Source organism: Rheinheimera sp. EpRS3 (genome assembly GCF_001513785.1).
Lineage (GTDB): Bacteria > Pseudomonadota > Gammaproteobacteria > Enterobacterales > Alteromonadaceae > Alishewanella.
In genome coordinates, this window is sequence record NZ_LNQS01000009.1 from 286,948 (window position 1) to 402,290 (window position 115,343).

The window sequence follows — 115,343 nt, forward strand, 5'->3', positions numbered from 1 at the left end:
AATGGCGTTACTACCTTAAACACAAACTGGGTGCGCTCAGCCGCTGGCGCATTAAAGTGTTTAGTAAAGGCTTGGCCGGACTATTTAAAAAATAATGTCGTTTGCTACGCTAACTTCACCGTTGCAGCAGCGCAGCGATAAACTGCTGTGCTGGCTTATCCCGCTGTTTTTGCTGGTAGATTGCATTAACGGCGCTCTGCTGCAGTTACATGGTGTCAGCTATGGTTTGTCGGTGTTTTACAAGCTGTTATTACTGCTGTTAATGACCTTAGCTTTACTGGTGCAACAACCCAGGGTTGTGCTGGGCCTGCTGCTGTTACTGCTTTTAATGCTGTTGGGCCCGGCGCTGCAGTGGCCGGTTTTAGCGCAGCGCTGGTGGCTGGCCGACATTCAACTGGCCATTAAAGCCTTAAGCCCGCTGCTGGCTTTTGCTTATTTCGTGTCTTTGCAGCAACGTTTACCTGCAACAGCGCAACTGCTGTTTAAACACACACTGATTATTAGTGCTTTGGTGCTGCTGCTAAATGCTCTGGCCGGTTTGGCCGGTTTTGGTTTTACCGCCTATCAGCCGCTTGACGGCGTAGCGCAATCTTTCTTAGGCATTAAAGGCTTTTTTTACTCCACCAATGAATTGTCGGCCGTGCTGCTGGCGCTAAGTTGCGCCTTGCTGGTGCTTTGCTGGCCGCTGCATAAACTGGCGTACTGGGGCATCAGCGCTACCGCTTTGGTTATCGCCTTACTACTGCTGACTAAAACCGGTTTATTTGGTGTGTTGCTGCTGGTGCTGCTTATTCCGTTACTGATGCAACCGCTTAGCTTTTGGCAGCGCCAGCGCAAGCTGGTGTACTGGCTAATGCTGGCAATGGTGTTGGTGCTGCTGGCTGTGCTGTTTAACGGCGAAAGCCTGTTAAAGCTGCTGGGGATATACGACAAACTGAATTTTGTTTATCAGCAGCGTGGCATCAGCGGTATTTTGCTGTCATCACGTGATTACTACGCCGGGCGTATCTGGCAAACCACCGCCGAGCACTATACCGACTGGCAACGTATGTTGGGTGTGGGCCAGGGTGGGGTAGCGCTATATCTGAAAAAATATTTTGCCGAGCTGGATTGGTTTGACTTGCTGGTATTTCACGGACTGGCTGGCGTGCTGGCGTTTGTACTGTGTTTTGCCATGTTTTTCCGCAGCAGCTGGAAGCATAGGGCCAGTGGCGCAGGGCGCAGTCTGTTGCTGTTAAACCTGCTGTTATTGCTGGTATCGTCAGTGGCCGGACACATTTTAACGTCTGGTATGTTGTGGCTGCCGTGGGCATTGTGCAATGCGTTGCTGGTACACCAGCATCAGGCAAGGAGTAAAGATGAAAGATATTCTTGAACCCTTTATGTTTCCGCATAACCTTATGCTGTTTGGCCTGTTACTGGCGTGTATTGTGTACCGCAAAAAAGGCCTGTGGTTGCTGCTGGCGTTTTATTATCTGGCCGGTAACAGCTTTGTGGCAAATCAGGTAAGGCACTGGTATGCCGGCCATACCAGCAGTTACAGCATGACCGCAAACAGCAATGTGGTGGTGCTGGGCTGTGGTGGCTCCCAAACGGCATTACCGGCGTGCGCTAAATCGCGCCTGCAGCAACTGGCACAACTGATGCCGGATGGCGGCAGCGTGATTATGACCACCCAATACTGCAAACCTTATGTCGATTACCTGCTCAGTGTGGCAAATAATGTCGCGGTAGACTGCTTTTATGGCGGTGATAATACCTATAAAGAATTTAACAGTTTAGCGGCCAGACAGTTAAAGCCGGATTATATTGTAACCAGTGATTTTCATGCCTGGCGGGTAAAGCAACTAACACAGCATCATGGTTTTAGCAGCCAGGTTATTGCTACCTCCAGCCAGACGTTTCGCCGGGTAAATTGCGGTGTGAATTGCCTGTTTACCGTTAATCTGACTAACTTCGACTTTTACAGCAAGCTAACGGCAGAATTTGCCAGTTATGCTGTTTTTGTTGTTACCCGCAGTTGGACAGACTGGTATCAGCCGGCTGAACCGGCTCATTAATTCAGCTTAGCGGTGTCCGCTTTTTTAGCAGCTACTGAAATTGCCATGGCCGAGCCGAGCCACTTTTCGATGCTGCCGTCGCTGCCATACTCTGCTACCGCTTTGGTTAAATGCCAGATATAGCAGCCATCATGGCGGCGTATGCGAAATTCAATGCTGTACGGATCGCCGCTTTGTACACAATGTAGCCACTGAGCCACTACGTGCTGCTGATCATCCGGATGCACGACCTCCAGCCAGTTTTCTATTAGCTGCTCTGCCGGTAAGCCGGTGTAGTTCAGTAGCATCTGGCTGACAAAATTTACTGCACCACTTTTATCAGCAGTCCAAACAAAAATAGGCATACTGTCGGCCCACTGTTTAAAGCGTTGCTGCTCTTGCGCCAGCCGCATTTTTACCTGATGTGCCGAGTTAATCTCCTGCACTATCCCTTGCATGGTGGCTTCAGGGTTCGCAGAGGCATAACCGACAATTCTTACCCAGTGCTCTGTTTGGCCGTCTAAGTGGCAGGGGCATTCAATATCAAAAGGCTGTTGTTGCTCCAGATAATCGCTCATTAGCTGCTGTATTGCTGCCTGATAAGGCCCCTGAAATAAACTACTGAACTGGCTTAAAGTAAAACGGGATCTACTGGCGTTAGGCAGTAAGGCTTTTGCCTCTGCCGACAGCCGAACCATGCTGGTATGAGTATCAAGGGTCCAGCGGGCAAATTTGGTGAGCTTATTCGCCAGCTGAAGTTGCTGCTTTTGTATTTCCATATCGGCGCGTTGTCTGTCTTGTTGCAGGTGCAGGTAAATAGCGGCGCGCATTTGCAGGTAAATCAGTAACAGGCAAACACAGGCACCGGCCCGGTTCGCCAACACAAAAATAAACGAAAATCCCTGCGGCGCGGCAGGAGACGTTAGTACCCCTAGCCAGATAAGTATTACAGCAGCAATAAACACGGTATGCAGTAAGCGCAATTTGTCGGTAAGGCTGGCCAGCAAAAGTAATGGCGCATATAAAAAACCGTGGGCAAAACCAAGCTGAGTTTGGCTGTCGGCGGCAAAAATAAGTAATAACAGCAAATAAATCAGGTAAGCTGCATTATCGTTCTCGCGCAGTTGCTGGATCCAGTGACTCATTGCTTGTTCCCTGCCAATATACGTGCGCTAATTATGGTACAGAAGTTATTGGGTTAAAAATTATTTGTATGCAAATGCTGTTTTCTTGTGATGTGAAATATTTCAGGTTACTGCTTAAGCAGAAATTTGGCTGTTACAGGCCTATACTGAAACCAAACAAGTTAATGATTCTAGTCTAACTTTTATCAGCCAAATAAATTGTGCCAGAGGGTACGCAGGAACTTATGTTACTGAAAAACTTTAATGTACTGGTGGTAGACGACGTAGTGCTTATGTGCGACTTCCTCTATGGCGTAGCCAAGAAAGTGCCGGGCTGTTATGCCTTTAAAGCACTGGATGGTAAAACTGCGGCCGAAACGCTGGAAAATGAGGCCATTGACTTGTTAATTACTGATATAGAAATGAAGGGCCCCACCGGGCTGGAGTTAATATATCGGGTGAGATCGGGTAGCTTTGCCAGCACTTCGCATGATATTCCGATCATTATATTTTCAGGCAATGCTTATCTGGAGTTAATACAGCAAAGTATCAGCTATGATGTTAATGATTTTCTGGCCAAACCGATTACCGCCGATCAGTTGATACGTAAAATACAGCATCATTTACAGACAGAAAAACAGATTAAAAGTGCTGCGCATTATCTGGCGCTAAACAGCGATTTTTCTGCTAAAACTGCCGTGCCGGATGAAAACCGCAAAGTCAGTGTGGCGATAGTACGTGAGTTAAGCCATAAACCCGAAGCTGAACCTGTCGATACAGATGCCTCAAGCAAGAAAGCAGATGAAAAGGATTTTCTGTTCTGGCCTGAGCATGCCACTACCGGCTATTTCCAGATTGACCGCCGCCTGCGTAACTTTGCTTTTAATATCAGCTGTTTTCATAATGTGTTTGTTGGCAACTGCAAGCCGGTGGCAATTGAGAGTGAACGCAAAAGAGCCTGCGAAGCCTGTGATTACCTGTTTCATATTGCAAAGAACATTCAGCATAAAGAACGCCGCCATCAATTCTGGTTATTGTTTCATCAACGGCTGGAAAAATTAAAACCCTTAGCGGCAGAGCTAAACAGCGTTAACATTAAGCACCATAGTCAGGTGCTGGTGTTGTTGAAACGGCTATCTTACTGGTGGATGCAAACCTGCAACCGGCCGATTATTCAGAAAAACGATGACGACGGAGCTGATCATGGCTGATGCAGCCACATTGCCGGTACTGGATCTTAACGTGCTGATTGCCATGTATGGTGATGACAGTGCAGAAACGATTACACTGGCCTTATCCGGTTTTCGCCGGGAAGCGACTCATTATGTACAACAGTTGCAGAACGCTGGGCAGCATAATATCCGGACAGATAGTGCCCGAAAAGATCATGCCCCAACAGATACTGCGCTGGCAGATATGGCACGCCTGTGTCACAGCCTGAAAAGCATGTGTGGTTTGGTGGGGGCTGCAAAACTAATGCAGTTGTGTATGACACTTGAGCAAGCCGCCCGGCAGCAAGACCTGACAACCCTGCAGAACGAACTGCTAAAGCTAGCCGAGGTTTGGCCAGAACTGTTGTCCCAGCTTAACCTTACCTTGCTGCAACACGGCTACCCTGATGTGTAATATCCTGTTTATTGATGACGACGCATTTATCCTTAGTGCCTATCAGCGTATGTTGCGCGGTTCTGTTTATCAGGCCTTCTATTTACAACAGCCAGCCCAGTTGTGGCAGCAGGCTTATTTAACCTCACTAACTATAGTACTGGCTGATCAACAAATGCCGGGTATAACCGGCACTGAGTTACTGCTACAGTTACAACAAAGTCATCCTGCAATTAAGCGCGTATTGATTAGCGGTGACCTTACTTTAGCAATAACACAGCTGGCACCCGAGCTGACATTAGATGCAGCGTTGCCAAAACCCTGCAGCAAAGCTGCACTACTTGATTGTTTACAACGCCTTAGCGGGGAGCTTACAGCAACTACATGACAGACAGCCGGCTTCGCATCAGCAATGTAATATGGCTTAGTGTATTTTACAGCAGCAGCCTGGTGCTCGTGTTTGCTGCCTTACTGGTATTGTGCGGTACGCTGCTGCATAGCGATGCCAGAGTATACCGTTTTGTTATGCTACCCGACACCGCCTTAGCACTGGTTGCCGCTGTAATGTTACTGTGGGCGGTGATCAGTAAAAAGCCGGCTTTGGTATTAGCCGCAATGTTGGTTGCCTCTTTGGTCGCCAGCGCTGGCTTACTGTGGTATCAAACTGATGTGGGTGCCGCAGCGTTAAGCTGGCAAAGTGACGAAGCCCGGTTGCCACTACTGCAAAGCACAGTGCTGTTGGTGTTTTGTTTTGTCTGGTCAGGTTGGTTTTTGCGGCAAACATCGCGCTGGTGTCGTGTTTTCAAAGGCTTACGGCTGCTATTTAATCTGTTTTTAGCTGGTTTAAGTTTCAGCATGTTACTGGCTCAACATGGTTTTCTCTTCGGTACCCCACTTAGCTTTGATATATTGCCTGGCTCTGGAGCAATGCTGAGTTTAAGTGCTGCAGCCTCGGTCCATACCGCTTTATGTTTGCTGTTGCTGGCTGCAGCCAGTTTCACTGCGCCATATGTTAAAACCCGGCCATCGGCACAACAATTGCGCAGCAGCGGATGGTTATTGGTGTGTTTTATTGCCCTGGCATCCGCTTTACTGTGGTTTAATTTTGCCCACCAGTTACAACAAAAAGCAGAGCAGGTTTCGATACAAATCGCAGATAAATTGCAGCTTAATGTCAATCAAATGATAGCGGAGCAGCGGGGCTTAATGTACCGTTTAGCTGAAAGAATAAACGCGGCCGAGCATGAACTTAGCCAATCTTATTTCAGTGCTGAAATTCGCAGTTATCTGCGTGACTATCCCTATATTGATTATCTTGCTGTGCAGGCACTCGACGGCTCCTTGCTATATGCCAATGCGCAGCAAAACACCGAGCTAGCCTGGTTTAACCGTTACTTGCAGCAACAGCCTGATTTACAGCCGCAGCACTTTGCCGAGTTGTCGCAGCCTTCTTTGGGGCTGCACTATGATACCGTCATAGATCATGCGTTTATCCTTGTTGCATTAGCGCCAGTTAACCGCGCTGGTGTGGCTCAGGTGGTTGCCAGTGTTGACTTTGCCAAAGCGCTGCGGCAGGCATTACCTGAGTTAATGACAGAGGGCTACTTTGTACAATTACAGCAAACTGCGCAAAACCCGGTTTACAATTCGGTTGCTACAGCGCCTGATGCTACCAAAGTTGGCCAGTTTGCTATTGATCTAATGCCTGGGTTTTCGTGGCAACTACGGGTATACACCAATCTCAATGCTGATGCCAAAACCATGCTGTTAACGGCAGAGGTGGTGTTGCTGGCAGGGTGGTTAACTACGTTGCTGGTGATGTTAAGCCAGAAATATTATCAACAAAGCCAGCGCCATCGTACGCGCTTACTGGCTGGCAACGATAAACTGCGGCACAGCCTGAACAGACAGCAACAGTTACAACTGCAGCAGCAACAGATTATGGAAAACTCCGCCGATGTGATCTGTATTGTTGACGATGGCGGCCGCTATATTGAGTTGAGTGAATCCTGCGAAACCGTGTTTGGTTACCCACGCCAGGAGTTACTGCAGCGGCGTTATATAGATTTTGTCCATCCGGAAGATAAAACGCGCACTGAAACCGAAGCCGCGCGCATGCAACCTGGCGGGCAAAACAGTAACTTTCGTAACCGGCATTTGCGTAAAGACGGCTCTACGGTACATTTAATGTGGTCATCCCGTTATGTTGCTGCGGCAAAAACGCTGTACGCCATAGCCAGAGACATCAGCGAACTGGTTAAGGTTGAACAATACCAGCAGGCGCAGCAAGACATACTGAAGATGATCTCAACCGAACAGGCACTGCCGCATATTTTACAGCGTATCTGCCTGATGGCAGAGCAGCAAAGCAGTGTGGTGCGGGCAGCAGTGATGTTAAAACAAGACGAACAGCTGCAACTGGCAGCAGCCCCTTCTTTGCATGCCAGCTTTACTGCAGCGCTTAATACCTTGCCGGTGGCAGATAATGCCGGTTGTTGTGGCACCGCTGCTTATCAAAAAAGCCTTGTTATGGTGCCATCGATGGCCGACGATAAAAATTGCCGAGTTTATGCTGAGGCCGCTCTGACACAAGGGATATTGGCTTGCTGGTCAATGCCGATGGTATCGGCGCAGGATGAGGTCGCCGGTACTTTTGCGTTGTATTGCAGCGAAGCAAGAGTGGCACATAAAGACGAGCTGGAGTTGATGATTAGCTGTAGCCGTTTTGCCGCGCTGGCAATAGAGCGTGCGGTGCATACCCGCCTGTTACAGCAAAGTGAACAACGTTTTCGTTCACTTTACGAGTTGAACCCCGATCCGGTGTATATCATTAACCCAGAAGGCTACTTTGTCGATATGAACCAGGCGGGCTGTAAGCTGCTGCAGTACAGCCGGGCTGAGGTAACAACCATGCATTACGACCGGGTGATGTTGCCGGAGCATTTACCTTTGGTACACCGCTATTTTGCCAGTGTTCTTGCAGGCAATGGTGAGCGCTTTGAGGCCAGTATCGTTACCCGCAGTGGCCAGCAGATGGAACTGGATATTTCGATAGTACCCAGTTGGCAGGACGGTAAGATTATTGGTGTTATTGGTGTATCAAAAAATATTTCCGAACGGGTCCTGGCGCAGAATCAGCTGCGGCTGTTTAAACGGGCGGTAGATGCAACCTCCAACGGGGTAATTATCGCCGATATTCTGCAGCCAGATATGCCAATCATTTATGTTAATAATGCTTTTGAGAAACTTACCGGCTATAGCTCAACTGAGGTTGTTGGCCGTAACTGCCGATTTTTACAGGGAAAAGAGCGAGATCTGTTGGCAACGAAGCAAATACGCGATGCCATTGCCAAACGACAGGAATACTCAGTGGTGTTGAGAAACTTCCGCAAAGACAACAGCGCGTTCTGGAACAAGCTGTTTCTGGCCCCGGTGCCGGATGAGCGCGGTGATATCAGCCATTACATCGGCATTCAGGCCGATATTAGCGCGCAAAAGCGATATGAGCAGGAGCTGGCTTACAATGCGGCTCATGATCTGCTGACCGGTCTGCCTAATAGAGCGCTGTTAAAAGATCGTCTGACACAAAGCTATCAAATCAGTAAACGCAATCAGCAAAAAGTGGCCATTTTGTTTATCGATTTGGATGGCTTTAAATTAATTAACGACAGCATGGGCCATTTAAACGGCGACGAGGTGCTAAAACAAAGCAGTATGCGTATTGCGTCCTGTATTCGCCCTGGCGATACCCTGGCCAGAATTGGCGGGGATGAATTTGTACTGATGCTGACCGATCTGAGTTCAATAGATGAGGTGGCGCCGGTAACAGATCGCATATTGGCAGCGGTAGCGCAGCCGATGCAGGTTAACGGGCAGGAACTGCATATCTCTGCCAGTATTGGCATCAGTATTTCGGCCAATGATCTGACCGAACCCATGCAAATGGTACAACAGGCTGATTTGGCCATGTACCGCGCCAAACAGCTAGGGCGGAATAATTATCAGTGGTACAGCGGTGAGCTTGATACTGCACTGAGTAAGCAGCTGAATTTACGTACCCAGTTGAAAAAGGCCATTAGCAATGAAGAGTTTGAGCTGTATTATCAGCCGCAGATTGATGCGCTTAGCGGCGATATTGTAGGGCTTGAAGCGCTGTTGCGCTGGCCGGATAAGCAGCGGGGTTTTATCAGCCCGGAAGAGTTTATTCCGCTGGCAGAAGAAACCGGTGAAATAGTACCGCTGAGTAACTGGGTGCTGGATCACGCCAGCCGTTACAATAAATCACTGATTGAACGCGGTATTGCCTCTGTGGTGATGGCGGTGAATATCTCGTCGATACAGTTTCAGCGCAGCAATTTTGTAGAGCATTTCCAACAAACCTTACAAACAAATGGTTTGGCGCCGCGCTGGTTTGAAATTGAACTGACAGAATCGGTGTTGTTCGACAACACCGAACAGGTGATCCTGAAACTGCAGCAGTTGCGCCAAATTGGCGTGAAAATTTCAATCGATGATTTTGGTACCGGCTTTTCCAGCCTGAATTATCTGAAACGCTTGCCGATGGATAAACTGAAAATAGATCGCACTTTTATCCGCGATATTGTTACCGACAAGCGTGATGCGGCGATCAGTAAAGCCATTATAGCCATGGCGCACCACTTGGATATTAAAGTCATCGCCGAAGGGGTAGAACATGAAGCCCAGGCCAGTTTGTTGCGCAAAAACTTGTGCGATGAATTTCAGGGTTATTATTTTGCCAAACCGATGCCTGCTGCCGAGTTGGAACTGTTTATACAGCAATACCCGAAAAACCGAAGGATCAGGCCAGAATCGGTTAGCCAGCAGCAAACTATTCTGATTGTAGATGATGAAGAAAATATTCTCAGCGCCCTGACACGGATACTGCGCCGCGAAGCCTACCGTGTGCTTACGTGCACCAGCGCCAAGCAAGCATTTGATATTCTGGCACTAAATCAGGTGCAGGTGATTTTGTCAGATCAGCGTATGCCGGACATTAGCGGTACGGAGTTTTTTAGCCAGGTTAAAGATATGTACCCCGACACCATTCGTATCGTGTTGTCTGGCTACACCGACTTACGCTCTGTCACTGAGGCAATAAACAAAGGCGCTATCTATAAATTTATGACCAAACCCTGGCAGGACGACGAATTGCGTAGCGAAATCAAGCAGGCGTTTATACAGTACCAGCAGCAGATCAACAGCAAAACGGGGCAACAATGAGCCAGCACGATAGTGGCAAAGAGGCACAAATAGCACGCTTGGAAGCGCAATTGCAGATATTAAAACAGCAACTGCTGCAGTCAGAAAAACTGGCGTCGTTAGGCCAGCTGGCCGCCGGGGTGGCGCACGAAATTAATAACCCTATTGGCTATGTGTCGTCAAATATGAAAATGCTGGCAGAGTATTCCGATAGCTTAATTAGTCTGGTTAAGCTGCTAAGCATGCAGGTTGATGAAACGCAGCGCCAGGCATTGCTGGCGCAGTTTGATTTTGACTATGTCTGTGCCGATTTACCCAAGCTGGTGCAGGAGTCTGAGCAGGGCCTGAGCCGGGTGGTGGATATTATTCACGACTTAAAAGACTTTTCCCATATTGAAGAAGCAGAGTTTGTTGAAGCTGATTTGCATCAGGGCATTCAATCTACCCTTAATTTGGTGGCGAATGAACTGAAGTACAAAGCCGAGGTGGTAAAAGACTTTGCTGTATTGCCCCCGGTGTATTGTATTCCGTCGCAGCTAAATCAGGTGTTGCTTAACCTGCTGATCAATGCTGCTCATGCTATTGAACAACATGGTATTATCCGTATCAGTACCGGTTTTGATGACAACTGGGTTTGGTTTAGCGTCAGCGACAATGGTAAAGGCATGGACCCGGTACAGCTAGGCCGTATTTTTGAGCCGTTTTATACTACTAAACCCAAAGGCCAGGGCACTGGCCTGGGGTTACCGTTGTCCCGCAGCATCGTCGAGAAACATCAGGGCATGCTCGATGTTAGCAGTACGCCTGGGGTTGGCAGTTGTTTTACCGTTAAATTGCCGCGCCAGCCACAACTTTAATTATTAAGAATACACCATGACTGATAAAACCTCACACCTTGCTGTGTCGCCAAATGTAGCTGTTTCAGCCAAAGTAGCAGTGCCACCCACTATAGCTGTATTGCCTTGGGTTGGCGGCTTTTTAAAGCCTTATCGTAATAGGGTATTGCTGGCCATATTGTTTTTACTGATTGGCTCACTTAGCTGGTTGGCGCTGGGCCAGGGCGTGCGGCTGTTGGTAGACGATGGTTTTGTGGCTAACAACCATGTCCGGCTAAATCAGATCACGCTGGGTATTTTGCTGCTGTGCATGTTGTCTTCGGCAGCGGTATTCTGCCGTTTTTATTTGATGACCTGGTTGGGTGAGCGGGTAAGTGCTGATATCCGCAACCGCGTGTACCAGCATATGCTGAAGTTGTCGCCATCATTCTATGGTGAAATGCGCACCGGTGAGGTTATTTCACGTTTTACGGCCGATACCACATTATTGCAAAGTGTGGTGGGCTCAAGCCTGTCGATGGCGCTGCGAGCTGCAGTAACGGCCATTGGCGGTTTGCTGATGATGGCACTAACCAGCTTCAAAATGACCGGATTAGTATTGCTGGCAGTACCGTTGGTATTATTGCCGATTATTGTGCTGGGCCGCAAAGTGCGTAAGTTATCCCGCGTCAGCCAGGACCGCTTAGCTGATGTGGGCGCCTATGTCGATGAAAGCCTGCATGAAATTCATACCGTGCAGTCTTATGGCCATGAGCCGCGTGATAAACAATTGTTCGCTGACAGAATTGAACAGGTAATGCAGTCAGCCAAACAGCGTATCTTCTACCGTGCTTTACTGATCGCTGCCGTAATGCTGCTGAGTATTACCGCTATGGTACTGATCAGCTGGGTAGGCGCGCGCGATGTAATGGCCGGGGTTGTCAGTGCTGGTGAACTGACCGCTTTTATGTTTTATGCCGTGATGGTGGCAGGCAGCGCAGCAACAATCAGTGAAGTAACCGGCGATATTCAGCGCGCAGCGGGCGCCACAGAGCGCTTAATTGAACTGGCAACGGCACCGGTTGAAATAGCCTCACCGGCAGCTCCACAAGCACTTCGTGCACCGGTAGCGGGTGCGCTTAGCCTGCACCAGCTGAGCTTTGCTTATCCCCAGGTGGCCGATAAAACGGTGCTGCAACAGCTTAATATCGACATTAAACCCGGTGAACGTATTGCGCTGGTAGGGCCAAGTGGGGCCGGTAAAACGACTTTGTTTCAGCTATTACAGCGGTTTTACCAGCCCACAACCGGGCAGATACTGCTGGACGGCACTGATATCAGCCAATTGGATTTAACCCAGCTGCGCGCCCAGTTTGCTCTGGTACCGCAAGAGTCGGTTATTTTTGCCAGTTCAGTGCTGGAAAACGTGCGTTACGGCAGGCCCGATGCCACTGAGCAAGAAGTAATAAACGCTTGCATTGCCGCAAGGGCAGATGGCTTTATTGCTGATTTTAGTGATGGCTATGCCACACAATTAGGGGAACGCGGCGTGCGGTTATCCGGTGGCCAAAAACAGCGTATTGCTATTGCCCGGGCTATTTTGGCGGACAGACCTGTGTTGTTGCTGGATGAAGCCACCAGTTCATTGGATGCGGTAAGCGAGCAACACGTGCAACAGGCGCTGGATAATTTAATGCAGGGTAAAACCACACTGATTATTGCCCACCGGCTGGCCACAGTACTTAACGCCGATCGCATTTTGTTGCTGGAACACGGCAGGCTGATTGCCAGCGGTACCCATCAGCAATTGCTGTTATCAAGCCCGTTATATAAGCAGCTGGCCGAGCTGCAGTTACTAAATTAACACCAGGAGTAAGCCTTGGCTAAAGAGCTGACTACCGCACAGGCAATGCGTTACAGCCGGCATTTAATGTTGCCGCAACTGGATATTGACGGCCAGGAGGCGCTACTTGCTGCTTCAGTGCTGGTGGTGGGTATGGGGGGGCTTGGCTGCGCCGCAGCACCTTATCTGGTGACCAGTGGTATTGGCAATATTACGCTGGTAGACCATGACACCATCGATAGCAGCAACCTGCAGCGGCAAATACTGTACCGCGAGGCTGATATAGGCCACAGTAAAGTGCAGCAAGCCGCGGCAAGCTTGCGCCAGTTAAACTCCGATACCACTATTACTGCATTGCAGCAGCGTTTAAGCACAGCAGACTTAGCGCAATTAGTGCCGCAATATTCGCTGGTGCTCGATTGCACTGATAATTTAGCCACCCGCAACGCCATTAACGCCGCTTGTGTTAATGCCAAAGTGCCGCTGGTATCGGGTGCTGCCATCCGTTTTGAAGGTCAGGTTGCCAGCTTTACTATGCAAGGCGACGGCGCCTGTTATCACTGTTTAAGCCAGCTGTTCGGCGAGCAGCAACTAAGCTGTATGGAAGCTGGCATTTTAAGCCCGGTAGTAGGCGTAATCGGTGCTATGCAAGCGCTGGAAGCTGTAAAAATAATCGCAGGCGTAGGCTCGCCGCTATACGGAAAGTTACAGCTGTTTGATGCCTTAAGCGGCCAGTGGCGGCAGTTTAGTTTAAACAAAGATCCGCTTTGTAGTGTCTGTGGTTCAGACAAGTAATACAGCTGGAAGGACAGGTAAAGGAGGCTAAATAATGGGATCCCATCAGGCCCAAATGCAGGGCTTTGCCAAATATAACCGTGAGTTTAATGCCCGGTTGTTCACTCTGGTGGCAGGTTTAAGTGACAACGAGCGTAAAAAAGATCTCGGCGCGTTTTTTGGTTCCATTCACGGCACACTTAATCATATTCTGCTGGCCGATCGCATCTGGCTTGGTCGCTTTGCCAAAGCCTTTCCTGCCATGGCGTCTTTGCAAACGGCGCAGCTGGTGCAGCAGTTTGCATCACTGCGCGATGAGTTATATGCAGATTTCAGCGAGCTTAGCACGCAGAGGCTGGCCACCGACAAGGTGATAACCCACTTTGCTGATGAGTTAACCGATACACAGCTTGCCAGCACAATGAAATACAGTAATTCGCAGGGCCAGTTGCGCGAACATCCGGCTTGGGTGGCAATAGCGCATATGTTTAACCACCAAACCCATCATCGCGGCCAGCTAACCACGCTATTGCAACAGCTTGGCCATGACGTTGGTGTAACCGATTTTGTCGCTTATGTAACTTAAAAGGCGTTGGCAAATATGACGATACAGTCAGAGATTAGTCACTACAACGGGGCTCAACAGCCAGAACTGAAAGCAGTATGCGAGCTGCTGGCAGAGCAAATAGATAACACCTTACCTGATGCGGACAGCAAGATATGGCATTCGCATCCGGTATGGTTTTTAAACGGCAACCCTATTGTTGGCTACAGCAAACAAAAAGCCGGCATACGGCTGATGTTCTGGAGCGGGGCCGACTTTGGCGAAGCAGGCTTAAACATTACCGGCAAAAAATTCAAAGATGCCTCGATTTTTTATAACGCTGTTGTGGAGATTGACACTGCCGCCTTGCAGCGCTGGTTGGCTAAAGCCAGAGATATTCAGTGGGATTATAAAAATATCGTTAAACGCAAAGGCGTATTGCAGAGGTTAATTTAAATGAAAGCCCGTATTTCTGTGATAACCCTTGGCGTAGCTAACTTAGACCGTGCCGTGCAGTTTTATCGCGACGGCCTCGGCCTGCCTACCGACGGCATAGTCGGCAATGAGTTTGAACATGGTGCAGTGGCGTTTTTTGATTTAGCCACGGGCCTTAAACTGGCATTGTGGCCAACAACCAGCCTGGCACAGGATACCGGGCTGCCGTTTAGTGGCCGCGGCTCAGGCGTGTCAATTGGCCACAATGTGATGTCAAAAACAGAAGTAGATGAGGTAATGGCAGAGGCCAAAGCCGCCGGTGCAACAATAGTAAAACCGGCAAAAGATACCTTTTGGGGCGGCTACGCCGGCTACTTTCAAGACCCGGATGGCCATTTATGGGAAGTAGTGTGGAACCCGCAGTTGCTGCCAGAGGCGGTATAACGTGGGCGCAATTGTGACACTTAAGGAGAATTTATCATTTTTAGTATAAGACAAGCGGTTAGTGCTGATACTAATCAGATACTTAACATTATACGGGCAAAAGCAGAATTTGACGGCTGTGCCGACACGTTGCGTACGAGAGAAAGCGATATTAAAGAAGCTTTTTTTTCACAGGCTCCAAAAGCACACGCATTGGTTGTGGTTGAGGCAGACGAAATCATTGGAATTGCAACCTACTACAGTATCTACTCTACCTTTATTGCTAAGCCTGGGATCTGGCTTGATGACTTATTTATCTACCCGCAGTATCGAAGTAAAGGTATTGGCGAAGCACTGTTGTCGGCATTGTGTAACGTCGCTGAAGAAGCTGGCTGCAGTCGCATAGATTGGATCGTGGCGCAAGACAATGAGCAGGGCAAGCGCTTTTACGAAAACGTCGGCGCATGTATTTCTGAGTCAGTAAGGCATGCCCGTCTTGATGAAGCAGCGATCAAGCACCTGGCGGATAAATCGCGTAACAAAGGCACGCACTCGACAAGCATGTAGTTGGAGGGGCAAGGGGGGATGCCTGGTACTTTCAATATTCGGGCGGGTATTTATGGGAAGTAGTGTGGAACCCACAGTTGCTGCCAGAGATCTGGTAATGTGGTGGTGACACATCAAGACAGATTCTTAGAAGAGAACCTTATGACAGATTTTACGGACTTCGAACGACACGGATTTTTAGGAGTCGAGTCTCTACAGCTCTCTCAACACATCTCCGCGACTTATGGGCCATACCTTAGCTTGTTCCGCCGTCTGAATCAGGTTGCTTGGTCATTTCAGTATGAAATGAATATCCCAAAACCTGAGAATGATATTACTGGAGCTTGGTGCGCCATTCTTTACGCTCGGGTCCTTAACTTCACTCAGGCATCTTACATGCTTAGTTTGAATGGACTTAGAGTCCAAGCAGAGACCCAACTACGGTGTGCTCTCGAACCTTTGTTTAAACTTGGAGCGTTGAAGAATGATCCGAAGTTTATGATCGAGTACGAGCTAGCCGAACGCAAGGACCAGCTAAAGCAAGGGCGTAGCATCCTTGAATATTTGAAACGTCAAAAACCAAGAGATAACGCCCGAATTAAGTCTATGGAGGTAGAGTGTCAGGCGAAGAAGGAAGAGCTGATCTTGGGTCTTAAAAATCACCGTCCGCAGTTATTCGAGAAAAATGATGACAAGACAGCCATTGAAAAGTTTTCCGTACCTGCGTCTTTATCAGCCGAGAAGGCTGGTCTTCTAGACTGGTACGACTTACTTTACAGAATGGGGAGTGCTTCGATTCACTCAGATGCGAAATCTCTCGAAAGCGGTCATTTTCTAATCGGGGATGATCATGAAGTCGAATTCATAAAAAACGAGCCAGAGCTAGAAGACTTGGATGAATTTGTTAACACTTTATGTACTGTTCTTCTTAATGCTGTTGAGTTTGTCGGCGCTGCACTCGGGGAAGAAATACCGAGCGGGCAACTCGACGCCATAAAGGAAGATTTAATGAAACTTTCTGAACTTAAGAACTAACTCAAGCTGCTAGGTGGAACATTCTCAATGTAGCACTAAAGCTGATCTAAGTCTTATCACGGGCAGAACAAATAACGACCGTTTTTCGAGCAGGCTTTCACTCCAGTTCGTAGCAACGATAGCGCTGGGAAAATACCTTTTAGCCTCTCCAGATCGCCATCACCAACGCCGTGTTGTTTAAAATAATGCGGCTACTGCGCTACCAGCTTTTGCACGGTATTGATAATAAGCATACTCATAAATCATTCGATACCTCCGCTTTAGGTATGCGTGCTTTGTGCTGTTGTCGGTTGCTTGCCAATGCTAATTGGGTGTCTGCCACGTTACCGAAATAGTGCAATGAATTCAGTTATACCGTGCTTATTCGCGGAGATGTGATGTTTATTGTGATGTAGATGTTTATTTTTATGCTCTTTTAGATTAATTTTGATCTGTGCCGAATCGTTGGCTAAATCTACTAATTGCCTAGTAAGGGAAGACTTTCGATGACTGAAATACTTAAAGATATTTTGATCTCTGCAGGAGATATTGATCGCTACTTTGAACAATCTCCCGTAAATTTATGGCGGGCAAAAAGAACGACAGATAAGGGTTCTTTATTTGGTCTGGTTGAAGAAGACAAGGTGTTATCCAACGGCCAATTAAGGCCCGCAGACATAACGATTTCAGAAAAAAACGGGGTGAAGTGGGTTTCATGCCGGCCATCGCCAAGAGGAATAAGTACTTTTGACAAACCGAATACATTTAAAGGAAACTCTTGGGAATATTACAAAATACCCGAAGGCACAACGTTGCCATCAGGTCTTGCAATAGTGAAAGACAAGTTTAACTCCCGTATCTCGGCTACACACTATACGATAGCGCCGGCATACGATATGCCGCTATCATTTTTTAGAAGCTTGCTTAATGATCTGGCCGCTAACGTGGTAAGGGAAGCGATATGAAACTGGAAATATCTGAACAGTATCTGATGCTGTTAACGTCAGCGCTCAATGACGCTATTAAGTACAACGAAAAGTTTCTGCATAGTGAAACGATCCGCGATGTGTCTGACTATGAGGAGCATCTGGTGTGCCTGGAGAATTGTCAGGCGTGGCTTGAAGATGAGTACAAAAAGATTGCCAAAGACAATCCTCAAATGCTGCCTTACGAGAAAGTCGTGCGATAGTAAGTTGTCGATGCTGCCTTCGCGTCCTAAAACACCGATGCCTAAACTGTGCTGGCGCGAAACACATACGCTTGCTCAGAAGTCATTTGATAACTCCGCTTTAGGCTTACGTGCTTTACGCTGTTGTTGGTTGTCTGCCAATGCTAACTGAGTGTCTAGCACGGCGCTAAAATAATGCAGTAAATTCAGTTGTGCCAGCACAGTAAACAGCGCCTCTGTGGTTACTGATTTACCGTTTTCAATTGTCGATATAGTGCTGCGGCTCAGGCCCGTGCGCAGTGCCAGTTCGGCTTGATCCATAACTTGTGCCCGCTGGTGCTTAACCAGCTTACCAAGTGATTGCGCAAAACTCATTTTATCGTTATGCAGTGGTTGTTTATGCATAAAATTACATACAATAGCTATTAATGTCGTAATTATTACGCATAAGGTTTAAGTGTCAAGTGTTTTAGGGGAAGTTCAAAGTAAGTCTGGCATTAAGCCAGCTTTGCCGCTTGCAACAGTCTGTAATTGGCCGTCGCCGGCGTAAGTTGTTACAGCTTGCTACTGAGCTGGTTTGTTCCGGGCGGCACCAGCGTTTTGGCTGGGCGCCCCAGAGCGAGGCGGGCACTCTGCTTGGACTCCAACTGCTGCAGCGCAATGCGGATATCGGCAGTGTAATACAGTGAGGCGAAGCCCAGACGATTGCGACCCAGGTTATGAAATACCATGCCAAAGGCAATATCGCCTGCACTAAAATCCTGGTGGTGCTCGGCAAAATAAGCAGCCGGTTTGTTGAATTCGTCGTCTGTCAGCAGCGATCTCACGCGGCCAGGGCCGCCATGATAAGCCTGGATCAGCAACAACCGGTAAATATGATCCTGTTTTTCCTGTGGCAAATGGCCAAAGCGTGTCAGAAACACCGGCTGTAGCATCCGGTGATTACGTTCAAACAGCCATAGCGCGCAATCTACCTGAGCAATACGGTGCAGCTGTTTATTCTTAGGTACTTTGCAATCTTTAAGTGCCTGCGGTGTTAGCTGTAGGATCCCTCTGGCATTGGCTTTCGAGTGAGCTTCGCGCACGCCACCACTTTCGATAATTAACATGCCGGCCAGATCTGAAAGTAAGTCGTCGGGCAGACTGATGCGCTTCTGCTGCACCCGGCGGGCGTGCACCAAGCGCAGGGTGTCATGCAATGAGGCTTGATTGTTAGGCGTGCCCACCTTAATGCCATCCCAGTTTCCAGATAAGCGGCCGTCCGGGCGCTCCCCCAGATAGCGCGATATGGCCAGAGGTAAATCTACATAGGGCTGGTGACAGCGAATGGCAAAAGGGTAGCCAAGGGTCTGGCTATTGCCTTCTACCCAGGCATGAACCTGGCCTTGTTGTGCCATGCCCTGACGGGTTTGATTCAGAATTAACTGGGTTTGCAAAGAGTCCGTGGCGTCGTCAATAAACTGCAGAAAGTTTCCGCGCATATCAAACAACAGATGGCGATTGCGTTCGGTACAATGACCTGAGCGGGTAAGGATCCAGCGCCGTACATTCATCACATTGTCATAGACGCCCTTGCTTTCTGCATAAGGCTTGCTGCGCACTACCTCAGCCCAGTTCTGGTAGGGGAGCACGGGTTCTTGTGCCAGAGCATTTTGCGGTAACACGCAGCCAAATAGCGTAGCGACGGCAAGCGTCCAGTATCGGCTAAGTAGCATGGATCCCATATCTGCTCCGGTGTTTATAAGGCTGCTGTAACGGTTGTTGACTGCCGTTAAATGGTAAAGCTGAACGCGGCCTTAACAAGCAAATACAGTAAATCCTTTTACCCGCCGTTACCAGAGGAGCTGACAAATATTATTGCGCTTGCTTGGTTATAGTTAAACCAAGCCTGAGGCAGATCAATATCAGCTGACACGCCAGGGCTTATCATGGTTATCAGTCAATCGCCAGCAGTGTTAAAGAGGTTAAGATGTCCGTCAGCAACTGGGACCCAAAGTTAATCAGCAAGTATAATATTAACGGCCCGCGTTATACCTCTTACCCAACCGCACTGGCGCTAAAAAACGATTTTGATCAAACACAGATCCAAACCGCCATCAGCCAAAGCCCCAACGAGCTTAGCCTTTATATCCATATCCCGTTTTGCCATAAGCTGTGCTACTACTGCGGCTGTAATAAAGTGGTAACCCGGCATCAGCATAAAGCTGATAGCTATCTTGATGCGTTGGCAGAGGAGATGGCGTTGTACCAGCCGCTGCTGGCGCAAAAACAGATTATTCAGCTGCACCTGGGCGGTGGTACGCCAACTTTTTTAACTGAAGTACAACTTAGCCGCTTAATCGCGCTGTTACATCGCCACTTTACAATAAAACCAGATGCAGAAATCAGCATTGAAATTGACCCGCGCAGTTGCAGTGACAGTAAGCTGGCACATTTGCGCGCACTTGGCTTTAACCGGGTGAGTTTTGGTGTGCAGGATTTAGATGAAAAAGTACAAATTGCCATTAACCGGGTGCAGGACACCGCACTTATCTGCCATCAGGTGCAGCTTAGCCGCCAGTTGGGGTTTAGCTCTGTTAATCTTGATCTGGTATATGGCTTGCCGTTTCAGCAGCCAGACAGTTTTGCCAGCACGCTGGAGCAGATTATCCGGCTGCAACCAGACCGCATTTCATTATTTAGCTACGCCCATTTGCCCGAGCGTTTTGCCGCCCAGCGTAAGCTGGACAATGCCAGCCTGCCAAATGCAGCGCTTAAACTGCAGTTGCAAAGTATGGCCATTAACGCCTTTGTGGCGGCCGGTTATCAGTTTATTGGCATGGACCATTTTGCCCGGCCGGATGATGCACTAGCCAAAGCGCAACTTGCCGGTAAGCTGCAGCGCAATTTTCAGGGCTATACTACGGCTGGGCAAAATGCCCTGATTGGCCTTGGCGTGTCCAGTATCAGCCAGGTAAATGGTGTGCTGTGGCAAAACAGCAAAGAGTTAAGCGGTTATTATGCGGCTATTGCTGCCAGCCAGTTGCCGGTTGAACGCGGTTTTAGCTTAAGCGCTGATGATAAACTACGGGCAGCTTTGATCAGCCAGTTAATTTGCCACTTTGAACTGGACTTGGAAACATTTAGCCGCCAGTGGCGCTTGCATGGTTTCTGGCAATACTTTGCCCGGGCGCTTGAACACCTGCAGCCATTTATGGAAGATGGCCTGGTTGAAGTCTATGCCGAGCGGATTCACGTAACTGCAGCAGGGCGTTTATGGGTGCGCAGCATTTGCGCCTGCTTTGATGCTTATTTAACCCAGGGCCAGCAGCGTTATTCTAAGGTAATTTAAAGCGTGCGTTAGCAAATTTTTGCTGCCAACGCTTGTGCTGTAAAGAATTAGGGCCCATTATGCGCGCACGCAGTGCTAAAAAACGGCTGCGTACCGGGGTAAAATGAGGTGTTATGCGCTGGCTAAGTAGTTTTGCCATACTGTTTTATTTAAGCTTATTGTGTACGCCGCAAGCCTTTGCCGTGCACGATGCACGCTTATCGCCGCTGGCAGACTCTCAGTTTCATGCAGTAAACCCTTCACTGCATCAGCACACGTTAAACACCCCGCAGGATAAAGACGACCAGCCGCAATATGCGCTATTACCGGCCAAACGTAGCGCAGTTTTTAGTTTAACCTGTGTCGCTGCTGTGGTGATATCCACGGCGCACTATGCCGTAATTGTTACCCCGCAACAGGCCAGAGCCCCGCCACAGTTTTCCTTAAGTTAATGCTTAACCCGGCACACTAAACACACCGCAACTCATACCTTTACAGGTTAGTTTTGTATTTTTTGTGCTAAAGCCGGTTAAATACCGCACTCTGCTTTTTTATGTATTAAGCACCTTAACGGGTTGGTGCAGAGTGCCTGGCAGCCGCTGACTAACATCATGAACTGACGAACACCATGAATTAGCGCTGTGGCTGTAGCGAAAAACCTAAGGATAAACCGATGTTAAATAAAAACCCTGTCTGGCGCTATGTGCTGGTGATTGGCATGTTATTGCTGGCACTGGTGTATGCGTTACCCAACTTATACCCGGAAGATCCGGCACTGAATATCAGCGCTACCCGTGGCGGTACTGTAGCAGAGCAAACCCGCTCACAGCTGGAGCAAAGCTTCCGCTCAGCCAATATTGCGGCTAAATCGGTAGTGCTGGAAGAGGGCCAAATTCTGGCCCGTTTTAACAGCACTGAAGATCAGCTACAGGCGCGTGAAATTGCCAACCAGCAACTGGGAGCAAACTTTGTTACGGCACTTAACCTGGCACCGGCCACACCCGGCTGGTTAACCGCCATTGGTGCCACACCGATGAACTTAGGCCTGGACTTACGTGGTGGCGTACACTTTTTGCTGGCGGTGGATATGAAAGCCGCACTGGATAAAAACCTGAACGACATGGTGCAAACCTTCCGGGCTGATTTACGCGAAGATAAAATTCGCTATCGCAATGTGCAGGCCGATATCGGCCGTGGCCAGGTGCAGGTAAGTTTTCGTAGCACCGAAGATGTTGTAGCCGCTGAAGCGGCATTAAAAAAGCGCGATCGTGAACTGGTGTTTACTACCAGCAGCGATAATCTGACCTTGCTGGTAGGCATTAGCGAAATCCGCTTAAAAGAAATCCGTGAATACGCGCTGGAACAAAACATCACCATTATCCGTAACCGGGTAAATGAAATTGGTGTGGCTGAGCCGTTAGTGCAGCGCCAGGGGGCTGATCGCATCGTGGTGCAGTTACCCGGGGTGCAAGACACGGCTCAGGCAAAAGAAATTCTGGGTGCTACGGCATCACTGGAGTTTCGTCTGGTAGACACTGAAGGCGATTTAGGCTCGGCGCTGGAAGGCCGGGTGCCGCCTAATTCAGAGCTGTATTACAGCCGCGATGGCCGCCCGGTACTGCTGGAAAAACGCATTATGCTTACCGGCGATCATATTACCGGTGCCAGCTCTGGCTATGACGAATACAGCCAGCCGCAGGTCAATATCAAGCTGGATGCCAAAGGCGGAACCTTGCTGTCGGCGGGGACCAAAGACGCAATAGGCCGGCGTATGGCATCAGTGTTTATTGAGTATAAGCCTGGCACTGAAATAGGCGCTGACGGCAACCCGATACTGATTAAACAACAGGAAGTCATTAACGACGCCACTATTCAGGCCCGTTTAGGCCGTGATTTTGTGATTACCGGTATTAATTCGCCAGCCGAGGCGCAAAACCTGGCCACCTTGCTGCGGGCTGGTGCCTTAATTGCGCCGGTTCAAATTATTGAAGAGCGCACCATAGGCCCAAGTTTAGGTAAAGAAAACATTGAGCTGGGCATAACGGCAATTCAGTGGGGTATGGCTGCTGTGCTGTTGTTTATGGCGGTGTACTACAAAGCGTTTGGCATGGTAGCCAATATCGCACTGGTGGCCAACCTGGTGCTGCTGGTGGGCATGATGTCGCTGATCCCCGGTGCTACGTTAACCTTGCCGGGTATGGCGGGTATTGTGCTTACGGTGGGTATGGCGGTAGATGCCAACGTACTTATATTTGAGCGTATCCGCGAAGAGCTATTGGAGGGGCGCTCAGTGCAGCAAGCTATTCACCATGGCTATGACCGGGCTTTTGCCACCATTGCCGACTCTAACATTACCACCTTACTGGTAGCACTGGTGTTGTTTGGTATTGGTACCGGGCCGGTAAAAGGCTTTGCAGTAACGCTGGCGATAGGTATTTTAACGTCGATTTTTACGGCGGTAGTCGGCACCCGTTTATTAGTAAATTTAATTTGGGGTGGCCGCCGCGTGCAGTCACTGCCGATATAAGGAGCTCGGCATGCAGATATTTAACTTTGCCAAACCGCTAAATTTTATGCGGTTAAAATGGGCGGCTGTTGTGTTGTCAGCCGTGCTGGTATTAGGCTCTTTTGCTTCTATTGCTATTAACGGCATTAACTGGGGGCTGGATTTTACCGGCGGTACTGTGATTGAGGTAGGCTTTGCCAAACCGGCCGATTTAGTGGCGGTAAGACAAACGCTGACTAACGCCGGCTATGAAGATGCGGTGGTGCAGCTATTTGGCACCAGCCGCGATGTGCTGATCCGTATTCCGCTGCGCGCCGATATTGCCCAGGCGGTGGTGGGGGACACGGTGCTGCAGGCACTTAATAGCCAACAGGCTGAGGCGGTAACCATGCGCCGGGTTGAGTTTGTCGGGCCCAGTGTCGGCGAAGAGCTAAAACAAGACGGCGGCCTGGCTATGCTGATGGCACTGTTGGGCATTCTGGCCTATGTTGCCATGCGTTTTGAATGGCGTTTGTCGGTGGGGGCAGTAGCAGCGCTGGCACATGACGTTATTTTAACGCTGGGGCTGTTTTCCGTATTGCAGTTGGAGTTTGATTTAACGGTGCTGGCCGCGATACTGGCGCTGATAGGTTACTCGATTAACGACACCATTGTAGTATTTGACCGTATCCGTGAGAGTTTCCGTAAATTGCGTGAAACAACGGTAGCAGAAACCATCAACGATGCGATTACCTCTACGCTAAACCGTACGGTTATTACGTCTTTAACCACTGTATTAGTATTAATAGTGCTGTTTTATATGGGCGGCGCGCTAATACATGGCTTTGCCACTGCACTGCTGTTTGGTATTGCGGTAGGTACTTACTCGTCTATTTATGTGGCCAGCGCTATTGCAGAGATTCTGGGCATCAGCCGTGAAGATATGTTGCCACCGCCGCCGGTAGATAAAGAGGGGGAGAGCAGCGAGGCGCTCTGAATAATAACTCGACGCTGTAGCTAAACGGCACTGTAGTTAAAAAAACGCCCCGCTATTAAACCTGCGGGGCGTTTTTATTAGTTAACAACCCGGGCTTGCTGATGTGATCAGCTTGGGTGTACCTCGTCTGCCGCATGTTCGTCTGGCGCTTCTTTTTCCAGCTGCTGCAGTTTATGTTCAAGCCGTTTGGGTGAGCCGGTATTTCGCGCTAACGCTATATACATTACCGGTACAACATAGATGGTCATCAGTGTTGCCAGCGATACCCCGGCGAAAATAACCATACCTATTACCATCCGGCTTTCTGAGCCCGGCCCTGATGCTACTATCAGTGGTATGCTGCTCATTGCAGTGGTAAAGGCTGTCATCACAATAGGGCGTAACCGCTGTGCTGCCGCTTGTTGAATGGCGGCAACAAATTCCATGCCGGCATCGCGCAGCTGGTTGGCAAATTCAACAATCAGAATACCGTTTTTCGCTACCAGCCCTATCAGCATTACCAGGCCAATCTGGCTGTAGATATTCAGTGTCATGCCACTGAAATACAAGCCAGACAAGGCACCAACTAACCCAAGCGGAACGGTGATCATAATAACCAGCGGGTGAATAAAGCTTTCAAACTGCGCTGCCAGCACCAGGTAGGTGATCACCAGGGCCAGAATAAATACCATCAGGGTAGAGCTGCCGCTTTCCTGATACAGCAGCGATTCGCCTTTGTAATCAATACCAACGGTGTCCTGAATTTCTGTTTTAACCACGTTCTCCAGATATTCCAGCGCTTCGCCCAGGCTGTAGCCCGGTGCCATACTGGCGGTTAACGTAATGGCCCGCATCCGGTTGTAACGGTTCAGGCTGGATGACGTAGCCTCTTCACGCAGTGTTACCAGGTTATCCAGCGGGATTAGCTCGCTAGACGTATCCGAGCGCAGGTAGACATTGCTGATACTGCCCGGTGAGCTGAAATCGTCGTCCAGGCCTTCAATAATAACATCGTACTCTTTACCACGATCTAAGAAAGTGGTGACCCGGCGACCGCCCAACATAGCTTCCAGCGAGCGGCCAATAGCACCGACAGAAATACCCAAATCGCCGGCGCGCTCGGTGTCAATTTCTACCAGTATCTGCGGCACAGTTTCTTTATAGTCATGATCCAGCATCAGAATATTAGGGTTTTCTGCCGCTTTACTGATCACAATGTCGCGCCAGCGTGCCAGCTCTTCATAGGTATTACCCTGCAATACAAACTGGATTGGCCGGCCACCGCCACCGCCGCCACCCAGTCCGCTGCGCATAAAGGTGAAAGCACGTACATCGGGTATGTCGTTTAGCTTTTCGCCTACTTCGCCCATTAAGTCCTGCGTGCGGCGTTTACCGTTATGCCAGTTTTCAGTGCCGACTATGGCAATACCACCACTGTTACCCCAGCCTGGCACCCGTACCAGTAAGCGGTTAAATTCGCCGTCATGGTAGTAGGGCATCAGTACGTCTTCAATCAGGCGCATATTGCGGCTATTGCTGGCGTAACTGGCACCTTCAGCCGGGCTCATCATGACAAAGAAAGTACCACGATCTTCAACCGGCGCCAGTTCGCTGGGTAACAGTTTTACCAGCATATAACTGGCTAAAAAGCACAGCACAACCACTACGATCACCGGCCAGCGTGTAGCGCAAACAACATCCAACTGGCGCCGGTAGGCATTTTCCAGTTTATGAAAGGCACCATGTAGCCACAGGCCGAGTTTGCTTTCACGTTTTTGGTGCGTCAGTAATTTACTGCATAGCATCGGTGATAACGTAAGCGCGGTAACACTGGAAAACGCCACCGCAGCGGCAATCGCCAATGCGAACTCGGTAAAGAGTTTACCCAGCTGGCCTTGCATAAACACCAGCGGCACAAACACCGAAATAAGTACCAGCGTAGTGGCAATAACCGCAAAACCAACCTCGCGTGCGCCGCGATAAGAGGCCAGCAGCGGATGCTCGCCTTGCTCAATGCGGCGGTAAATGTTTTCCAGCACCACGATAGAGTCATCTACCACCAGACCTATGGCTAATACCATGGCCAGCAAGGTCAGCAGGTTAACCGAAAAATCCAGCGCAAACAGCACGGTAACCGCCGCTACCAGCGATACTGGCACGGTTATGGCCGGAATAAAGGTAGCGCGGATATTACCTAAAAACAGAAATATCACTACGATAACCAGCGCCATCGCGATGGCCAGAGTGTTGTAAACTTCTTTGATCGACTCGGCAATAAACAATGAAGAATCGTAACCCGGCTCAATGGTGGTGCCTTCCGGCAGGGTAGGCTTAATTCGCTCCATCTCTGCCCGGGCGGCCTGAACCACTTCTAGCGTATTGGCTTTTGACTGCTTAATAATACCGATACCCAGCAGGTTTTTACCGTCGCCGCGAAACTCGCTTTCTTCGTTCTCTGCCGTTAGCAGTACATCGGCAACTTCGCCCAGCCGTACCAGATAATTATTGGCGCCGCGTTTAATAACCAGCTTGCGAAAATCCTCCTGAGATTTGTAAGTGCGCACGACACGCACGGTAAAATCGCGATCGGTAGATTTTATATTACCGGCAGGCAGTTCTACGTTTTCTGCCCGTAATACGTTTTCAATATCCTGCACTGTTACACCGCGTGATGCCATGGCATCGCGGTCCAGCCAGATACGCATGGCGTAATCACGCGAGCCACCCAGTTGCAAACGGGCTACGCCGTCAACGACTGAAAAACGCTCGACAATATAGCGATCGGCGTAATCGGTTAGCTCCAGCGAGGTCATCGTTTCGCTGTTTAATACAAACCAGGCGATCGTGTCTTCATCGTCACTGGCTTTAGATACTTCAGGTGGGTCGGCCTGATCCGGCAGGTTGTTTAACGCGCGTGACACCCGATCGCGCACGTCGTTGGCGGCGGCATCTATGTCGCGCTCAACAGCGAACTCAATAGAAATATTCGAGCGGCCATTGCGGCTGACCGAGTTAATATTCTTTATACCTTCAACACCGCTAATGCGATCTTCAAGCAACTGGGTAATTTTAGATTCAACAATTTCGGCTGAGGCGCCAGGATAGTTGGTGCCGATACTGACAATAGGCGTGTCAATATCCGGGTATTCACGCAGCGGCAGCATGGTAAAACAGACAATACCAAATACCACCAGCAGCAGGTTTACAACAGTGGCAAATACCGGCCTTTTAACCGACAAATCGGACAGCAGCATATCAGCCTCCAACCCGGTTAATGGTGATGCCTGAGCGCAGTTTCTGAATGCCCTCAACTACCACTTCATCGCCTTCTTCCAGCCCGCCCAGTATTTCAACCCAGCCTGGCACACGCTGCCCGGTGGTGACTTCAACCTGAGTCACTTTGTTGTCAGCATCAACTTTATAAACAAACTGTTTTTGCTGCTGCGGCACCAGGGCTTTTTCTGAAATTTGCATAGCTACGCGGTTGTCCAGCTCCAGCTTTACATGCAGCAACATGCCGGGGCGCAAGCGCAAATCTTCATTAGGTAAAGCGCCGTGTACTGTGACAGTGCGGGTAACCGGGTCCAGCCGGGTATCAATAGCGCTGACTTTACCGTTAAAGGTGATATCGCCATAAGCGGCATTGGTTACGGTTAAAGGCATACCAACACTGATATCAGCCAGATAATGCTCGGCAACGCTAAAGGCAACGCGCAGGGTATTTAAATCATCCAGTGTGGTAATAACAGTACCACTATTAATATAAGCACCAACACTAACCTGGCGCAGGCCAAGGTGACCATTAAAAGGCGCGCGGATAGTCATTTCCGCTAACTGGGCTTTGGCAATATCCAGTTGTGCCAGTGTAGTATTTACCCGGGTTTGTTGCTCATCCAGCATCGATTGCGCAGTGGCCTGAGTGGTAGCCAGGTTTTTCAGCCGGTCTAACTGGCGTTTTTGATCTTCCAGTATGCCTTCCAGCTCGGTTACGCGCGCGCGCTCTTCCACATCATGTAAACGGGCAATCACTTCACCTTGTTTAATGGCTTTACCTTCACGAATGTTCAGCTCAGTGACAAAGTCGCTGGTGGGCGAAATTAACTGAATAGAATGGTTAGAAATACCGGTACCCAGTGAATTAACGCTGCGGATCATCGGCTTGGTTTCTACTTTAGCGGTACTTACGGCTACGACAGCGGCATCGCGACGCGCATCCACTTTCTGGCTGGGTATCCAGTACAAATAGCCTACAAATACCAGCAGAGCGATGAGAATCACCCAAATTAATTTTGAATGTAATTTTGCCACAATAACCCCGGATAACAGCTTAATAATAATTTCTGCCTTATTGTATGGAAGAAAGCACTGTTTAGATTTCCTGTTATCGCAGTCGTAGCGGCGTTGGTCGATTAAGCGGGATATAACTGCGGTTTAATTCAACAATATCTGCTGAACTAAGCGGCAAAGCCTGCCATATTAGCCATAATATAGCGGCAGCGGAGGTGATGAATATGCAGCTGAGTCAAATTCAGGGTGGTGCAAGCCGGGGGGGCGCTGCACTGATGTTGGGCAGTGGCGCAGTATTACTGTTACTGTTGCTCAGTTTACTCTGGGTAGAGCAATTGAATGTGCTGCATGCGCTAGCGTTTGTTATAGCGGCATTGGGGCTTTTTGCCGGTTGGGCCAAGCTGTCTGAGCCAGCCTATTTTTTGCAGTATGATGAAAAAGGTTTACGGTATTTTCATCGGCGCGGCAGTTGGTTTTTACCCTGGAACAGCTTTTTATACAGCGGTGTACCGCAGCTTGAGCAAAAAAAACTCAGCTATATTGCCTTTAAACTGACCGATTACGACAGCTTTTTACAAGGCTTACCACTGCGTCTGGCAGTGCGCATTATGACCGAGCAACGTGCCTTGTATGTAGAAGCTATAAGGCAAGGCTGTAATAGCGGGCAGTGCGCCAGTGAGTTATTGGTTGAAGGCGAAAACTTCAGTACAGCCCAACAGCAATATAACGGTATTAAAGCGGCTTTTGCGCACCGGATGCAGCGTTTGGCTGATGCTACCGGCTTTGATATTTTTGTGCCTGTCGAGCTTAGCGAAGCTGATGCGCTTAACCTGTGTAAGCAGATTAATCAGGCCAGGTTACAATGTATCCAGAATACAGCAACCTAGACACTATGGGCTGACTGTATCATAATATTGTCATTCCCAAATATTGTGCAGGGCAATGAATGAATACTTACGAAAAACCGTTTTTAGTTAGTGGTCGTAACACCTTGATCCATAAAAATAAAAAGCTTGACTTGGTGATAGTAAATGATGATAACGATCCGGTTGTTGTCGTAACAAGACACGGTGTAAAAGTGTTTACTGAAGCCGTGCCAGCTAACAGAGCTGATGCAAAAGATCGCTATATGGAAGTGGTTGATATCTCAAGTTCAGACGTTTTTAGCGAAGTGAAAACCTTACTTTTCGTCCAGGCTATTAATAACAAAGAATATAAAATTGATTACAGTAAAGCGGGTACAGACTTGTTTATCCGTATCCACCAGGAAAACTATATCTGATGTATTAGCCACAACTGAGCCCTGCGTTAGCAAAAGGGCTTGTGTTCAGGCCGGTTATTTGCTTCATTAGACTAGCTTTCGTGCAGTAACCTGAAGTGTGAAGCCATATGCAATTTACCGAGCACAATAATAGTATAAAGATAACCGTGCCTGTAACTCTGAATGCGCTGACGGCGCAGGACGTTAACGCCCAGTTACAGCAAGCCGGCTATGGCCGTTGCTTTTTAATCCAGGATCAACTCACCAACCTGCTGATAGAATATCAGCAAATTCAGCAAAAAATTAAAGACAAACTGCAAGCAGAAGGTGCGCCATTAACGTACCGTATTGCCGACATGCGCCCGGCAGAGCTTAAGTTTGATATCAGCGAAGACAAGATGTCAGCCGCCGCCATTATTACCTCAGCCTGGGGCGGGCCACCGGTGTCGGCCAATATGCTGGTTAAAGCCGCGCAGGAAGCCGGGGTGGTATTTGGTTTTAGTAAAGAGCACATCATCAAGCTGGTAACTCATGCCAGTAAAGCCGATCCGGGCAGCAAAGTAAAACTGGTTATAGCGCGTGGCCGCCAGGTCGTGCAGGGGGTTAACTCCCGCTTTGAAGCATTGATCCCCGATATGGAAAGCCGGCGCAACAAACCCTTACTGCAGTCTGAAGAAAAAGCCGACTTACGCGACTTTGGTGTTATTCCGTCTATTCGCGCTGCCGAACCTTTAATGCGCCGGCATCCGCCTACTGCCGGGGTAGATGGCATGACCGTTACCGGCAATGTGCTGCCCGCTACACCGGGGCAGGTTGTGGAGTGGAATTTGGGCGAAGGCAGTGAGCTATCGGCAGAGGATACCGATTTATTGCTGGCCGCACGTGATGGTTTACCCCGGGTAATCGAAAACGGTGCTACCGTTGACGAGGTGTTTACCGTAAAGAATGTTGATCTGGCTACCGGACATATTATTTTTCGTGGTTCAGTTGTAATTAACGGCGATGTCACTGAAAGCATGAAAGTTATAGCCGGTGGCAATGTTTTTGTAAAAGGCTTTGTTGAAGGTAGCTTGGTAGAAGCCGGCGGTGATATCAAAATTGGCGGCGCTATTATTGGCCATCAGATAGCCACTGCAGAAAAAGACACGGAATACAGCACAGAGCTAAAAGCGCAGGGCGATATCGAGTGTAATATTGCGCAATATGCCCGCTTAAGTGCTAACGGCAATATTTACGTTAAAAAGCAAATAATGCACTGTGCGGTGTCTGCCGCCAAAGTGTATGCCGGCCCTGAAGACAACCCTAATGGTAAGGTTATCGGCGGCTATTATTATCTGGATTACGGTATTCATACAGGCAACCTTGGTGCGCCCTCCAGCAGCAACATTTATATTGAGCTGAACCGGCTGACCGACCCGATAGTGGAAAAACAAGAAGTACTGCGCGCCAGTATTGCTGCAGCGAAAAAAGATATGCTGGATATTCGGGAACAACTGGAAAAGTTGAAGAAAATTGAAGGCAACGCCCAGATAGAATTACGCCGCCAGGAGTTACAGGGTGAATTTGATGACCACAAAACGGTGGCACTGGCATTAATTGACGATGTTAAAGCACTGGAAGTACAACGCAAAGAAAAACTGGAGCAGGCACTTATTGTGGCGCACCAGCAGCTGTTTGCTGCGGTTGAAGTGCATTTTGACAAAGATATTATCCGCAGCCGCCGCGAATACGGCCCGTCAAAAATACTGCTGGTAGACGGCAGTGTGTCGATAGAACCTTTCTATTAACACGGACCAGCTAATATGCACCAGGCTGCATTTTCGACAGGTGGCAATTGCCCTGCGATGCAGGGTAATGTGTTTTCTGCTGCGCTAACGTAGGCTTTGTCTGACGAAGTGACCGGGTAAATTATCAGTGAAGCGTTTTTTCTTTATCTTTATGCTGTTGTTTGCGCCGCTGTTATCGGCAGCGGAGTGCAATATGGCGTTTGCGCACGGTATTATTATCTCGCCTGATCAGATCCGTATTATGCAAAACAACCGCACCCATGTGCAGATAAACGCTGATCATCAGCTGTTTGTTCGTGGTGAGTGGGTTACGCTGGAAGAAGACGACACCTTATTGCTGGCGCAGTACAGCCAGGGTTTACGCCGTTTTGTACCTGAAATTGTTAGTATAGCGGTAGACGGTGTGGAGCTGGGATTATCCAGCATTGAAGCCATGTTCAGCGGTATTGGCAGCCAGGCGCAGCAGGCTGAATGGCGCGAGCTGGTGCGGGAAACTACCTTTCAGTGGATGTCGCGCTTTGTGCGCAGTAACGATCACTTCTATCTGGCGCCGCAGAGCCTGAATGAGCTGGATTATTTTCTGCATGACGAATTAAAACCCCAACTGGATAACCTGGCCCGCCATACTGTTGGTGCGGTATGGGGGGCACTGCGCGATGCCTTGCGCCACTCAGACAGTAACTTTGAGCGTTCAGACAATCAGGATTGGCAGTCGGTTGGCCAAATGGTAGACAAAATTAATCTGGGGCTGGATGCCAAAGCGGTAGAGCTGGAAGAAAAATCGGCGTTATTCTGCCAGCGTATGCAGGAGCTGGATGAAATTGAAAAACAATTACAACAGCGCTTGCCTGAGCTGAAACGTTACGACGTGGTATCACAAAAGCAGTAGCGCTTTAAACCACGCCATATTCTTCACCCAGTACCGGTGGCATGGCATTGTCTACTTCGTCATTAATGGCATCCAGAGTTTTTTCTGCTTCATCAAGTGAGCTGACTTCAGCGACATGAAACAGCGCTTCTCCTTCGTTTACCAGCGGCAGGTTGTTACGGCCAATGACAATGCCGTCAAAGCTGGCCGGCACCGCCACTTCAAAATCCGAGTAGGGTGAATAGATATGCGCCAGCACATCGCCGGTTTTTACTGTTTGGCCCAGGCCCACATAGTAGCGTGCTATGCCGTCGTGCTCGGCCCGCACCCAACTGCTTTTTTTAGAAAATAACGATTTGGTGGTCGGCTTTTTCCGCATCGCCCTGAGCATACCCAAATCGGTCATCACATTTAAAATACCGCGCACGCCGACATTGATCGATTGCTCGTCAAAGCGCAGCGCTTCACCGGCTTCATAGAGCAAAAGCGGAATGCCTAAATTATTGGCCGTGCCACGCATAGTGCCGTCACGGCTGGCAGCTTTAATAATAATGGGCGCGTTAAACACTTCAGCCATGCGCAGCGCCACTTTGTCTTTGGCGCTGGCGCGCACCTGTGGCAGGTTAGAACGGTGAATAGCGCCGGTGTGCAGGTCAATGGCATGAGTGCAGTTTTTTAATATTTTATCGGTAAACTGAAATGCCATCCGGCTGCCGAGTGAGCCTTTCTCGCTACCTGGAAAGCTGCGGTTTAAATCGCGCCGATCGGGTAAATAGCGTGACTGCTGCACAAAGCCATAGGTGTTTACTATCGGCACTATAATAAGCGTACCTTTAAGCTGATTCAGTCGCGGCAGTTTTAGCAAGCGGCGGCATATTTCCACGCCGTTAATTTCATCACCGTGCAGTGCCGCGGTTACCAGTAATACCGGGCCGTCTTTGCGGCCGTGGATCACATGAGCACCAATGTTTAGCTCGGTGTGGGTATACAGCTTGCCAAAGGGGATATCCACTACAGCGCGGCTGCCCGGTGGAATATTACTGTTACCCAGTATAAAAGGTGCTCTTGTGCCGTTTTGCATTAGCCGGTTCCTTTGGTGTTAAGTTTGCGCCTGGTTTTATGGCTGGCCACTTTTTGCTCCAAAAAAGCAATACTGATATCAGCAATATCTTTGCTGGTAGCCGCTTCAATACCTTCAAGCCCCGGCGAGCTGTTTACTTCCATCACTACCGGACCATGGTTAGAGCGCAGTAAATCTACGCCGGCGACATTTAAACCCATGGTTTTCGCTGCCCGAATGGCTGTGCTGCGCTCTTCTTTGCTTAGCCGTATGGCCGAGGCTGTGCCGCCGCGGTGCAGGTTTGAGCGAAACTCACCGGCTTTAGCCTGGCGTTTCATTGCGGCGACTACTTTATTACCGACAACAAAGCAGCGAATATCGGCGCCATTGGCTTCGCGGATATATTCCTGCACCAGTATATTGGCATTTAAGCCCATAAAAGCTTCTATTACGCTCTCTGCCGCGGTGCGGGTTTCAGCCAGCACCACGCCAATGCCCTGAGTACCTTCAAGCAGTTTGATCACTAAAGGTGCGCCACCTACCATTTCGATAAGGTCGGGAATATCGCCCGGTTTATCGGCAAAACCGGTAACCGGCAGGCCGATACCCTGACGCGCTAATAACTGCAGGCTACGCAGTTTGTCGCGGGCGCGGCTGATGGCAACAGATTCATTTAAACTGTATACACCCATCATTTCAAACTGGCGCAGTACGGCCGTGCCGTAAAACGTAATAGAGGCACCAATACGCGGGATCACGGCGTCAAAGTCTTCCAACACCTGGCCTTTATGGTGAATAGAAGAGTTGGTGCGGTTAACGTTCATATAGCAGGTAAGCGGATCGATTACCTGCACCTGATGGCCACGGTTTGTTGCTGCTTCTACCAGACGTTTGGTGGAATACAGTTCAGCATTGCGCGATAAAATCGCAATTTTCATGCGCTCTCCAATAAGAGGTAAGATCAGTCGCTATTGTAAAAGTGTCTGCGCCTTCAGGCAGCAACAATACTGCTGTTTGGGCAAAATAATTCTGTTGCTTTTCTGCTTTAGTGCAGCGCTCCTACTCAGCCTGTCTAGGAGAGCAAAAACAGTGAGCCTAAACCGAGAAAGGCGAAAAAGCCGATCACATCAGTTACCGTGGTCAGTATTACTGAGCCTGACAAGGCCGGATCGATATCCAGTTTTTCCAGCCAGATAGGGATTAGCACACCGGAAATAGCCGCAATAACGATATTGATCACTATCGCCATACCGATAATGCCGCCGATAATCCAGTCACCAAACCACAAATAAGTAATAGCGGCTATCACCAGTGCCCACAGTACACCGTTAATGGCGCCGACCCCCAGCTCTTTACGCAGCAATGTCATATAGGTTTTCGGCGTAATTTGTTCCAGTGCCAGGCCGCGGATAATCAGTGTCAGTGTCTGGCTGCCGGCAATACCGCCCATGCTGGCTACTATCGGCATTAAAACCGCCAATGCTACCACCTGCTGTAAGGTGGCCTCAAACAGGCCTATGGTCCAGGCTGCTAAAAACGCGGTTAGCAGGTTTATACCCAGCCAGAGCGCGCGGCGCTTGGCGCTGTCAAAAATGGGCGCGAATAAGTCTTCTTCTTCGTCTAAACCGGCGGTGTGCATAAACTGGCTTTCCAGGCTGCGGCGCACGTTTTCCAACGCTTCACCGATAGATAAGCGGCCAAGCAATTTGCCTTCGTCGTCAATAACCGCCAGCGCAGTATAGCCAGAGCGTGAAACAATATCTGAGCCCTGATCCAGCTCCATTTCGCCTTCCACTATCGGCGCTTCGTTATCAATAACGGTTTCAATCGGTAAGTGGCTGCCAAGGCCGAGTAACTGAGTGGCATGTACCAGGCCGGCGTAGCGGCCGGTGCGGTCTACCACAAACAGTGCGTCGTGGTATTCGGCGTCTTCTGCCAACTGGCGAAACAGCCTGATAGCATCGCGTACTTTGGCATTTTTATTGATGATCAGCATATCGTGATCAGCATAACGGCCACACTGATCTTCATCATAGGCCAGTGCAGTATCCAGCCAGCGGCGCTGGCTTTCATCAAGGCGTGAGCAGGCGTAGTCGTAAATCCGCTGCGGCAGCTCATCAAGCAGCTCAATCAGATCATCAACTTCCATGCCCTCAACCAGGCTGCGTAGCTGCGCTTCATCTAACTGTTTAAAAATATTGTCGCGGGCGTCTACCCGCATATAGGTCAGTGCTGCTATCTGATCATCCGGGTGCAGGCTCAGCCAGGTGCTTACCCGCTGCTCTACCGGCATGGCTTCCAGCGCAATAGCAATTTCTTCCGGTTCCAGCTGGCTTAGCTTTCCGGTCAGTTGTTCCGCTTCATCTTCGTTAAAGCTGTCGCGTACTATTTCTTCAATATCCAGCGGTTGGTTTTCAGCCATTTACAACTCCCTAGCCTGTGGTGGTGTTACCACCAGCCGCGTATTTTAAACCATGTCAGCCCTGCGACGCCGCCTATTGCCATAGCAATCAGCACAATAAAATAGCCATCCATCATTTGCAGCTCCGGCATATTGATAAAGTTCATGCCGTATATGCCAGCAATAAATGTCAGAGGGATGAAAATAGTGCTGACAATGGTTAATACTTTCATCCGTTCGTTAATCTGGTGCGAGGTGGTAGATAAATAACCTTCCACCAGATCGCTGAGCTGATCGTAGTACATATCCGTCATACTGTGCAGCCGCTCAAATTTTTCGTAAAAGTCGCGAATATCCGCGCTGTTAAAATGACGCAGCAACGGGTTTTGTTCTTCATACATAGCGTCGGAAAAAATGTCTTTCTGATAGGCCAGGTTACGATTAATTTTGCGCAGCACCGAGCGGTACCGCATTATGCGCGCCATATGCTCATCATTGCCACGGTGCAGCATAACATCTTCCAAGTCGCTCTGTTCATCTTCAAAGTTAATCAGTTTTTCCAGATAACTGGCCGACACGGCTAACGTGAGCTGCTTTACCCAATCGGCAATAGTGGCGTTGGTGCCGCTGCTAAGTTGTGGTTCAAGTTGCTTTAGCAACTGCGGATTGTGGCAGTGGATACGGCTTATTAATACTTGCTTTGAATACAATAAGTTAACCTGAGCACTGCCGCTGTATTCGCTAAAGTCAGTATCGGCATAACCACGCATAATCAGTAAGGTAAAGTCGGTTTGCGCTTCCAGTTTAGGCGGATGACGCTCCCGGCTGAAATCTTCGGCCAGGGTGGGGCCTATGGCAAAGCGCTGCATAATTTGCAGCTGTTCTTCCTGGCTGGCGTTGTTCAGGTTTATCCATAATCGGGCTTCAGCCGGTAAATTTGTCGGTAGCTGGGCTAAGGTGCATTCACGCCAGTTGTTGGTTTCAGGTTCAAAATAGCTAAGTAAAATCATACTGTTTCTCCGGCGGTAGCGCTTTTGTTACAGCATACTCATAAAAGCCTGTTGCGGGCAAATGAACTAAGGCGGGTAAAGCTAATCGGTAGAGGGCGTGTTTCTTACGGTGGTTGGCAGTGGTGGGCGTCATAGCAGCAAATAAAGCGAGTATAATACGAATCATTCCCTTTAAGCTTTTGGTTGTACCATGAAAAAACTGCTGTTGTTGTGTTTATTACTTGTTACCTTGCCTGGCCAGGCGTCTGACAAGCTGATCCAATTAATTGAATATATTGGCGCCGATTACAAAGAGGCTGTACAGCAAGGGCAGGTAGTAAACGCCGCCGAGTTTGCTGAAATGCAGGAATTTGCCAGCCTGATCCCGGCCCAGTTACCGCCGGAGCAACATGAGTTACAACAACAGGCCGTTTTGCTGCAACAGCTGGTGGCTGCACATGCCGATGAAGCTGACATTCAGCAATTAACCGCTGCTATGCGTAAAGCGGTTATTGCTACCATGCCCGCCATTGCACTGCCACAGCAAGCGCCGGACCGCGCTCGTGGCCAGGCACTGTATCAGCAAAACTGTGCGGCTTGTCACGGTGATAGCGGCCACGGCGATGGCCCGGCAGGTACAGCACTGGACCCGGCGCCAACTGATTTTCATGACACTGAGCGTTATAACGCCCGCAGTTTATTCGGCCTGTTTAACACTATTAGCCTGGGCGTGGCCGATACCGGTATGGTGGCTTTTTCGCATCTGGATGAGCAAAGCCGCTGGGATCTGGCATTTTATGTAGGTGCTCTTGCCAGCAAGGCTCAAATAGGTGCCAGCGAAGCCAAACCGGCTAAAGCCGTGCCGTCGGTACTTGTCAGCAAAACTGCAATTGGGCACTTGTTAACCGCTACCCCGCACGATGTTGCACAGCAATACACAGAGCATGGTGGCGCGTTAATGGCATTATTTCGCCAGCATCCAGAGCAGTTTTTTAATGCTGCCGAAGCATCGCCGTTGCAGATAGCCCACGACAAGCTGGATTTACTACCAGCACTTTTACAACAGCAGCACTATACACAGGCTTACGATCTGGCTGTATCGGCATATCTCGATGGTTTTGAACTGGCAGAAAACAATCTGGCCGCGGTAGACAGCACGCTAAAAGACCAGATTGAACAGCGTATGCTGCAGCTACGCCAGTTAATTAAACAGCAGGCTGCAACTACGGTACTACAGGCGGAGATCAGCGAAATACAGCAGCAATTGCAACAAGCACAGCAGGCACTGGATGAAACCGAATTAGCGCCGGTTAATGTATTTTTACTGGCTCTGCTTATTTTGCTGCGCGAAGGGCTGGAGGCCTTGCTGGTTGTAGCGGCCATATACAGCGTGGCAGTAAAAACACAACAGCCACGGTTAAAGCGCTCAGTACATGTTGGTTGGGTGGCGGCGCTGGCGTTGGGGGCTGTAACCTGGGTGGTAGCCAGTTTTGTTATCACTATATCCGGCGCTTCGCGTGAGCTTACCGAAGGTTATACCGCGTTAACTGCTGCAGCTATTCTGTTTTATATGGGGTTTTGGATGCACAGCAAAACATCTGCAGCGCAGTGGCAGCAGTTTATTGGCCAGCAGGTAAATAAAGCGCTTAAATCCGGTGCTTACTTTGGCCTTGGGCTGGTGGTGTTTTTAGCGGTTTACCGCGAAGTATTTGAAACAATTTTGTTTTATCAGTCCTTGTGGCTACAGGGCGGGGCGGTGCACCAATCCAGTTTTATCGCCGGTATTGTAGCGGCGTTAGTGGCGCTGTCAGTATTGGGTGTCGCCATGTTTAAATTTGCGCTGAAGCTGCCATTAAAAACCTTCTTTGGCAGTACCGCCGTGCTGATGATCGTGCTTGCTGTGGTGATGGTGGGCAAAGGTGTTGTTGCCTTACAGGAGGCCGGCACTATGCCAATAAGCCCGCTTCAACTGCCCACGGTAAGCTGGTTGGGTATTTACCCTACTGTGCAGGGCCTGGCGGCGCAGTTGCTGTTGCTGGTAGCGGCTGTTGCACTGTTTGTATACCAGCAGCGCAAGCACAAAATATAGCCATAACGTTACCCAAGCGTACACGGCGCAGTAATTAACCGGATAAAGCATTTTATTTACAGTGCTTTAACGGTTAAACTGCGCCGTTTTGTCGTTTGAGTAAAGTAATAGGAATGCCATGAAGTACCTCGCCAGCGCCTTCGCTTGCTGTGTTTTATCAGCCTGCTCTTTTGTTGATACTGATGTTGAATTTAAACCTGAACGCGGCGAAGAGCGCAGCTATCAGGTATACAGCACGGCAAAAATAACGCTGGATACCGGCCGGCGTACTGAAACACTTAATACAACTTCGCACCAACTGCTACGTTATAAAGTTATCGATACCGGCCCAGAAAGCAGGTTTGAAGTGCTTGTGGATTATATGCAAATACGCGACGGCCAGGGCGGCGGTGTCAGTAGTGTCGAGCCGGCTGAGCGCAACCCTGAAATGCACGCCATTTTTTCGCAAGGGTTTGAGTTTACAGCTAATTTAAACAGTGGCAGCGTAACCGACTTTAGCGCACTGAATAAGCCGGTGTGGCAGGCGTTGCTGGCTGAGCGCGGTGCAGAGCTGGAGCAGGAAATGAAAAAGCTGTTTGGCTCAGCGGCTTTTATCAGCAAAATACCGGCAAGCGTCGGGGCCACCGTGCAGCTGCCGGCCTATCAGGGCCAGGCCGATGCTAGCCTGACTGTGCTGCAGGTAACCGACACGCATTTGTTGGCCAAAGTAGAAAGTGAGCAGGAAGATGGCAAATTTTATGGCCAGATGCTGCTGGAGCGTGAGCGTGGCTGGTTAGTGCAGTTAGCTCTGATAGTAGAGGCCCCGTTTGAACGCTATGGTTACAACGGCACGGTGCGCAGCAACGTGGTGATGTTTGAACAACAGCGTCAGCTGGGTGATATAACCCGACGTTTTGAATTTGAACATGACTTTTCTGCCTTTGAGTATGAAGCCCAACCGGTGCTGGTGGTGGATGAAGCCAATACCACCTTGACGCAGCAAGAAGTATTTCCGTTTGATACCGGTTACTTCTTTCAAAACGATCACCTGCTTAATGTCGTGTATCAGCATGACTTTTCGGGTGTCTTGCCGGAAGGTGAATTTAGCTTAACCGATATAACGGCACACAATGCCAGGGGCGAAGTCGTGCCGTTGGAACTTAGTGCGGTGCACACTTATAGCTACGCGGATCAGGATGGTTTTTATAAATCCGGCCGTCAGAACCTGCTGGTTGGCTGGAATGCACCGGATAAGCTGCTGGAGCAGGTAACGGAGTTTAGCTCCACCGCACATTATACGGCTGCCAAACTGGTGCCACTTAGCCTGACACCGGATCCTGGCCAAACAGTAACGGCGCAATATGAAGATTTACAGCTGGAATTAACACCGCTGGCGGACCAGCCATTGAGTTATCAGCTGAAGATCCGCAATAGTAAGAAGCACTGGCTGCACCGGCGATACGACGGCGCCGAAGGCGCTATGGTGCAGTATTTACAGCCGCAAAGCGAAGCGCCGGACTGGCTAAACGGGCAAGAGAAAAATATGCTGGCACTGGCATCGTCGCTGCGCTATGAGCACATTGTGCAGTTTACCTTTCAGCAATTGCCACCCAGCCTGACTTTCTATGTTAATGCTGTATCTGCCGACGCTGGCTTTACTAAAAAGCTAAAGTTTATTCCGGTTGCACAATATGAGGCTGATCTAACCTATCCGCCGTCGCAGGAATATCCGCTGTATAACGAAGATATGTTTGACGGCTTCTATGATGAATTTAATGCGTCTGCCCCCGCAGAGGCCGATCCCGCCTTGCTTGAGCCACAAAGGGTAAACAAATATGGTTTAAGCCTGCAGCTTAGTGCAGAGCAAGCTGCTGTTTGTACGTTAAATATCAGCGATGCGCCTGATGTTAATGGCCATAAACTGCAGTGGACTCAGATAAAAACCAGTAATAACCTCAGTGGCGCGCCCGATAAACATGCGCGCTATCAGCTTAGTAGCGCCGATGGCATCCGCCGCAACTTTTATGGCATCAAAGTAAGCAGCAGTTTAACCTGCGCCGGCACGCCACAGTGGCAAACACTAGCCTATCAGCCAGAGCAAAGCTGGCTTATTGATATCAGCCAACTGCCCGATGTTGATACCAGTCAAAGCGTGGCAGATTTTGTGCAGCGTTACCGCTTTTTAAATGCACAAGGCCTGCCGCTGGCGCCACTGGCCACTGACAACAGTAATGGTGATTTTTACCAGCGTCCGTTGCAGCAGGTGTTACACAACGAACGCTGGTTTGCTGTACATGGCCGCACTGTGAGCATTAAGCATCTGACAACCAGCGGTGAGCCGGTTAATAAACAGTGGCATACACAGTTCCCGGCTTTACCTTAAGGAGCGCAACATGAAAGCCTTATTAATATTAAGCGCGCTGTTGCTATCGTTTAACGTAGCGGCACAGCGCATTTTGTTAGACCAACAATGGCAGCCCAGCGATGAGCCGGGCGAAGTAATGTATTACATTAACCAGGCGCCGCAGCAGCAAAACGGTGTCTGGCCCTTACAGTTATTTTATCTTTCGACAGATAAGCCGTTTTTTACTGGTAGCCTGAACGGGCCGGATTTAGCCGGGCATTATCCGGTTGGCGATTTTGAGTTTTTCTACGACAACGGCCAGCTGTCACGCACAGGTAGCAGTAACGCCAATGGCAGTTATCACGGCACCCACCGGCATTATTGGGAAGATGGCACGCTAAAAGGCGAATATCAGTATCAAAACGGCCAGCTTAACGGTGAGCAAAAAACCTACCATCAAAATGGCCAGCTGCACCGCCATGAGCAGCGTGTTAATGGCGAGCAATCTGGTCTGGTGCAAAGTTTTCATGCTAACGGCCAGTTGGCATCACGCGCAACCTATGGTGCCAATGGCATGGAGGGCTTGTATGAAACCTTTTATGACAATGGCAAGCCGGAACAACGCGTTAATACGGTGGCAGGTGAGAACCAGGGCGAGCGGCTGTATTGGGCTAAAGAAGGCTGGCTGGTTTATCAGCAACATTACCTCGATGGCAAGTTGCATGGTGAAGAGCGTTACTACCAGGCAGAAGGCGTATTAGGTTCAGTAAAAAATTACCAATATGGCATTCTGGTGGGGCTGCAGCAACAGTTCAGCGGGCCGGGGTTATTAGCGCAACAGCAAAGCTACGACGCCGACGGCCGTGAAATACAGCGTATCGACTATCACAAAAACGGTAATGTCAGTACGCAAACCGATACACAGTATCTGGCAGAGGGCTCTGTCAGCATTGAACAACGTTTTACTGCCGATGCAAAGCTAAGTTACAAATATCAGCGTAATACTGCAAAAAACTGGAGTTTACGGGAAAGCTTTAATACCGACGGTGAACTGACCGCGCGTGAAGAAATGCTCAATGATCAGTATCAGGGGCTGTACATAGCTAAGGCCTGGAATGGCGATATAAAACGGCTCAGCTATGTTAACGGTAAAATGCATGGCGATTATCGTGAAGGCTCTGAAGACAGCAACAGTTTTGTGCGCGGCCAATATCAGCATGGCGTTAAAGTAGGGCAGTGGCTAAACAAAACCCGTGATATAACGCTGACTGAGCACTTTAACCAGCAAGGGCAGCTCGCCGGCGAACAAAAAGAAGTGACAGCCGATGGCACAGTAATGCGGCTAGAATTTTATAAAAACGACAAATTACACGGCGATTATTTACGCCGGAATTTTGATGGCCAGATACAAGCCAAGGGTCGGTATGTAAACGGCCAGCGCGAAGGTGCCTGGCAGCTTCAAGATGAAAACAGCTACAGCGAACTTAAGTTATGGCATGGCAGCTATAAAGCCGGGCACGAAGTGGGTAAGTGGCAGGCATTTTCTGCCAATGGCCACTTGCTGGGGCTGATGCAGTATGATGAGCAAGGCAGAATACAAGGCAAAGTATATAGCTTTAATGAAGATGGCAGCCTGTTTCAGAGTGACGAGTATGTTGATCACCAGCTTCACGGCCAGTCGGTGCTTTACGCAAGTGGTGAGCCCTTTTCGGTGCACGTGTTTGAACAGGGCAAGCTCATCAGCGATTAAAAGCGCTAAGGCAATATTACTCCCTCAGAGCTGTATTCTGGCTTACAGATTGCTCACGCAGTGCCGCTTCAAGCTTTTTGGTGGCACTGATATCGACCAATGTAATAACCACGCCGTCTATGACATTATCCAGCCGCCGGTACGGCATAATGCGTACCGAAAACCAGCGCCCGTCGGTGGTGGGAATTTGTTTTTCACAGAATTTCAGCGTGCGCAGGGTATCGAGCGCATCGTCGTGTAACGATGGATACTGCAGGCTGCTGGTTAAGTCGCTGAGCGGCCGGCCTAAATCGCTTTCACGCAGATTGATAATATTTGCCGCCCGATCGGTATAGCGGCGTACATTGAGTTGTTGATCTAAAAATAAAATAGCAATTTCGACACTGTTAAGCGTATTTTGCAGATCGCTTTGCGCCAATGCCAGATCATCCAGTTTGGTTTGCAATTCAGTATTAATGGTTTGCAGCTCTTCATTCATCGACTGCATTTCTTCTTTCGATGTGGTCAGCTCTTCATTGGTTGACTGCAGCTCTTCATTGGTCGATTGCAATTCTTCATTGGTTGACTGCAGCTCTTCTTTTGAGGTGCGGGTTTCTTCACGTAAAGCCTGAATTTCATCAAGATACTGTTGCTGCACTGCTGCCAGGGAAAAATCGATGCCGCTGGGCGTATCTTTAGCACCGGTAGCGCTAACATCGCGAAACACGATCATTGTCATACCTTGTAGTGGCGCCGGTTCCCGCAGTGCCTGCACTGTTACATCCACCAGCATGGCATTGTCGCCGGTTGACAGCGGCAAACGGTGTAATTGCAATGGCGTACCTTTGGTTTCTGCAGGCTGCAATGCCGCCTGCTGCAGTGCGGCCGCCAGCGGTGAGCGCAGCCCTTCACGTACCATGGCATGGAAATTCCAGTTGGCTTTGCCGGCTGCCGGCTCCAGATATTTACCGGTACGCCCGCTGATGTAGACAATGTCACCGCTATTGTTCAGCACCACCGCCGCAGGGGCGTAAACTTGCAGCAGCACCTGATCTGCAGCACTTTGCAGGTTGTCAGCCTGGGGTGAAGGTGTTTTGTTAATAGCCACCGGATGCTCCTTGGCGAGGGTTGATAAGGGTGGAAACGAATGTACCGGCAGGTTACGGCTGGTATTGAGCGAAGGCACCTGGCGCTGATAAAAGCGTAATTTTGCCTGCAACGGCACAAATAAATCCTGGTAGCGGCCAATGGTTTCTGAGCTGCCAAGCAGCAAAATGCCGTTACGACGCAGGCTGTAATGCAACAGCGGCATTAACTTGTGCTGCAACTTAGCATCAAAATAGATCAGCAGGTTGCGGCAAATAATAACATCCTGCCGGGTGAATGGCGGATCAAGTATTACGTCATGCTGGGCAAATAATACCATGTCGCGGATATGCTGTTTAATTTGGTAGTAGCTGTCGTGGCGGGTAAAAAATTGCTCTAACCGCGTGGCACAAACATGGTCGCTGATAGCCAATGGATATTGGCCGCGACGGGCTGTGGCAATCGCATCCGGGCTAATATCAGAGGCGAAAATTTTCAGGCTAAAATGCTGTAGCTCTGGTTGGTGCTGCAGCAACTGGCAAAATACTATTGCCAGTGAATAAGCCTCTTCGCCGGTAGAGCAGCCAACACACCAAGCACGTAGCGCTGTGTCGCCGCTTTGTTGCTGCAGTAGCGCTGGCAGCACGCTGTCGGCCAGACAGTCCCAAACGGCTGTATCGCGAAAAAAATGTGTTACGCCAATCAACAACTCTTTAAACAGTAAGTCATTTTCCTGCGGGTTGTCGGCCAGGTAATCAGCATATTGCTGTGTTGAGTCAAGCGTATGGATAGCCATGCGCCGCTCAATGCGCCGGTGCAGCGTGCTGGTTTTATATAACGAGAAATCATGCCGGGTATGGCTTTGCAGCCGGGTAATGATCTGTTGCAGGGAGCTGTCTGCTGGTTCCAGCTTTGCCGGCTCTGTTGCTAACGGCATGGGCTCCGGTGGTTTGTGTGCCACTGTTGCCAGTATTTTGGCAGGTAAATCAGCAGCTTTAGCAATAATATTGACGCAGCCGCTGGCAATAGCGGACTGCGGCATCGAATTAAACTGTGCCGAGTCAGGTTGCTGCACGGCAATCAGGCCGCCCGCTGTTTTAATAGCCTGAGCCCCCAGAGTACCGTCGCTACCCATGCCGGATAAAATGACGCCGACAGCCGCTGTTCCCAGGTTGTCGGCAAGCGACTGAAACAAGATATTGACCGGCAGGCGTCTGCCGCGCGGCTCTTTTGGTTTAACCAGGTTTAATGCGCCATTATGCAGCCTAAGCTCAGTGTTAGGGGGGATCACATATACCTGATTAGCGCTGATGGGCATGCCTTGTGTCACCTGTTGCACTTTCATGCTGGTGGCGCGCTGCAGTAACTCCGCTAACATGGCTTTTTGCGTCGGGTCCAGATGTTGCACTATTATCCATGCAAGGCCGGTATCTGTCGGCGTGTGCGACAAAAATTGCTCCAGTGCCTGCAAGCCACCGGCGGAAGCGCCAATACCAACGATGGTTTTTGCTGTAGTACCGGCTACGGCTTTTGCTGGGCTGGCTGTGTTGGTAGCGTTCACGTTAGCATGATCAATATGGCTTTATGATCAGGGCTGAGGTTTATCGCCAGGCGTAAACTGCAGGTTTCTACCGTGTTGGCGGTAGTAGTGACAATCAGCGTAGCGCTTTGCTGGTTACGCTGTACCCGGGCCAGAGCGGCGCTAAGCATAGGCTGGCATGTGGCGCTAAACAGTGACAGCAGTGGGCGGCCGCAAAGCTGCTGGGGTTGCTGCCCGGGTTGATAGTCTGCTGCATCAGCAAATAAGCGGATTGCTGCGGCATTGCAGTCGGTAATTATACCGTCAAGGCTGAGAATAAAGCAGCCCACCGGGGCCATAGCAAAGAACTGCCGGTAGCAGGCAAGCTCATGGCTGTATTCGCCTTCATTGTGCTGCAGTTGCTCTAACTGTAAATCCAGCTCTACCTGGTGAATTTGCAATTCATGCAGTAATTTCAGCCCGTCAGCGGCAGTATTGCCGACACTACTAAGCCGGTACAACACGCCCAGCGCATCGGCACTTGCGGTAAAAGCAGTGCTTAACTGCGCCGTGCCTGTTCTGAGTTGTTGTTCAGCTTGCTGGCGCAGCAGAGTGGTGAGTTGCGGCGGAACTATCGGATCAGACATGCAAACCTGCGCTAAGGCTAAAACGTTTTGTAGTATAGGCTGAATAGCCCGCGCCAGACACTGAAATTGCCAACACAGGCATTGTTTTCTGCTCTGATATGCCTAATACGGCAAGCCGCTGAACGCCAGCTATACTAAAACCGCTTTTAATTTCAGCTTAACTACAGAAAGGAGAGGGTTATGTCTAAGATTCAGGCTATTCCGGCAGGTTATGCAGCAGTACTGCCATATCTGGTCATTAAAAACGCAGCAGCGGCACTGGATTTTTATCAGAACGCCTTTGGTGCAGAAACAATAATGCGTATGGATATGCCCGGCGGCGCGGTTATGCACGCCGAAATGCGTATTGGCGCTGCGGTATTTATGCTAAGTGAGCAAAGCGATGACTGGGGCAATAAAAGCCCGGATATGCTTGGCGACAGCCCGGTAACACTAATGGTGTATGTGCCGGATGTTGATGCTTTTGTCGCACGCGCAACAACGGCAGGCGCAACGCTTACCATGGCGGTGGCGGATCAGTTCTGGGGGGATCGCAGTGGTTGCCTGCAAGACCCTTTTGGCCATCGCTGGATGGTATCTACTCATATTGAAGATGTACCTGAAGAGGAAATGGCAAAACGTGCAGCACAGATGTTTCGCCAGTGATACAGTAAGGTATAAAACTTTCGGCAGTGGGGCACAGATGAAAAAGCAGTTTGGTATATTCGTATCATTAGTGGTGTTAACAGTATTGCTGCTGGCGGCTTGCGTTAGCAGCGACAGTACTTCAGCACAAGCAACCACGGCTGCGCAACTGTTGCGGCTGGATTATCAAAGCAGCATCGACAGTACAAAACGGCAGTATTTTGTTTATTTACCGGCCGGCTACCAGCAAAACAGTGACAAAAAATGGCCGGTAATGCTGTTTTTACACGGCAATGGCGAGCGCGGTAATGGCCTGGACGAGCTGGATTATACTTTAGTTCATGGCCCTTTGTATGAAGCCTGGGTGCAAAAGCGTGATCTGCCGTTTATTATCGTTGTGCCGCAATTGCAGATGTTTGCTATGGGTAAGCTGCCTTATATCGCTAACCGCTCGGCTGCTGATATTCCCAAACGCTTAACTGATGGCGTGCCACCACGCCCTGACATGTTCCCCTCCACCAGACCCATTGCACCGGCTGAGCCAGTGAGCGATATGAGCACAGTACCACCGCTGTTGCCTGACGGCTGGGAGCGGGCAGAGCAAGATGTGCTGGCAATGCTGCAAAATGTGCAGGCGAATTACAATACCGATGCCAGCAGGTTATATTTAACCGGCATCAGTTATGGCGGCTTTGGCAGCTGGTTTATGGCCAGTAAGCACCCGCAGTTATTCGCTGCTGTAGCACCAGTTGTTGGCTGGGGCCATCCGGATTTAATGGCGCCAATTGCCAAGGCTAAAACACCGCTGTGGGTATTTGCTGCCGGGCGTGATTCGGCCATTAATAAAAACTACTTTTACCCCGGCATTGAAACCCTGCGCCAGCTTGGCCACAGCAATGTGCGTTTTAGCATGTTAGAGCAAGCTGAACACGACGCCTGGCGCCAGGTTTATGCCGGTGAGGACTTGTATAGCTGGCTGCTGGCGCAGCAAAAGCAGTCGGCCGATTCCGCTGTTACGGTGTTTGATCAGGTGCATGTACTGCCGATGGACTCCGACCAGGTACTACGCAATCAGCGCGTACTGGTGCAAGGCGATCGTATAGTTGCTGTTGCGCCGGCAGCAGAACTGGCAATACCACAAGGCGCAACGGTAATTGACGGCGCGGGCCGTTACCTGATGCCGGGCCTGGCAGAAATGCATGGCCATGTGCCGCCGCTGGCAGATTTTAGCGGCATACCGGCGCGTTATTTAGATGATGTATTAACGCTGTATCTGGCCGGTGGCGTTACCACAGTGCGTGGTATGCTGGGGCATGATAAGCAATTGCTTTTAAAAGACGATATCGCCAGTGGTAAGCGCCTCGGGCCAACGCTGTATCTGGCCGGGCCCAGCTTTAATCAGCATACAGTAACATCACCAGAACAAGCGCGTGAGCGGGTGCGCCAGCACAAGCAACAGGGTTGGGATTTACTGAAGATTCATCCGGGTTTAAGCCTGGAACACTATCAGGCCATAGCCGATGAGGCGAAACAGCAAGGCATCGACTTTGCCGGCCATGTGCCCGAAGACGTAGGCATTGAGCAGGCTATTCTGCTTGGTAGCCGTACCATTGATCATCTGGATGGTTATATGGCAGCACTGGGCGGTTTTGATAAAGAGCTAACGGCTGCCGATATGGCACCGCTGATAGCGCTGACGAAAACCAACAATGTAGCCGTAGTGCCTACTCAGGCGCTATGGCAAACCATTATCGGCGCCTCTGACCCGGCGCAGCTGCAAAACTATGATGAACTGAAATATATGCCGGCGCGGGTAATCTCCGGCTGGCAGCGTTATGTGCAACAACCTGGTGGCGCTTACTACAGTGGCGACACTGCTGCGTTGCATGCACAAAACCGCCAACGCTTACTGCGGGCGTTAAATGACGCTGATGTCACTATCTTAATGGGCACCGATGCGCCGCAGTTATATAGTGTACCCGGCCTGTCACTGCGCCGTGAAATACCCCAAATGGCGGCAGCGGGCATCAGTAACTACGACATTTTACGCAGCGGCACCGTGCTGGTAGGCGAGTATTTTGCCGATAAAGACCGCTTTGGTCAGGTAAAAACCGGCCAGCGTGCCGATTTACTGCTGGTTGACGGTAACCCTTTGGATGACTTATCGGTGCTATATCAGCCCGCTGGCGTCATGGTGCGCGGCCAATGGCTAAGCCGGGCAGAGCTTGATAGCAAATTGGCCGATATCGCCGCAGCGCGGCTGACAGAAAATCAACAATAAGGCCACGGACTTATCATGATTTTAAACGACACCTACTCTGAGTTTGCTGCAACCGTGCTTAGTCCGGCGCAGCCGGGAGATGCTCTGTTGCAGGCTTTTGTGGTGCTGCCTAAAGAAGCCAGTGAAAAACTGCCCAGAAGGGGTAGAACTACGGTAACAGGTCATATCAACGGCGTGGCATTTCAGGCCACATTAGAGCCGGATGGCCAGCTAAGCCACTGGTTAGCGTTAAATGATAAGTTGCTCGACGCCGCCGGTGCCGATTTTGGCAGTGTTGCCAGCTTTGATATTAAAGCGGTAGAGCAAGAGCCTGAACCTGAAGTGCCAACCGATTTACAGCAGGCACTGGTCGCATCAGCTGAAGCCCGTGCTGTCTGGCATGACACCACCACTATTGCCCGGCTGGATTGGATCCACTGGATAACCTCAGCCAAACAGGCGAAAACCCGTGCCAAGCGGATCAGTGATGCCTGTAACATGCTGGCAGAGGGCAAACGGCGGGTGTGTTGTTTCGACCCATCCGGTTTTTACAGCAAAGCCTTCAGTGCGCCCAAAGCCGCGGATTAACCTTTAGATGGCTGCGAAGTGAAATAGCAGGTAAGCGATCCAGGTGATTTTAAGTGTTAAATTGCTTGCTGTAGTTTGGCTGACTATACTGTAATACATTGTAGTTAGTCAGGGGTGTTGCCATGAGTGTTACCACGGTACGGTTGCAAGCTGAAGTTGAGCAACAGCTGGAAGCCATTGCCAGCAAGCTGCAGCGCAGCAAAGGTTGGGTTATTAACGAAGCGCTGGCGCAATATATTGCCAAACAGCACAGCGAGCAGGCACGCTGGCAGCAAACCCTGACTGCAATGGCGTCGGCAGCCGACGGTAAAGTAGTCGATGCCGGCGAGGTACACAACTGGCTGGATAGCTGGGGTACGGAATACGAGCAGGACGCACCGGATCTAACCAGGTGAAACTGGTTTACACCGTTGAAGCAGTGGAAGATCTCAAGCGGCTGCGGCAGTTTATTGCAGAGCATAGCCCTGCTGCCGCGCGCCGGATTGCCGCTGAGTTAGTCGCCAAAATTAAGTTATTAGCCGATTTCCCCGCCATCGGCGTACCGGTTGCTATGGCACCGGTGCCGGAGTCTTTGCGTGATATGGTGTTTGGCAACTACGTGGTGCGCTATTCGCTGCATAGCAGCGCAATTATCATTTTGCGGGTTTGGCACAGTCTGGAAAATGAGCGGCAGCAATAAGCAACATAAGCCCATTGCTGCCAGCCTGTTTGGCTAACCCGGTTTGTTTAACTAACACAATACAGTTGTTGTTGCGCGGTGGTGGTAATTTGCTGGCGCAACTGAGCCATTAACGGGCTTTCGCTTTGCCAGTAGTGCCAGTACAGCGGCGTATCCAGATGATAGTTTGGCGTTAAATCAACCAGCTGCTTATTTTCCAGATAAGGCTGCATTTGCAGTTCGGGCAGTAGGCCAAAACCCAGCCCTGCCAGAGTGGCGCGTAAAAAACCTTCTGACGAGGGGCATAAATGGGTTTTTTGCGGTGTCTGGCCGCAAATATCCAACAGGTACTGATGCTGCAGTTGATCATCCTGATTAAATACCAGACATGGCGCCTGCGGCAGTTGGCCCGATAGATCCTGATCTAAGCGGTAGCGCCGGATAAAATCAGGGCTGGCCACGGCGCGGTAACGTATTGCACCCAGTGCCTGCACCTTAGCACCGTTTATGGCCTGGCTGCTGGCACAGAGGCAGGCCATAACATCGCCTTGCTTCATCCGTTTTAAACCAACTGATTGATCCTCCACTACAAAATCAAAACACAGCTGCGGATAATCAGGCATAACCAGTGCTTGTGGCAGCCAGGTAGCCAGTGAGTCGGCATTTACCGCCAATCTTACGGTAGTAACACTGGTCGCTTCCAGCCCCAGCGTTGCTTCCATTTGCCGTACCTGCTGCAGGTGATTCAGCAGCCGCTGCCCGGTAGGCGTCGCGACCGGCGGGGCAGTGCGCAGCAACACCGGCTGGCCGGCAATGGCTTCAAGCTGCTTAATACGGTGGCTGACAGCCGACTGCGTCAGACACAGCAGTTTTGCGGCGCGCTCAAAGCCACCTTGTTCCACCACTGCTGAAAGCGCCTGTAATAAGCGATAATCAATCATTAGTTTTATTCATCTACACCTAAAATAATTCGTTGGATTAATAATAGTGTTAAAGGGTATGTTCTGCACCAGGTTTTACAATGTGAGTTAGCAGCATGACGTTTTTACTGGGGTTTGGTGTCGGTTTAAGTTTAATTGTGGCTATAGGTGCGCAAAATATCTGGGTATTAAGCCAAAGCATGGCCGGGGCAAACCGGCTGGTTATTGCTACGGTGTGTATTGTCTGTGACTGTCTGCTGATTGTGCTCGGCGTATTTGCCGTGCAGCAAATGCAGCAACTGGTACCGCCGCTGGTGCCGCTGCTTACCTGGCTGGGTGTAGCGTTGCTGCTGTGGTTGGCATGGCAGGCGGCCAGCCGCGCTTGGGCTGGAGGCAAAGGCCTGCAAACCGATACCAGCACTCAGGTGATGAGCAATAGCAAAACCGCGCTAACGGCACTGGCCATTACGTTATTAAACCCGCATGTGTATCTGGATACGGTGTTTTTAATTGGCGGGGTAGCAAACCAGCAAGCAACGCCGCTATGGTTTATGGCCGGCGCCTGTATCGCCTCGTTAGTCTGGTTCTCCTCACTAACTGCTTTGGCACCCAAGCTGAAAATCTGGCTAAACTCTGCCCGGCGTTGGCAGCTGTTTGATGGCGCCATCGCCGTTTTACTTGGCGGTATCGCGCTTAACCTGGTGCTGCAGTGATTGAGTGCAGTTCTGCTGACCAGTTTTAAGGGCCCCTTTGGAATCGGACTTGCGGCCCTTAATTTTGTCCTGCCCCTTAATTTTTCATCTTGAAGCTGCGCCTGCGATGCCAAGTGGATAGTGTGGCATTTCTTGCGCCACTGCACTGATGAGGCACTATACTAAAACAACTGTTAACACGAGGTTAATCAAAGTGGCGAGGCCATGATGTCTGAAGTACAGCCTGTTCCGCCAGGTTATACAGCTTCTCAGCCATAAGTCTTACTGGTCGAAACGGCTAAACTGTAGTACTCTTTACCACATATTGGAGGCCGGATGCGGGTTTTTATCACGGATGATTTTGCAAAATTCATGTCAAAAACGCTGCTATCAAACGCAGATATTATGCAAGTCGCTGCTGAAGTGAATAGCGGTTTATTTGATGCAGATCTTGGTGGTGTACTGAAAAAACGCATTGGTGCAAAGGGGATCAGTAAACGGGATGCAAACCGCAGTATTATTGCGTTGAAACGGGATGACAGAATTTATTTTATAGATGGGTGGCGCAAAGCTGATGTCAGTAAAACGGGAAAAGAAATTCCCGACAAGCTTTTGGATGCTTACCGCTTAGTTGGTCGCAGCTTATTGGCAGCAAATGAGCAACAGATACAAAAAGATATACAGGCAGGTTTATTAATAGAGGTCGGCAGTGAAAGATAATAGACTTGAAAGAATTCAGCAGATGGCAGAACGTTTTCATCAAACGGGCACCATCGATAAAGTCACAATGCGGCAAATCAATGCGCTGACAGAGCAGGCAAAACCGCCGCAAATGAGTGCGGAAGATATCCGGACTTTGCGCTTACGCGAAGGCATTAGCCAAGGCGTGTTGGCTACCATTCTGAATATGAGCAGTGAAAGTGTGCAGAAGTGGGAGCAGGGTAAATCCAAGCCGCAAGGCGCGGCGCTGCGTTTATTGTCCATCATTCAGCGCAACGGTGTAAAAGCGGTTATTTAACTGATTAACCATCAACACAAACCAGCATTATTCAGCCAACTAAGTGCATGCCATTTAAATGCTTGACCAAGTGTGTTTTTTCGGTAAATGTAACCGCTGGTTTAAGGTTAAATCACTTAGTTATTTGGTCGCTATCAGGTATTTCAACAAGTTAGGCCCATCGCTGAGGGTACTCATGTGTCTATTGTCTTATAGGTTACATATATGAAATATGCTTTTGTTAACCAAGCAAAGTCTGAGCCGTTTCCCAAAGGCAGGGGGATATGCTCCAACTGTGACGCAGAGCTAATTGCTAAATGCGGAAGAGTAAAGATATGGCACTGGGCGCATAAGGGGAAACCCCCATGTGATCCTTGGTGGGAGACAGAAACACAGTGGCATCGTGACTGGAAGAATAACTTTCCTGCGGATTGGCAAGAAGTAAGTCATATTGATCCTTTAAGCGGTGAAAAACACATTGCTGATCTGAAAAATCCATTTGGTCTGGTAGTTGAGTTTCAACATTCACCTATCAAGCCAGAAGAAATGGCTTCAAGAGAAGCTTTCTATGAAAATATGGTCTAGGTAGTAGATGGATTAAGAGGCTCTCTAGATGAAGCCTTTTTCAAGATGGGAATAGGTAGAACACCTCTACAAAATGATCCATTGGCTTATCAAATTAATTGGTATGGTAAAAGTCGGCTTTTTCATAACTGGGCAGAGGCTAAAGCTAAGGTTTATTTAGATTTCGGTAAAGAGCATCTATGGCGATTAATATTCTTTCACGCAAAAGATAAAGTCGGTGCAATTGGTCCAATTCCAAAATCTATCTTCATCCAAAATTGTCATACTGGTACTGAGATCAGTTTGCTTAAAAGAGAATTATAGGGATAAACACGTAAAAATTGCTCAAAACGCGCGGTGCAGGATCAGGTCTTGCCTTTTACAACTCACTAAAGAATAAGCGGTGCGGAAACACTGATAACCACCGTTGAAATGTGCTGAAAGCTATTAAACAAACATTGCCGCTGGTATACCAAACCGCTTTGATAAAGCGTGGATATGGCCGAGCGTTAGCGAGCGCTTGCCGCTGAGTATTTGCGATACCAGCGATTTACCGCATATTTCCTGCTGAAAATTACTTTGCGTAAGGCTTTGCTGAGTTATCAGCCGCCGCAGTATGGCTGTGCTTAGACCTGCTGGTCAATTTGTAAACCCAGTCGCTCTACCGATAGTTTGGTTAGTAGTGCCTGCAGCTGACCCTGGCTGTGAATACAACCGTGTTGCATCAGGTTGTGTTACCCTTAATACAACACAGTAATTACAGGAGAGCTTATGGAAGCTAATCATGTTGAAGTGCGCCACCTTACCCGCAAGGATATGACAGAGCTGCGCGAAGCATCAGAGCAGGTATATCAGGCCGGGCCTCTGCTTACCTGGACCGAGCCGGTGGTAGATACACTGCTGACTAAATTCCCTGATGGCCAGCTTTGTGTGTGTGTCGACGGCAAAGTAGTCGGCTGTGCTTTTTCGCTGATTATTGATTACAGCAAATTTAGTGATGAACACACCTACGAGCAGATTGTTACCGGTTTTTCCTTTAAAAACCATGATCCTAACGGCGACGTGTTATACGGCATTGAGGTGTTTATTCACCCTGAGTATCGCGGCCTGCGTTTGGCGCGCCGCTTGTACGATGCCCGCAAAGAGCTGTGCGAAAACCTGAATTTACGCGCCATTATGGCTGGTGGCCGCATGCCAAACTATAACCAGCACGCAGGCACGCTCAGTGCTAAGCAATATATTGAGAAGGTGAAAGGCAAAGAAGTGCACGATCCGGTGCTCAGTTTTCAGCTGGCTAACGGCTTTCATGTGCGCAAGTTACTTAAAGGCTATTTGCGCGGTGATGTCGAATCACAGGAATATGCCACCTTGCTGGAATGGGCTAATATTTACTACACCAAATCAGTAAAACTGATTAATGCGCCTAAAGCGGAAGTACGGCTGGGCCTGGTGCAGTGGCAAATGCGCAGCATGGCCGGCATTGAGCAGTTATTTGAACAGATGGAGTTTTTTGTTGATGCGGTGTCGGATTACAAAAGCGATTTTATTCTGTTTCCTGAGCTGTTTGCTGCGCCGTTAATGGCGCATTACAACCATTTAAGTGTCACTGAAAGTATCCGTCAGCTGGCAAAATATACTGAAGCCATCCGCGATAAATTTGTTGAGTACGCCATTGCCTACAACATTAATATTATTACCGGCAGTATGCCGTATCTGGTTGAAGGCAAGCTGTATAACAGTGGCTTTCTATGCCGCCGCGACGGCACCTGGGAGCAGTACGACAAAGTGCATGTTACCCCGGCAGAGAAACGCAACTGGGCCATGACCGGTGGCAATAAGGTTGAGGTATTTGATACCGACTGCGGCAAAATCGGCATTATGATTTGCTACGATGTTGAATTCCCGGAATACGCCCGCTTGTTATCCGATCAGGGCATGAATATTCTGTTTGTGCCGTTTTTAACCGATACGCAAAACGGTTATACCCGGGTACGCCACTGTGCTATGGCGCGGGCGATAGAGAATGAATGTTATGTTGCCATCGCCGGTGCCGTAGGTAACCTGGCACGGGTAAATAATATGGATATTCAGTATGCTCAGTCGGCGCTGTTTACGCCGTCAGACTTTGCCTTTCCTACCACCGGTATTAAAGCTGAAGCGACGCCTAACTCAGAAATGCTGTTGATAGTAGATGTGAATATCGACTTATTAAAAGAGCTGCACAGCCATGGCAGTGTGCATACCATGCGCGACAGGCGGCATGATGTCTATCAGTTATCGCTGGTAAAGCCGCTACAGAAGTAATCTCTGGTATAACCCCTTACGCTTCTTGCGAATGATAAAACACTAATTGTTCAGTCAATTAGTGTTTTTTTATGCTAGGATTTTATTTGAAGTAAATATATAAATAATATATTGATGCGTGGTGTGCGTTATTTTGTTTAAAGTGTTTTATTTTTAAGTTAATTTCTGCTGTGGCGACAAAACTGGTAAAGGATAACAACTAATCATATGGCAAACTGGCGTAGTGACCCTGAAGCGTTCAGGCTTTACCTTTATTGTATGGTAGGCATTGTTGTATTACTTGGTATCAGTTTTGTTGTGCTGACTTTTGAGCAAGCCCGGTATAAAGATGCGGTGCAAAACAGAGAACAGTCTATTCGTCTGGCGGCTGAGTTAAGGCAATCCTCTAACGACTTAGCAAGGTTAGTGCGTACATACATTATTACCGGTAACCCGCTGTATAAAGCACAATTTCAGGCGGTTGTGGAAATACGCGATGGTATCCGCCCCCGGCCGAAAAACTATACGCTTGCCTATTGGGATATTCATGCCACAGACACCGGATTATCTGCGCCAGCTGATGAAGAGTTGACGGAAGCCGTTTCATTAATTGAGCTGATGCGTCGTACTGGTATAACCGATGCTGAGCTTGAAAATCTACGTCGCTCAAAAGAAAAATCTGACATCCTAGTGGCGGTTGAAAACCAGGCTATTGAGTTAGTAGAAGAAGACACGCCTACCAACCCTGTTAAGCGGGACAAAGCACTCAACATGCTGGCTGATGATTATTTCCTCAAAATGAAAGCTAAAATTATGGCGCCTATTGTTGAAACTGAGCAAATGATCATCACCCGAACACAAAGCGCTGTTAATGCGAGTAATCAACGTTTAATTTTGGTCATAATCTGCTTGTTTGTATTAGGTGGATTGCTGGTATGGTTGATATTTAAAGTTGGTCAACAACTGCGTTTAATTATAGGCGGTTCGGTACGCGAGCTTCAAAGGACGCTTAATGAGCTTGGTAAAGGCGATTTTTTAACACCTATTAGAGTGGCAGACGCAGGCGATGACAGTGTATTGGGCTGGCTGGCTAAAACGCAAAGAAAGCTGGCACAACTGAACCTCGCACATTTTAAAGCTATTGTCGACTCATCTGATGATGCCATTATCAGCAAAAATATTCATGGCATTATTGCCAGTTGGAACCGTGGCGCTGAGAAAGTATTTGGTTATACGGCAGCTGAAATGGTCGGCAAACCTATGACATTGATTATTCCGCCAGAGCGGTTACATGAAGAGCCTGAGCTGCTTAGTAAAATTGCGGCAGGTGAAAAGGTTGATCATTTTCAGACACAGCGACAGCACAAAAACGGAGAATTAGTCGATGTATCGGTAACCATTTCACCAATATACAACAATAGTGGTGAGGTTATTGGCGCTTCTAAAATTGCCAGAAATATCAGTGCTGCCATAGCTGCTGAGGCGGAGATAAAACGGCTCGCATTTTTTGATACCTTAACCGGTCTGGCGAACAGGCGGTTGTTACATGACAGGCTTAATCAGTTGTATGTCTCTGCACTGAGGGAAAATACCTCTTTTGCCGTGTTGTTTTTAGACTTAGATAACTTTAAAACACTTAACGACACTAAGGGGCATGAAGCAGGTGATGAACTGTTACAGCAAGCTGCTAAGCGTTTATTACACTGTGTACGTGAGTCTGACACGGTAGCCAGATACGGTGGTGACGAATTTGTCGTTCTGATAAATGGTTTAGGGCGACGTACTGCTTCATCTGAGGCAGGGTTGGAGCAGATTACAACGAAAATCAGTAAAGAACTCAGCCAGCCTTACTATGTTGCCGGCGGGTATCATGTTTGTACTACCAGTATTGGCGCAAGTATTTTTAATCGCGACGTTGACACTGCCGCCGGGCTGATCCAGCAGGCAGATCACGCTATGTATTTAGCCAAAACATCCGGCAAGAATGGTTTTAGGATTTATCAGCATTTATAACCCCTTCGGCACAAATTAAACACGTCCTACCTTAGTTAGCATCCTTGTAAGCAATAAACCCCCGGCGCTATCGGTAACGATTATCGGGTTGTATTACCAGCAGTTCGCTTTACCGAAATGATATAGCCTTTGCTTCGATACCCCGACTAAAGTGCTTAAAAAAATAACAACAGCAGGGTAGTTGTGCCTGCAAAAAACTAAGTACATCCGGGGAGGATAAGACATGCTAAAGCTTAATACTATAACCATGTCCATTGTAATGGCTTTTTCATTGCCGCTGGCTGCACAGGAAACTGAGCAGGCTTCGGATGATGCAGCAAAACAAGCATCAGCAAAAAATGACACCGCAATTGAAGTGATTTCGGTTACGGCTACCAAGCGTAAAACCCGCTTGATGGAAACGCCTGTGGCGATATCCTCGCTAAGTGAAGCGCAGCTTAGGCAAAGCGGGGTTAATAACGTAAAAGATATTGCCGATTTAGTGCCGGGGCTTGATATTTCGACCGCGACTGATCAGGCCGCACCGGTTATTTCTATGCGGGGTGTGCGCTCTACCAATATTACCGAGCTGGGCGACCCGGCTGTTGGCGTGCATTTAGATGGCATTTACTCGCCACGGATGCAGGGCGCTTTGGCACTGATGTATGATGTTGAGCGGGTTGAGGCGCTACGCGGACCGCAGGGCACCTTGTTTGGCCGTAACTCTACCGTTGGTAGTATCAACGTTATTTCAGCCAAGCCCGACTTTACTGGTTTTGCCGGCAATATTAATGCCGAAGCCGGCAGATTTAACAGCAAAAACCTCGGCGGTTTCATCAATATTCCGCTAAGTGACGAGTTTGCTGTGCGTATTGCGGCAAAAGGACTAAAACGCGACTCTTATCTGGAAGGCTACTGGGATCCAAACCAGTACGATACACGCCGCCTCAGCGAGGATGTACTAAACGCGCCGGTGATTTCTGAAGATTCATACCAGGGCATTGGCTCTACCGTGACACAGCGGGAAAACTGGTGGATAGACGGTGCCGGTACTGACCCGGAAGCGCAGCGGGTGCGTGCTTTGACACCAGCCGATAAAGCCGATTTTTATAATAATGCCAACGAGCACTCGTTTCGCATCAGCACGCTGTGGCAACCTGCGCATGGGCTATTTAGCAACCATACCGTGTTTCAGCAATATGTGAACAACAGTGCCGGCACGCTCGACCTGGTTAACTGCGACCAGCTACGCGGCCGGCCGGCTGAATTTGGCGGTGATTGTTCGTCGTTTTTACCCAGCGATAATACCTATCAGGCGGTGGTTAACGTACCGGGTGAACTGAACCTGGATATTACCTATCTGCGCAACACACTGAACTACAGCATTAATGATGAATTAAGTCTGGTATGGCAGCTGGGTTATGAAGACATGGACAGATCCTCTGCTCAGGACAGTGAAACCGGCCTTGACCCCTGGGATGGCGCTATTTATTTCCTTAAAGGCACCGGTGCGACATCTTACTCGACAGAAATTCAGCTGCAATCTGACGAATTTGGCGATCTGGTCTGGATAACCGGCGTGAATTACTTCCACGAAAAAACCACAACACTGGGATATTACGATAACCCGATGGATGACAAAGCATTTTGGGATCAGCCGGACCGCTCAACCGAAGCCTATGCGCTGTTTGGCCAGGCAACTTACAATATTACGGATGACTTGCATGCTACCTTTGGTTACCGCTACAGCCACGAAACCAAGCAGGATAAAGGCGGCCGCACTTATCGCTGCTCGAACGCCGATGGCTGCGCGCCGGGCTGGTTAAACCGCACCGTACTTAATGAGTTACCGGTGGATTATTTTAATGATCCGGCACTGTATGCCTCATATTTTGAAAACGACAATAAAGGCCAGTGGCGTAATCACGATTTCAGAATTGGTCTGGATTATAACCTGAGCCAGGACACCATGTTGTACAGCTATCTGGCATCAGGATTTAAGGCCGGCGGTATCGGTGATGTATTTGAAGTGGTGAACGACAGAACCGGTGAGGTAAGCCGGTTTGAAACCCAGTTTGACCCGGAAAAAGTGCTGACGTTAGAACTGGGCGCTAAATCAAGTTTCCTGAATAACTCACTGAATTTGCAAGCGGCGTTTTTCTACACCGATTATACCGATATGCAGTATGCCTCTGTCGGTTCAATCGGCAATGTCGAGCGTTTATCGCCGGTTGAAGACGAAAACGGCGCGCCCATTCTTGATGAAAACGGCATGCCGGTGCTGGACTTCCAAAACCAGCCGGTTATTGCCTATTACACGCAAAACGTGCCGGGCTCTACCATTAAGGGCATTGAGTTTGAGTTTGACTGGAAGCCATACCAGAATGGCCGTATTACCGGTTATGCCACCTGGACCCATGCCCGTGTTACCGACGATTGGATAACCAAGTGGGATTACGACCCGGAATACCTGTTTGGTTTGTCGTATGAAGAATCAATCGATCCGGAAAATACCCAGCTGACTACCAACCTCAAAGGCAATGATCTGGCCATGACGCCACGGTTTACCGCTAATATCAGCTATACCCACAGCTTTGATTTAGGCCGCTTTGGCTATGTACACAGCTGGTTTAATTTAAGCTGGAAAGATAAGTCTTACACTACCATCTGGAACCTGGATAAACATCTGGATGACATGGACTTTGCCGTAAGCGATGAAGCGGCGCAGTACATTACCGATAAACGTGACGCCTATACCATGGTTAATGCGTCATTAAAATATGAACCGCAAAGCCAGGCCTGGTACGCCGAAGTGTTTGTTAATAATGCCACCGATGAAATGGTGCAGTACTGGAATAACACCGGCAAAGGCATCAACAAAGGCAGCTTTGGTATGCCACGTTACTACGGCATCCGTGCCGGTTTTAATTTCTAATCTAAGCAGCCGCTAACCAGGCGCCCAAACCAGTCTGCTATATGGCTTGGGCGCAGTATCTTGTATACCAACAGGACATCACTATGAACAGCATACTTAAGCCCGTTATATTTGCGACAACCTGGCTTTGCAGCACTGCTGCTGTGCAGGCAGAGTACTTTAAAGATGATTTCAGTTGGGGGTTTAGCAACAGTATCTGGTCAGCCAGAAGTGGCGACAATGGCTCGCCTTTTGGTTGTACCTTTACGCCCGGCATGGTTTCACCCAGCTCGCATGGTATTACGCTGGCACTAAGCCAGGGCAGTTGCTCAGAGCTGCAAAGCCACAGCAGTTACGGTTACGGCAAAGTGCAGGGCGCACTGAGAACCGGTAATACCCCCGGTACTGTCGCGTCAATTTTTACCTATACCTCTTGGTGGGATGCGCCCGGCCGGGCCTGGCAGGAAATTGATATTGAGTTTCTGCCCTCGCTTGGCAATGTGGTGCATACCAACGTAATTTATCAGCCACAGGGCGGTACCTATCAAAGTTGGGAGCAGGACATCGATCTTGGCCAGTACGGGCTGAATATTCAGCAAGACCTGCTGACAATAGGTTTTGACTGGCGTGAAAACCAAATTCGCTGGTATGTGTTTGATGCTGCGGGTAATGAGCAAACTATCCGGACGGTTTATAAAGATAATGGCGATGGTTATCTGGCCGCTGATGAAATACCTGCATATGCCTGGCCGGTAGATAATACCAAAATTATGCTTAACCACTGGCACGGTGACAACTCGCAAAATGGCTTTTACTTTCCCGGCCAGTACTTTGGCGGTAACGCCTGGGCCTACTACGACTTTATTGAATATATTCCCCATTAAACAGCAAGTGTCTGCCGTGGCAATTTTATTGCGTGGTCTGTGCAGACGAAGGAACCCGTTATGTTTTCACTATCAGATGCAGCGCTTTGCAACACCTTTTTATTAGGCTCACTGCTGTTTCCGCTTAGCGGCCTGGCCGCTGATACCACCAAAGTTAACTGGCCAAAGGCCGACACGGCGTTAAAAACCGATGCGGCGACAGAGCAACAGCTGGATGCTTTGCTGGCAACAATGAGCATAGAGCAGAAGGTGGCGCAAATTGTCCAGCCGGAAATTGGCTATCTGAGTGTTGCCCAAATGCGCAAGTACGGCTTTGGCTCTTATCTTAATGGTGGCAACACTGCACCTTATGGCCAGAAGCAGGCCGATGCCAAAACCTGGCTAAAGTATGCCGATGAAATGTATGCCGCCTCGGTCGACAGTAGCGAAGATGGCAGCAGCATTCCAACTATCTGGGGCACCGATGCTATGCATGGCCACAGCAATGTGTTTGGCGCCACGCTGTTTCCGCACAATATTGGCCTGGGAGCCGCCAGAGATGCTGATTTAATTCACCGCATTGGCCGGGCTACTGCCAAAGAAGTGGCCGCAACCGGTATCGAGTGGATGTTTGCCCCCACCGTTGCGGTGGTAAGAGACGATCGCTGGGGCCGCACCTATGAAAGTTACGCTGAAGATCCTGAAGTTGTGGCAGCCTATGCCGGGCAGATGGTAACCGGGGTGCAAGGGGATATTGGCGCTGATTTTTTAAGCTTTTACCACCGTATTGCCACTGCCAAGCATTTTATCGGCGATGGCGGCACCGAAAACGGCCTTGACCGTGGCGATACCCTAACAGATGAGCAAAGCCTGCGTGATATTCATGCGGCTGGTTATTACACCGCTATAAGTAGCGGCGTGCAGTCAGTGATGGCATCCTTTAACAGTTGGAACGGCAAGCGGGTGCATGGCGATCATTACCTGCTGACAGAAGTACTGAAACAACAAATGGGCTTTGATGGTTTTGTCATCAGTGACTGGAACGCGCATAAATTTGTTGATGGCTGCGATTTAGAGCAATGCGCCGCGGCCTTTAATGCCGGTGTGGATGTGATGATGGTGCCGGAGCACTTTGAAGCCTTTTACCACAACACGGTGCAGCAGGTAAAAGACGGTGTTATTACAACAACAAGGCTGGATGATGCGGTAAGGCGGTTTTTGCGCGCCAAAATACGTTGGGGCGTATTTAAGCGTGGTAAACCCTCAACCCGGCCGGAATCGTTAAAGCCAGAGTGGTTTAATGCGGCTGAACACCGTGAGTTGGCCAGAGAAGCGGTAAGAAAATCACTGGTACTGCTGAAAAACAATAATAACATTCTGCCTGTTTCGCCCAACAGCCGGGTACTGATTGCCGGTGACGGCGCCGACAATATTGCCAAACAGGCCGGTGGCTGGAGCGTGTCCTGGCAGGGCACAGATAATACCAATGCTGATTTCCCTAATGCCACGTCAGTTTACGCCGGTTTACGCCAGCAAATTGAAGCCGCCGGCGGTACGGTAGAGCTGAGTATAGATGGCCAATACAGCAGCAAGCCTGATGTTGCTATAGTGGTTATTGGCGAGGAGCCCTATGCAGAGTGGTTTGGCGATATTCAGCTACTGGAATATCAGCATGGCAATAAGCGCGATTTAGCGCTGCTGCAAAAATTAAAGCAGCAGAATATTCCGGTGGTAACGGTGTTTTTAAGCGGCCGGCCGCTGTGGGTAAATAAAGAGCTTAATGCTTCTGATGCCTTTGTGGCAGCCTGGTTACCCGGCTCGGAAGGGCAGGGTATTGCTGATGTGCTGCTTAGCGATAGCAAGGGCAATATACAGTACGACTTTAGCGGTAAGCTTAGCTTTTCCTGGCCGAAGTATGATGACCAGTACCTGCTTAATGTGAAAGATGCGCAGTACCAGCCGTTGTTTGCTTATGGCTACGGCCTTACCTATGTCGACAACACCAGGCTGGCGCAACTTTCAGAAGCTACCCGCGCTGTACCAAAACAAAACAGTGACAAACAGCAGCCGCTGTTTGTCAGAAATCTGGCCGACGGCCTGAGCTGGGCATTATCAGACAGTACAACAGGGCAAAAAACGGTTAATGCGTCTGCTGCAGTGAGTGGCGATGGTAAAAGTTTATCGATGCAGTCCGTTAATTTAGCTTATCAGGAAGATGGCCGTAAGTTTGTCTGGCAAACTGAGGGTGGCAATGCAAGCTCCAGCGCCACAGCTAGCCTGAGATACACCGCGCCGCAGCCATTAGCCGCGCTTGGCGACAGTAAATTTTTGCAAATGAGTATCCGCCTTGATCAAACACCGGTGGCAGATGTCAGCATTGAGCTGATGTGTCAGCAGTCCTCATGCCTGCGCTCAGAATCGCTGCTGCCGCTTTTAACTGGCCTTAAGCGCGGTCAATGGCATACTATCGCCCTGCCGTTGCACTGCGACGGTGCTAAGGCACCGCAAGTAGCAGAGGATGCCATGCGGCTAAGCACAACACAGCAGTTTAGCCTGGCGCTGGCAGATATTGCGCTGGTTAACAGTGTGGCGCAAACAACAGCGCTACTTGACTGCGCGCAGTAATCACGGTGATATGGTGTCGGGTAGGCAATATGCCCGGCACGATATTTAGCGCTAAGGCTAAGGTAGTAAAGTGATACTGAAATGATAGTGAAGTTGAAAGTGATGTGATAAAGCTCGAATCAAAAACACAGCTGTTCTGGTTATGCCAATATTGTGGTTGGATAGCCTATGCGTTGCTTACCGAGCTGATGATTAAAATGCCCGGCCAGGAGCCGTGGAGCATTCATCTGCCTCATCTTTTGCTGGATACCTGCTGCGGTTTTTTTATTACTCTGCTGTTAAGGAGGTTATATGCCTGGTTCAGGCTGGAGCCGGCCGGGGTAAGCATTTGCTTGCATATTATCTGTTTACTGGCGGCGTCACTGCTGTGGACTCAGTTTAAATGGCATAGCTTGCAGTGGTTTTATGGCAGTTGGTGGCAACGGATGACCTGGTTCGACTTTGGTACCTGGACCTCGGCGTCGTTAACCATGCTGGCAACCTGGACTGCCGGTTACTATGGTATAAAAATCTATCTGGATAATGCCGAGCAAAAGCATAAAGCCGCAGAAGCGCTGCATTTGGCAAAAGAGTCACAGCTTAAAATGTTGCGTTATCAGCTGAACCCGCATTTTATGTTTAACAGTATTAATGCTATCTGCACCCTGATCCTGAAGCAGCACAACGCCAATGCGGTAACTATGCTGGAAAAACTCTGTGATTTCCTGCGTTACAGCTTATACACCGATCCGCTGGAAAAAATCACGGTACAGGAAGAAATAACGCTGTTGCAAACCTATATTGATATTGAACAGTGCCGCTTTCAAAGTGAACTTAATGTACAGATCAGTGCAGACAAAGGCTGCAATTCTGCGCTGATGCCATCGTTATTACTGCAGCCGCTGGTTGAAAATGCGTTGAAACATGGTATTGGCAACAAGAATAATATTGCTATTGCCGTTAATTTTAGCTGTGATGACAGCCGGTTACATATTTGTGTTAGTGATAGCGGTACTGGTTTTAATCTGGCAGAGCCGGCCTCGCGTGGCATTGGCATGAAAAATTGCCAGGAAAGACTACAACTGATATACCCCGGATCGAGTGGTTTTAAGCTGGGCAATGATGAAAAAGGTGGTGCCTGGATCAACATTTCAATCCCGCTGGAAGCCTCAGAGAACACTGAATGAAGCAGCTGAAAACCTTACTGGTAGATGACGAATACAGTGCTATCGAAGGGCTGGCAATAAGGCTGGCGGCATTTTTGCAGATCAGCATCGTTGGACATGCGTGCAGTGTTGACGAAGCCATGACATTAATCAGTGCAACTGCGCCGGATTTAATTTTCCTTGATATAGAAATGCCCGGTAAGTCAGGCTTTGAGCTGATTAAACAGCTACAGCCGGAATCGTGCCCGGCGATTATTTTTGTTACTGCGTTTCATCAATATGCCGTTAAGGCATTTGAAGTGCGGGCGCTTGATTATTTACTCAAGCCGGTAAAAAAAGAGCGTCTGGCGGAAGCCATTGCCCGGGTGTCATCCAGGCTGGATAGCCCGGCCAACAAACAGCATATGCTGGAAGTACGCGACATTTTACTAAATGGCGACACCGCCCGGCAGACTGAGCCCAGCGGTGGATATCGGATTGAGCAGGAAAAGTTGGTGATTCAGGACGGGCACCACCCGGCGCAATTGATCCCCTATACCGATATTTTATGGATAGATGCTGCCGGCGACTATATGTGTGTGCACACCCGGGATGATACCTTTGTGATGCGGGCCAGATTAAAAAGCCTGATTAACGATGTGTTGCCCGATGGCTTTTTGCGTATTCACAAATCCACCATTGTTAACCTGCAACATATAGCCAGGCTCGAACCGTTAATCAATTCAGAGTACAACCTTATTTTAATCAACAGTAAATCGCTGAAAGTCAGCAGAACCTACAGCAGGCAGCTAAAACTCAGCTTGTCAGGCGACAAAGCCGGTTAACGTGGTTGAACGTACTGCATTTTTTCAAGCAAAACTTCCATCTGAACTCATAGGGTGTTTTTATCAGACGCCCCTGGTACGCCCAAGCGGATAAGTCGGGAAAAGTCGTGTTTATCATTGGTATCGCTGCTTTGAGCGCGGGCATTGATATAACCCAGTTGCTGTAATTGCGTATAGCTATGCTCCGGCACCAGTGCGCCCAAGTCGTAAGCATACTCGGCAAAGTGGCCTGACAACACCAGACGGTAGTCCAGAGGGAGCCCCGGCGCTATGTGGCGGGCTAAATCAAATACTATCGTTGTGCAGTTGCTGGTTAAGCTATTGTAGAAATCAGGTTTGGTACGCAGTGCCTCAGCGGCCTGTAAATAGCCCAGAAACAGCGTGCGCAGTTGCTCCGGTGGGATGGCAAGGCGATACAGATAGACGTCCTCACCGCGGGCATTGCTGCGGGTGCGGATAAGGTCCCGCTCATCTGCGGCGATGAGCACTTGCTCAAATTGGCGAAAAAAGCCGCCGATGGCCGAAAACGACTCATGGCGTTCTTTACGTATCTCCAGCGAAAATACAAGTTGCTGATCATCGGCAAAACCGAATGAAACCAGCGTATGCGCAATGTGCGGCCCCATCCAGTAGGAGAGAACCAAATCGGCAGAAACCAGCTGGTTTAAGTCGTAACTGCGGGTTTCCCAGTTAGGTGTGTAATCAGTTTCAGTACGCCATTCGAAATTACGCACATTGTGCAGCGTAACCTGATCGCCCTGTATTTCGGCTTGCAGCAGATTAGCAACATCATCGGCCCAATCCCGCTGGTGCGAAGGGGAAATGTTGTACCACCAAACCAGTAACAGCGCGGCCGACAGCATATAAGCGCCAAGTAAACTGCGGCGGTAGCGTGCTTGATAACGCCAAAAAAGCGTGAAAGCAGAAATCGCACCCAGCAGGCCCCAGGCTGCCAGTACAGCCAATCCCGGAGCGCTAAACTGGTGGGGTAGCTGAAACCACAATGCCAGGCAACCCCAGGCCGTTGCTACGAGCACTACTAAACCAACTACTGTTTGTCCCCATCGCATACACTGTCTCCATTTACTGCGTTTTACTTAGCTTATCCTCTAAGCTCGCTTCCAGCTATCTGCAATTGATATACATAGGTATAGGTTTGGCCCGGTTAAGCCAGTATCAGCCAACGTTAGCGGGTTGGTAACCGCTGTCGCTCACCAGTTTGTGCTGCTCGTTCTACTGCGGCGATCAGACGGCTGTTGTGAACCGCGTGGGCAAAACCGGGAGTATTAAAAGTGCCAGTTGCGATATCGCGCGCCAGGCTGGCGTATACTTCACTGACATTGATGGGCGCTCCGGTCCAGAAATCTGCTGCTGTAGGGCCAACACTACCTGATGCAACAGGAGGCTCAGGTTGAACAAATTCAGTACTGGCAGATAGCACTAGGTCACCTACCTGTACCCCGGCAAGATGGTTTCCTGTCAGTTTTAACCAGCCGTCAGAACCGCGAACTTCCAGTATAAAATGCGCATCGTCTGCCGATACACCAGCCAGCACTTGTGCAGACACGGACGCACCCAAAGTAGTTTTAGCAACAAGATCGACGTGATCCGGTGTTTCACGGACAGAGGTTTCACCGGTGTCGACCAGTTGGATCTCTGGCCAAAGCAGCTCGGTTCGCGCATCCACCTCAGTGATATTGCCAAGTACTGCTTCGACAACGTTAAGCACATGAGCAGTGGTAATAGTCAGAAAGCTGGCGCCAGATGCGGCTTTATTAAAATAATCATAAACACTGGAGGATTGCGGGCCGTAGCCAAATGTTGTTGCTCTCACATTGGCCGACATCAGTCTGCCAATCTTGCCTGCGGCAATAATCTCAGCAGCACGTCTTACGGAAGGGTTCATTCGTCCTTGCAAGCCGATTGCAGTATGCAGTGCCCCCGCGGCAGCTGCCATCTCTTCAGTTTCGCCCAGAGTCGAACCGAGTGGAGCTTCGCAGTACACTGCTTTGTTGGCTTTCAATGCTGCAAGCACTAAGTTCAGGTGTGCTGGCACCTTAACGGCAATAGTAACAATATCAATACTGTCGTCTTGAATAAGTGCGTAAGGGTCTGCGTACCAGCGTTCAGCGCCAAATGCCTCTGCCGCCGCTTTAGCGCTTTGTTCATGGCGGGTTGCCACTGCCGCCAGAACCAGGGAAGGGTTAGCCTGAATGGCAGGAATATGAGATGCACCCGCCCAGCTTGCCTGTGTATCAGCTCCGATAATTCCTACACGTAATTGCTTGGTAGACATTCTTATTCTCCAGAATAATGGTTAAGTAAAAGTGGGACCATATGCCTGCTGTGCATCTCAGAATGAGATACTGCATTGTCAGCCCTATGGCACAGGGCAGATAATGCAGATTAATTTGATTGAAAAGAAGACTACAATGCAGACATTAGTGGTAAGTGCAGGTTTACAATAGAGGCATAAATTGTCGCTGCAGCCATTGCCGGTGTAGCCTTGTTTTTGCCGGGAGGCTATAGCAGTACATGGAGTGTTTGAGGTGCAATCGTGGGTTTAACTATGTTAACTAACACTTTTGCTGTTGGTCTGCATTTTTTCTACCAGATAATCGACAAATACCCGTATTCTTGCCGGAATATTTTTACCACCAATAAAAACCGCATGTATGGCTTCACGGTCTTGCGGATTATATTCTTCCAATAAAGTTACCAGTTGGCCGCTTGCCAGAGCCTGTTGTACATGGAAACTGCCAACCCTGGTAATACCGATACCTTGTAGTGCAAGCTCCACCAGGGTTTCGCCATTGTTTGCAATAACATTGCCGGTTACGGCTAACATAAAATCCCGGCCATTTTCACGAAACGGCCAACCCGGCTCTAAGCGGCGGAAGCTAAAATCTAAGCAATTATGCTGGGCTAAATCGGCCGGTATTTGCGGTATGCCTGCGCTTGCCAGATATTCAGGTGACGCCACCACAACCCTGCCGGTTTCGCCAAGGCGCCGGGCATGCAGGCCGTTATCTGCCAGAGGACCAAAGCGGATAGCAACATCAACATGGCCTGCACTGACATCGCGGATTTGATCCGACACATCTATTTCAATAGTGATGTCAGGATAGCGCTGCAGAAATTCTTTTATCAACGGCACTATTGTCAGGCGGCTGTGTGCTGTTGCAGTACTGACCTTGATATTGCCACTTGGGCTGCCGCGGTTGGCGATAGCGGTTTCTGTATCGTCTAAATCTTTCAAAATTCGTCTGGCGGCAAGCGCATAAGACTCACCTTCGCTGGTTAAACGCAGGCTGCGGGTGCTGCGGACAATCAATCTGACACCCAGGCGCCTTTCAAGCCGGGTCATAATCCGGCTTACTGCGGAAGGGGTAAGCTCCAGCTCACGGGCAGCTGCACTTAAACTGCCGGTGCAGGCCACGCATAAAAAGGTTTCCATTTCAGCAGTTTTATCGGTTTTTCCGTGGTTCATTTGTGCCTCCAAGGCAAAGCTGAATATCTCCGGCGCTACTTTTTCAGCAGTTTGCCATCGGTTATATTCTCATGCATCACAAATTAACGAGAGTTTATATGAAAATCAATATTCCTTTGCTTGCTCTTGCCCTCGGCGCTTTTGGCATTGGTGTGACGGAATTTTCCCCAATGGGAATGTTACCTGTTATTGCCAATGATTTAGCCGTTTCTATTCCTACCGCCGGCATGTTAATCAGCGCCTATGCTTTTGGTGTGCTGGTTGGCGCGCCCTTGATGACCTTAGTGTTTGCCAATATGGCCCGGCGGAACTTGCTGCTGTTGTCGATGGCAATTTTCACATTAGGTAATCTGGTATCGGCAATGGCCGACAGTTACAACGTGTTATTGTTGGGGCGTATTATTACCTCGTTTAATCACGGCGCTTTTTTTGGTGTGGGTGCTATTGTCGCCATGAGTATAGTCCCCCCAGAAAAAAGGGCTGGCGCGGTTGCTGCAATGTTTTCCGGGCTGACAATTGCAACAATAGGCGGCGTGCCGTTGGCGGCTTATATTGGTGAAGTGATTGGCTGGCGGCCAGCTTTTTTTGCCATGGCAGTGATTGGTGTAATTACTATGATTGCATTGCGAATGTCATTACCGCCTCTTGTTAATGAGCGCAAGGCCAATGTGCGGGATGAACTGCGGGTACTCACTAAAGGGCCGGTGTTGGTTGCGCTGTTATTAACCGTTGTCAGTTCAAGTGCCATGTTCACCGTGTTTACGTATATAGTGCCAATTTTACAGGATGAAACTCAGGCTTCGACTTTTTTCGTCACTGCGATGCTGGTTTTATATGGTGTGGGGTTGTCGCTTGGTAATTATCTTGGCGGCCGTTTTGCCGATCGCTCGCTGGATTTAACCCTGGTGTTTTCTTTAATCGCAGTAGCCGTGTTATTGGTGGTTTTTGCTGTAACTTTGTCATCGAAGATGATTGTTGCGCCGTTAATCTTTTTATGGGGCATCGCCAGTTTTGCGCTGGTGCCGCCACTGCAGTCTTTAGTAGTACAAGAGGCGAAAGAGGCGCCAAGTTTAGCCTCTGCCATGAATATAGGCGCGTTTAATCTTGGTAATGCCCTAGGTGCAATGCTTGGCGCTGCGATGATCAATACCGGCTTTAGCTTAAGCTCAGTGCCTTTGGCTGGTGCAGGCACGGCTATTTTTGGACTCATTATGGTGTTGGTGTTCAGGCGTGGTCGCCTGCAGCAACAACAAGTATCGGGCGCAAGTTGCTAAATAACCTAGCCTGATTGTGTTACATCCACTATAAACAATCGCCGCCTTTGGAAACGGGGCGGCTTAGTTTAGCGGCTTCAGAGGCTGGCTTTATTGTGCAGGGAATTGTTTTTAGGCTTGCCGAACAGCAGAGCCATTAAGTAACCAGCCGGGGTATTCACCAGGTAGCTTGCTGACCGTATTTAATTTAAAGAGATCCACCTCGTCCAGCTTGATCAAAGTCGCCTGTATATTCTCGTTCAGTTGCCCAACGTTTTTTGCCCCAAGGATAACTGTTGTAACAACCGGCTGATGCAGAAGCCAGGCAATGGCAATCTGGCCTGGGGTAGCGGCATATTTGTCTGCGATGGCTTGCAAAATCTTGAGTAATGGTTCGCCACGCTGGCGGTTGATGGGGGGAAAGTTAAGCTCCTTTAACCGGCCATCGCCTCCGTTTGAATACTTGCCTGTCAGGTAGCCTCCAGCCAGAGGGCTCCAAACCATCATCCCAACTTGCTCAGACTTCAGCATTGGCACGATTTCACGCTCCACATCACGGCCAACCAGAGTGTAGTAGGCCTGTAACGAAATAATTGGCGCAAGCCCTCTGGCTTTGCTGATACCAAGTGCTTTCATCATTTGCCAGGCTGCCCAATTAGAAAACCCAATGTAGCGAACATCACCTGCGCGAACGAGCGTGTCCAAAGCTTCGAGTGTTTCTTCTATTGGTGTTGCAGGGTCAAAAGCATGGAGCTGATAGAGATCGATATAGTCCAGATTAAGGCGGCGTAAGCTGGCCCTGCATTCACTTAAAATATGACGGCGTGAGGTGCCTTGCATATTGGGGCCTTTGCCCATAGCCGCAGCGACTTTGGTGGCAATAACAACTTCATCCCGCGGCACACTGAGATTTTGCAGAGATTTACCAAGCATCGTCTCGCTGCGGCCATCAGCATAGACGTTTGCCGTATCAAAAAAGTTGATACCTGCATTAAGTGCCGTTTGGACAAGAGCGTCAGCTTCATTCTGACCAAGCTTTCCTACCTGGCCCCATATGCCATCGGTACCGCCGAACGTCATTGCACCAAAGCACAACTCAGAGACGAATAGCCCACTATTACCCAATTTACGCATGCGCATGGTATATCTCCTTAACAGATTTGTATTAATGACGGTTGAGCCGGAACAGGGTTAGCTGCGTTCGGCTGCACAGGTTGTAATGCTATTGTTTGATATCACGGGCAATCACTTTGGTTGTTGTAGCGGTGTTGTTTAACTTGCGGACAAAAGCCTCCCGCGTGTGAATACTGTTGTACTGATAGATATAAGTGAACTGTGGCTTGATGGCGGAGACAGCTTGTATCGCATCATCTACGCCCATGGCATAGGGTGGGTATAAAGGCAAAAAGGCGATATTGATATGTTGTAGTTGCAGCATCTCTGGCGTGGCATCGGTAGAGCCGGCAATGTACATGCGCAGGCCATCAACTGTAACTACGTAGCCGTTACCTCGGCCAAAAGGGTGCCAGCGGGCGGATTGCCCTTTAAGGCCATAGCTTCAACCTTGATTGTGCCAAATTCAGATGTTTCGCCATATGCCAACGAGACGGCTTTAGTGGCCAGTTTGGCAGGAAGGCGCTGCATTACATAAGGTGGCACGACAATCCGTGTATCTGGCCCCGCAATTTGCTCCAGAGTTGCGACATCGAAATGCTCGTGATGCTCATGAGAGATCAGAATAAGGTCCGGTGAGGGATGCTCTGAATATTGGCGTTTGCCGCGGGTAGGGTCGGTGTAAATTACCCCGGCAGGCGTGTTGATCACCACACTCATTTGCATTACCTGGCTGACGATTACCTGGCCATTGTCCGAACGGAAGCTGTCAGTATGGTTCTGGCCGGTTTGAGCTGCCTCGCCGGAATAAGACTGGGCGCATAGCAGCAGAGCTAAGCCGCCTGATAACAGCAAAAATTGGAATATCTTCTGCAAACGGGTGACTGTTGGTGGTGTAAATATCATGATAAACCGCCTTTGAAGGGGGAGATTAGATACCAATTAAGGCTGATGATACGGATTGAGTTATTTAAAAAGAAGACTACAATAATGACATTAGTAGTAAGTACAGGTTTACAATTAGCTTATGAATCCATCTTTGCTGCCATCGCTGGCATGGTTTGCCCACATTGCCCGCCATCGAAGTTTCACACGTGCTGCAGAAGAAATGGGCGTATCACGGGCTGCGTTGTCGCAAAATCTTAAGGCGTTAGAGCATCAACTGGGGGTAAAGCTACTTTATCGTACCACCCGCGATATGTCGCTGACTGAGGCGGGGCAGAAGTTGTTTGACACTTTGCATCCCACTCTGGATACAATTGAGCAAGTTGTGCAAAACCTCGGGGATATAGCTGGAGAACCATCTGGTCTGATACGTATCAACACATCGAGGCTGGCCGCAAAAGCTTTGATAGAACCGCACCTTGCCGATTTCTGTAAGTGTTACCCGAAAATCAAACTTGAACTTACTATCGATGATGGCCTGTCAAACATTATTGCTGACGGTTACGACATTGGTATCCGGTTGGGGCAAAGTCTTGCTGAGCATGTCGTTGCGGTTCCTGTCAGCCCTGAGGTCTCTATGGTAGTTGTGGGCTCGGCAGCCTACTTCGAACAACACGGTATACCGAAAACTCCAGCAGAGCTAAATCAACACAATTGTATTAACTACCGATTTCCGGGCAGTGGCGCTATTCGTGAATGGGATTTTAATGAACCAGGCAAAAAAGGGCGGTATTTTACCCAATCGGTATCAGGTAGCATTACCACTAACAACGCCCAAAGTATGACGCAAGCAACCCTTCAGGGGATAGGGCTAAGCCAGCACCTCGACATCGCCATCCAAAAGTATTTGGTTGACGGCAGTCTTGTTAAAGTCTTATGTGACTGGACTTATCGACACGCCGGCTTCTACTTGTACACACCGTCACGGGAATATATGCCATCTAAAATAAGGGCATTACTCGACTTTTTGATAGAAAAACGCGACGGGATATCTCTTGTTTAGTCCATTTTATGGAATGCAGTAGTCAGTGAAATAAGAACGCGCCCCTCAGCAAGCCAACCTGGTGCTTCAAAAAAACTGGTATTCAGTTACTTCCCATCGTCAGCCCGGATAATCATGCAATAACTCCAGACTTTTATGCTATCGCTATCGGTTCTTCCTGAGCCAAATTATGTTTTGCACAAAACATATTGAGAAACAGCAGCAAAACTCAACAACAGGAGAACCGATATGACAATGCCAAGACCCTTTATGACCACAGTGGCGCTGGTTTTAGCCTTGATAACCAGTGATTTTGCAATAGCTAAGCCTGACGCTGCTATAACCGAACGCAATAAACAATTTATTGCACAAGCATTCCAGCATTGGGCTGAAGATGGTGGGACATTTTTTCAGGATGTGCTGTCACCCGACGTAATTTGGACTATCAAGGGAACGGGCCCGGCAGCGGGTACTTACCGGGGCCGCGATGTATTTATTAAGCAGGCAGTAGCACCATTTGCAGCACGTCTTTCTTCGTTTGTTAAGCCAACAGTGAACGACATCTGGGCTGATGGTAATGATGTTGTTGTTTACTGGGATGGAGCTGGTGTTGCTGCTGACGGGGTGCCTTATAACAACAGTTTTGTCTGGATTTTCCGCATGCAGGATCTGCGCGCAACTGAAGTTATCGCCTTTCTTGATTTAACCCAATATGACGACGTTATTAATCGTATTCCGCTTGATAAACAAGGAGACACACAAGTGAACAATCAACAGCACCCCTATGTGGGAATGTGGATAACCAGTGATGGACGCATCCGCCATCAGCTTCTTCCTAATGGCCGTTATGACGAAGCACGTGGCACCCGGGAGAGTGCTTATCAGGGACGCTATGAAGTTAAAGGCAACCAGATTGATTACTGGGATGACACCGGATTTACCGCTGATGGCGTGTTTGTCGACGAAAACACTTTACATCATGGCGGCATGATCTTTCGTCGCCGTCAATAGTAATAGTTTGCTTGCTGAAGTGTTAACAGAACACTTCGGCAGCGTGCATCAGGTCAGTATATTCCTTAACTTCGACGATCTTTCCATCGCGGATAATAAAAAGCATATGGTAATCATTTTCATAGACTTTTTAATCTTATTTTGTGGTGATCAATACAGAAATGTAATTAGTAAAAAAGTTAAAACTGATAAGGCTTTAATTGTGTGATTGTTGATAGCCCAGCCAGGCCCATCGATGGCGTTGGAATGGCTAAATCAGGAATTGTTGTTTAGGATTTTAAGGTTGGGGATCGCAGCCTGATGGAGCGGGAAACTCAACACGGACAAGGGTGCCGCCTTCGGGGGCGGCAAGGATCGAAACATTTCCGCCATGCCGCTCTACTACCTGCTGCACAAGGTTAAGACCAAGTCCTGTACCGGTTGATCTCGGCCTTAGGCGATGGAAAGCTTCAAACACCCGTTCGCGTTCTTCTATCGGAATACCGGGACCGTTATCTTCCACCTCGAAACCATGTCCAATTATGCGAATAACTACGTGGTGTCCACCATGCTCAATTGCGTTTTGCACCAGGTTCGTAATCACTCGCTCAATTGCGCCAGTATCACCCTTGATTGAACAGTGCGTATCGGCTATCACCTCAATTGTGCGATCCGATGCGATCAGCAATGGAGCCAGATTGCCCGCGACAAATCGCGCGAGTCCGGCGAGCTCAATAACCTCGTCTAAACGACCGGTGTCAAGACGCTGCAGATCCAGCAATTGCTCTGCGAGATTAGCAAGCCGGTCCACGTCATGAGCAAGCCTTCGGCAAGCCGCATCGTCTGCCGCATCTACTTTGACACGTAGGATTGCAATTGGTGTTCGTAGTTCGTGCGCCGCAGAAGCGATAAAACGGCGCTGGCGTTCATAGCCTTCGTCCAGCCGCTGCAATGCGTCGTTCACCGCACGAACCAGCGGGGTTATCTCCCTTGGTAGCTGTTTTTCACTCAGTCGCAGGCCACGCCGGGTAGCGTCGATCTGTTCGGCTTCCTGTGCAATACGGTGCACGCCCGCCAGCGATCGTCTTACAATCCAAGGTGTGATAATTAGTGAAATCAGCGTGAATAGCACGAAAATAGGTATGACGAATGCACTGGATGCAAAAAGCACGGTGAGGCTGACCTCACTGAGCCGGCCATGTCCCAGAATCGTCAACTGACCAACAGGAGACTCTTCCCGCCTTATCACGGCTGACAGCCTGTATGGCGGGGATCGATCTCGTAACTGCGCATAGGAAAGCTCACTCAACCTGCCAGTGAGTGATGCATATTGTGGCGGAACATCACCAAATTCAACGCGCTGGCCAGCATCATTCTCCGCTGCGAACCAAAGCGCTGGTGTTTCAGCGCGCAATTTAGCCAGTTCTGGTGTCAGACGAACCGCAAAACTGCCGTCGCTATTGCGAATTATTGCATGGGCAATCACTGGCGTGATTGACTCATCGGTGTAACTTCCACCACTGTCCATGCGCAGAGCGAAAGCCATAAAGACAATGAAACAGACAAGAAGCGTAACCAGTTGAAATAACAGCGGTAACACAATGAGGGTTCGTTTTAGCGAAAATACTTTGCTTTTCACTTCTCTGCTCTTAGCAAATAGCCAACGCCACGGATCGCATGAATCTCAATGCCCGCTCCGGTTTCGATTAGTTTGCGGCGCAAGCGTGATACGTGCGAATCAAGAGTGTTTGATTGCACCTCATCGTCAAACCCATAAACAGCTTGTTCTAGAGTTTCGCGTAGCAGCGTGCGCCCGCGACGCTTCATTAGCGCTGAAAGAACACGCAGTTCGCGGCGAGTCAGTTCCAATCTGACACCGCCTACGACTGCTTCATCGTTTGCCACGTCGAATATGAGCGCCCCGGCACGGATTTCTGTAACACCCGATACGGCAGGGCGGCGGCGTACAGCTCTTATACGCGCTAGCAGCTCATCTAGAGCGAACGGCTTTACCAAATAGTCATCGGCACCTTCATCAAGGCCTTCGATGCGCTCGGGGATCTCGCCCCGAGCACTCAGTACAATTATCGGCAAAGCGGGATTGCAGCTTCGCAGTTCTGAAACTAGTGAGAGCCCATCGCCGTCTGGAAGGGTGCGATCCAAGAGCACAATCTCGTACATACCCGACAGTGTAGCCTCTCGGGCAAGTTTAAGTGTCGTGACATGGTCAACGACGAAGCGTTCCCGTTCAAGCGCACGGCGTAAGCTGTCCACAAAATCCAGTTCATCTTCTATCAGAAGTATCTTCATTGCCTCCTCGAAAAACTACATTACTAGCGGCTATGCTGATGAGCACAACTCCAGATCTCAAGTCAGCGGCAGTCTCTCGGCTTCTCACCCCGCTTTCTTTCTTTTTCAGCTTCACGCTCACAGCCCAGACGACGCACGGTCTCAAGGTTATCACTTGTCGTTGCTGCATTTGCTCTTTGAACTTCTGCAGCTCTTAGAGCAGCAGTGTCACGGCGTTCCTGTTGCTGAAGCATGCATGTAGTATATTCGCTGGTACCGCGTTCTGCTCCAAACTCGATACAGGTCTGACTATCATTGCTGCGGGCAGCGCGCTCGCGTTCTTGAGTCGTCTGACATGCCGTGAGGCTGGTCAGAATCGCTAAAACTGCTACTAGAATAACCGGGCGTGCAAGAACTCTGAAAGTCGTATCTCTCATTTTTTCTCCTTGTTAGTTCGATTGCTGCATTATTGCAGCCAGAAGAGAGTAGAGCATCAACATTGCCTGAACATGGTCCTCAGGCAAAAACCAGGTAGATTTACAGTGTGCACGAATAACAGGGAGGTTTAATACTCTGGAACCGGGTAATCTGTGTGCACTGCAGGGCCCGGTGGAGTTTCCACCGAGCAATTATTAAGGATGAAATCAGTTGTAGTGAGGCTTGTGTGTCAATGATAACAAGCCGGCTTAATATGTGCTGAGTATTTTTACTGCTTGCTCGAAATGTCCGTCACGCTCTGCCCAGCGCAGGAAATCCACACGCTTAACCAGTATTTCCTTTGGAGTTGGTACTAAAAGAAACTGGGCCATCACCTCTTGAATAAAGTCATTGAGAGGCATGTAGTCTTCATGGGTTGACTGGCCTGGGGTGAGTTCAGTCTGCACAGCAGGGGGAATCAGCTCTATGAGCTCGACCCTGCCTTTAAGTTGTTCGCGCAAGGATACCGTATACGAGTGAATCGCCGCTTTGGTTGCGTTGTAAGTGGGTGTTCCGCTCAGTGGGACGAAAGCCAAACCAGACGATACGTTTACAATCGTAGCATAAGGTTGGTTTATCAGGTGGTCGGTCAGTGCGTTTGTCAACCGGATCGGCCCGAGTAGATTGGTCAAAATTGTCTGTTCGCAGTCATGTAAGTCGCGGGTTTCAGACAAGTCTTCACGGCGCATGATGCCAGCATTATTGATCAACAAGTTGAGGCTGGGATGCTCTGTGATAACACGCTTAGCAAAAGCTGCAATAGCCTTAGGATCATCGATATCAATGGTCATCGCATGCATGTTGCGCTGGCCAGCAATCGTCTCTTGCAGTGTCTCCATATGTCGTCCTGCAACAATCACTGTATTGCCAAGAGCATTGAAGCTAAGGGCAAGCTCTCGGCCAATGCCGGAGCCGCCGCCTGTGATAAGAATTGTATTACCTGATGTTTTCATTTTGCACTCTCCATCTAACTTTATGAGTCACTGTCATTTATACGCACTGCGATGCCTGCTCTATTCAGGAGTTTTCGAAGTAGAAGGTCACACTGTTGCGTTGATATTTACTTTAACAATTCGGCTGAAATCGCCCGTTGGCTGCTAAGTTTTTCTGCCCGGTTATATTCGTTATCCGCCAGTGCGGCGGCGCTTTGTGCACTTTGCAGCTCAGCATTAAGCCGGGCCACTTCCGCAGCAAAAAGCCGTGGGTCAATTTGCACCAGCAAATCGTCTTTTTGCACCAGGGCGCCTTCGTTAAAGTGCACCTGTTCAATATAACCTGACACGCGTGGCATCAAATTCACGGTTTGTGGTGCTTGCAGGCGGCCGGTAAATTCATCCCACTCGGTAATGCGCTCGTGTACCACTTGCGCCACACTCACCTGTGGTGCAGCCGGTGCCGCGGCCTGATTAGCGGCGTCGGGGTTGCCACAAGCGGTTAACACCAGCGCGGCTACGCTTGCTAACATAAAAGTTCTTACCGTGTTTTTTCTGCTCATGACTATGTCCTCTATATTTAGCTGGTTAAACTGAAAACTTGAGTTTGCGATCAATAGAAAAAGAGCCACTACCGCGCACTGCGATATAAAGCGCAAGAAAACCCATCAGAGCCGGAAACTCAATACCGCGATCTATCCAGGGCCAGGTAGGGCCAAGTGCATAACAAATTCCAATCATTTGCACAGTAATAGCCAACGCAACCAGGCGTGACCACAGGCCTACAGCAAGCATGAGTGCACCGACGGTTTCGAGTAACATGGCCATAAATGCCAACTGCGGAGCAAAAGGTAGCCCCATCACATTTTGGATAAGATTGATGGAGCCCGCCATAGGGTCGGCCATAGAGCCATGGGACGTTCCTAATGCCTTAGGCAGGCCGTGCGTGAACATAACGATGCCAAAGAACAGCCGCAGTAATGCATATAAAGCAGGCTCCGATTTCATGTAAAAAATACCCAACGATGGAAAGGCCAGTCGTTCAAAGAAGTTCGGCTTATGGTTAGCATCGGTTGCTTGGTTGGTTTGAAGGGCTTTCATTATTTTCTCTCCTTAACGCTTTGATTGAAGGATTAATCGCGATTCTCGTTGTTCAGCACTTTCCGGTGTTGTCTGTAGCTCGTACTGTAGAACGGCAGAATAACTGGATAAATGCACAAAAATTGGTAACATAATTCAATGAGGGCGAACAATAAGCGTGAAAGGCAGGCTAATGGATAGGTTCGACAGCTTAAAGCTGTACTGTAAAATTGTGGAATTGGGCAGTTTTACTCAGGCCGCAGGTGTATTACAGATCCCACGTGCTACCGCAACCTACGCCATGCAGCAACTGGAACAGCGGCTGAACTGTCGCCTGCTGGAACGCACCACCCGACAGGTAAACCCGACACTCGATGGTCAGGCATTTTATCAGCGTTGCCTGCGTATTCTGTCTGAACTGGACGATGCCGAAGCCAGCCTGAGCACTGTTGCAGCTAACCCTGCGGGCTTGTTACGGTTAGGTTTACATGGGGTGCATGCTTCGCAGATTATTATTCCGCAGTTGCCTCAATTCAGAGCTATGTATCCGCAGTTGGATATCAGCATCAGCACAGGTGACAGACTGGTGGATTTAGTGCGTGAAGGTATTGATCTGGTCGTGAGGATTGGCATGCCAAAAGACTCAACTTTAGTGGGTAAAAAGCTGGCGGTTTTGCCACAAATTGTCTGCGCCAGCCCGGCTTATTTGCAGCAACATGGCGTGCCGACAAAGCCAGAACAACTAAGCCAACATCAGGCGGTGGGCTTTTTCTCCAGCGATCATAATATCAGTTACCCTTTTAGCTTTCTGATCGATGGGGAAGAACAAAACTTCCCGACAAAAGGTTGGTTATCGGTCAACGACGCCGAATCATACACAGCGGCGGCTTTAGCGGGTTGTGGCATTATTCAGGTACCGGGGTTCCGGCTTAGACACTATCTGGAGTCCGGCTACCTGGTACAAATCTTAAGTGATGTACCAAGCCCGGCTTTACCTGTATATGTACTGTATCCACAAAATAACCAGCTATCCCCAAGGGTAAAGGTGTTTGTTGAGTGGGTTAGTACGTTATATAACAAAAGATTTTTATCTGATTAATACGGCGAAAGGTTGATTGCTGCAACTGTGCAGGAATGCTGTGGTACAGAATACGAAGATGGAGTTAAAGCAATGAGCAATAGTGATTATGCCGATATCGTTGATCAGGTTTTAGCGCAAATTGGTAAGCATGTGGTGCTGGGCCTACCGCTGGGCCTGGGCAAACCTAACCGTTTGATCAATGCGTTTTACCACAGGGCCTGCGAGGACAGCAGTATCCGGCTGGATATTTTCACTGCGCTGTCACTTAATCCGCCTAAACCCGGCAGTGAACTGGAACAGCGTTTTCTGCAGCCCTTTGTCAAGCGTCATTTTGGTGAAGACTATCCACGGCTGGCCTATGCCGATGCGCTGGCATCACAGCAGTTACCTGCCAATATTACCGTTACCGAATTTTATTTTCAGTCGGGCAGCATGCTGGGTAATGCCGATGCTCAGCGCCACTATGTGTCAAGTAACTACACCCATGTGGCGCGGGATCTGGCCGACCGCGGGGTTAATCTCATTTTACAGCTGGTCGCGCGGCGGGCAGGCGAATCAGGCTGGCAGTACAGTTTGAGCAGTAACCCGGATGTTACGCTGGATCTGGTAGAAGAACTGCGTCATCGTCCTGACAGAAAGTGCCTGATACTGGCACAGGTGCACCCGGACTTGCCGTTTATGGCCGGCGATGCGCTGGTGGGCGAGGATTTTTTTCACCAAATCATTGACGGTAACCCTGAGCAACCGCTGTTTGCGCTGCCTCGCAGCCCGGTAACTACCCAGGATTACTGTGTCGGAATGAACGCCAGTGCGCTGGTAGCCGACGGTGGTACGCTGCAAATCGGTATTGGCTCACTTAGTGATGCTCTGGTGTACAGCTTGATCCAGCGCCAGCAAAATAACGACGCCTATCGCGGCTACTTTAACCGGGCGTTGCCAGGCCAGGCGCTGATTGATGCGATTGGCGGCCATGACAGCTTTGAGAGCGGGCTGTATGGTGCCAGTGAAATGTTTCTCGATGGTTTTATGCATTTGTATCAGGCCGGGATCCTCAAGCGGGAAGTATTCGACGATGAGCGTTTGCAGAACCTGGCCAATGCCGGGCGTATTGCTGAACACGCCGGTATTGAAGGCAGTGGCGCTTTGTTAGACGCGGCATTTTTTCTCGGCTCGGACGATTTTTACCGCTGGTTACGTCAGTTGACTGAAGCAGAATGGCCCCGTTTCAGGATGAGCTCTGTTGGCCGGATCAACCAGTTATATGGTGGCAACCCAACACTGGAGAAATTACAGCGGCAAAAAGCCCGTTTTATCAATACCTGTATGATGGTGAGTTTAACCGGCGCGGCAACGTCTGATGGTCTGAAAGACCATCAGCTGGTTTCCGGTGTAGGGGGGCAATACAACTTTGTTGCCATGGCGCATGCCATGCGGGATGGTCGCTCGATCCTGATGCTGCGTAGTACCCGCCAAAGTGGTGGCAAGTTAACTTCGGGTATTGTCTGGGAATATCCGCATTGCACTATTCCGCGTCATCTGCGGGATATTGTGGTTACCGAATACGGTATTGCCGATTTACGTGGCGCGACGGATGAGGAATGCATAAAAGCGCTGATTTGTATCAGTGATAGCCGTTTTCAGCAAAAACTAAGACGTCAGGCAGTGGCAGCCGGCAAACTGGATGCGAAGTGGACTATTCCCGCTGCGGTTGCGGCAAATTCTCCGGCAAGCCTTGAGGCACGTTTAGATGCGCTGCGCTTAACGGGCAACTTATCCCTTTACCCTTTTGGCAGTGATTTTACTGAGCTGGAACAACAGCTGGTGGCGGCTTTGCAGCGCCTGCGACGATTGAAACATGCCAGATTACAAGCGCTTGGCGCGCTGCTGCGCGGTGGCCCTGATGCGCCTGAAGCGTTAGCCCGCATGGGGCTGGCAGAACCACACGGGCCGCGGCAATGGCTGTATACCCGCCTGTTACGCTGGGCTTTGGCGCAGGTTGTATAATGAATAACAAAAATGCCCCTCAAAGAGGGGCGTTTTTGTTTGAATTTGTTGGTGCGTCCTAGTGGACTCGAACCACCGACCCCCACCATGTCAAGGTGGTGCTCTAACCAGCTGAGCTAAGGACGCACACTTTAAGTTGCAAGCCAAAGCTTAGCTTGGCAGACAACGGCGGCTATGTTATTGCGCCAGTGGGGCAATGGCAAGTGTTTTTCTAATAACACTGTGTGTTTGGTGTATTTTTCGCCGTATTGGCAGCTTACTGCTGGGCGGTAAGTTTAACCGGACATTGGCTGTTAAGAGCTTGCCACCACTTTACATGGCTGCTTAGTTCTGTGCGCATATCCAGATACGTTTGTTCAAAACGCAATGTGAGCGGGGTATTAAGCTCAGTGTGTTGATACAGCTGTTGTAATAAAGGCCACAACTGCTGTTGATAGCGGCTTAACTCGCTGGTGTACAGCTGTACTTCACTGACAAAATACTTGCTGAACACATTGGCCAGAATTTGCAACTGCTCGCTGTCACGTTGCTGCGGACACAGCGCTGACGGTACTTTGGCTTTGCTAAGCTGGTTAAGCTGCGCCAACTGATGGCTGGCAATACGTAAGCTGTATTGCAGCCTGCCGATAAAGTTATAGTGATACAACAGCTGCAGTTGTTGTTCAATATCAATCTGACTGGCAGCCTGCCAGTTTTGCTCGGCGATAAACTGCTGCAACTGGTTAAGTTCGGTTAATGCTTGCCAGGTTTCGCTAAAACCGGGCGCTGCTTTTAGCGGCAGGGCTTCGCGTTTACCCAGCAGTTCTTTGCGCAGCGTATCATCGGTTAGCAGCATATTATTAAAAGCAATATCAATGCTGAGTTGTTTTTGCTGATACACCTGCTGCAATTGGTTTAGCAGTGTTGTATCGTCCCAGCTTTGCTCCAGGCAGCGTTGCAACTGACTTAAAAAACGTAGCTCATAACTTAGCTGTTTGCTGGCGCTGTATACTTTGCCCAGGCTGCTATTACGCTCACCAATTAAGATGTCAAGGCTGCAGCGTCGTGTAGCGTAGGCATCGGTAAGATCAAGCCGTAAATCTGGCAGTGGTTGTTTTAAATCGCGTTGTGCGGCAAGGGCCGCAGCATCGGGTAGTGCGGTATCTTTCTGTGATAAATCCAGCACTCTTTCCAGACGTTGCTGGTAGTTTTGCAGCGCTTTCGCACCGTTATTGTCTGTGCAGGCAATAAGGTTAATCAGTAGCAGTGGTAGCAGCAGCCATAACTTCATCGTTTAAACGGTCTCATAGTCTAACTTGCTTGCTGTTCTAACTTAAGCAGTGTGCGTTTTAAGATAATAGCCAACAATATGGCGGCCACACTTAAACCAACGATAATACCAATCCAGAAACCATGGGCGCCCATAGCTGGTACCAGCCAGTTTGTTAACCCCAATACGGCACCCAGACCAAAACCGATTGGCCAGTAAGCAATAAAGGTAATAAAAAATACCGGTTTGGTCACTTTCATACCGCGCAGCGCGCAAGCTGATACCACCTGGATGGCGTCTGACACCTGATAAAAACAGGCCAGAATTAACAACGAAGCTGCCAGCGCAATGACGGTAGGATCGGGTGAATACAGTGCCGCAATACTATTTTTTAGGATAAAGGTTAGGCTGGCAATAACCAACGACATTAACACCGCCAGTATGATGGCAGTCGACACGGCTTTTTTCAGCTCCATAATGCTTTGCTGGCCTACCAGATGGCCAACACGGATAGTGGTGGCCATACCTAACGACAGCGGCAGCATAAACACTATACCACTGTAGTTTTGTGCAATTTGATGCCCGGCAACCATAATAGGGCCAAGGTGTACTATTGCCAGCGGGATACAGGCAAACAAGGTGACTTCAAAGAAGATGGAAAAGGCGATAGGCGTGCCGATGCAGACAATTTGCCAGATATCTTTGATATTAATGCGATAACTTTCGGGGTGAAGCCTGTACCGCCTTGTGGTGCGGCTAAACCAGCCGTAAATTAAAATGGCGATAAACATAGCAAAAAACACCAGCGCAGTGGCTATACCACAGCCAGCGCCGCCCAGCGCTGGCATGCCAAGCTTGCCGTAAATAAACACATAGTTGGCCGGAATATTCACCAGAATACCGACAAAGCTGATCCACATGCTGGCTTTGGTATTGCCAATACCTTCAAACATACTACGCACAACCATGTAACCCGCGGCCGGAAATAAACCAAAGCTAACGTAATATAAGTAGTCGAGCGATTTTTGCCGCAGCGTTTCATCCATATTTAGCAGGTCAATCGGTACATTCACATACAGCATCAATACAAACATGGCAGCGGCCAGCGCCATGGCCAGATACATTGCCTGCACGGTGAAGTGAGTAACCGGTTTGGTTTGTTTGCTGCCGTAGTACTGCGCCACTATTGGCGTTAGTGCAAGCAACAGGCCCTGCATTGTCATTACCACCGGAAACCATAAACCGGATGCCACTGCTATTGCTGCCATATCAACCGCGCTGTAGCGGCCCGCCATGACGGTATCGACAAAATACATCAACGTTTGTGTCAGCTGTGCCAGCACTATGGGGCCGGAAAGTTTTAGTATGGTTCTGGCTTCGAAGCGGGAAAAAGGTAACATAGTAAGCTTGTTGTATCAGCAGCGTGTAATGGCGCGCAATGTAGCACAAATGAGGGCTTATGTTTACCGGAATAGTTCAAACTAAGGCTGAGTTAACAGCCGTTGCCGACAAAGCGGCATTTCGTCAGTTAACCCTGAAGCCGGGCGCTGCACACCTGCAAAATTTAAGCCGTGGCGCCAGTATTGCTATCAACGGCGTTTGTTTAACGGTAACTGATTTTGATAGCAACGCCGGTTGGGTTTGTTTTGATGTGATTGCAGAAACCTTGAGCAAAACCAACCTTGGTAAGCTAAGCGCGGGCGATGCGGTTAACTTTGAACGCTCGTTAAGCTTTGGCAGTGAACTGGGCGGCCATATTGTTTCCGGCCATATTCAAACCACGGCAACTATAACGGCAGTGGATAAAAGCGCCAATAACTGTGCGATGCGCCTGACGCTGGCACCGGAATATATGCGTTATATTCTCAGCAAAGGTTTTATCGCGGTGGAGGGCTGCAGTTTAACGGTGGGCGAAACCTATGCTGATGGCTTTAGTTTGTATCTGATCCCCGAAACACTCAGCATTACTACCTTAGGGCAAAAGCAGCCGGGCGATATGCTGAATATCGAGCTGGACCAGCAAACGCAAACCATAGTACAAACAGTAGAGCGTATTATGGCCGAGCGTTTTACCGCTACGTTGGCTTAATAATACAGCCCCGTCTTAATAATACTGTTCATCGTCTGCATCAACAAACAGCTGCACTGAATGGTGCAGCTCGTCTTTATGTACCCGCACATGGATAGGGTTGCAGCAGTTGCTGCAATCTTCGGTGTATTCCTGATCTTCGTCAGTAACCTCAACGCTTAAATGCATAGGGTGGCCGCAAAACGGGCACCTGATAGTTTTTTGCAGTACGCTCATAGCAACTTCCTCCGGGCGGTTTGTTTGTTCAGGGTCAGGCTTTACTGGCCCCACTTAAACTGCGTCCGCCGTCAACCGTAATAATATGCCCGGTGATATAAGGCGCTTTGAGCAGAAATAACAGCGTTTGGGCGATATCGGCTGCAGTGCCCAGTTGCTGCAACGGAATTTGCGCCAGTATCGCTGCTTTATCTTGCTCTTTTAGCACGATAGATTGTTCCCCAGGCCATAAAATAGCACCAGGCGCTATACCGTTTACCCTTATCGCCGGTGCGAGCTCAAGCGCCAGTGACTTTGTCATCATTAACAGTGCAGCTTTTGCCATACAGTAAATACTGTGGCCGGCTAAAGGCTTGTTGGCATGAATGTCGACCATATTAACAATAGCACCATTATTACGCGCCAGCTCGGGCGCCAGTGCCTGGCTTAAGAAATACGGTGCTTTAACGTTAGAGCCAAATAAATCCTGCCATTGCGCTGCATTTGCGTCTTCTACCGGGGTAGGGTAAAAACTTGATGCGTTGTTTACCAGCACATCTAACCGGTTAAAGCATGCCACAGCTTGCCTTGCCAGCTCAGGCCAGCAGGCTTCATCCAGTAAGTCTGCCTGCAGTACGGCGGCACTGTCAGGGCGGTGGTTGTTTAGGTGTCGTGCCAGAGCATCTGCCTCTGAGCGTGAACGGTTGCAGTGTATTATTACCCGGTAATTATCAGCGTGCAGGGTTTCAATCATTTTCCGGCCAAGCCGTTTGGCGCTGCCGGTGATCAGCGCCACGGGTTGCTGGGTTTTTTGCATAAATAGCTTTCCGTAAAGTCAGGTACTGCTTTGGCTTTATAATAACCAGCTGCAATAAATTTAGTGGAATAACTGCTTAATCATCTCCTGTGCCTGCACCAGATATGCACCACGAAATAAATAAGCATGGTTAAGTATATGATACAGATTATAAAGATCTTTACGATCGTTGTAAGCATCATCCAGCGGGTAGTGTTGCTGGTAACTGTGATAAAAATCTTCCGGGAAACGGCCGAACAAAGTGCTATAAGCCAGATCAGTTTCTCTGTCACCAAAATAGCAGGCCGGGTCAAATACTGCCGCGTTATCACCGGTAAAGCCAACATTACCGCGCCATAAATCGCCATGCAGTAAACTGGGGGCGGGTTGGTGATGATGCAGGCGTTGTCGGGATTGCTCTACTAACTGGTCAATATTGCCAAAGCCGAAACCTTGTTCCAGCAGCAACTGTAAGATCCAGCCCAGCCGCTGCTCTGAAAAAAAACTACTCCAGTTTGCCTGCCATTTATTCGGTTGTGGCGTGCTGCCAAGCATATTGTCCCAGTCAAAACCATACATTGCCTGATCATGTTGCTTATGCAGTTGCGCCAGTTGCCGGGCCAGATCACGCCAACCGGTTGTGGTTTCTGCGCTCAGAGGTAAATATTCAAGCACCAGAAAGGCTTTATCTATCGTCTGGCCTGAGCAAATCAGCTTTGGCACCCTAATACTGTGGCTTTGCTGCAAAGCTTGTAAGCTAAGCGCTTCTGTTTCAAATTGCTCCAGTTGCTCACGCTGATTAATTTTGACAAAAAAATGCTGCCCCTGGCCGCTGATATGCCAGGCAAGGTTAATACTGCCACCTGTTAACTGCGTTTTTTGTTCAATATGAAAGTCTGCATCTAATTCGCCATTAATATGTTCAGCAATTGCCTGCCACATGTGTTGCCTCCGTAAACGCTTAATGTGAAGTATGGCTGATAAAGCAGAAAAATCACGGCCTTTGCTTAGCTTAAAGTTTGTCATATTGTGGTCAAGCCAGCAGGCTGATGCTACTATAGCGCTGCATTTTTACCGGCTGCCGTGCCCGGTTTAGCAGATGGCTTCTTGTATAGGCCATTAACTGCTTTGCTGCACTGCGGCTTTAGCCACGTTATTTAACATGTGACCCTTGGTATGGGCCACCACTGTATAAGGATTTATCATGCCAGTTATTACTCTGCCAGATGGCAGCCAGCGCGCTTTTGATCATGCTGTTTCCGTTATGGATGTTGCCAAAGACATCGGCCCCGGTTTAGCCAAAGCCACTATCGCCGGTAAGGTGAATGGCCAGTTGGTTGATGCTTGCGACCCCATTACGACAGACTCAACCTTAAGCATTATTACCAGTAAAGATCAGGACGGCCTGGAAATTATCCGCCACTCCTGCGCGCACTTATTAGGCCATGCCATTAAGCAGCTGTGGCCGAATGTCAAAATGGCCATTGGTCCGGTAATTGATAACGGCTTTTACTACGATGTTGATTTAGACCAGCCGATTAGCAGCGACGATTTAGCCAAGCTGGAACAGCGCATGTTCGAACTGGCAAAAACCGAATATGACGTCATCAAGAAAAAAGTTAGCTGGCAAGAAGCCGTCGATACGTTTAAAGCCCGTGGCGAAAGCTACAAGCTGGAAATTCTTGAGCAAAACGTTAGCAAAGACGATCAGCCTGGTTTGTATCACCACGAAGAATATATTGATATGTGCCGTGGCCCGCATGTGCCGAATATGCGCTTTTGCCAGCACTTTAAAATTATGAAAGTGGCCGGTGCCTACTGGCGTGGCGATGCGAAAAACAAAATGCTGCAGCGCGTGTACGGCACCGCCTGGGCGGATAAAAAGCAACTGGCGGCGTATTTACTGCAGTTAGAAGAAGCCGAAAAGCGCGACCACCGTAAAATTGGTAAGGCGCTGGGCTTGTTTCACTGGCAGGAAGAAGCGCCAGGCATGGTGTTCTGGCATAACGATGGCTGGACTATCTTCCGTGAGCTGGAAAGCTTTGTCCGTGAAAAGCTGGGTGAGTACGATTACGACGAAGTAAAAGGTCCGTTAATGATGGACCGCGTGCTGTGGGAGAAATCCGGCCACTGGGAAAAGTATGCCGACAATATGTTTACCACCCAGTCAGAGCACCGCGAGTACGCTATTAAGCCGATGAATTGCCCGGGACACGTGCAAATTTTCAACCAGGGTTTAAAGTCTTACCGCGATTTACCGCTGCGGATGGCCGAGTTTGGTTGTTGCCACCGTAATGAGCCATCAGGTGGCTTACACGGTTTAATGCGGGTGCGCGGCTTTACCCAGGACGATGCGCATATCTTCTGTACAGAAGATCAGGTGCAGGCTGAGGTAACCAAATGTATCCAGATGGTATTTGATACCTACAGCACCTTTGGTTTTAAAAATGTGGCAGTAAAACTGTCGACCCGGCCGGCGCAGCGTATCGGTACCGATGAGATGTGGGACCGTGCCGAGCAGGGTTTAACTGAAGCGTTAAAAGCCAATGATATCGCCTATGATTTACAGCCGGGCGAAGGCGCCTTTTACGGCCCTAAAATTGAATTTACCTTGCACGATTGTTTAGGCCGCGCCTGGCAGTGCGGTACTGTGCAGTTAGACTTTGCTTTACCGGGCCGTTTAGGTGCTACCTTTGTGGCTGAAAGCGGCGAAAAGCAAACACCAGTAATGATCCACCGCGCCATTTTGGGTTCAATTGAACGTTTTATCGGTATTCTGATTGAAGAATATGCCGGATTATTTCCTGCCTGGTTGGCACCAACACAGGTGGTAGTGATGAACATTACCGATAATCAGGCCGAATATGTGCAGAATTTAGTAAAAACTTTCAAATCTCACGGTATTAGAGTCATAAGTGACTTGAGAAATGAGAAGATAGGCTTTAAAATTCGCGAGCACACGCTTAAGCGCATTCCTTACCTTGTTGTCGTTGGTGATAAAGAAATGGAAGCCGGTGATATTGCACTGAGAACGCGCAAGGGTGAAGATTTGGGTAAAATGTCGGTTGCAGCTTTTGTAGAAAAGCTGACAACAGAAATTAAAACCCGGGTTTAAACCAAGTTAAGCGATAAGAATAATTTTCGGAGGAACATACTATTAAAGTAGGAAAGAAAACATTACCTGCAAACCGTCCTAACAGGATCAATGAAGAAATTAACCTGCCAGAGGTACGGTTAATTGGTGTTGAAGGTGAGCAACTGGGTGTAGTAAGTATTGCTGACGCTATTAAATTAGCCGAAGACAGTGGCAATGATTTAGTAGAAATTAGCCCGACAGCCGAACCGCCAGTATGTAAGTTGATGGACTACGGTAAGTTCCTGTTTGAAAAGAGTAAAGCTCTGAAAGAGCAGAAGAAGAAGCAAAAACAGATCCAGATTAAGGAAATAAAATTCCGGCCTGGAACTGATGAAGGCGATTACCAGGTAAAACTACGCAACCTGCGTCGCTTCATTGAAGAGGGTGACAAAGCTAAAGTAACGCTGCGCTATCGTGGTCGTGAAATGGCGCATCTTGACATTGGTATCGATATGTTAAATCGGATTAAAGAAGATTTATCAGACATTGCCTTGTGCGAATCTTTCCCTTCACGGGTGGAAGGTCGCCAGATGATCATGATGCTGGCCCCAAATAAGAAGTAATAGGTGCTTTCAAGTGTAACCCTGCACTGCAAGGTGTGGGGTTAACGCCTTATTATTCGTTGTAACTTAACAATGCGAGTTTTTAACTATGCCAAAGATGAAAACCAATAAAGGTGCTGCGAAGCGTTTCAAAAAAACCGCTTCTGGTAGCTTTAAACGTAAGCAATCACACCTTCGCCACATTCTGACGAAGAAGACCTCTAAGCGTAAGCGTCAGTTAGGTCCAAAAACCTTAGTCGCTAAAGTAGACATCGCGGGCTTAGTCCGTTGCATGCCATACGCATAATTAATTAGGAGTCTGACATGCCAAGAGTTAAACGTGGTGTAACGGCGCGCGCGCGCCATAAGAAGGTGTTAAACCAGGCCAAAGGTTACTACGGTGCCCGCAGTCGTGTTTATCGTGTTGCTTTCCAGGCCGTTATTAAAGCCGGCCAATATGCTTACCGTGACCGTCGTCAACGTAAGCGTCAGTTCCGTCAACTGTGGATCGCGCGTATTAACGCTGCGTCACGTATGAATGGTTTATCTTATAGCCGTTTCATTGATGGCCTGAAAAAAGCCTCTGTTGAAATCGACCGTAAGATTTTAGCTGACATCGCCGTATTCGATAAAGCAGCCTTTACTGCTTTAGTGAGCAAAGCGAAGCAAGCCTTAGCCGCGTAATTTACGCAGCAATGAAAAAGCCACCGCAAGGTGGCTTTTTTTATGTCTGATATTCAGCGAATAAGCAGTGTGATTAATTGCCGCGATTAGTTAACCGCGGGCTTAAACTGCAAAATAAGCTGGTTGTTTTTAAACAGCTGTAGTTTATCACCATTTACTTCGGCGCGGTCGGCAGATTGCAAGGAGCGGGTAAACTGTTGTTCCAGTTCACTGCTTTCAGCGCAGAACTTACGGGTGCTTACCAGCGGTTGTACGGTTAGCTGATTAGAGCGCTGCTTGTAGTTACCATTAAAGTTATTGCAGCCGGCAAAACCATATAAGCGGTCATTTTGATCAAAAATTACCCTGACATTAAGTTGTTGCGGTACATAACGATCTGTCAGCTTCTCTGCACGCCAGACAATACCCTGCATTTTGCCGGGTTGGATCTGATCCGGGCAGGTAGCTCCTGGCCAGAATTGCTCAAATTTATCAATAAACAGCGTATTAGCCTGATCGTCCTGGCCTCTGCGGCCTACTAAAGTGGCAATAACAGCATTACCGTTAAAGCGCGCATCCTGTTGATACTGGCGCATTACCGGTAAATGATGCTGGGTATTGGCCACATTTAAACTGTCGCCACTGCGGCAACTGGTAAAGGTTGCCTGATTATTACTTAGCATATACAAGCCGAGCATGGCCTGACGGGTATCAAGCTTTTTAAATTCGGCTTCACGTTGCAACTGATACTGTGGATTAGCACTGATAGGCTTGCCGCTCAAATCCAGCATAGTTAATTGCCGGTTAGATAGAAAATGAAATGCGGGCAGAGTTTGTTGCTGATTCACCAGATGCAGGCTGCGATTTTCCAGTAACCAGATCCCCTTAACCAGATTGACCTGATTACGCTCCAGATACTCCTGACGCACCTCAAAGCGGCCGTCACGGTACAGGTTAATATGATAGCTGATACCCGGGCAGTCGGCACAGGGCAGGGTGCCGCTGAATGTCATATCGCTATCGACAAAAATATGTTCAAAATCAGTAGCGACAGACTCGGCAGTATCGGAATTTTCTATTACTATCTCTTCAGGTTCTGATACAACGACAGGTTGTGGTTGCACGGCAACAGGAGTAGCGTCTGCAGGTCGCTCCGACGGCAACTGACTACAGGCAGACAACAGTAGTGCGGTAACTAATAAGCGCTTTTTCATCTGGGGTCCCAGGTTAATATTTTCGCTATTATAACGGAATTCAGGCTGAGCATTAACAGCTATTTTAACTGACAATTCAGTGCTCTAACCGCAAGCTGAATATACTGTGCGGCTAACTGTGGATGTTCTTGCATAAAGCAATGGCCGCCACTGACTTGCTCAACACTGACAGCAGGATTACGTTTTTGCCATTTACCCAGTGATTTACCGATAAAATCATAACTTTTATCACCATAAATTACATGTACCGGCGGGCACGGCTGTGCCAGTTGTTGCCACAGTTTAGCCGGATAAGAGGCAAAAATATCGGCTTCGCGTTGCGGTAAACATTTTAAGCTCAGGCCATGCTCAGAAGGCTGTAGCGCATGCTCAATATAGGCGGCCAGGGCATCGGGATGCCAGTTAGTAAACATTCCCCGGTTGTTAAGATAATTCAGTGCACTGTCTCTGTCCGGCCAGTGCTGACGACGGCGCAGTGCGGCTTTAGCCATCGGGTTTTTATGATATAAACGTACACCCTGTAAGGTGCCCATCACCGTTAGCATACCAGGGGTAAACAGCACTGGATCAAGCAAGATGGCTGCAGTAAAGGGGCTGGGGCTGCTGGTGTGGATTAAGGCGGTTAAAATGCCGCCAAAGCTGTGGCCAACACCGTATACCGGTGTATCTGCGTATAACATTTTGTGTGCCTGCCAGGCTTGTGCTGCCAGTTCAGCGCTTTTATTCCAGCCGACAAAAGTGCCGCCATGATCGCTGTCGCCATGGCCCTGCGCATCCGATAAAAACAAGTCATAATCTGCTGCTAACAGCTGCAGCATCGGTTGATACATTCGGCTGCAAAAACCGTTGCCATGCAACATATGCAGCACCGGCTTTCCGCTGGCTTCGCTGCGATAGCCTCGCAGGGTAAACCCCAGTGACGTATGATAAGACCACGGAACTAACTGCAAGGCGCTCTCCTTCAAAGGCAAAACGGCGTTAAAGTGCCATGCTTTGCCAGCTCAGACAAGAGACATCTGCTATTTGGTGCCAAACAGTTTATCACCTGCATCACCCAGGCCTGGCAGTATATAACCGTGCTCATTCAGGCAACGATCAACCGCCGCGGTGTACAGCTCGACATCAGGATGAGCCTGGCGCAGTGCTGCGATACCTTCGGGCGCGGCTACCAGTACCAGGGCTTTAATATGCACGGCGCCGTGTTGTTTTAACAAGTCAATGGTGGCAATCAGCGAGCCGCCGGTAGCCAGCATAGGGTCGACTACTATTGCCAGGCGTTGGTTGAGATCCGATGCCAGTTTTTGAAAATACGGCACCGGTTGCAGGGTTTGCTCATCGCGGTAAATGCCCACTACACTAATGCGGGCACTGGGTAAAAGCTCGAGCACGCCATCAAGCATCCCCAGGCCAGCGCGTAGTATCGGCACTATAGTAACTTTTTTACCCTGAATTTGCTCAATCTCAACCGGGCCACTCCAACTATCGATAGTCACAGTTTCTGTCGCTAAATCTTTAGTAGCTTCATAGGTTAGCAGGCTACCCAGTTCGGCTGCCAGTTGGCGAAACTGCTTGGTACTGATATCAGCGGCGCGCAGCAAGCCAATTTTATGTTTTACCAGCGGATGGGTAACTTCGGTCAGTTTCATCTGTTAGATCCTCTTTTATCGCAGCTAAGCATAACGCAAGCGGCTTTTTCTTGCAGTTTAGCCTGAAGCATTATACAAACGGCAAGCATAATTAAATCAAAGTTGCAGGGACAATAATGCACGCTAAATTACCACGTTTTGTACTGACATTGTGTTTACTATTCGGAGGCAACAATATGCTTGAGGCGAAGCAACTGGAGTTAGAGCGCTTATTTGCTGATCCGGCATTAAGCGGTGCCACACCGCGCTCGTTGAGTATGGCTCCGGATGGCAGCAGGGTTACCTACCTTAAAGGCAAAGCAGAAGATGCCAATCGGCTGGATTTATGGCAATACCATATTAAAGACGGTAAACATAGCCTGCTGGTAGATGCCGACAGTTTAATCAGCGGCGCTGAAACCTTATCTGATGAAGAAAAAGCCCGCCGTGAGCGTATGCGCTTATTCGCCTCCGGCATTATCAGTTACAGTTGGTCGAAAAACAGTGATGCGTTGTTATTTCCGTTAAACGGCGATTTGTATTACTACCAACTAAGCAGCAAAACGGCGAAAAAGCTAACCAATACCAGGGAGTTTGAAACCGATGCGACCATTTCGCCCACCGGGCGTTATGTTGCCTTTATCCGTAACCAAAACCTGTTTGTACTGGACATTGCCAGCGGCAAAGAAACCCGGCTGACCACTGATGGCGGCGGCGATATTAAAAACGGCATGGCAGAATTTGTTGCTCAGGAAGAAATGGGCCGTATGACCGGCTATTGGTGGGCACCGGATGACAGCAAAATTGCCTTTACCCGCACTGACGAAAGCGGCGTGGCAGAAGTAGTGCGTAACGAGATTTATGCCGACGAAATAAAGCTGTTTAACCAGCGTTATCCATACACCGGCACCGCCAATGCCAAAATTCAGCTGGGCGTGGTAACGCTCAAAGACGGCAGTGTTAATTGGTTGCCTCACGGCGATAACGAAGATATCTATTTACCGCGGGTTGAGTGGACAAAAAGTGCCCGTTACTTAAGTTACCAGTGGCAAAGCCGTAACCAGCAGCAACTGGAGCTGCGGTTGGTCGATTTAAGCAACAACCAGCAAAAAGTACTGCTTAGCGAAAGGAGTAAAACCTGGCTAAACCTGCACGACGATCTGCATTTTCTCGATAACGAACAAGGCTTTATCTGGGCTTCTGAGCGCGATGGTTACAAACACCTGTATCATTTTGACTTTAACGGCAAACTACTGCGCCAATTAACCAGTGGCAACTGGGTCGTGGATGAGCTGGATGCGGTAAACGAAAAACAGGGCATGCTGTATTTTACCGGCCGCAAAGATACGCCGCTGGAGCGTCATCTGTATCAGGTGAGCGTGAAAGATGGCAATATTAAACGTTTAACCGAAGCCGGTTTTGACCATGCGTTGGTCATGGCCAAAGATGGCAGCAGCTTTATCGACAGCTTTTCTAATGTCAGTACGCCTACTAAAGTGGCGCTGCGTGGCCTTGATGGTAAAGTGCTAACCTGGCTGGAACAAAACGAGTTGAACAGCAGCCATGCGCTCACACCGTATCACGCTGAACTAACGGTGCCACGTTTTGGTACGCTTAAGGCAGACGATGGCCAAACTATGCATTACCGGCTGTTTGCGCCAAAAACGTTGGATCAGGATAAAAAATATCCGGTAATTGTCAGCGTATATGGTGGCCCGCATGCCCAGCGCGTAACCAACAGCTGGAGTGCGCGCGATCTTTATCTGCATTACTTAGTGCAGCAAGGCTATCTGGTATTTCAGCTGGATAACCGCGGCTCTTATAACCGTGGCAAAGCCTTTGAAGATCCGATTTACTTAAAACTGGGTGAGGTAGAGCTAAATGACCAAATCCGCGGCGTAGAGTATCTGCGCAGCTTGCCGTACGTCGCGGCAGATAAAATTGCTATTTATGGCCACAGCTATGGCGGTTATATGGCGATAATGGCGATGTTTAAAGCCGCTGATTATTTTGCCGCCGGCGTATCCGGGGCGCCGGTGACCGATTGGGCGCTGTACGATACCCACTACACCGAGCGTTATTTAGGCCACCCTGAGCAAAATGCTAAGGGCTATACCGACAGCGCGGTGTTCCCTTATACCGATGGCTTAACAGGCGACTTACTGATTTATCACGGCATGGCAGATGACAATGTGTTGTTTACCCACAGTACCAAGCTGTATAAACAGCTACAAGATAAGGGCCTGCTGTTTGATATGATTAACTACCCGGGCAGCAAACACTCGATGTTTGGCCAGCCGGTACAAACCCATCTGCATAAAAGCATTACGCAGTTTTTTGACCGACATCTGAAGTAATAAAAAGGCCAGCGTCACTGCCCGGCAGTGGCCTGTTTATTGTCTTACATGACGCGGTTTGCTCACATCAACACGCCATGAATCGTCCCTGAGGCTCGATTACGGCCATCCATGGCCTCCAACGGTTGATTTAGAGCAAACCGGTCATGCTTATCTGTAAAGCAGCATCAGTTTTTGCCCTGAATATGGTAACTGACCTGTGCCCTGGGGTTGAGGTATTCAGCAATATGTTGCGGTAATGCCTGAATTTTAATCACTTTGCTGATGCTGAGTTTATCCGGCTCTAATGTCAGAATTGGCGCTTCCAGTCTTGGCACATCGGCGTCATATACCAGTACATTAGGGCACAGCAGGCTGTCGCTGTTTACGGACATCACAATGCCCAGCCGTTGATCTGACAATAAAACAATGGTACCCGGCGGATACACGCCCATCATCTTAATCATCACTTTCATTTCGCGCTCCGGCAGTTTACCTTTCATGCTGCGGTACATATACGACAGCGCATGGTGTGGCGAGCGCGATTTACTGATATCCAGCGGATGGCACAAATTGTCAAACACATTAACCACCGCGACAATTTTAGCTAACGCATCAATCTGCGGCTCTTTTAAAGCCTTAGGATAGCCGCTGCCGTCAATATACTCGTGGTGTTGCTCAACAATAGGCCAGGCTTCCAGCGGAAAGGTATCGGTTAAACCCACTAACTCGACACCGTATTTGGTATGCAGTTTTAGCAGGTTTTGTTCTGGCGCACTCAGATCTGTGGTTTTGCGTAAAATCTGGCTGGGTATTTTAATTTTGCCAATATCATGGAACAAGGCGCCAATACCGACTGTTTTAACCTGTGCCGGCGACAGGTTAAGATTCTTTGCCAGCATCATCGACAAAGTCGCCACATTTAGCGAGTGGTAATATAAGCCTTCCTGCTCTTTGGCGGCCGCTGAAATTAAGTGCAGTACCAAAGAATCAGTGCCAAGTAAAATATCCGCCATAGCGCTTATCAGGCTGCCTGCTTCGTCTATAGCATTCAGTGGCCGGCTGTTAATTTTGCTCATCAGGCTTTTTACCTGCAGCAGAGATTGAGCGTAAGCTTTTTCGGTGCGCTGTAAATCGCGCCGGTGCGCTTTAGCCTGTTCAATACGCTGCATTTTTTCCTGCTGCATTTTCAACTGAGCTTCACTGGCGGCCATATTAAAACCGGCGGTGTCTTCATCATTTAGCTCTTCCGGTTGTGTCATTTTCACGCTTTTACCGGGGTAAAAAAATACATAGTCCAGGTTGAGCGAGCGGATAATTTGCAGCTGCTGGCTGTTTTCTATAATCATATTGCCAGACAAGAAGGGATGCTTCAGCCAACCGGCAGGCAGTTTAATGGCGTAGCCCAGTTTTAACGCTTCGGGTTTTATTTTCAGAACAGGCAACCAGAACTCCGGCAAAGCAGATAAGAGTAAGCCACTAGTTTATGTTTCAAACAGCATAATACCAATGATGTAAAACAAAAAAGCGAACTAAATGTATCAGGTTAGACCAGTTGTTGATTTGCCGCTTGACAGTATTTAAATTCAAACGTACATTTCAAACATGCGTTTAAATATTGGTGGAGTTATGTCAGTTAAGCACAGCACCCAACATAAAATTCTCGATGCGGCGCAAACATTGTTCGCTGAAACAGGCTTTACAGATACCTCTTTGCGGCAAATAACCAGCATGGCTGAGGTTAATTTAGCGTCGGTTAACTACCATTTTGGTTCAAAAAAAGAACTTATTCAGGCCGTGCTGCAGCGCTATCTGGTGGTGCTAATGCCGCGTTTGGATCAGGAGTTTACCCGCTTGCTTGCAGTGCAACAGCCAAACAGCCTAAGCCAGGTGTTATCAGTGTTCGTAAAACCGTTGCTGGAGCTGAATAAAGTACACCAGAACGGCGCTCGTATTTTTTTACAGCTGCTGGGCCGCGGTTATACCGATGTTCAGGGACACTTGCGCTGGTTTTTTAATCATAATTATGGCCGTGTACTGGATAAGCTGGTATTACTGGTGCAGCAGGCATGCCCTGATTTACCACCCAGCGAGCTATTCTGGCGGCTACATTTTTCACTGGGTACTGTGGTATTTACCATGGCATCTAATGAAGCTTTAGCTGAAATAGCTGAGGCAGATTTTAATGAAAAAGTTGATATTGAAGGCGTAATTTTACGCTTACTGCCGTACTTGTCTGCAGCCATTGCTGCGCCTGTTGCCACTGTTACTCCATTAAGTCATGCCGTGCCTAAAATGGCGAGCGAAGGAATATAATATGTTGATTCTATTAATATTGGTTGTCACTTTAGCGGTGATTTTCGGCGTGGCCGATATTCGCCGAAATTTAATCACCAAACCTGTTTTTGCCATGTTTAAGAAAATTCTACCGCCGCTGTCTGATACAGAGCGCGAAGCGATGGAAGCTGGTGATGTGTGGTGGGATGGTGATCTGTTTCAGGGAAAGCCAGACTGGCACAAACTGCATAGTTTCCCTAAAGCGGAGCTAAATGCTGGTGAGCAGGCTTTTATGGACGATCAGGTAGAAACGCTGCTGAAAATGTTGGATGACTACAAGATTGTGCAGGAACAACGTGATTTGCCTACCGAGGTATGGGACTTTCTCAAACGCGAAGGTTTCTTCGCAATGATTATTCCTAAATCCTATGGTGGCCGCGAATTTTCTGCTATTGCCAACTCGACCATTGTATCGCGCATTGCTACCCGCAGTTTAACCGCAGCGGTAACGGTAATGGTGCCTAATTCTCTGGGCCCGGGCGAATTGTTAATGCATTACGGCACGCAGCAACAAAAAGATTTCTGGTTGCCCACTTTAGCTAACGGTAACGATGTTCCCTGTTTTGCGCTGACCGGGCCTGAAGCCGGCTCTGACGCCGGTGGTATTCCTGATACGGGAGTGGTGTGTAAAGGTGAGTTTGACGGCAAAGAAGTGCTGGGTATTCGTTTAAACTGGGATAAGCGCTATATCACACTGGCTCCGGTGGCGACGGTACTGGGCTTGGCGTTTAAACTGTATGATCCGGATAGCTTAATGGGAGATAAAGAAGATCTGGGGATTACCTGTGCGCTTATTCCGACCAGCCATAAAGGCGTAGAAATCGGCGACCGCCACTTTCCGATGAATATGGCCTTTATGAACGGTACTACCTACGGTAAAGATGTATTTATTCCGCTGGAGTGGATTATTGGCGGGCCAGATTATGCCGGACGTGGCTGGCGGATGCTGGTTGAATGCTTATCAGCAGGACGGGGTATCAGCCTGCCGGCTTTAGCTACCGCTACTGGGCACTTAGCAGCGCGAATGACAGGTGCTTATGGTTATGTCCGTCAGCAGTTTGGCTTGTCGATTGGTAAGTTTGAAGGTGTGCAGGAATCACTAGCCCGTATTGGTGGTTTTACTTACAGTCTGGAAGCCATGCGGGTTATGACTGCCGGTGCTATCGATATGAACCTTAGCCCAAGCGTGGTAACGGCTATCGCCAAATACCATATGACAGAGATGTCGCGTACCTTAATGAATGATGCCTTTGATATTCATGCCGGTCGTGCCATTCAGATAGGGCCTAAAAACTATCTGGCGCATGGTTATATGGGCATTCCTATTTCCATCACGGTAGAAGGCGCTAATATTCTGACCCGTAACCTGATGATTTTCGGCCAGGGCGCAACACGTTGCCACCCTTATGTACTGGCAGAGCTGGAAGCTGCGGCTAACCCGGATGCAGAGCAGGGTTTAAAGCAGTTTGACAGCTTGTTACTTAAACATATTGGTTTTGCCATGGGTAATACCTTCGGCGCGCTGTGGCAGGGTTTAACAGCCGGTGCTTTTAACACTGCACCGGTATCCGGTGAAACCGCTAAGTACTATAAACAGCTAAGCCGTATGAGCCGTGGTTTGGCATTAAGTGCAGACTTTTCGATGTTGATTTTAGGTGGTGAATTAAAACGCCGTGAAATGTTATCAGCGCGCTTAGGCGATGTGTTAAGCCAGCTGTATATTGCCTCCGCTGTGTTGAAATTCTATGAAGACAATGGCCGCCAGCAATGTGACTTGCCGTTTGTACATTACAGTGTGCAGCGGGCGTTGTTTGAAATAGGCCGTGCTTTTGATGGCTTCTTTGCCAACTTTCCTAATCGCTTTGTTGCCGGGTTACTGCGTGTTCTGGTATTCCCGTTCGGCATAGGCTACAAAATGCCGGATGACGATACTGCGATCCAAATCTGTGAAGCGATGTCCAGGCCTGGTGTAGTACGTAACCGTTTAACGCATCTGTGTTATATCGGCGAGGGCGAGGACGATGCAACGGGTTTAATGGAAAGCGCCTTTATAGCAATGTACGAAGCGCAGCCTGTTATGAAGAAAATTTATCAGGCCCAGCGCGACGGTAAGTTGCCACGTAAGCAACCACTGGAGCAGACCATTGAGCAGGCTTTACTGGCTGAAGTGATAACCGATCCTGAATCTAAACAGTTATTAAAAATGAATGCGTTGCGCTTCAGTGCGATCAGCGTAGACAGTTTTAAGGCAGGCGAACTGGAAAGCCAGGCTTTAACCTCAGCTGACGTAGGTTAAACAACTTGCTACACTCAAACGCCGACAGGGTAAGGACTCTGCCGGCGTTTTTTATTGCCTTTGGGAGCTGTTATGTCAGATAAACTAAGTTTACGTTTAGCAACACCGCAAGATGTACCTGTTATATTGACTTTTATTCAGGGGCTGGCTGAATATGAAAGGCTATCAGATCAGGTTGTTGCTACTGAAGAGAAGTTACAGCAGACATTATTTGGTCATAAAGCTTATGCAGAAGTGGTTATCGCAGAATATGATAACAAGGCTGCCGGCTTTGCATTGTTCTTTCATAACTATTCAACATTTTTAGCCAAACCAGGTATTTATCTGGAGGACTTGTTTGTATCTCCTGAATACCGGGGCAAAGGTTTGGGCAGGGTGTTATTAAGCTACCTGGCAAAACTGGCTGTTGACCGTGATTGTGGCCGTCTGGAATGGTCTGTACTAGACTGGAACCAACCTGCGATAGATTTTTATCAGGCACAGGGCGCCACTATGCTGCATGATTGGCGTATAAACCGGGTTACCGGTGCATCGTTGCAGCAGCTGGCGGCTAAACATACAGTTAGTTAATATTATTGTGAACTTGATGTGACTCTAAATAATTTAGTATATAAAATTCGCATTGTTAGATGATTTTACTATGTAAAACAAACAAAGAGTGGCTACTATATTTACTGAGTCTAATGTATTAACTGGATATCATCATGGATTGTGTCAGTCTGGCCGACAACTTTAAGCAGTATTTTGAAATTAAGTTTGCCGCTTCAACAGCGTTACGACAAGAGTCTTTTAAGATCAGGCACTCAGTGTACTGTGAAGAACTAGGCTGGGAGCCGTTGCGTGAAAATGGTATGGAAACCGATGAATGTGACGAGTACTCTTTCGTCCTGCTGTTGTTGCATAAAAGGACTGGCCAGTATGCCGGAACCGCACGGCTGGTTATTCCGCCACCGGAGCACCCATCTTATCAACTGCCGTTTGAGCAACACTGTTTATCATCAGTCAGAACCGATTTAATAGATCTGTCTGAGTTTGAACGCGGATCTTTCAGCGAAATTTCCCGGCTTGCTGTGCCTGAGGCATTTCGCCGTCGTTTAGGTGAAAAAAATACCCCTTATGTTATCAACGAGATCAACCTGGAAAAAGACGTATTTTCAGAGGAAGAGCGCAGAAATTTCCCTAATATTGCCATAGGCTTATATCTGAGCATTATCGCTTTGGTACAAATGTGCCATCACAAGGCTATGTTTGTGGTGGTAGAGCCCAGGTTGAAAAAACGCCTTGAGCGGCTGGGGCTGGCGTTTGAGCAAATCGGTGATGAAATGGATTATCACGGCACCCGTGCATTGTTTTACCTTCCTGAGCATAAGTATATTTCGGCACTTAACCCGGAAATTCTACAACTGTTTCATATGCTCAAAAGCCAGTTAGCTCCGCAACTGAGGCTTTACCCTTATCTTACCCGGCAAAAGGACTAATCGTATGAGTTCATCCGATTTTGACTACTACAAAGCATTTTCGCGCAATATTGGCTGGCTTACCTTAGCAGAGCAGCAATTGCTGGCCAGTAAACGCGTGGCGATTGCCGGTATGGGCGGGGTGGGAGGAGCACACTTACTGACGCTTGCCCGACTTGGGGTTGGTCGGTTTCATTTAGCAGACTTTGATAGTTTCGATATTGAAAACTTTAACCGTCAGGCCGGTGCCAGATTATCTTCTGTAGGTCAGAAAAAGCTCGATACGCTGGTGGCAATGGCGTTGGATATTAACCCTGATCTGGAAATAACTACTTTTGCAGACGGTGTTACTGAAAGCAATATCGACGCCTTTCTACAGGATGTTGATGTTTATATTGATGGGCTTGACTTTTTTGCGCTGAAAATCAGAAGTTTGATGTTCAGAAAAGCCTATGATGCAGGCATTCCGGCGGTAACCGCAGCTCCTTTGGGAATGGGCGTAGCAAACCTGAATTTTCTTCCGGGTAAGATGACATTTGAGCAGTATTTTCTGCTTGATGGTTGTGATGAAAATGAGCAGTATCTGCGCTTTTTTGTCGGGCTATCGCCAGCCAGATTGCACAGTGCCTATTTAGTAGTACCAGAAAGTATTAATTTGCCAGAGCGCAAAGGGCCATCAACTATCATGGCCTGCGAGCTGTGTGCCGGTGTTGCAGCAACACAAGCCTTAAAACTGATGCTTAACCGGGGTAAAGTTATTGCCGCGCCAAAAAGCCTGCAGTTTGATGCTTATCGTAATACCTATAAAGTTAGCTGGCGGCCCTTTGGCAATGCCAATCCAATAAACCGGCTGGCACTTTATCTGGGACGGAAGTATTTTCTGAATCAGCCTGCCCAGGTAGCGCCTAAAACAGTACCAGAACAGGATCCGCTGCGTTATGTATTGGATAAAGCCCGCTGGGCACCCAGTGGCGACAACACCCAATGCTGGCGCTTTCGACCTACATCGGCGCTAAGTTGTGACATTCTGGGTAATGACACCCGGCACGATGTGGTATACGACTTAAATGGCTTTGCCAGTAATATGGCTCACGGTGCTTTACTCGAAACCGCCCGCATCGCAGCTTCTGAGCGCGGATATCAGCTGGAAATCAGTGATATCGACTGCTCTGATGCAGAGCATCCGGTATACAAAATTACTTTGCTGCAAGACAGCAGCATTAAAGCTGATGGGCTTGCTCCCTATATTGAAACCCGAACTGTGCAGCGCAGGCCAATGGGCACTGCGGCACTAAGCGCAGAGGAGAAGCGTCAGCTTGAAATGGCCTTACCAGCCGGCTTTGCGGTGCATTGGTTTGAAAGTACAGCGCAGCGCTGGACTATCGCTAAGTTGTTATATGGTAATGCTTACACCCGGCTGATTATGAAAGAGGGCTATGATGTACATAGCAAAATCATCGACTGGGGTAAGCGGTTCAGTATAGACAAAATTCCTGAGCAGGCACTTGGGGTTGATGCGGCTACTGCAAAACTGATGAAATGGGCGCTGGCAAGCTGGGGGCGCTTTGAGTTTATGGCCAAATATATGGGCGGAACAATAGCCCCCAGGTTACAACTTGATTTATTGCCAGCCCTACGCTGCAGCGCACACTTTGTGCTGTACAGCACTGAAGCTGATGCTCCGGTAACCTTGGCGCAGCAATTTGCTGCCGGGGGCGCTTTACAGCGCTTTTGGCTTACAGCGGCTAAGTTAAATTTAGGTTTTCAGCCTGAGCAGACACCGGTTATTTTTTCCGGTTATTTACGTGACAAGCTGCAGTTTACTACAAATCAACAGGCATTCGATAACGCAGTAGAAATGGATAAAAAGCTGGCAGCGTTATTGCCGCCACAGGTATTTACTAACAAGGTGTTCTTTGGCCGGTTAGGACGTAGTGAGCAACCGGCTTCGCGCTCGTTGCGGTTTAGTCTGGAACAATTACTGGTAGATTAAAGCAGAGATACCGTGCAAAAAATGTTTAATAAGCAGGCACGGTGTAAAAGACAATAAAAAAGGGCATCATCAGATGCCCTTTTTTGTCAGCGCTGATAAATCAGGCTTTGTTACGACGGTTCAGACGCAAACCTAACAGACCTAAACCTAACAATGCTAAGCTTGCTGGCTCTGGTACGCTGAAAGTCTGGTTACCATCGTGACGGATTTGGAATTCTTGAGTAGAACCCGGAACACCGTTATAGTTTGGTGATAAACCGATAATATTCTGCACAGTAACAATCAGTTGTGAGTATACAAACTCATTACCAGAGATATCGTTACCGTTGTAGTAGAAGTAACCTGGGTTAGCGTTGAACTTCATGGTGATATCACATGCACCAACACCTGCAACACTTGTCATACAGTTGCCGCTAGACAGTGAGAAAGTACCTAAAGCTGCAGCGGTACCGGCATCATAAGCACCGTTTACAGTTGTGTCAGCCCATAAAGTGGCAGAACCACCGGCAAATAAAACCTGAATTAAGCCACCAAAATCAGGGAATGCTTCGGCCGTACCTTCAAATTCATAATCCAGAAATACTTCGTATGCTGAAGGTAAAAAGTTCGGCATACCTGCTTGTTTGAAGTTAACCATTAATGTCTGGCCAAACTCCATAAAGTCATCTGCACCACCGAAAATAGAACCATTGCCGTTAGAGTCGGTTTGTTCAACATTTGCCAGATCCGGATCCCAGTCGATTTCGTCGAACATGGTAGAGCCTGAACCGCCAAATGAGCTATCGTCAAATGTAATTACTGAAGCACTGGCGCTAAACGCCGTTGCTCCAGCTAAAACTAATCCTGCAAGTAATTTTTTCATTTTAATTTCCTTAGTGAAGTTTCCACACAAGTTAGCTGGGTTTCCCTGCAAACTTATCCTCAAGCAATCGACTTATATATAAGCACTTTTGGTGCCAACTTTTTTTGTTGTATTTAATCAATGATTTACGTTATTGCTAGTAAGGTGGAAAACTGATGTTGTAAAATTACGTGACAGTAGCAGGAGATATTTTTTATAGTAAATGTATTGTTAGCTGAAGCAGTGCCGCATTGCTGCGGCACTGCTGTTCTTATCACAGCATGTTGTTAATGGCTTCAACCCGCTTGATAATTTCGGCATCCCGGCTTTTTACATCAGCCAGCACGGTTTTAGCTTTGCTTTTATTATCTGCCCGCACCAGTGCTTCGGCATAATTTAGCTTAACCAGATCATTCTCTGGTCTGATCGCCAGAGATTGCTCAAAAGCTTTTATAGCGTCGGGCAAGTTGTCCATCTTCATCAGCACTTTGCCGTAAGTGTCCAATACATCAGGATGCTTTGGCGCTTGCTTTATTGCTCTCTCAATATGTTGCTTAGCTTCAGGCAACTGGTTTTGCTCTGCCAGAATCCAGGCATAGTTATTCAGTATGATGTAGTTGTCAGGTGACGCCTGTAAAATTTCATCATAAAGCTCAAAAGCTTTTTTCTTATCAGACTCCAGCAATAAGTTGGCGTAAAACAGTTTCAGGTTGCCGCTGGCAGGGGCTTTACTAAAATGGCCCTCTAAGAACTCTACAGCACGCTGATGTGAGTAGTCTTTTGAGTAAATTTCAGCAATAAACATGGCGGTCTGATCGGTTGGTGCTAACTGATAGCTTTGATTAAAAGCCGTAACAGCCGGTGGGATCTGGCCGTTTAAAAACAGTATCCGGCCTTTTAAAAACTGCATTTCAGCTGTTGCTGCGTCGTTATCGGTCAGGTTTTTGAAGGTATCCAATGCTTTGGTATAGTCTTTAGATTCAGACAGTGCCATTATTTTGCTACGTAGCAGCATCGGGTTTTTCGGATGTTTAACCAGCTGTTTATCCGCAACATTTATCGCCTCTGCATGCCGCTTAGCCAGGCTGAGGCTGGTGGCATAGAAATATGCCGCCCGCAGGTTTTCCGGTTCCTGCTGGTACCAGCGTTCGCTTAGTGTAAGCACCTCTTTCTGATTACCAAGCTGGGCATGTGAGTCTATCAAGGTCAGCCAGTAAGCTGCAGTGGCATTAACCATATTGGCTGATGGATCGCCAATGGTTTCTATAGCTTTTTTAAAGTCTTGTTGCTGGTAGTACATGCGGGCTAACGTTAACCGCAGTGCATTGTTGGCCGGGTTATCTGTAAGGATTGCGCCAGCCCGTTTTATGGCGTCAGCGCCTTTGTCATCATCTTTGCTCAGCGCATAGTATTGTTGTAAAGCTGGCAGGTAAGTTGGATGTTTCTCTATCGATTTAACCAGAAGTTGTTTTGCTTGCACAAAATCACTTTTTGTTCCGGCAACAAGGGCTTGCAACAGTAAGGTAAAAGGTTGGTCAGGAGTGGCTTGCTGCGCTTGCTCCAGAAACACTTCAGCTTCTGTGAACTGCTTTTGCAGCATAGCGCCATAAGCTTTCAGATTGTAGCCAACAACGGCCAGTTTTTCGTCAGACAGCCACTCGTCAACTATCGCTGATGCTTTGTCATACTCTTTCTGTCTGAGGTAACTTATCGCCAGCACAACACGGGTCTGATTCTGGCTTGGATCCAGTTGTAAGGCTTGTTCAAGGTCTCGCAGGCCGCTTGACTCCTGGCCATCAATGCCCATTTTAAGCAGGCCTAAGGTTGCCAGCGAGGTGACATCCTTGCTGTTTTCACTCAGTTCATACTTAGCAATCAGCTCTTGTGCTGCACTGCCGGAGCCTTGTTTAATCAGTTGAAATGACGTTGCTGCAAGTAATTTGTAATCCATCGCCTGCGGATCCTGATTAACCAGAACCGCCTGAGCCTGATCAAGCTGGCCAGACTTTAACTGCAGTGAAGCATAAAGATTTTGCAACGGCGGATATTGCTGCAACTGGTTTTCTACTGCGCTCAGATGGTTTAATGCCTGGCTCTCCAGCCCCAGGTTCAGTGAAGCTAATGCGGCAATAATACGTGCGCTGGTATTACGCAGGCCGTTATTGATGGCTTTTTCAACATGCTCTTTGGCCAGAGTGTAATTCTCACGCTCATACTCCAGCACCGCTTTTAGATAATTAGTAAACGGCTGATTTGGAAACGCTTTTAGTAGCAGGGCTAATTCTTTATCGGCTAAATCAAACTGCTCTGTACTGACCAGGTTCTGCGTCAGCATCAGGCGGGCTTGTAAGTTGTTGGGGACCAGTGTCAGATAGTTGCGCATGCTTTCAATGGAGGCGACATGCTGCTCTTCTGCTAACTGGGTTCTGCCTTGCAGAAATAATGCTTCGGCATAAAGTATGCTGTCAGGCTGCACCTGAGTAATGACCTCTAACGCCTGGCTGTTATTCCGGTTAGCAATAAGCAAATGCGCCTGAGCATAAATTGTGGCATCACTGAACTTGTCTTGTGTTGCCAGTTGGTCAAAAAGTGCTATCGCTGCGTCAGCGTCACCTAGTTCTAGATGAGCCAGAGCACGATATACATCGACGTAAATCTGCAATTCAGGTGCAAGCGTCTCATCAGAAAAGTGCTCCAGCACTGCCTGGTAATCACCCGCCTGATAGCTGCTGCGAACCAGCGGTAACGCTACTTTTTGTTTGTCGGTGCCATAACTCAGCGCGCGGGCCAGCTCTTTTTCTGCAGATATGCTGTCGCCAATCTGCAGTTGGAGTAAACCAAGAGCCAAACGGTATTCTGCATTCTCTGGTTCTTGTTGCACAGCTGATTTCAATTCGATTACAGCGGCGTTGTATTGCTTGTTCTGAATAAAGCTCAGCGCATCACTGTAATGCTCTGTTGCATCTTTACTGCCACAACCGGAAAGCAGCGCCAGCATAATAGCGCTGGCGAGCAGGGTAGTTTTTTTCATAGTTACACTCCTTGTAGCGAAATGGTTTTCGTTAACCGAAAATGCCTCTGGTATCAATAACAACTTTGGTTGCTACATCTACCGGGTGCAGAGTTTTAAACTGCTTATGGTCGACCAGTACCACCAAAATATTGGCTTGCTCTAAAGCCTGTGGCAAAGACGTTAGCCGGGCATTGTGGTCGGCATATTTTTTCGGTAACTGTTTAATATTAGGTTCTACCAGCAAAATTTCACCAATATTGTCTTTTAACAACGACATGGCAATATCCAGTGCCGGGCTTTCACGTAAATCGTCAATATCTGCTTTGAAGGCTAAACCTAAACAGGCAATTACCGGCTTTTTAAACTGATCAGCAGCCTGCTTTATTTTATCAATCACGTACAGCGGTTTACTGTCGTTAATTTCACGCGCCTTGCGGATAATCTGCGCTTGCTCTGGCGCGGAGTCAACAATAAACCATGGGTCAACAGCAATACAATGACCACCTACACCCGGGCCTGGTGTTAAAATATTAACCCTTGGGTGGCGGTTAGCCAGCTTGATCAATTCCCAGACGTTGATTTTTAAATGATCACAAATCATCGACAGTTCATTGGCAAAGGCGATATTAACGTCGCGGAACGAGTTTTCGGTCAGCTTGGCCATTTCTGCCGTGCGGGCGTTGGTTAACAAACATTCACCGCGTACAAACAGGTGATACAGGGCAACGGCTTTTTGCGCACAGCGCTCGGTAATGCCGCCAATAATCCTGTCGTTGCTGACCAGTTCTTGCAACACGCGGCCAGGTAATACGCGCTCAGGGCAGTGCGCAATAAAAACATCGGCTTTGTCCGGGTCCTGGTGTGGCATAACCAGATCAGGGCGCAGCTCAGCCAGCCAGGCTGAAATTTTATCGGTAGTACCAACCGGAGAGGTTGATTCAAGTACGATAAGGTTACCTTTAGCAATAACCGGAGCAATATTTTCCAGCGCAGCCTTAATGTAACTTAAATCCGGGGTTTTATTTTCTTTAAACGGCGTGGGCACCGCTATCATAAAAGCTTCAGCCGGTTCCGGCGTCAGAGAGGCCTTTAACTTGCCGGTGGTAACGGCTGCTTGTACCAGCATATCCAAGTCAGGTTCAACAATATGAATTTTGCCCTGATTAATGGTATTAACCGCATGCTCTGAAACATCAACACCGAGCACTTCCACACCGCGGGAGGCGATAACGGCGGCGGTGGGTAAACCTATATAGCCCAAACCTATTACTGATACACGGGAAAAACTCTGCATACTGTGTCCTTTATACCTGAGGTTTTACTGTCTGACGCTGTACCATATAAGGCATAATGCGATGTCAGGCAGCTTGTTTTTCGGTGACGAATTTATTTAACTGGCCAAAGTTTTCAAATACGTCGGCGGATATTTCATCATCATTAATCTGGATACCCAGTTGCTCTTCCAGTTCGGTTATTACAGCGATAACGGCCATAGAATCAAACTCTGGAATAGCGCCCAGCAAAGGGGTATCGTCGGTAAATTGTTTATCTATTTGCAAGACGGCGCGTAAGATATCAGCGAGAAGTTGCTGGTGTGGCATAATGCTTCCTTAAAATGACAGGTAGTTCCCTGATTTGCGTAAAGGGTGCCGCTGCGGTTAAACTACAAAAAGTAGATAAATTACAGTCGGATTTTCCGCAAAACTGTTTTATTATTGCACACAAAGGGATAAAAAGTGAAAGGTCTGAAGGATACTATGACCAAAAATCTCCACGATATCGTTACCCAGTCTGCTGCGCGTTTTCCTAAGCGTCCTGCACTGTACTTTAAAAACACCGCCTTAACTTATGCTGAACTTGCATCTGGCGTAACAACAACTGCCATGCAGCTGCAAGCGCAGGATGTTCAGCGCTTTGATCGGGTGGCGGTGTACCTGCCCAAACAATTTGAAACCGTGTTCAGTCTGTTTGGCTGCGCCATGGCCGGTGCAGTATTTGTACCGGTGAACCCGGGTTTAAAGGCGGCGCAGGTAGCACATATCCTGCAGGACTGTAATGTCCGCGTACTCATTACCAGTAAAGACCGGCTGGCCAGTTTAGAAGAAGAGCTGCATTTGTGCAGTGACTTACATACGGTGTTATTGACTGACGTTGCTGAAGATATGAGCCCGCTGGCGCATATTCAGCTGAAGTCATTTTATGCCGACGTCAGCCACAGAACATTGCAGTTATATCCGCATGCAACCGATCAGGACATGGCGGCTATTTTGTATACCTCTGGCAGCACCGGTAAACCCAAAGGGGTGGTGTTATCGCACCGCAATATGCTGGTGGGCGCGCAAAGCGTATCAAGCTACCTCAACAACACACCCGATGATGTCTTACTGGCATTACTACCGCTGAGTTTTGATTATGGCTTAAGCCAGCTGACCACTGCATTTTTAACCGGTGCCAGTGTAGTGTTACTGGATTTCTTCCTGGTACAGGATGTCGTACGTACGGTGCAGCAACATGGCGTAACCGGTATCGCTGCAGTGCCGCCTTTATGGGCGCAGCTGGCAAAAGCCAACTGGGTTGAAGGCAGTACTGATACAGTGCGCTATCTGACCAACTCCGGTGGTGCTATGCCACAAGCCTTGTTGCAGCAGTTGCAACGGGTATTTAATAAGGCTGAACCCTATTTAATGTATGGTTTAACCGAGGCCTTCCGTTCTACCTATTTGCCGCCAGCCGAGCTGGAAAAGCGGCCCGGCTCTATGGGTAAAGCTATTCCAAATGCCGAGATTGTGGTTGTGCGTGAAGATGGCAGTATCTGTGCGCCCAATGAACCAGGAGAGTTGGTGCATCGCGGGCCGCTGGTTAGCCTGGGATACTGGAATGCGCCGGATAAAACAGCCGAGCGATTTAAGTTTGACCCGGTAGCGCCTAAAGGTATTCAGCTACCCCAACTTGCAGTGTGGTCTGGTGATACCGTGCGCTGCGATGAAGATGGCTTTTTATACTTTATTGGCCGGCGCGATGAAATGATTAAAACCTCAGGTTACCGGGTTAGCCCCACTGAAGTGGAAGAGGCCGTTTACCAACTTAGCCCTGCACTGGTTGATGTTGCTGCTATAGGTGTACCGCACCCTGAGCTGGAGCAAGCCATTTTGGTGTTATTTGCCTGCAAAGACGGTAGTGAACCGGACATTGCTAACTGGACAACCCAGCTAAAGCGCAGTTTGCCTAATTTTATGCAGCCCAAAGCGTTAATTTTGCAACCGGGTTTACCGAAAAATGCCAATGGTAAAATTGACCGTAAGCTATTGTCAGAGCAGTACCGGGGTTATTTTAATGAGGTATCCAGATGAGTAGTACCCTGAATACAGAAACACGGCCACTAGCGCCACAGCATGAGCTTATGTCGCAGTTTAGCTGTCAGGGCGATAATCTGCTGCTGGGCCGTTTCAGCCTTAGTGCTATTAGCACTATGCTTGGCAAAACAGTATTTTATGCTTATGACCGCCAGGTTATAAACCAACAGATCCAACGTTTTAGGGCGGCAATCCCTAACAGAATTAAGTTGCACTATGCGGTAAAAGCCAACCCATACTGGCCTGTTGTGCAGCACATGCGCCCGTTAGTAGACGGCTTTGATGTGGCATCGCAAAAAGAAATGCTGCTGGCGATACAAAGCGGTATGCCGGTAGCCGATATCAGTTTTGCCGGTCCGGGGAAAACCGATACCGAGCTTGCCGCCGCTATTACCGCCGGCGTTACACTAAATGTGGAGTCGGCCAGCGAGCTGCAGCGTATTTGCCGTCTGGCAGAGTTGCACAAAGTGACACCACAGGTGGCACTGCGCGTTAATCCGGCGTTTGAGCTCAAAGCGTCAGGCATGAAAATGGCCGGTGGTGCTAAGCCTTTTGGTATTGATGAAGAGCAAGTGTTTGAGCTGCTGACCCAGATAGCTGCTATGCCGGTGAAGTTGCGTGGGTTTCATATTTTCTGCGGCTCGCAGAATCTAAAAACTGAAGCACTGACAGAAGCGCACCAGCTTACATTTGATCTGGCAGCTAAACTGGTAGCCGCTTGCCCATACCGGCCTGATTTGATCAATCTGGGTGGTGGTTTTGGTATTCCATATTTCCCTGGTGAAAAACGGCTTGATATACAGCCTATTGGTTTATCGCTGACACAATTACTACAGCAACACGAACAAGCGCTTGCCGGTATTGAGCTGGTGATTGAACTTGGCCGTTATCTGGTGGCAGAGGCTGGCGTTTATGCTTGTCAGGTGGTAGATAAAAAGGTGTCCCGTGGCACAACCTATCTGGTGTGTAATGGTGGTTTACATCACCATCTGGCTAACTCTGGCAATTTTGGCCAGGTGATCCGCAAAAATTATCCGGTGGCTATTGGCAATAAAATGCAGCAAGCAGATACTGAACTGGTTACTGTCGTCGGGCCTTTGTGTACGCCACTGGACATACTGGCGGATAAGGTAAGCCTGCCGGTCGCCGAAGTGGGAGATTGGGTTGTGGTGTATCAGTCCGGTGCTTATGGCCCCACGGCCAGCCCGCAGGATTTTCTTGGCCATCCGGCAGTGGTTGAGATTTTACTCTGATACAGAGCTAAACAGAGAGCTAACTAAACAGAGAGCGTTAACATGGCTAAGGACAGTCAGATATGGAAAACGTTATTGCTGGCGCTGATTTTATTTATGCTGATGGAGTTTCTATTACAACTTAGAGCGCAGCTGAAGTTTGGCAACAGTATTCTTACCGCAGCCTTCGCTGACAACAGCGCACAAGGCTCGCTGTTTGTGCAGCACAATGGTTATCAGTTGTTGGCAGCCGATGTTGAGTTTGAAGGCAGCAGCATTAAAGTACAAAGCAACCAGCTGGGGCTGCGCTCTGCTGCTGTAGGGCCTAAAACAAACAGCAACATCAGAGTTATTGCACTGGGTGCCTCCAGCACTTATGGCGCCTATGCTGCTACTAACGACGATACCTTTCCGGCAATATTGCAGCGGATCAGTAGTGATATACCGCTTGAAGTCATTAATGCCGGTATACCGGGAAACGATATCAGCAGCCAGTATTTGCTGTATGCAGAGCAGCTGGCTGGCTTGTCTGAAGATGTGTTAATTCTGTATTCTGGTTTAAGTAACGATGTGGGCCGTTTATGTCAGCGAAACGGCGCTGCTAAAAGTTACGCTTTGCCGCAGTTACAGGCACCCAAATGGTTGTTAAGCGTGGATTTGCTGTTGAAAAACAGCACAGATTTACGCTACGTGCCTTACAAATATTCCCCGATGCCCGATCTTAACCCTTACCTGCAGCAATATGCTGCCTCGCTGCGGCAGATAGTTAAACTGGCGCAGCAGCGACAGGTTAAAACCATACTGTTTGCTGAAAATTTACGGGCCTTTCGTAAAGATCAGCCACTGCAGTTACAGCAGCAACTGGCCGCTTCAGCACTTTATTACACGCCTTGTTTAACAGTCGGGCAGTTTTCCGAGGTGTTTGAACAATACAACCAAGTGCAACAGCAAATTGCTGCTGAGTACGCTGATGTGCATTATGTCCGTTTGTCAGAGCAGGTGCCTGGCGGGCGCGAATACTTTACTGACAGCGTGCATTTTTCAGCTAAAGGTGAGCAGGCTATCGCTGCGGCACTGGCGCAGGTGTTAAAAGACACCCGGCAGGTGGCGCCATGAGTTTTACGTCATTTCATTTCTATGTGTTTTTAATCGCATTGGTTATTTTGCTGCGGCTTATTCAACATAACGGCCAAAAGAAAATGCTGCTGCTGTTGGCCAGTTACTGGTTTTACATGAGCTGGGATTGGCGTTTTGGTGCGCTACTGTTCGCTATGACGGCAGTGAATTTTTACTGTGGCCGGTTAATTCGGTACTCGGCTCGGCCAAAAATCTGGTTAGCTGTATCACTGGTGTTTAGTTTGGGTGTGTTGGGGCTATTTAAGTATTTTAATTTCTTCCTCACTAATCTGGATGCTGTCGCTTCTATGCTGGGTATGTCATCGCATATTAATATCCTGCATATTATTTTGCCGGTGGGGATCTCGTTTTATACCTTTCAGGCGTTGTCTTACACCATAGATATTTATCGGCGGCAGCTGGACCCTGTTGACTCGCTGGCCGACTTTACGCTGTTTGTATCATTTTTTCCGCAACTGGTTGCCGGGCCAATAGTACGCGCCAGTTATTTTCTGCCGCAACTGGCACAGCATACTTATGCTGACAGCGCTGCGCAGCAGGAAGGTGTGATGCTTATTATCCGTGGCCTGATAAAAAAAGTGCTTCTGGCAGATGTACTGGCACTTCATCTGGTTGACCCTGCCTTTGCTGATTATGCTAACCAGTCGTCTGTGTTTTTAGTATTGGCATTAATTGGCTACAGTTTTCAGGTTTATCTGGATTTCTCAGCCTACACCGACATTGCCAGGGGCTGCGCCCGTTTATTGGGTTATCAGTTGCCGGTGAATTTTAACCGGCCTTATCTGGCCGACAGTATTTCTAATTTCTGGCAGCGCTGGCATATTTCTATGTCGTCTTTTTTCCGCGACTACCTTTATCACGGGCTGGGTGGCAGTAAACGCGGCAAT

103 protein-coding genes and 1 tRNA gene (2 of these 104 only partly in view) are annotated in these 115,343 nt (G+C 48.8%); 65 read left to right on the plus strand and 39 right to left on the minus strand.

Features of this window, described 5'->3' with window-relative positions:
* The 3 genes in view from AR688_RS13765 to AR688_RS13775 are tightly spaced (each overlapping or abutting the next) and all read left to right on the plus strand, a layout consistent with a single transcriptional unit that may run on beyond the window.
* Positions 1-95 carry the end of a glycosyltransferase gene (locus tag AR688_RS13765; RefSeq protein ID WP_068234961.1) on the plus strand. 808 nt of this gene lie to the left of the window's left edge, so the window shows 95 of its 903 coding nt (coding positions 809-903); the start codon falls outside the window, past its left edge; it ends in the stop codon at positions 93-95.
* On the plus strand, positions 95-1,375 hold the full coding sequence (locus tag AR688_RS13770; RefSeq protein ID WP_068234964.1) for an O-antigen ligase family protein: 1,281 nt from the start codon (positions 95-97) through the stop codon (positions 1,373-1,375). The genes AR688_RS13765 and AR688_RS13770 overlap by 1 nt, the downstream gene beginning before the upstream one ends.
* A complete protein-coding gene (locus tag AR688_RS13775; RefSeq protein ID WP_068234967.1) occupies positions 1,359-2,060 on the plus strand; it encodes a hypothetical protein in 702 nt (233 codons plus the stop codon). Before AR688_RS13770 ends, AR688_RS13775 begins: the two co-directional genes overlap by 17 nt.
* On the opposite strand, the gene AR688_RS13780 is transcribed toward AR688_RS13775, so the two are convergent.
* Positions 2,057-3,184: a PAS domain-containing protein gene (locus AR688_RS13780; RefSeq protein ID WP_068234970.1), complete on the minus strand. Its 1,128-nt coding sequence runs from the start codon at positions 3,182-3,184 to the stop codon at positions 2,057-2,059. The two genes, AR688_RS13775 and AR688_RS13780, sit on opposite strands and share 4 nt — an antisense overlap.
* A gap of 224 nt (positions 3,185-3,408) precedes the next feature.
* Between AR688_RS13780 and AR688_RS13785 the strand changes: the two genes are divergently transcribed.
* The 14 genes from AR688_RS13785 (at position 3,409) to AR688_RS13850 (ending at position 17,571) form a co-directional block, all read left to right on the plus strand.
* A complete protein-coding gene (locus AR688_RS13785; protein WP_068234976.1) occupies positions 3,409-4,374 on the plus strand; it encodes a response regulator in 966 nt (321 codons plus the stop codon).
* Positions 4,367-4,789: an Hpt domain-containing protein gene (locus AR688_RS13790; RefSeq protein ID WP_068234977.1), complete on the plus strand. Its 423-nt coding sequence runs from the start codon at positions 4,367-4,369 to the stop codon at positions 4,787-4,789. Before AR688_RS13785 ends, AR688_RS13790 begins: the two co-directional genes overlap by 8 nt.
* Positions 4,782-5,156, plus strand: coding sequence for a response regulator (locus AR688_RS13795; protein WP_068234979.1), 375 nt, complete (start codon positions 4,782-4,784; stop codon positions 5,154-5,156). Before AR688_RS13790 ends, AR688_RS13795 begins: the two co-directional genes overlap by 8 nt.
* Positions 5,153-10,009 carry an EAL domain-containing protein gene (locus tag AR688_RS13800; RefSeq protein ID WP_068234981.1) on the plus strand — a complete coding sequence of 1,619 codons (4,857 nt, stop codon included), beginning with the start codon at positions 5,153-5,155 and terminating at the stop codon, positions 10,007-10,009. Before AR688_RS13795 ends, AR688_RS13800 begins: the two co-directional genes overlap by 4 nt.
* The gene (locus AR688_RS13805) at positions 10,006-10,845 is read left to right on the plus strand and encodes a sensor histidine kinase (protein WP_068234982.1); all 840 of its coding nucleotides are present in this window, start codon (positions 10,006-10,008) and stop codon (positions 10,843-10,845) included. Before AR688_RS13800 ends, AR688_RS13805 begins: the two co-directional genes overlap by 4 nt.
* Positions 10,846-10,861: 16 nt before the next feature.
* Positions 10,862-12,667, plus strand: coding sequence for an ABC transporter transmembrane domain-containing protein (locus AR688_RS13810; protein WP_082694782.1), 1,806 nt, complete (start codon positions 10,862-10,864; stop codon positions 12,665-12,667).
* A 15-nt stretch (positions 12,668-12,682) separates the two neighbouring features.
* Positions 12,683-13,441 carry a HesA/MoeB/ThiF family protein gene (locus tag AR688_RS13815; RefSeq protein WP_068234987.1) on the plus strand — a complete coding sequence of 253 codons (759 nt, stop codon included), beginning with the start codon at positions 12,683-12,685 and terminating at the stop codon, positions 13,439-13,441.
* 34 nt (positions 13,442-13,475) lie between these two features.
* Positions 13,476-14,006 (plus strand): DinB family protein, encoded by a 531-nt coding sequence (locus AR688_RS13820; protein ID WP_068234991.1) that lies wholly within the window; start codon positions 13,476-13,478, stop codon positions 14,004-14,006.
* Positions 14,007-14,021: 15 nt separating this feature from the next.
* Positions 14,022-14,420, plus strand: coding sequence for a DUF1801 domain-containing protein (locus AR688_RS13825; RefSeq protein ID WP_068234992.1), 399 nt, complete (start codon positions 14,022-14,024; stop codon positions 14,418-14,420).
* A complete protein-coding gene (locus tag AR688_RS13830) occupies positions 14,421-14,843 on the plus strand; it encodes a VOC family protein (protein WP_068234994.1) in 423 nt (140 codons plus the stop codon).
* Between the two features lie 45 nt (positions 14,844-14,888).
* Positions 14,889-15,389, plus strand: a complete 501-nt coding sequence (locus tag AR688_RS13835) for a GNAT family N-acetyltransferase (RefSeq protein WP_331458833.1) — start codon at positions 14,889-14,891, stop codon at positions 15,387-15,389.
* A gap of 141 nt (positions 15,390-15,530) precedes the next feature.
* Entirely contained in the window at positions 15,531-16,403 is an 873-nt protein-coding gene (locus tag AR688_RS13840; RefSeq protein WP_156420304.1) for a DUF5677 domain-containing protein, read from the plus strand.
* Between the two features lie 485 nt (positions 16,404-16,888).
* Positions 16,889-17,347: a hypothetical protein gene (locus tag AR688_RS13845; RefSeq protein WP_068235015.1), complete on the plus strand. Its 459-nt coding sequence runs from the start codon at positions 16,889-16,891 to the stop codon at positions 17,345-17,347.
* The gene (locus AR688_RS13850) at positions 17,344-17,571 is read left to right on the plus strand and encodes a hypothetical protein (protein ID WP_068235026.1); all 228 of its coding nucleotides are present in this window, start codon (positions 17,344-17,346) and stop codon (positions 17,569-17,571) included. Before AR688_RS13845 ends, AR688_RS13850 begins: the two co-directional genes overlap by 4 nt.
* Positions 17,572-17,646: 75 nt before the next feature.
* Here the strand turns inward: AR688_RS13850 and AR688_RS13855 are convergent, their stop codons facing one another.
* Both AR688_RS13855 and AR688_RS13860 read right to left on the minus strand, forming a co-directional pair.
* Positions 17,647-17,955 (minus strand): helix-turn-helix domain-containing protein, encoded by a 309-nt coding sequence (locus AR688_RS13855; protein ID WP_156420305.1) that lies wholly within the window; start codon positions 17,953-17,955, stop codon positions 17,647-17,649.
* Between the two features lie 149 nt (positions 17,956-18,104).
* Positions 18,105-19,274 (minus strand): transglycosylase SLT domain-containing protein, encoded by a 1,170-nt coding sequence (locus AR688_RS13860; RefSeq protein WP_082694783.1) that lies wholly within the window; start codon positions 19,272-19,274, stop codon positions 18,105-18,107.
* A 245-nt stretch (positions 19,275-19,519) separates the two neighbouring features.
* On the opposite strand from AR688_RS13860, the gene hemN reads away from it, so the two are divergent.
* From hemN to secF, 4 genes are all read left to right on the plus strand, one after another.
* A complete protein-coding gene (hemN, locus tag AR688_RS13865) occupies positions 19,520-20,881 on the plus strand; it encodes an oxygen-independent coproporphyrinogen III oxidase (protein ID WP_068235037.1) in 1,362 nt (453 codons plus the stop codon).
* 113 nt (positions 20,882-20,994) lie between these two features.
* Positions 20,995-21,312 (plus strand): hypothetical protein, encoded by a 318-nt coding sequence (locus AR688_RS13870; RefSeq protein ID WP_068235044.1) that lies wholly within the window; start codon positions 20,995-20,997, stop codon positions 21,310-21,312.
* A gap of 221 nt (positions 21,313-21,533) precedes the next feature.
* On the plus strand, positions 21,534-23,387 hold the full coding sequence (gene secD / locus AR688_RS13875) for a protein translocase subunit SecD (RefSeq protein WP_068235047.1): 1,854 nt from the start codon (positions 21,534-21,536) through the stop codon (positions 23,385-23,387).
* Positions 23,388-23,397: 10 nt separating this feature from the next.
* Positions 23,398-24,342, plus strand: coding sequence for a protein translocase subunit SecF (secF, locus tag AR688_RS13880; RefSeq protein ID WP_068235050.1), 945 nt, complete (start codon positions 23,398-23,400; stop codon positions 24,340-24,342).
* A 107-nt stretch (positions 24,343-24,449) separates the two neighbouring features.
* Here the strand turns inward: secF and AR688_RS13885 are convergent, their stop codons facing one another.
* Together AR688_RS13885 and AR688_RS13890 are read right to left on the minus strand one after the other, a co-directional pair.
* On the minus strand, positions 24,450-27,575 hold the full coding sequence (locus tag AR688_RS13885) for an efflux RND transporter permease subunit (RefSeq protein ID WP_068235052.1): 3,126 nt from the start codon (positions 27,573-27,575) through the stop codon (positions 24,450-24,452).
* A gap of 1 nt (position 27,576) precedes the next feature.
* On the minus strand, positions 27,577-28,629 hold the full coding sequence (locus tag AR688_RS13890; protein ID WP_068235055.1) for an efflux RND transporter periplasmic adaptor subunit: 1,053 nt from the start codon (positions 28,627-28,629) through the stop codon (positions 27,577-27,579).
* Positions 28,630-28,832: 203 nt separating this feature from the next.
* Between AR688_RS13890 and AR688_RS13895 the strand changes: the two genes are divergently transcribed.
* The 4 genes from AR688_RS13895 (at position 28,833) to AR688_RS13910 (ending at position 32,545) form a co-directional block, all read left to right on the plus strand.
* The gene (locus tag AR688_RS13895; RefSeq protein WP_068235907.1) at positions 28,833-29,495 is read left to right on the plus strand and encodes a DUF2982 domain-containing protein; all 663 of its coding nucleotides are present in this window, start codon (positions 28,833-28,835) and stop codon (positions 29,493-29,495) included.
* A 59-nt stretch (positions 29,496-29,554) separates the two neighbouring features.
* Positions 29,555-29,890: a hypothetical protein gene (locus tag AR688_RS13900; protein WP_068235058.1), complete on the plus strand. Its 336-nt coding sequence runs from the start codon at positions 29,555-29,557 to the stop codon at positions 29,888-29,890.
* A 146-nt stretch (positions 29,891-30,036) separates the two neighbouring features.
* A complete protein-coding gene (locus AR688_RS13905) occupies positions 30,037-31,656 on the plus strand; it encodes a DUF342 domain-containing protein (RefSeq protein ID WP_231732077.1) in 1,620 nt (539 codons plus the stop codon).
* A 193-nt stretch (positions 31,657-31,849) separates the two neighbouring features.
* Positions 31,850-32,545 carry a DUF2884 family protein gene (locus AR688_RS13910; protein ID WP_068235914.1) on the plus strand — a complete coding sequence of 232 codons (696 nt, stop codon included), beginning with the start codon at positions 31,850-31,852 and terminating at the stop codon, positions 32,543-32,545.
* Between the two features lie 4 nt (positions 32,546-32,549).
* Here AR688_RS13910 and AR688_RS13915 read toward each other — a convergent pair whose 3' ends face one another.
* The 4 genes from AR688_RS13915 to AR688_RS13930 form a co-directional block, all read right to left on the minus strand.
* The gene (locus AR688_RS13915; protein ID WP_068235063.1) at positions 32,550-33,605 is read right to left on the minus strand and encodes a succinylglutamate desuccinylase/aspartoacylase family protein; all 1,056 of its coding nucleotides are present in this window, start codon (positions 33,603-33,605) and stop codon (positions 32,550-32,552) included.
* Positions 33,605-34,522 carry a 30S ribosomal protein S6--L-glutamate ligase gene (gene rimK, locus AR688_RS13920; RefSeq protein ID WP_068235066.1) on the minus strand — a complete coding sequence of 306 codons (918 nt, stop codon included), beginning with the start codon at positions 34,520-34,522 and terminating at the stop codon, positions 33,605-33,607. The genes AR688_RS13915 and rimK overlap by 1 nt, the downstream gene beginning before the upstream one ends.
* A gap of 134 nt (positions 34,523-34,656) precedes the next feature.
* Positions 34,657-36,006 (minus strand): magnesium transporter, encoded by a 1,350-nt coding sequence (gene mgtE, locus AR688_RS13925; protein WP_068235069.1) that lies wholly within the window; start codon positions 36,004-36,006, stop codon positions 34,657-34,659.
* Positions 36,007-36,032: 26 nt separating this feature from the next.
* Positions 36,033-36,995 (minus strand): magnesium transporter CorA family protein, encoded by a 963-nt coding sequence (locus tag AR688_RS13930; RefSeq protein ID WP_068235071.1) that lies wholly within the window; start codon positions 36,993-36,995, stop codon positions 36,033-36,035.
* Between the two features lie 190 nt (positions 36,996-37,185).
* On the opposite strand from AR688_RS13930, the gene AR688_RS13940 reads away from it, so the two are divergent.
* The 3 genes from AR688_RS13940 (at position 37,186) to AR688_RS13950 (ending at position 43,136) form a co-directional block, all read left to right on the plus strand.
* Positions 37,186-39,063, plus strand: a complete 1,878-nt coding sequence (locus AR688_RS13940) for a cytochrome c/FTR1 family iron permease (protein ID WP_068235075.1) — start codon at positions 37,186-37,188, stop codon at positions 39,061-39,063.
* A 118-nt stretch (positions 39,064-39,181) separates the two neighbouring features.
* Positions 39,182-41,425, plus strand: coding sequence for a hypothetical protein (locus tag AR688_RS13945; RefSeq protein ID WP_068235078.1), 2,244 nt, complete (start codon positions 39,182-39,184; stop codon positions 41,423-41,425).
* Between the two features lie 10 nt (positions 41,426-41,435).
* Positions 41,436-43,136: a toxin-antitoxin system YwqK family antitoxin gene (locus AR688_RS13950; protein ID WP_068235080.1), complete on the plus strand. Its 1,701-nt coding sequence runs from the start codon at positions 41,436-41,438 to the stop codon at positions 43,134-43,136.
* A gap of 16 nt (positions 43,137-43,152) precedes the next feature.
* Here the strand turns inward: AR688_RS13950 and AR688_RS13955 are convergent, their stop codons facing one another.
* Both AR688_RS13955 and AR688_RS13960 read right to left on the minus strand, forming a co-directional pair.
* On the minus strand, positions 43,153-45,762 hold the full coding sequence (locus AR688_RS13955) for a chemotaxis protein CheB (RefSeq protein WP_231732079.1): 2,610 nt from the start codon (positions 45,760-45,762) through the stop codon (positions 43,153-43,155).
* A complete protein-coding gene (locus AR688_RS13960; protein ID WP_068235082.1) occupies positions 45,759-46,367 on the minus strand; it encodes a PAS domain-containing protein in 609 nt (202 codons plus the stop codon). Before AR688_RS13960 ends, AR688_RS13955 begins: the two co-directional genes overlap by 4 nt.
* Positions 46,368-46,547: 180 nt before the next feature.
* Here AR688_RS13960 and AR688_RS13965 point away from each other — a divergent pair, with 180 nt between their 5' ends.
* From AR688_RS13965 to AR688_RS13990, 5 genes are all read left to right on the plus strand, one after another.
* Positions 46,548-47,012 (plus strand): VOC family protein, encoded by a 465-nt coding sequence (locus tag AR688_RS13965; protein WP_068235084.1) that lies wholly within the window; start codon positions 46,548-46,550, stop codon positions 47,010-47,012.
* Positions 47,013-47,049: 37 nt separating this feature from the next.
* Complete coding sequence (locus AR688_RS19995; RefSeq protein ID WP_082694784.1) at positions 47,050-49,272, plus strand: amidohydrolase family protein; 2,223 nt, start codon at positions 47,050-47,052, stop codon at positions 49,270-49,272.
* A 15-nt stretch (positions 49,273-49,287) separates the two neighbouring features.
* Positions 49,288-49,839, plus strand: a complete 552-nt coding sequence (locus AR688_RS13980) for a YdeI/OmpD-associated family protein (protein ID WP_068235088.1) — start codon at positions 49,288-49,290, stop codon at positions 49,837-49,839.
* Between the two features lie 122 nt (positions 49,840-49,961).
* Entirely contained in the window at positions 49,962-50,234 is a 273-nt protein-coding gene (locus tag AR688_RS13985) for a CopG family ribbon-helix-helix protein (RefSeq protein ID WP_068235090.1), read from the plus strand.
* Positions 50,231-50,518 (plus strand): type II toxin-antitoxin system RelE/ParE family toxin, encoded by a 288-nt coding sequence (locus AR688_RS13990; RefSeq protein WP_068235093.1) that lies wholly within the window; start codon positions 50,231-50,233, stop codon positions 50,516-50,518. The genes AR688_RS13985 and AR688_RS13990 overlap by 4 nt, the downstream gene beginning before the upstream one ends.
* A gap of 47 nt (positions 50,519-50,565) precedes the next feature.
* Here AR688_RS13990 and AR688_RS13995 read toward each other — a convergent pair whose 3' ends face one another.
* Positions 50,566-51,438 (minus strand): LysR family transcriptional regulator ArgP, encoded by an 873-nt coding sequence (locus tag AR688_RS13995; protein WP_068235096.1) that lies wholly within the window; start codon positions 51,436-51,438, stop codon positions 50,566-50,568.
* Between the two features lie 95 nt (positions 51,439-51,533).
* Between AR688_RS13995 and AR688_RS14000 the strand changes: the two genes are divergently transcribed.
* From AR688_RS14000 to AR688_RS14020, 5 genes are all read left to right on the plus strand, one after another.
* The gene (locus AR688_RS14000; RefSeq protein ID WP_068235099.1) at positions 51,534-52,130 is read left to right on the plus strand and encodes a LysE/ArgO family amino acid transporter; all 597 of its coding nucleotides are present in this window, start codon (positions 51,534-51,536) and stop codon (positions 52,128-52,130) included.
* Positions 52,131-52,445: 315 nt separating this feature from the next.
* Positions 52,446-52,829, plus strand: coding sequence for a type II toxin-antitoxin system RelE/ParE family toxin (locus tag AR688_RS14005; RefSeq protein ID WP_068235102.1), 384 nt, complete (start codon positions 52,446-52,448; stop codon positions 52,827-52,829).
* Positions 52,830-52,851: 22 nt separating this feature from the next.
* Entirely contained in the window at positions 52,852-53,127 is a 276-nt protein-coding gene (locus tag AR688_RS14010; protein WP_068235103.1) for a helix-turn-helix domain-containing protein, read from the plus strand.
* A gap of 204 nt (positions 53,128-53,331) precedes the next feature.
* The gene (locus AR688_RS14015; protein WP_068235104.1) at positions 53,332-53,691 is read left to right on the plus strand and encodes a competence protein CoiA; all 360 of its coding nucleotides are present in this window, start codon (positions 53,332-53,334) and stop codon (positions 53,689-53,691) included.
* Between the two features lie 45 nt (positions 53,692-53,736).
* Positions 53,737-53,994 carry a hypothetical protein gene (locus AR688_RS14020; protein WP_068235112.1) on the plus strand — a complete coding sequence of 86 codons (258 nt, stop codon included), beginning with the start codon at positions 53,737-53,739 and terminating at the stop codon, positions 53,992-53,994.
* Positions 53,995-54,117: 123 nt separating this feature from the next.
* Here the strand turns inward: AR688_RS14020 and AR688_RS20000 are convergent, their stop codons facing one another.
* Positions 54,118-54,288: a helix-turn-helix domain-containing protein gene (locus AR688_RS20000; protein ID WP_082694803.1), complete on the minus strand. Its 171-nt coding sequence runs from the start codon at positions 54,286-54,288 to the stop codon at positions 54,118-54,120.
* 153 nt (positions 54,289-54,441) lie between these two features.
* Between AR688_RS20000 and AR688_RS14025 the strand changes: the two genes are divergently transcribed.
* The 7 genes from AR688_RS14025 to AR688_RS14055 all read left to right on the plus strand — a co-directional run bounded on the left by AR688_RS14025 (position 54,442) and on the right by AR688_RS14055 (position 66,316).
* Positions 54,442-55,974, plus strand: a complete 1,533-nt coding sequence (locus tag AR688_RS14025) for a bifunctional GNAT family N-acetyltransferase/carbon-nitrogen hydrolase family protein (RefSeq protein ID WP_068235113.1) — start codon at positions 54,442-54,444, stop codon at positions 55,972-55,974.
* Between the two features lie 207 nt (positions 55,975-56,181).
* On the plus strand, positions 56,182-57,966 hold the full coding sequence (locus tag AR688_RS14030; RefSeq protein WP_082694785.1) for a diguanylate cyclase domain-containing protein: 1,785 nt from the start codon (positions 56,182-56,184) through the stop codon (positions 57,964-57,966).
* 223 nt (positions 57,967-58,189) lie between these two features.
* Entirely contained in the window at positions 58,190-60,880 is a 2,691-nt protein-coding gene (locus AR688_RS14035) for a TonB-dependent receptor (RefSeq protein ID WP_068235119.1), read from the plus strand.
* A gap of 83 nt (positions 60,881-60,963) precedes the next feature.
* Positions 60,964-61,743, plus strand: coding sequence for a family 16 glycosylhydrolase (locus AR688_RS14040; protein ID WP_068235926.1), 780 nt, complete (start codon positions 60,964-60,966; stop codon positions 61,741-61,743).
* 60 nt (positions 61,744-61,803) lie between these two features.
* A complete protein-coding gene (locus AR688_RS14045) occupies positions 61,804-64,347 on the plus strand; it encodes a glycoside hydrolase family 3 protein (RefSeq protein WP_068235121.1) in 2,544 nt (847 codons plus the stop codon).
* A 104-nt stretch (positions 64,348-64,451) separates the two neighbouring features.
* Entirely contained in the window at positions 64,452-65,513 is a 1,062-nt protein-coding gene (locus tag AR688_RS14050; protein WP_197412230.1) for a sensor histidine kinase, read from the plus strand.
* On the plus strand, positions 65,510-66,316 hold the full coding sequence (locus AR688_RS14055) for a LytR/AlgR family response regulator transcription factor (protein ID WP_068235128.1): 807 nt from the start codon (positions 65,510-65,512) through the stop codon (positions 66,314-66,316). The genes AR688_RS14050 and AR688_RS14055 overlap by 4 nt, the downstream gene beginning before the upstream one ends.
* A 47-nt stretch (positions 66,317-66,363) precedes the next feature.
* Here AR688_RS14055 and AR688_RS14060 read toward each other — a convergent pair whose 3' ends face one another.
* The 3 genes from AR688_RS14060 to AR688_RS14070 form a co-directional block, all read right to left on the minus strand.
* Positions 66,364-67,386: an Lnb N-terminal periplasmic domain-containing protein gene (locus tag AR688_RS14060; protein WP_068235131.1), complete on the minus strand. Its 1,023-nt coding sequence runs from the start codon at positions 67,384-67,386 to the stop codon at positions 66,364-66,366.
* Positions 67,387-67,502: 116 nt separating this feature from the next.
* Positions 67,503-68,612 carry a Gfo/Idh/MocA family protein gene (locus AR688_RS14065; RefSeq protein WP_068235133.1) on the minus strand — a complete coding sequence of 370 codons (1,110 nt, stop codon included), beginning with the start codon at positions 68,610-68,612 and terminating at the stop codon, positions 67,503-67,505.
* 276 nt (positions 68,613-68,888) lie between these two features.
* Positions 68,889-69,806, minus strand: a complete 918-nt coding sequence (locus tag AR688_RS14070) for a LysR family transcriptional regulator (protein ID WP_068235136.1) — start codon at positions 69,804-69,806, stop codon at positions 68,889-68,891.
* A 98-nt stretch (positions 69,807-69,904) separates the two neighbouring features.
* Between AR688_RS14070 and AR688_RS14075 the strand changes: the two genes are divergently transcribed.
* On the plus strand, positions 69,905-71,080 hold the full coding sequence (locus AR688_RS14075; RefSeq protein WP_068235137.1) for an MFS transporter: 1,176 nt from the start codon (positions 69,905-69,907) through the stop codon (positions 71,078-71,080).
* A 111-nt stretch (positions 71,081-71,191) separates the two neighbouring features.
* Here AR688_RS14075 and AR688_RS14080 read toward each other — a convergent pair whose 3' ends face one another.
* The 3 genes from AR688_RS14080 to AR688_RS20670 form a co-directional block, all read right to left on the minus strand.
* Positions 71,192-72,199, minus strand: a complete 1,008-nt coding sequence (locus AR688_RS14080; protein WP_068235140.1) for an aldo/keto reductase — start codon at positions 72,197-72,199, stop codon at positions 71,192-71,194.
* A gap of 82 nt (positions 72,200-72,281) precedes the next feature.
* Positions 72,282-72,533, minus strand: coding sequence for a hypothetical protein (locus AR688_RS20665; protein WP_068235143.1), 252 nt, complete (start codon positions 72,531-72,533; stop codon positions 72,282-72,284).
* 20 nt (positions 72,534-72,553) lie between these two features.
* Positions 72,554-73,078 (minus strand): MBL fold metallo-hydrolase, encoded by a 525-nt coding sequence (locus AR688_RS20670; RefSeq protein WP_068235146.1) that lies wholly within the window; start codon positions 73,076-73,078, stop codon positions 72,554-72,556.
* A 121-nt stretch (positions 73,079-73,199) separates the two neighbouring features.
* Here AR688_RS20670 and AR688_RS14095 point away from each other — a divergent pair, with 121 nt between their 5' ends.
* Both AR688_RS14095 and AR688_RS20005 read left to right on the plus strand, forming a co-directional pair.
* Positions 73,200-74,120 (plus strand): LysR family transcriptional regulator, encoded by a 921-nt coding sequence (locus AR688_RS14095; protein ID WP_068235148.1) that lies wholly within the window; start codon positions 73,200-73,202, stop codon positions 74,118-74,120.
* Between the two features lie 228 nt (positions 74,121-74,348).
* Positions 74,349-75,110 (plus strand): Atu4866 domain-containing protein, encoded by a 762-nt coding sequence (locus AR688_RS20005; protein ID WP_156420306.1) that lies wholly within the window; start codon positions 74,349-74,351, stop codon positions 75,108-75,110.
* A 277-nt stretch (positions 75,111-75,387) separates the two neighbouring features.
* On the opposite strand, the gene AR688_RS14115 is transcribed toward AR688_RS20005, so the two are convergent.
* The 6 genes from AR688_RS14115 to AR688_RS14140 all read right to left on the minus strand — a co-directional run bounded on the left by AR688_RS14115 (position 75,388) and on the right by AR688_RS14140 (position 79,888).
* Positions 75,388-76,728, minus strand: a complete 1,341-nt coding sequence (locus AR688_RS14115) for a sensor histidine kinase (protein ID WP_068235152.1) — start codon at positions 76,726-76,728, stop codon at positions 75,388-75,390.
* The gene (locus tag AR688_RS14120) at positions 76,725-77,399 is read right to left on the minus strand and encodes a response regulator (protein WP_068235153.1); all 675 of its coding nucleotides are present in this window, start codon (positions 77,397-77,399) and stop codon (positions 76,725-76,727) included. The genes AR688_RS14115 and AR688_RS14120 overlap by 4 nt, the downstream gene beginning before the upstream one ends.
* Positions 77,400-77,461: 62 nt before the next feature.
* Positions 77,462-77,815, minus strand: coding sequence for a hypothetical protein (locus AR688_RS14125; RefSeq protein WP_068235158.1), 354 nt, complete (start codon positions 77,813-77,815; stop codon positions 77,462-77,464).
* 249 nt (positions 77,816-78,064) lie between these two features.
* Positions 78,065-78,808, minus strand: a complete 744-nt coding sequence (locus AR688_RS14130) for an SDR family oxidoreductase (RefSeq protein WP_068235159.1) — start codon at positions 78,806-78,808, stop codon at positions 78,065-78,067.
* A gap of 107 nt (positions 78,809-78,915) precedes the next feature.
* On the minus strand, positions 78,916-79,350 hold the full coding sequence (locus AR688_RS14135) for an efflux RND transporter periplasmic adaptor subunit (RefSeq protein ID WP_068235161.1): 435 nt from the start codon (positions 79,348-79,350) through the stop codon (positions 78,916-78,918).
* A 25-nt stretch (positions 79,351-79,375) separates the two neighbouring features.
* On the minus strand, positions 79,376-79,888 hold the full coding sequence (locus AR688_RS14140) for a DoxX family protein (protein WP_197412231.1): 513 nt from the start codon (positions 79,886-79,888) through the stop codon (positions 79,376-79,378).
* 172 nt (positions 79,889-80,060) lie between these two features.
* Here AR688_RS14140 and AR688_RS14145 point away from each other — a divergent pair, with 172 nt between their 5' ends.
* Both AR688_RS14145 and AR688_RS14150 read left to right on the plus strand, forming a co-directional pair.
* Positions 80,061-80,966 carry a LysR family transcriptional regulator gene (locus AR688_RS14145; RefSeq protein WP_068235163.1) on the plus strand — a complete coding sequence of 302 codons (906 nt, stop codon included), beginning with the start codon at positions 80,061-80,063 and terminating at the stop codon, positions 80,964-80,966.
* A gap of 72 nt (positions 80,967-81,038) precedes the next feature.
* Positions 81,039-82,952, plus strand: a complete 1,914-nt coding sequence (locus tag AR688_RS14150) for an acetyl-CoA hydrolase/transferase C-terminal domain-containing protein (RefSeq protein WP_068235164.1) — start codon at positions 81,039-81,041, stop codon at positions 82,950-82,952.
* Positions 82,953-83,001: 49 nt separating this feature from the next.
* Here AR688_RS14150 and AR688_RS14155 read toward each other — a convergent pair.
* The 3 genes from AR688_RS14155 to AR688_RS14165 form a co-directional block, all read right to left on the minus strand.
* A tRNA-Val gene (locus AR688_RS14155) sits at positions 83,002-83,078 on the minus strand.
* 130 nt (positions 83,079-83,208) lie between these two features.
* Positions 83,209-84,222, minus strand: coding sequence for a DUF3080 family protein (locus tag AR688_RS14160; RefSeq protein ID WP_068235165.1), 1,014 nt, complete (start codon positions 84,220-84,222; stop codon positions 83,209-83,211).
* 20 nt (positions 84,223-84,242) lie between these two features.
* On the minus strand, positions 84,243-85,601 hold the full coding sequence (locus tag AR688_RS14165; RefSeq protein ID WP_068235166.1) for an MATE family efflux transporter: 1,359 nt from the start codon (positions 85,599-85,601) through the stop codon (positions 84,243-84,245).
* 59 nt (positions 85,602-85,660) lie between these two features.
* On the opposite strand from AR688_RS14165, the gene AR688_RS14170 reads away from it, so the two are divergent.
* Positions 85,661-86,290, plus strand: coding sequence for a riboflavin synthase (locus AR688_RS14170; RefSeq protein ID WP_068235167.1), 630 nt, complete (start codon positions 85,661-85,663; stop codon positions 86,288-86,290).
* Between the two features lie 15 nt (positions 86,291-86,305).
* Here AR688_RS14170 and AR688_RS14175 read toward each other — a convergent pair whose 3' ends face one another.
* Genes AR688_RS14175 through AR688_RS14185 form a run of 3 tightly spaced genes read right to left on the minus strand, consistent with a single transcriptional unit; the run spans position 86,306 to position 88,223 of the window.
* A complete protein-coding gene (locus AR688_RS14175; protein ID WP_068235182.1) occupies positions 86,306-86,506 on the minus strand; it encodes a CPXCG motif-containing cysteine-rich protein in 201 nt (66 codons plus the stop codon).
* Positions 86,507-86,540: 34 nt separating this feature from the next.
* The gene (locus AR688_RS14180; protein ID WP_068235185.1) at positions 86,541-87,302 is read right to left on the minus strand and encodes a pteridine reductase; all 762 of its coding nucleotides are present in this window, start codon (positions 87,300-87,302) and stop codon (positions 86,541-86,543) included.
* 60 nt (positions 87,303-87,362) lie between these two features.
* A complete protein-coding gene (locus AR688_RS14185; protein WP_068235188.1) occupies positions 87,363-88,223 on the minus strand; it encodes a fructosamine kinase family protein in 861 nt (286 codons plus the stop codon).
* A gap of 262 nt (positions 88,224-88,485) precedes the next feature.
* On the opposite strand from AR688_RS14185, the gene thrS reads away from it, so the two are divergent.
* From thrS to rplT, 4 genes are all read left to right on the plus strand, one after another.
* On the plus strand, positions 88,486-90,396 hold the full coding sequence (thrS, locus tag AR688_RS14190; protein WP_068235194.1) for a threonine--tRNA ligase: 1,911 nt from the start codon (positions 88,486-88,488) through the stop codon (positions 90,394-90,396).
* A 41-nt stretch (positions 90,397-90,437) separates the two neighbouring features.
* Positions 90,438-90,980 carry a translation initiation factor IF-3 gene (infC, locus tag AR688_RS14195; RefSeq protein WP_082694788.1) on the plus strand — a complete coding sequence of 181 codons (543 nt, stop codon included), beginning with the start codon at positions 90,438-90,440 and terminating at the stop codon, positions 90,978-90,980.
* An 88-nt stretch (positions 90,981-91,068) separates the two neighbouring features.
* Positions 91,069-91,266 carry a 50S ribosomal protein L35 gene (rpmI, locus tag AR688_RS20010; RefSeq protein ID WP_027672243.1) on the plus strand — a complete coding sequence of 66 codons (198 nt, stop codon included), beginning with the start codon at positions 91,069-91,071 and terminating at the stop codon, positions 91,264-91,266.
* A gap of 17 nt (positions 91,267-91,283) precedes the next feature.
* On the plus strand, positions 91,284-91,643 hold the full coding sequence (gene rplT, locus AR688_RS14200; protein WP_068235207.1) for a 50S ribosomal protein L20: 360 nt from the start codon (positions 91,284-91,286) through the stop codon (positions 91,641-91,643).
* Positions 91,644-91,729: 86 nt separating this feature from the next.
* Here rplT and AR688_RS14205 read toward each other — a convergent pair whose 3' ends face one another.
* The 3 genes from AR688_RS14205 to upp all read right to left on the minus strand — a co-directional run bounded on the left by AR688_RS14205 (position 91,730) and on the right by upp (position 94,482).
* Positions 91,730-92,836 carry an META domain-containing protein gene (locus AR688_RS14205; RefSeq protein WP_068235210.1) on the minus strand — a complete coding sequence of 369 codons (1,107 nt, stop codon included), beginning with the start codon at positions 92,834-92,836 and terminating at the stop codon, positions 91,730-91,732.
* Positions 92,837-92,895: 59 nt separating this feature from the next.
* Positions 92,896-93,786, minus strand: coding sequence for an alpha/beta fold hydrolase (locus AR688_RS14210; RefSeq protein ID WP_068235214.1), 891 nt, complete (start codon positions 93,784-93,786; stop codon positions 92,896-92,898).
* 69 nt (positions 93,787-93,855) lie between these two features.
* On the minus strand, positions 93,856-94,482 hold the full coding sequence (gene upp / locus AR688_RS14215; protein WP_068235216.1) for a uracil phosphoribosyltransferase: 627 nt from the start codon (positions 94,480-94,482) through the stop codon (positions 93,856-93,858).
* Positions 94,483-94,598: 116 nt separating this feature from the next.
* On the opposite strand from upp, the gene AR688_RS14220 reads away from it, so the two are divergent.
* Positions 94,599-96,818 (plus strand): S9 family peptidase, encoded by a 2,220-nt coding sequence (locus AR688_RS14220; protein ID WP_068235223.1) that lies wholly within the window; start codon positions 94,599-94,601, stop codon positions 96,816-96,818.
* A gap of 167 nt (positions 96,819-96,985) precedes the next feature.
* Here the strand turns inward: AR688_RS14220 and AR688_RS14225 are convergent, their stop codons facing one another.
* A complete protein-coding gene (locus AR688_RS14225; protein WP_068235226.1) occupies positions 96,986-98,242 on the minus strand; it encodes an HD-GYP domain-containing protein in 1,257 nt (418 codons plus the stop codon).
* Positions 98,243-98,426: 184 nt separating this feature from the next.
* Here AR688_RS14225 and AR688_RS14230 point away from each other — a divergent pair, with 184 nt between their 5' ends.
* The 5 genes from AR688_RS14230 to AR688_RS14250 all read left to right on the plus strand — a co-directional run bounded on the left by AR688_RS14230 (position 98,427) and on the right by AR688_RS14250 (position 104,880).
* On the plus strand, positions 98,427-99,113 hold the full coding sequence (locus AR688_RS14230) for a TetR/AcrR family transcriptional regulator (RefSeq protein WP_068235931.1): 687 nt from the start codon (positions 98,427-98,429) through the stop codon (positions 99,111-99,113).
* A 1-nt stretch (position 99,114) separates the two neighbouring features.
* Entirely contained in the window at positions 99,115-101,430 is a 2,316-nt protein-coding gene (locus AR688_RS14235) for an acyl-CoA dehydrogenase (protein ID WP_068235229.1), read from the plus strand.
* 72 nt (positions 101,431-101,502) lie between these two features.
* Positions 101,503-102,000, plus strand: a complete 498-nt coding sequence (locus AR688_RS14240; RefSeq protein ID WP_068235231.1) for a GNAT family N-acetyltransferase — start codon at positions 101,503-101,505, stop codon at positions 101,998-102,000.
* Between the two features lie 134 nt (positions 102,001-102,134).
* Complete coding sequence (locus AR688_RS14245) at positions 102,135-102,908, plus strand: PEP-CTERM/exosortase system-associated acyltransferase (protein WP_068235234.1); 774 nt, start codon at positions 102,135-102,137, stop codon at positions 102,906-102,908.
* 4 nt (positions 102,909-102,912) lie between these two features.
* Positions 102,913-104,880, plus strand: coding sequence for a ThiF family adenylyltransferase (locus AR688_RS14250; RefSeq protein WP_068235237.1), 1,968 nt, complete (start codon positions 102,913-102,915; stop codon positions 104,878-104,880).
* Between the two features lie 100 nt (positions 104,881-104,980).
* On the opposite strand, the gene pepA is transcribed toward AR688_RS14250, so the two are convergent.
* The 4 genes from pepA to AR688_RS14270 form a co-directional block, all read right to left on the minus strand.
* Positions 104,981-105,742: a flocculation-associated PEP-CTERM protein PepA gene (pepA, locus tag AR688_RS14255; RefSeq protein WP_068235240.1), complete on the minus strand. Its 762-nt coding sequence runs from the start codon at positions 105,740-105,742 to the stop codon at positions 104,981-104,983.
* Positions 105,743-105,995: 253 nt separating this feature from the next.
* Complete coding sequence (gene prsT, locus AR688_RS14260; RefSeq protein ID WP_068235243.1) at positions 105,996-108,752, minus strand: XrtA/PEP-CTERM system TPR-repeat protein PrsT; 2,757 nt, start codon at positions 108,750-108,752, stop codon at positions 105,996-105,998.
* A gap of 31 nt (positions 108,753-108,783) precedes the next feature.
* A complete protein-coding gene (wecC, locus tag AR688_RS14265) occupies positions 108,784-110,028 on the minus strand; it encodes a UDP-N-acetyl-D-mannosamine dehydrogenase (protein ID WP_068235249.1) in 1,245 nt (414 codons plus the stop codon).
* A gap of 64 nt (positions 110,029-110,092) precedes the next feature.
* Positions 110,093-110,335, minus strand: coding sequence for an acyl carrier protein (locus AR688_RS14270; RefSeq protein WP_068235251.1), 243 nt, complete (start codon positions 110,333-110,335; stop codon positions 110,093-110,095).
* Positions 110,336-110,491: 156 nt separating this feature from the next.
* Here AR688_RS14270 and AR688_RS14275 point away from each other — a divergent pair, with 156 nt between their 5' ends.
* The 4 genes in view from AR688_RS14275 to AR688_RS14290 are tightly spaced (at most 42 nt apart) and all read left to right on the plus strand, a layout consistent with a single transcriptional unit that may run on beyond the window.
* Positions 110,492-112,084, plus strand: a complete 1,593-nt coding sequence (locus AR688_RS14275) for an acyl-CoA ligase (AMP-forming), exosortase A system-associated (protein WP_068235253.1) — start codon at positions 110,492-110,494, stop codon at positions 112,082-112,084.
* Positions 112,081-113,340: a pyridoxal-dependent decarboxylase, exosortase A system-associated gene (locus tag AR688_RS14280; protein ID WP_068235256.1), complete on the plus strand. Its 1,260-nt coding sequence runs from the start codon at positions 112,081-112,083 to the stop codon at positions 113,338-113,340. The genes AR688_RS14275 and AR688_RS14280 overlap by 4 nt, the downstream gene beginning before the upstream one ends.
* 42 nt (positions 113,341-113,382) lie before the next feature.
* Entirely contained in the window at positions 113,383-114,435 is a 1,053-nt protein-coding gene (locus AR688_RS14285) for an SGNH/GDSL hydrolase family protein (protein ID WP_068235259.1), read from the plus strand.
* Positions 114,432-115,343: the 5' portion of an MBOAT family O-acyltransferase gene (locus AR688_RS14290; RefSeq protein WP_068235263.1), read on the plus strand. It continues 480 nt past the right edge of the window; 912 of the gene's 1,392 nt are visible here — the first part of the coding sequence; it begins with the start codon at positions 114,432-114,434; its stop codon lies beyond the right edge, outside the window. Before AR688_RS14285 ends, AR688_RS14290 begins: the two co-directional genes overlap by 4 nt.

Bases quoted from the DNA above. Each gene is read 5' to 3' on its own strand.
- AR688_RS13770 (WP_068234964.1), top strand. From the start codon at position 95: ATGTCGTTTGCTACGCTAACTTCACCGTTGCAGCAGCGCAGCGATAAA.
- AR688_RS13775 (WP_068234967.1), top strand. From the start codon at position 1,359: ATGAAAGATATTCTTGAACCCTTTATGTTTCCGCATAACCTTATGCTG.
- AR688_RS13780 (WP_068234970.1), bottom strand. From the start codon at position 3,184: ATGAGTCACTGGATCCAGCAACTGCGCGAGAACGATAATGCAGCTTAC.
- AR688_RS13785 (WP_068234976.1), top strand. From the start codon at position 3,409: ATGTTACTGAAAAACTTTAATGTACTGGTGGTAGACGACGTAGTGCTT.
- AR688_RS13790 (WP_068234977.1), top strand. From the start codon at position 4,367: ATGGCTGATGCAGCCACATTGCCGGTACTGGATCTTAACGTGCTGATT.
- AR688_RS13795 (WP_068234979.1), top strand. From the start codon at position 4,782: ATGTGTAATATCCTGTTTATTGATGACGACGCATTTATCCTTAGTGCC.
- AR688_RS13800 (WP_068234981.1), top strand. From the start codon at position 5,153: ATGACAGACAGCCGGCTTCGCATCAGCAATGTAATATGGCTTAGTGTA.
- AR688_RS13805 (WP_068234982.1), top strand. From the start codon at position 10,006: ATGAGCCAGCACGATAGTGGCAAAGAGGCACAAATAGCACGCTTGGAA.
- AR688_RS13810 (WP_082694782.1), top strand. From the start codon at position 10,862: ATGACTGATAAAACCTCACACCTTGCTGTGTCGCCAAATGTAGCTGTT.
- AR688_RS13820 (WP_068234991.1), top strand. From the start codon at position 13,476: ATGGGATCCCATCAGGCCCAAATGCAGGGCTTTGCCAAATATAACCGT.
- AR688_RS13825 (WP_068234992.1), top strand. From the start codon at position 14,022: ATGACGATACAGTCAGAGATTAGTCACTACAACGGGGCTCAACAGCCA.
- AR688_RS13830 (WP_068234994.1), top strand. From the start codon at position 14,421: ATGAAAGCCCGTATTTCTGTGATAACCCTTGGCGTAGCTAACTTAGAC.
- AR688_RS13840 (WP_156420304.1), top strand. From the start codon at position 15,531: ATGACAGATTTTACGGACTTCGAACGACACGGATTTTTAGGAGTCGAG.
- AR688_RS13845 (WP_068235015.1), top strand. From the start codon at position 16,889: ATGACTGAAATACTTAAAGATATTTTGATCTCTGCAGGAGATATTGAT.
- AR688_RS13850 (WP_068235026.1), top strand. From the start codon at position 17,344: ATGAAACTGGAAATATCTGAACAGTATCTGATGCTGTTAACGTCAGCG.
- AR688_RS13855 (WP_156420305.1), bottom strand. From the start codon at position 17,955: ATGCATAAACAACCACTGCATAACGATAAAATGAGTTTTGCGCAATCA.
- AR688_RS13860 (WP_082694783.1), bottom strand. From the start codon at position 19,274: ATGGGATCCATGCTACTTAGCCGATACTGGACGCTTGCCGTCGCTACG.
- hemN (WP_068235037.1), top strand. From the start codon at position 19,520: ATGTCCGTCAGCAACTGGGACCCAAAGTTAATCAGCAAGTATAATATT.
- AR688_RS13870 (WP_068235044.1), top strand. From the start codon at position 20,995: ATGCGCTGGCTAAGTAGTTTTGCCATACTGTTTTATTTAAGCTTATTG.
- secD (WP_068235047.1), top strand. From the start codon at position 21,534: ATGTTAAATAAAAACCCTGTCTGGCGCTATGTGCTGGTGATTGGCATG.
- secF (WP_068235050.1), top strand. From the start codon at position 23,398: ATGCAGATATTTAACTTTGCCAAACCGCTAAATTTTATGCGGTTAAAA.
- AR688_RS13885 (WP_068235052.1), bottom strand. From the start codon at position 27,575: ATGCTGCTGTCCGATTTGTCGGTTAAAAGGCCGGTATTTGCCACTGTT.
- AR688_RS13895 (WP_068235907.1), top strand. From the start codon at position 28,833: ATGCAGCTGAGTCAAATTCAGGGTGGTGCAAGCCGGGGGGGCGCTGCA.
- AR688_RS13900 (WP_068235058.1), top strand. From the start codon at position 29,555: ATGAATACTTACGAAAAACCGTTTTTAGTTAGTGGTCGTAACACCTTG.
- AR688_RS13910 (WP_068235914.1), top strand. From the start codon at position 31,850: ATGGCGTTTGCGCACGGTATTATTATCTCGCCTGATCAGATCCGTATT.
- AR688_RS13915 (WP_068235063.1), bottom strand. From the start codon at position 33,605: ATGCAAAACGGCACAAGAGCACCTTTTATACTGGGTAACAGTAATATT.
- rimK (WP_068235066.1), bottom strand. From the start codon at position 34,522: ATGAAAATTGCGATTTTATCGCGCAATGCTGAACTGTATTCCACCAAA.
- mgtE (WP_068235069.1), bottom strand. From the start codon at position 36,006: ATGGCTGAAAACCAACCGCTGGATATTGAAGAAATAGTACGCGACAGC.
- AR688_RS13930 (WP_068235071.1), bottom strand. From the start codon at position 36,995: ATGATTTTACTTAGCTATTTTGAACCTGAAACCAACAACTGGCGTGAA.
- AR688_RS13940 (WP_068235075.1), top strand. From the start codon at position 37,186: ATGAAAAAACTGCTGTTGTTGTGTTTATTACTTGTTACCTTGCCTGGC.
- AR688_RS13945 (WP_068235078.1), top strand. From the start codon at position 39,182: ATGAAGTACCTCGCCAGCGCCTTCGCTTGCTGTGTTTTATCAGCCTGC.
- AR688_RS13950 (WP_068235080.1), top strand. From the start codon at position 41,436: ATGAAAGCCTTATTAATATTAAGCGCGCTGTTGCTATCGTTTAACGTA.
- AR688_RS13960 (WP_068235082.1), bottom strand. From the start codon at position 46,367: ATGTCTGATCCGATAGTTCCGCCGCAACTCACCACTCTGCTGCGCCAG.
- AR688_RS13965 (WP_068235084.1), top strand. From the start codon at position 46,548: ATGTCTAAGATTCAGGCTATTCCGGCAGGTTATGCAGCAGTACTGCCA.
- AR688_RS19995 (WP_082694784.1), top strand. From the start codon at position 47,050: ATGAAAAAGCAGTTTGGTATATTCGTATCATTAGTGGTGTTAACAGTA.
- AR688_RS13980 (WP_068235088.1), top strand. From the start codon at position 49,288: ATGATTTTAAACGACACCTACTCTGAGTTTGCTGCAACCGTGCTTAGT.
- AR688_RS13985 (WP_068235090.1), top strand. From the start codon at position 49,962: ATGAGTGTTACCACGGTACGGTTGCAAGCTGAAGTTGAGCAACAGCTG.
- AR688_RS13995 (WP_068235096.1), bottom strand. From the start codon at position 51,438: ATGATTGATTATCGCTTATTACAGGCGCTTTCAGCAGTGGTGGAACAA.
- AR688_RS14000 (WP_068235099.1), top strand. From the start codon at position 51,534: ATGACGTTTTTACTGGGGTTTGGTGTCGGTTTAAGTTTAATTGTGGCT.
- AR688_RS14005 (WP_068235102.1), top strand. From the start codon at position 52,446: ATGCGGGTTTTTATCACGGATGATTTTGCAAAATTCATGTCAAAAACG.
- AR688_RS14010 (WP_068235103.1), top strand. From the start codon at position 52,852: ATGGCAGAACGTTTTCATCAAACGGGCACCATCGATAAAGTCACAATG.
- AR688_RS14015 (WP_068235104.1), top strand. From the start codon at position 53,332: ATGAAATATGCTTTTGTTAACCAAGCAAAGTCTGAGCCGTTTCCCAAA.
- AR688_RS14020 (WP_068235112.1), top strand. From the start codon at position 53,737: ATGGGAATAGGTAGAACACCTCTACAAAATGATCCATTGGCTTATCAA.
- AR688_RS14025 (WP_068235113.1), top strand. From the start codon at position 54,442: ATGGAAGCTAATCATGTTGAAGTGCGCCACCTTACCCGCAAGGATATG.
- AR688_RS14030 (WP_082694785.1), top strand. From the start codon at position 56,182: ATGGCAAACTGGCGTAGTGACCCTGAAGCGTTCAGGCTTTACCTTTAT.
- AR688_RS14035 (WP_068235119.1), top strand. From the start codon at position 58,190: ATGCTAAAGCTTAATACTATAACCATGTCCATTGTAATGGCTTTTTCA.
- AR688_RS14040 (WP_068235926.1), top strand. From the start codon at position 60,964: ATGAACAGCATACTTAAGCCCGTTATATTTGCGACAACCTGGCTTTGC.
- AR688_RS14045 (WP_068235121.1), top strand. From the start codon at position 61,804: ATGTTTTCACTATCAGATGCAGCGCTTTGCAACACCTTTTTATTAGGC.
- AR688_RS14055 (WP_068235128.1), top strand. From the start codon at position 65,510: ATGAAGCAGCTGAAAACCTTACTGGTAGATGACGAATACAGTGCTATC.
- AR688_RS14060 (WP_068235131.1), bottom strand. From the start codon at position 67,386: ATGCGATGGGGACAAACAGTAGTTGGTTTAGTAGTGCTCGTAGCAACG.
- AR688_RS14065 (WP_068235133.1), bottom strand. From the start codon at position 68,612: ATGTCTACCAAGCAATTACGTGTAGGAATTATCGGAGCTGATACACAG.
- AR688_RS14070 (WP_068235136.1), bottom strand. From the start codon at position 69,806: ATGAACCACGGAAAAACCGATAAAACTGCTGAAATGGAAACCTTTTTA.
- AR688_RS14075 (WP_068235137.1), top strand. From the start codon at position 69,905: ATGAAAATCAATATTCCTTTGCTTGCTCTTGCCCTCGGCGCTTTTGGC.
- AR688_RS14080 (WP_068235140.1), bottom strand. From the start codon at position 72,199: ATGCGCATGCGTAAATTGGGTAATAGTGGGCTATTCGTCTCTGAGTTG.
- AR688_RS20665 (WP_068235143.1), bottom strand. From the start codon at position 72,533: ATGTACATTGCCGGCTCTACCGATGCCACGCCAGAGATGCTGCAACTA.
- AR688_RS20670 (WP_068235146.1), bottom strand. From the start codon at position 73,078: ATGATATTTACACCACCAACAGTCACCCGTTTGCAGAAGATATTCCAA.
- AR688_RS14095 (WP_068235148.1), top strand. From the start codon at position 73,200: ATGAATCCATCTTTGCTGCCATCGCTGGCATGGTTTGCCCACATTGCC.
- AR688_RS20005 (WP_156420306.1), top strand. From the start codon at position 74,349: ATGACAATGCCAAGACCCTTTATGACCACAGTGGCGCTGGTTTTAGCC.
- AR688_RS14120 (WP_068235153.1), bottom strand. From the start codon at position 77,399: ATGAAGATACTTCTGATAGAAGATGAACTGGATTTTGTGGACAGCTTA.
- AR688_RS14125 (WP_068235158.1), bottom strand. From the start codon at position 77,815: ATGAGAGATACGACTTTCAGAGTTCTTGCACGCCCGGTTATTCTAGTA.
- AR688_RS14130 (WP_068235159.1), bottom strand. From the start codon at position 78,808: ATGAAAACATCAGGTAATACAATTCTTATCACAGGCGGCGGCTCCGGC.
- AR688_RS14135 (WP_068235161.1), bottom strand. From the start codon at position 79,350: ATGAGCAGAAAAAACACGGTAAGAACTTTTATGTTAGCAAGCGTAGCC.
- AR688_RS14140 (WP_197412231.1), bottom strand. From the start codon at position 79,888: ATGAAAGCCCTTCAAACCAACCAAGCAACCGATGCTAACCATAAGCCG.
- AR688_RS14145 (WP_068235163.1), top strand. From the start codon at position 80,061: ATGGATAGGTTCGACAGCTTAAAGCTGTACTGTAAAATTGTGGAATTG.
- AR688_RS14150 (WP_068235164.1), top strand. From the start codon at position 81,039: ATGAGCAATAGTGATTATGCCGATATCGTTGATCAGGTTTTAGCGCAA.
- AR688_RS14160 (WP_068235165.1), bottom strand. From the start codon at position 84,222: ATGAAGTTATGGCTGCTGCTACCACTGCTACTGATTAACCTTATTGCC.
- AR688_RS14165 (WP_068235166.1), bottom strand. From the start codon at position 85,601: ATGTTACCTTTTTCCCGCTTCGAAGCCAGAACCATACTAAAACTTTCC.
- AR688_RS14170 (WP_068235167.1), top strand. From the start codon at position 85,661: ATGTTTACCGGAATAGTTCAAACTAAGGCTGAGTTAACAGCCGTTGCC.
- AR688_RS14175 (WP_068235182.1), bottom strand. From the start codon at position 86,506: ATGAGCGTACTGCAAAAAACTATCAGGTGCCCGTTTTGCGGCCACCCT.
- AR688_RS14180 (WP_068235185.1), bottom strand. From the start codon at position 87,302: ATGCAAAAAACCCAGCAACCCGTGGCGCTGATCACCGGCAGCGCCAAA.
- AR688_RS14185 (WP_068235188.1), bottom strand. From the start codon at position 88,223: ATGTGGCAGGCAATTGCTGAACATATTAATGGCGAATTAGATGCAGAC.
- thrS (WP_068235194.1), top strand. From the start codon at position 88,486: ATGCCAGTTATTACTCTGCCAGATGGCAGCCAGCGCGCTTTTGATCAT.
- rpmI (WP_027672243.1), top strand. From the start codon at position 91,069: ATGCCAAAGATGAAAACCAATAAAGGTGCTGCGAAGCGTTTCAAAAAA.
- rplT (WP_068235207.1), top strand. From the start codon at position 91,284: ATGCCAAGAGTTAAACGTGGTGTAACGGCGCGCGCGCGCCATAAGAAG.
- AR688_RS14205 (WP_068235210.1), bottom strand. From the start codon at position 92,836: ATGAAAAAGCGCTTATTAGTTACCGCACTACTGTTGTCTGCCTGTAGT.
- upp (WP_068235216.1), bottom strand. From the start codon at position 94,482: ATGAAACTGACCGAAGTTACCCATCCGCTGGTAAAACATAAAATTGGC.
- AR688_RS14220 (WP_068235223.1), top strand. From the start codon at position 94,599: ATGCACGCTAAATTACCACGTTTTGTACTGACATTGTGTTTACTATTC.
- AR688_RS14230 (WP_068235931.1), top strand. From the start codon at position 98,427: ATGTCAGTTAAGCACAGCACCCAACATAAAATTCTCGATGCGGCGCAA.
- AR688_RS14235 (WP_068235229.1), top strand. From the start codon at position 99,115: ATGTTGATTCTATTAATATTGGTTGTCACTTTAGCGGTGATTTTCGGC.
- AR688_RS14240 (WP_068235231.1), top strand. From the start codon at position 101,503: ATGTCAGATAAACTAAGTTTACGTTTAGCAACACCGCAAGATGTACCT.
- AR688_RS14245 (WP_068235234.1), top strand. From the start codon at position 102,135: ATGGATTGTGTCAGTCTGGCCGACAACTTTAAGCAGTATTTTGAAATT.
- AR688_RS14250 (WP_068235237.1), top strand. From the start codon at position 102,913: ATGAGTTCATCCGATTTTGACTACTACAAAGCATTTTCGCGCAATATT.
- pepA (WP_068235240.1), bottom strand. From the start codon at position 105,742: ATGAAAAAATTACTTGCAGGATTAGTTTTAGCTGGAGCAACGGCGTTT.
- prsT (WP_068235243.1), bottom strand. From the start codon at position 108,752: ATGAAAAAAACTACCCTGCTCGCCAGCGCTATTATGCTGGCGCTGCTT.
- wecC (WP_068235249.1), bottom strand. From the start codon at position 110,028: ATGCAGAGTTTTTCCCGTGTATCAGTAATAGGTTTGGGCTATATAGGT.
- AR688_RS14270 (WP_068235251.1), bottom strand. From the start codon at position 110,335: ATGCCACACCAGCAACTTCTCGCTGATATCTTACGCGCCGTCTTGCAA.
- AR688_RS14275 (WP_068235253.1), top strand. From the start codon at position 110,492: ATGACCAAAAATCTCCACGATATCGTTACCCAGTCTGCTGCGCGTTTT.
- AR688_RS14280 (WP_068235256.1), top strand. From the start codon at position 112,081: ATGAGTAGTACCCTGAATACAGAAACACGGCCACTAGCGCCACAGCAT.
- AR688_RS14285 (WP_068235259.1), top strand. From the start codon at position 113,383: ATGGCTAAGGACAGTCAGATATGGAAAACGTTATTGCTGGCGCTGATT.